Source organism: Nocardiopsis sp. iso_186, assembly GCF_056173365.1.
Window position 1 is genome coordinate 4477069 of the sequence record NZ_CM149670.1, and the last position, 113765, is coordinate 4590833.

Here is a 113765-nt window from a genome sequence, read left to right on the forward strand (position 1 = left end):
GCATGAGCACCATATTCGGCCACGGCAGGCTCCGGCTCTACCTGTTGAAGCTGCTGGACGAGAGCCCCAAGCACGGCTACGAGATCATCAGCCTGCTGCGGGACCGGTTCTTGGGCGTCTACTCCCCTTCTCCCGGCACCATCTACCCCCGGCTCGCCCGGTTGGAGGAGGAGGGTCTGGTCACGCACGAGGAGGTGAACGGACGCAAGGTCTACAGCCTCACCGACAAGGGACGCGAGGAACTGAACAAGCGCACCGTGGACCTCGACGAGCTTGAACGCGAGATCACCGAGTCGGTGCGCGATGTGGCCCGTACCGTACAGCGAGACGTCCGGGACACCATCAGTCACCTGCGCGAGGAGCTCAAGTTCGCGGCCGGTGGGACGAGACGCACCACCAAGGCCAAGGCCGAGGAGAAGGAACGGGGCTCTTCCCCTGCCGGCGAGGACGTCTGGGGGCAGGCGGCCGGGGAGGAACAGGCGAAGCCGGCCGACGCTCCCCGGGAGGAGCCGACCGACAAGAACCGGGGCTCCTGGTGGAACCGCGACTGGGAGAAGCTCACCCAGGGATTGGGTTGGGGCAATACCTGGCCCAAAGGGGGCGGGACGGGCGACCGTCCCGACTTCGAACGGACGCTGCACGACTTCGGCGACCGCGTCCGCGAGGTCGTCCGTGACGCAGGGCATGTCGGCGAGGCCGCAACCACCGATCTGCGCCGCATCCTCGACGAGACGATCGAGGTCATTCGGCGCGACGCGGCCTCGTGGGGTCCCAAGGACCCGGCGAAGACGACCGGCGAGGCCACCGGAACCGATGGGGAGGAACCTGAGACGGCGCCCGCCCCCGAGGAGCGGTCGGCGAACAAGCAGTCGGAGAAGGGGGACGTCTGGGAGAGGGTCGCGGCAGAGGAGCCTGCGGCCACCACCGACCAGGCGGAAAACGCGCCTTTTGCCCAGCCTCCGAGTGGCGCACCCGTTGAAGGGCAGCCCGCCGAGAAGCCCACGGTGGACGAGAACGGACCAGGGCCTTTCGCCCAGCCTCCAGCCGACACGGGCGACGCGCCCGGGCCGGACAGACGCAACCTCTGATCCACGGATCGAACCGATGGCAGGGGCCGGGACCCGTTCCCGGCCCCTGTCGTGCGGGGAACGGCCGATCCCGGTAGTGGCCGGCTCGTTATTGGGTCGGCCGCAACGGCCACCGTCCCGGACATCGGTGCAGATTCCGCCGACGACTCGACGGAGCCCGGCGACGCGCGCGAAGGGGCCGCAATGGAGACCGAGGTGGTGCGGCCGCGCAATCGGGACATGACCTGGATGCGCACGGTCAGGCGATTGTCATCTCGAACCAGACCTGGCGCCCGAACGATCGGGACGGGCCGGTACCCCAGCAGGTCGCAAGCGTTTGAACCAGGGCCATTCCACGACCGAACTCAGTGTCGGGGTCGAGTTCGCGCACCGTAGGGCACTGGGCGGCGTGTTGACCGCCCTGATCGTGGACGTGGATGGTGACGGTGTCCGCCCCGCGGTACACGCGAACCTTGAGGAACCCTCCGGGTTCACCGCTGAGAGTGTGCTGGATGGCGTTCGCTGCGACTTCACTGACCAGGAGCAGCGCCGTGTCGATGAGGTCCGCGCTGAGCGGAGTGCCGGGACTCTGCCCCAAGGCCTGGTTGACGAAGCCCCTGATCCGGCTGACGTTCTCCTCGGTACCGGGGAACTCTCGCACGGCCGAATGCCCGTCCAGGCCGTCCAGCGCTTCCGGAGAAAACGTGATCATTCAACCACCCTCGGTCATGCGGCCCTTCATGGATATAACGCCGCAGGGTTTGTGGCACCTGGTCGCCATCATCCCCGTCGAGAACTTCGCGTGCAATTGCTTTCACGAATTCCCTCGAACGTTCTTTGCCAACCGCGGCGTGAAGTAGCCTTCTCTCGATCCTGGAGTCGCACCCCCTCGACCAATAAGGAGGATCGGTGGCTGGACGCTATAACCCGAGCGCGAGAAGGCGGCGCCTGGGAGTTGAATTGCGCCGTCTGCGAGAGCACGTCGCAATGACCGGGGAAGAGGCCGCCGAACGGATGTCGTGGTCGGGCAGCAAACTCTCCCGAATCGAGCGGGGCCAGGTATCCACCAACTCCGACGACGTACGGGACCTGCTGGAACTCTATGAAGTAGCCGACCCCGGGATCCGCCAGGCTCTTGTGCTACTGGCCCGCGAATCACGCCGACGCGGGTGGTGGCACGTCTACGGCGATGTGATGCCTGAACGGTTCGATGTCTATTTGGGCCTGGAACCGGAGGCGTGCGCACTACGGTTCTACCATGCACAACTGGTCCCCGGACTGCTTCAGATCGAAGCGTACACACGGGCTCTGCTCGAAGCGCACCCCTCACCGGTTGAACCACGCGAGATCAGCCGCCGCACCGAGCTCCGAATCCGCCGACAGGAGATCCTCACCCACGAGGATCCGCCAGACCTGTGGATCGTTCTGGACGAAGCGGCGATTCACCGCGTAATAGGCGGACCGAACACCATGGCCGAACAACTCCGACATTTGGCGACCTTGAGCCGAATGCAACACATAACTCTACAAGTCTTGCCATTCGATCGGGGAGCACACGCTGGACTAAACGGCGCATTCGACATCCTCGAATTCAGCGAACCGGAAGTTTATGCGCCGAGGCTGGTTCATTTGGAAAACTTGACCAGCAGCCTCTACATCGAAAAGGCTAAAGAAGTGCGGTTCTACACGGTTGCCTTCGAGCACCTGCGTACCGCCGCACTGCGCCCCGAGGAGACTCGGGTGCTCCTGGCCGAGTGCGAAGAACGCATGAGGTCCATGGCAAAGGAGCAGACATACGAAGATGAATGAGGAAGGGAGCGCGGGATGCCCGCGTTTGAAACGGAAGGCGCCCAATGGCGCACGAGCACCTACAGCGGCACCGGAGGGGGGCAGTGCGTGGAAGTCGCGGACACAGGTGACGCCATGGGCGTCCGCGACTCGAAAATCCCTGAAGGCGTCACCCTGAGCTTCCCCGCTGGGGCATGGGCAGTCTTCACCGAGGCCGCCGCCCACGGCGCGCTTTAGGTTCTGTCGCGCGACGAACGGGTGGACCGCGGCATCAGAACGGGGGACGCCCCCTTCCGATGCGACCGCAACGCGGCCGACCCCCTGATGTAAACCGATCCGGAGCGGGCGACCCCTGCTCCGGATCGGTTACGGTGAAGAACCGGATGACTACAGCCGGACAACACCGTCCTTGCGTGCCTGCTCGGCAACGGCCTTGGCAACAGCCGGGACGACACGGGGGTCGAACGGGCTCGGAATGATGTACTCGGGGCTGAGGTCGTCACCCACGAGGTCGGCCAGCGCGTTGGCCGCGGCCAGCTTCATCGCCTCGGTGATGTCGGTTGCCCGGACGTCCAGCGCCCCCCGGAACACCCCGGGAAAGGCCAACACGTTGTTGATCTGGTTGGGGAAGTCGCTGCGCCCGGTCGCCACGACGGCCGCATACCGGCGCGCGACGTCGGGATGCACTTCGGGGTTGGGGTTGGCCATGGCGCAGATGATGGCGTTCTTGGCCATGGTCGCCACGACCGACTCGGGCACCTCCCCGGAAGAGAGGCCGATGAAGACGTCCGCTCCGGCCAACGCGGTCTCGATGGAGCCCTGAAGCCCCGCCTTGTTGCTGATCGCCGCGAGCTCGGCCTTCTGCTCGTTCAGCCCGTCGCGACCGGCGTAGATGAGGCCCTTGCTGTCCGCGACGGCGAGATCTCCGATCCCTGCCTGGATCAGCATCCGCGATACGGCCAGACCGGAGGCACCCGCGCCGGAAACAACCGCCCGCAGGTCGCCGAGTTCACGCCCCGTCACCCGAGCCGCATTGCGCATGGCGGCCAGGGCCACGATGGCTGTGCCGTGCTGGTCGTCGTGGAAAACCGGGATGTCCAGCAGCTCCCGCAGCCGCCGCTCGACCTCGAAGCAGCGCGGAGCGGAGATGTCCTCCAGGTTGATCCCGCCGAAGGACGGTGCCATCCGCGCCACTGTCTCGACGATCTGGTTGACGTCGGTGCAGGCGAGGGCGACGGGGACGGAGTCGAGACCGGAGAACTGCTTGAAAAGCAGAGACTTGCCCTCCATGACCGGCAGGGATGCCTCCGGACCGATGTCGCCCAGACCGAGGACCGCGGTGCCGTCGGTGACAACGGCGACGACCTTGCTCTTCCAGGTGTAGGTGTTGACGAGCTCCGGAGTCTCGGCGATGGCGGAGCAGACGCGGGCCACTCCGGGCGTGTAGGCGAGGGCGAGGCCCTCGTGGTCGGTGATCTCGACGGAGGAGTGGACCTCAAGCTTTCCACCCCTGTGCAGGGCGAATGCCGGATCCTCGTCGAGATGGGAATAGCGGTCGCTGGTCAACTGAAAACCCCTCGATTGTCATGCGCGTTCACGTCGGCCATGACCTGAACGGCCTGCGTTGGAGAAGCAGCGGGCGGAGAAGGGTGCTAGGGGAGGCCAGCCGCATCCGGGTCGATACGAATCGGTGCCGGCGGCCTGTCTCCGCGGTGCTCGTACAAGCGTGGCGCTGCTGGTGTCACGGGGTTGACCCGTTACACAATCATCTCATAACGGTGACCGCAGGCACATGCCGAGTCCGCAACGATGGTCCACCGCGCTATCCGCGCTCAGTCGTTCGTTGTGCGCCGAACCGAGAACACCGGTCAACTCGCCGCACGCGGATGGCAGCCTTATACGCTGGAAAAAGAGGAGACAGACGTGAAGGACCTCTGGAACGCACCGGACCCCGAGGCCCTCCCGGGCCACCGCCCGACAGCCGCTGCTTCCCGGCTCCGTCTCCCCGCGCTGGCCGCCGCGCCATTGGCGTTGATGCTCACGTTGAGCGCCTGCGGTGGCAGCGATGAGGAGCAGGCGCCCGCCGAGCAGGTCGAGGCCGACGACGAACTGGCCGCTCTCGTGCCGGACGACCTCGCCGAGAAGGGCGTCGTCACGATCGGCGTGGAGAGCGCCTACCCGCCCGGCGAGTTCCTGGACACCGACGGTACGACCGTTATCGGCTTCAACGTGGAGCTGTACGACGCCGCCATGGCCAAGCTCGGGCTGACCACCGACTGGCAATCGGCACCGTTCGACGCCATCATCACGGGTGTCACCTCAAACAAGTACGACGTCGGCGTCTCTTCCTTCACCATCAACGCCGAACGGCTTGAGCAGGTGAACATGGTGAGCTACTTCAACGTGGGCACCCAGTGGTTCGGCCTGGCAGGCAACCCCAACGACGTTGACCCCGACGACGCCTGCGGCAAGAGTGTCGCTGTGCAGTCGGGCACGGTGCAGGTCGAGGACATCGAAGCGCGTTCCGAAGCGTGTGAGGAGGACGGCAAGGACCCGATCTCGATCCAGCAGTACGAGGACCAGACGCTGGCCACCAACTCGGTGGTGTCGGGCCAGAACGACGCCAGCCTGGCCGACCTCCCCGTCTCGGGTTACGCCATCAGCCAGACCGGCGACAAGCTGGAGACCTACGGCGAGCAGTACGAGGCCGCCCCCTACGGCGTGGTCGTACCGAAGGACGAGACCGAGCTGGCCGAGGCGGTGCGAGCCGCCTACGCGTCGATCATCGAGGACGGTACTTACGCCGAGATCCTCGACAAGTGGGACATCGCCAACGGCGCCATCGAAACCCCCGAAGTCAACCCGAGCGTTGGATAGTAGACCCCCGTGAGCAACGACCACCCCCGGCCGGCGGAGACCCCGTCGGCCGGGTCATCAATGCCAGAACCGATCAGGGCGATTCCCGTCCGTTATCCGGGACGCTGGGTAGCGTCCGCGTTCATCCTGCTCCTGAGCGCGATGTTCGTGCACATGTTGATCACCAACGAGGTGTTCAACTGGCCGTTCATGTTCGAGAACATGTTCATCGAACCGGTCCTGATCGGCGTGCGAACGACTCTCGTCCTGACCGTGCTGGCCATGGTCATCGGCGTGCTGATCGGCATCATCGTCGCTGTGATGCGCCTGTCGGGCAATCCGGTACTGGCCGGTGTGGGCTGGGTCTACACCTGGTTCTTCCGGGCTGTCCCCCGTCTGGTGCTGTGTGTTCTCTTCGGCAACCTCGGCGTGCTCTACAGCACGATCGACCTGGGACTGCCCTTCGACAATTACTGGATGCCGCTGCTGGGCATGAGCGGCGACGCCCGCTTCCTCAGCTTCGAGACACGCGACATCCTCACCGCTTTCGTCGCGGCGCTTCTGGCTCTTGCCTTGTCCGAGGGCGCCTACATGGCCGAGATCGTGCGGGCCGGCCTGCAGTCGGTGGACAAGGGTCAGACCGAAGCCGCTCAGGCGTTGGGCATGTCGCGGACCAAGGTCCTGCGCCGGATCACCCTGCCCCAGGCGCTGCGAGTGATCGTGCCGCCCACCGGCAACGAGACGACGGCAATGCTCAAGGACACGTCACTGGTGGCCTATGTTCCGCTGACCACCGAGTTGTGGTTCCAGTTGCAGACGGTCGGCAACCGGGTCTTCGACCCGTTCCCGATGCTCGTCGCCGCCTGCATCTGGTACCTGGCCATCACCAGTGTCTTCATGTTCGGTCAGTACTTCCTGGAACGCTCATTCACCAAGGGCGACCGGCAGGCACAGGCGGGGCTGAAGATGTTGCAGGCCAAGACCGGGAACTAGCGGGAGGCGCGAGCAGTGACAGAAGAGAACGCCCCCGCGGCCGATGAGCGCATGGTCGTGGCGGAGAACGTGCACAAGTCCTTCGGCCGGCTGGAGGTCCTGCGCGGAATCGATTTGGAGGTCCGGCGCGGGGAGGTGATGTGCGTGGTGGGCCCTTCCGGATCGGGCAAATCCACGTTCCTGCGCTGTGTCAACCACCTGGAGAAGATCAACGCCGGACGCCTCTGGGTGAACGGCGAACTGATGGGGTACCGGCAGAAGGGCGCCAAGCTCTACGAGTTGCGCGAATCCGAGGTCGCGGCGCAACGGAGGGAGATCGGCATGGTCTTCCAACGCTTCAACCTGTTTCCGCACATGTCGGTCGTGGGCAACGTGATGGAGGCTCCCGTCCAGGTCAGGCGGACACCTCGGGCCGAGGCCAAGGCGACGGCACTTGAACTGCTGGACCGGGTCGGTCTGGCCGACAAGGCGGAGTCCTACCCCGGGCAGTTGTCGGGCGGGCAGCAACAACGGGTGGCGATCGCGCGGGCGCTGGCGATGAGCCCGTCTCTGATGCTGTTCGACGAGCCCACCAGTGCGCTGGACCCCGAACTCGTCGGTGAGGTCCTCGATGTGATGAAGGACCTCGCCCGCGACGGCATGACCATGGTCGTGGTGACCCACGAGATGGGGTTCGCCCGCGAGGTGGGCGACTCCCTGGTGTTCATGGACGGCGGCGTGGTCGTGGAGTCGGGCGAGCCCCGGGAAGTACTCACCAACCCGCAGCACGAACGGACCAAGGCGTTTTTGTCGAAGGTCTTCTGAACGGGCCTCGCCGTTCGGCCTCTCAACGGCCGTGGACCACCCGCCCCATGGGTGGACCACGGCCGTCCTCCGTGCGGAGCTCCTGAGCAAGCGAAGGACCACTGGGCTAGCGTGACCGGCGGAAGTATTCGTTTTCGTCCGCAGTAGTGAGGCACCCGTGATCCGCTTTGCCCGCCCCGATGACGTCCCCGTTATCCACCAGCTCGTCCGCGATCTCGCGGAGTACGAGAAAGAGCCCGATGCCGCCGTGGCCACCGAGGCGGACTTCACGGCTGCCCTCTTCGGGGAGCATCCTGCGGCTTTCGCCCACATCGCCGAACACACCGAGGCCGACGGCACTGTCGTAGCGGCCGGTTTCGCGCTGTGGTTCCGCAACTTCTCCACCTGGACGGGCAAGCACGGGATCTACCTGGAGGACCTGTACGTGCGTCCCGAAATGCGCGGCCACGGCTACGGCAAGGCCCTGCTTGCGGAACTGGCCCGGACCTGCGTCGAGCGGGGCTACCAGCGTCTGGAGTGGTCGGTGCTGGACTGGAATCGACCGTCCATCGACTTCTACGACAGCCTGGGCGCCGTACCGATGAAGGGGTGGACGGTGTACCGGCTGCACGGTGCCGCGCTCGACGGGCTGGGACGCGGGGGCAGCTGAGTTCCACACCTGCGGGCCCGGGCACCAACCCCGCAGGGGAAAGCGGCCGTCGTTGCGCTGCACGGGGAGGAGCCGGTGTGTGGCTTCCGGGCGGTTTCGCCGCCAACGGGACCCGAGAGGGGCCGGCAGCGGTTCGACGCGGCCGGCGCCTCTGAAGCGGAGCACCGGGACCGGCGTGTCGGCATCGTCGCGCAGCACCGCACCTGTCCGGTGAGCCGGCCTGGGCAAACACCGCGAGACCACCAAAGCGGGACACGGCTGTGACGCAGGTGCGCGGGACAAGGGGTTAACAGGATAGATTGCTCCCAAGCGCCAATCTCGCTTCCCTAAGGAGGGACGTGACCGAAGACACCGCTGTGCCGACGGCAGACGCGATGGGTGTACGGGATGCGGTAACCGTTCGCATGCCCGCAGACAGCGCCTATCTGTCCGTACTGCGCACGGCAACAGCTGGTCTCGCGGCCAGGCTCGATTTCACTCTCGACGAGATCGAAGATCTCCGCATCGGAGTGGACGAGGCGTGCGCGATGTTGCTGTCGCAGGCGCTGCCCGGCACTGACTTGACCACCGAATTCGAACTCACCGGTGACGGCATGCGCATCAGCGTGTCGGTTCTGACCGCGGACGGCAGGCTCCCGGCCCGTGACACCTTCGCCTGGACGGTTCTCTCCGCCCTGGCCGGCGACGTCAACGCCGCGGTCGGCCCTGACGACCGGGTTTCCATCGTCCTGCACAAACGCCGCGACGTGGTGGAGTCGGCGTGAGCGAGAGGGGGCCCGCTCTGACGGCGAAAGCAGAGCATTCAACGCCTGACCGGGCCCGTGCGCGTGCGTTGTTCGAGCAGCTGAACGGGCTGGACGTCAACGCGCCCGAGCGCCAACGCATCCGCGACGAGCTGGTGGAGCTGCACCTGCCGTTGGTGGAGTACCTCGCGCGGCGGTTCCGCAATCGCGGTGAGTGGCTCGACGACCTCACCCAAGTGGCCACGATCGGGCTGATCAAGTCCATCGACCGCTTCGATCTGGGGCGCGGCGTGGAGTTCTCCACTTACGCGACCCCCACGATCGTCGGTGAGATCAAGAGGCACTTCCGCGACAAGGGCTGGGCGGTGCGGGTCCCGCGTCGCCTCCAGGAGCTCAAACTGTCGCTGACCAAGGCAGTGGGCGAGCTGTCCCAGCGTCAAGGGCGCGCACCCACGGTCGCGGAGCTGGCCGAGTACCTGCGGATGACCGAGGAAGAGGTCCTGGAGGGCCTGGAGTCGGCGAACGCCTACTCCACGGTCTCTCTGGACGCTCCCGACAGTGGCGACGAGGACGCCCCCGCGGTTGCCGACTCGCTCGGGATCGTGGACGAGTCCCTTGAAGGAGTCGAGTACCGCGAGTCCCTCAAGCCGCTGCTGGAACAGCTTCCTCCGCGGGAAAAGCGCATCCTGCTACTGCGCTTCTTCGGCAATATGACCCAGTCGCAGATCGCCACGGAGCTGGGCATCTCGCAGATGCACGTCTCCAGGCTGCTGGCCAGGACCCTCGCCCAGTTGCGCCAGGCACTGACCACCGACGACTGACCACTACGTGTGGCGGCCCGGTCCGACTCGGACCGGGCCGCCACACGTACGGTCGGGATACCCCGGTCAGTCGTTCTTGCGACCGCCCCTTGGCGGTGGGTCCTGGGCTGGAAACAGCGTGGCCGTGGTGGCCGGGGCCAGGACCGCGGCGAGCGCGGCGGCGGCGACACCACCCAGTGCCAGGCTCAGCACGGGCTGCTGGCTGGTCCACAGGTAGTAGGCGACGATCAGCGCGAACAACTGGGTGAGGACCACCGGGCTGCGCGCCCATTCGTGCAGCTCGAAGAGTCCCCAGGCCACATAGCCCAGCGCAGCCGCCGCACCCAGCGCGAAGACCGCCAGGGGCAGGGCGTAGGTGATGTCGGCGCTGTTGCCCATCAGGGCGCTGAACAGGATGAAGACGCCTGAACCCAACAGGGCCAGACCGAGCAGCCCTTCGAGGACGGCCGCGATGACAATGGTGAATGGGCGTCTGGACACGCTTCACTGTAACCGGCGCCGACCGGCCCTGTGGTCAGGCAGTGCGCCATCATCACTACACTGGCGGCGTGCGCGCCCTGTTCATCTCGAATCCGCAGGCCACCACGACCACCTCCCGTTCCCGGGATGTGATCGTGCGGGCCCTCGCAAGCGACGTCTCACTCGAAGTCGTGCAGACGGAGTACCGCAATCACGCCAAGGAGCTGGCGGGAGAAGCGGTGGAAAAGGGCTATGACCTGGTCATCAGCCTTGGCGGAGACGGGACCGTCAACGAGGTGGTCAACGGCATCCTCAGCGCACCGGCCGACTTGCCCCGCCCCGCCTACGCCGCACTCCCGGGCGGCAGCGCGAACGTGTTCATCCGGTCCCTGGGCCTGCCCACCGACCCGATCGAAGCAACCGGCGCGGTACTGGAAGCGCTTCGCAGCGGCTCTCGCCGCGAGGTGGGACTCGGTCAGATCGACGACCCCGAGGACGGTCGCTATTTCACGTTCTGCGCCGGATTCGGATGGGATGCCGACGTGGTGCACGAGGTGGAACGCCAGCGACGGCGCGGCCTTCGCGCCTCTCCTGTGCTCTACGTAGGAATCGCCTTCCAGATGTTCGTGAGGGGTCGGGCCCTGCGCGACCCGTCACTGACCGTGGAGACGCCAGGCCGCAGACCGGTTTCCGACCTGTCCTTTGCGCTGGTGACCAACACGTCGCCCTGGACCTATGCGGGTTCGGTGGCCTTGCGTCCGACGCCGCGCTCCCGGCTGGAGCTGGGCCTGGACGCGTTCGCGATGACCCAGGTGAACCCGGTCCTGGCCGGCAAGATCCTGCGCAAGATGCTCTCCCCGAAGGGCGTGGATCCGCGCGGACGCGGCTACCTCACTTGGCATGACAAGCAGAAGTTCACCATCCGCTCTCAGCGCCCGCGAGCGTTCCAGATCGACGGCGAGTACCTCGGACACCGGGAACAGGTCAATTTCCGATCCATTCCGAAGGCATTACGAATAGTGGGCTGAGAGCGGGCAAACCGGAGATCGTGAGTGCTTGTGACACACGCGACACGCCCGACGCCGGGTTGAGACACCGGACGTACTTGAAAGCTCAGGTTAACCCTGGCACGCTCAAAGTATCGCCGCACGTTACAGGCAGGTTAACGCCTCGATCCGCGGTCAATGGCTGCAACAGGGAAGACTTCCGCGCCCGACAGAGCCATTCGGATCGAACCATAACCAGCCTGTTTCCAAGGGCGCGTAAGCGAAGTCGGGATCGACAACAAGACGGCCCCGAAACAGCGTTTGACTTCGTGAATTCGTTCACAAAGCGCACGCCCCTGATCGCCTCACTGTGAGGAGTGGACCCGCATGGACTGGCGCCACCACGCTGCCTGCCGTGACGAAGACCCCGAACTGTTCTTCCCCATTGGAAACTCCGGGCCGGCACTGACCCAGATCGAAGAAGCCAAAGAGGTGTGTCGGCGCTGTCCGGCGATGAACGCCTGCCTGCAGTGGGCGCTGAGCAGCGGCCAGGACGGAGGCGTCTGGGGCGGTATGAGCGAGGACGAGCGCCGTGCCCTCAAACGCCGTCGCGGCCTGCCCGCGACCAGCAGGGTGCACAGCAGCGTCTGATTCCGACGCGAGGTGGCCGGGATCGTTCACCGGCCACCTTCGACTGGCCGCTGTGGGCCGGGGGATCACGCCGGTCCCCCGCCCTATCGAGCGACAGACCGGCCTCGGAGCCGCCGAGGCCGCACCGGACACGACTGCCTGCCAATCAGGTGTAGGACTGCACTTCGTGATCGACCGGCAGATCCAGCAGCGCCTTGGTCCCTCCGCCCTTCTCAGGGGTGATTTCGAGTCTCCCGGCAAGCTCGCCGGCGATGAGCGTGCGCACGATCTGCAGGCCCAGGCTGCTGGTGGTCTCCAGGTCGAAGCCTTCGGGCAGACCGACCCCGTCGTCGATGATCTCGATCAGCAACCGAGCCGGCGACTTGTCCTCCCCAGGAGCCGGGGGCGGCGCCTCCCGGTGGACCCGCACCTCTATCTTGCCCGGTCCCTGCTTGAGCCCGTGCTCGACGGCGTTCTGGACGAGCTCGGTGAGCACCATCGACAGCGGGGTCGCCACGAGTGCCGACAGCAGGCCGAAGTGCCCGACCCTGCGCGGCACTACGAAAGCGCCGGTGGAGGAGACCTCCGCGGCCATCTCGATGACCCGGTCGGCGATGTCGTCGAAGTTGACGGTCTCGTCGGGCGTGTGCGAGAGCATCTCGTGCACGATGGCGATGGACCCGACCCGGCGGACCGCCTCGTCCAACGCGTCGCGGCCCTCCGGGTTGCTCAGCCTGCGCGACTGGAGCCGGAGCAGCGCGGCCACCGTTTGAAGGTTGTTCTTCACCCGGTGATGGATCTCGCGGATGGTGGCGTCCTTGGTCATCAGCTCGCGCTCGCGGCGGCGCAGTTCGGTGACGTCGCGCACCATGATCAGCGCACCGATCCGGTTCCGGGCGACGACCAAGGGGATGGCGCGCAGCTGGATCGTGGAACCGCGCGCCTCCACCTCGGCCTCTTGAGGAATGCGGCCGCCCGCGGTCCAGTTCAACGACTCGTCCCGGGGATCGGCGACCGCTGACAGCTCGGAGGTGGTGCGAGCGAGCGAGGTACCGACCAGATCAGCGGCGAGACCGAGCCTGCGGTAGGCCGAAAGAGCGTTGGGACTGGCGTAGACGACGCGCCCCTCCTGGTCCAAACGGAGCAGGCCGTCTCCGACCCGGGGGGAGCGCACCATCAACGGTCCCTGGTCGCTGAACGGGAACTCCCCCTCGGCGATCATCTGGGCGAGATCGCTGGCGCTTTGCAGATAGGTGAGTTCCAACCGGCTCGGGGTACGGGCCGAGCTCAGGTTGGTGCTGCGCTGGATCACACCGAGCAGCTGCCCCTTCCTGCGCACAGGGATGGTCTCCTCGCGCACCGGAACCCCACCCGACCAGTCGGGGTCGCCTTCGCGACAGATCCTGCCCTCGCTCCAGGCGCGGTCGATGAGCACTCTCTTCGCCTGCATCTGCGGGCTCGCGCGACCAGCAGTCGTACCCTCGCCGTCGGTGTCGTGGAGGAACTTCTCCACGAGGTCGTCCTGGAAAGCGGTGGGGCCGGTGGTCGGGCGCATCTGGGCGACCGCGACCCACCCGGTGTCGTCGCGCAGACGCACCCACAACACCAGGTCGGCGAAAGACAGGTCGGCGAGTAGCTGCCAGTCGGAGACCAAGGAGTGCAACCACTCCAGGTCGGCCGTCTTGAGCGCCGTATACCTTCTGATGAGATCACTGAGGTGAGGCACTCACAAATCATCCCACGAGTAGAGGCATACTCATTGGATGGGTTTTTCTACCAATGGCCTAGACCAGTTCTGGTCATTGTGGTTGCCCAGGGATGTGCCGGACCTTTGGCACTGCGAAGATGCGGCAAATGCCGGATGGGCGGGAAGCGGTGGAGGAAACCGACGTGACGGGTCAGCGAACACTCGAAGACAGCCCCCGAGTTCCGAAGTATTACCAGGTCAAGAAGCAGCTACTCGCTCTCATCGAGACGATGCCGGCGGGGAACCCGGTGCCACCGGAGCGGGCGTTGGCCACCCAGTTCGGGACCTCTCGGACAACGGTGCGCCAGGCCCTGACCGAGATGGTGGTGGAGGGCAGGCTGCTGCGGATTCAGGGCAAGGGCACGTTCGTCGCGAAGCCAAAGGTTGCCCAGGTTTTGCAATTGACGAGCTACACCCAGGAGATGCGCTCGCACGGCCTGCACCCGGCCACCCGGATCCTGGATGTGAGTTACATCAATGCCGACGACGAGCTGGCCGAACTGTTGGCGATCCGCTCAGGTGGCCGGGTCCTGCGCATCGAACGGCTGCGGCTGGCCAACGGTGAACCGATGGCGGTGGAGACCGCCCATCTGGCTGCCCGCCGCTTCCCCGGCTTACGCCGGCAGTTGGACCGCTACGCCTCGCTCTACGAGGCGCTGGCCAGTGCCTACGATGTGCGCCTGGCCGAGGCCGAGGCCACGATCGAAACCGTGCTCGCCACCCCCAACGAGGCACGGCTGCTCGGCGTGGACGTCGGCCTCCCCTTGGTGCTGCACTGCCAGCACAGCTTCGATGCCGAGGGGCACCCCGTGGAATGGGTTCGCTCGCTGTACCGGGGTGACCGCTACAAGTTCGTCACCCGGTTGCGGCCGCCCCGGGACTAGACCGGGTGTCCTGGGTGTCCGGACCGGTCCGGACACCCAGGACGTCCGCGCCTCATGGCGTACACGATCTGTTGTGGCCGGCCGCGGGACGGTGATGCTAGTCCACCACGGCGAGCAGGTCCCCTTCCCGAACCACGTCGCCTTCGGAGACGACGAGTTGAACGAGCGTTCCCGGGTCTTCCACCAGGACGGGGATCTCCATCTTCATGGACTCCAGGATCACCACCGCGGCTCCCTCCTCAAGGACGTCTCCCTCAGCTGCGAGGACCTTCCAGACGTTGGCGACCGTCTCGGCACGGATCTCGACCATCGTGCGCCCCTCACTGTCTCCAAGAGCGTTCGCCCGGCGAACGCTCTTGGAGACGTACCCGCTGACAGCCTTCACCACCGCGATGCAGGTCGGTTCAGTACTGCGGAGAGGGCATCGACCACAGAGCCGTCGTACTCGTGGTCGGTGTCCATCCGCAGCCGCTGCAGGACAGCTGCGGTCCGATCGGCGTCCTTGGACTCTCCGACCAGGTCGTCGAAGGCATTGGTGACCTTGATGATCCGGCTCCCCAGCGGAGGCGGCCCGTCATCGCCGTCGCCCGCCGAAGGCTCGCATTGGCGCCGGACCAGCTCTGCGACGCTGTCCAGGACACCGGTCTCGCGGATCACGGCGGAACCGAGTTCGGCGATACGCCGCTGTTCCCGGGGCGCGGCCAGGACGGTGGCGCCACTGGGTATGGGGTCGCGCAACGACAGTTGACCGATGTCGTGCATGAGGGCGGCGTACTCCAGTTCCAGGAGATCGGACTCACGCATACCGAGCTCGCAGCCCACCGCTTGGGAGAGCTCGCTCACCCGACGGGAATGGCCGGTCTCGACGTAACCGCCCACCTCCGTGACCCGGGAGAGCGCCCGCACAGTCTGCAGGTAGGTGAGCCGGATTTCAGCGAACCGTCGAAACGCAACCTGGGTGACCAGCAGAGGGGCGGTGAAGACCAGAAGAGCGGCCAGGCCCATCACGTAGGCCGACAGCGCCATGAGGATGCCCGATGCGCCGATCGCCATCCCGATGGGGAGCTGGGCGCGCATCTCGTCCCGCAGGGTGACCCGAAAACGCGTGTGCAGCCGATCTGCACGGATCGCGGCAGCGGCCACCGAATCCAGGGCCCAGACCATCACCACGAGTCCGGCCATCAGCCCGAGCGAGACCCACCACAGCTCGCCCTCGGGTCCGACGAAGCCGACGATGGGCCGGAAGACAAGGGCGAGGACGGAGAGGCTCAACAGCCGTCTGGCGAGGTCCCCCCAGTGCGGTGATTGACCGACCATGATGTGCGGCAGCTCGCCCAGCAGCAGGCCGACTGCGACGACGGCAATGACCTGCCAGGCCGTGTGCGAGACCGACTCCGTACCGATCGTGATCAGGAACGCGTAGGCGATGGCGGCAGCCGAGGCGATGGGGGCTACCTCGCGGTGGCCGGGGAGAGTGATCCGGGCGAGTTCGCCAAGCCCTACCAGCACGCCGAAGGCGAGAGCGACCTGCGGCTGGTCGAATCCGGTGACGAGAGTGGCCAGCAGCGTCCCCACCGCCACGAGCACGGCCAGTCCGATGATCAGCGGCCGGGTCAGGCCGATGCGGTGCGGGGGGTTGGTTCGTGCGGGTGCCGGAGCGATAGGGGCGGCCTCTGTCATGATCTGGTGGTCTCCCCCGCGACCCGTACGGATGCTGCCGGGGCTTCGGGCTCGTGGTGGGTGACGCACTCGTCCTCGTCCGGTTCGACCAGGTCGGGGACTTCCCAACCCTCACGGTTGACGGCGCGTACCAGTGCCTCGACCATCCGGGGATCGAATTGGGTTCCGGCGCAGCGACGCAGCTCGATGATCGCGTCTTCGGCGGACCAGGCGGTGCGGTAGGAGCGGGTGGAGGTCAGGCAATCGAAGACGTCCGCGACCGAGACCAACCGGGCCGCCTCGGGGATCTCCTCCCCGGCGAGGCCCATCGGGTAACCGCCGCCGTCCATACGCTCGTGGTGATGCATGATGCCGGCGAGCGCCTCGTCCAGGAAGTCGATCTCTCGAACGATCTCGTAGCCGCGCATGGGGTGCAACTGGATGGCGGCGAACTCATCCTCGGTGAGTTTCCCGGCCTTCTGCAAAATCTTGGTGGGTACGCCCAGCTTGCCGATGTCGTGCAACATTCCCGCATAGCGCATCGTCTGGACCCGCTCGGCAGACATTCCGAGCTCGTCGGCGATCATCCCGGCGGCCTTGGCCACCCGCATGCAGTGGCCGCGGGTGTAGTAGTCCTTGGTCTCCACCGCCTGGCACAGTGTGGCCAAGGTGGAATCGTGGGCCCGTTGCTGGGAGACGTACTGGTCGAAAGCCCACCGGGCGATGAACAAAGGGATCAGTACCAGGAGCACCGCAAAGGGTCCCACCGCACCCCAGATGGCAGCGATGAACAGTCCGAGCATCCCGTAACCGAGCGAGGAAAGCTCCAGTGTGGCCAGAGGACGCCACATCACCCGCCGCGGCCGTTGGATACGGACAGCGCCCAAGCACCACAGCAGGCCGGCGACGAGCAAGCTGTTGAGCAGTGAGTAGGCCAGAACCGCGACAGCGAAGGGCAGCACGATCCACGGGAAGGCGTCTTCGTCGGGGACTCCGACACCTCCGCCGAGCATCTGGAACACGTGGCCTGCGGCGTAACCGGCAAAAGCAAACTGTCCGCCGTTGAAAAGGCGCTTGACCAGGTCCTGCCGGCGAAAGATCAGGCAGGAGGCAAAGCCCACGATCGCGGCTCCGACCGGCCCCACCAGTACAACCGCGGCGAGCGACGCCGACGAACTGGGCGAGATACCGGTTTTGCCTCTGTGGACCAGGGTGCTGATCGACTCGGCGACGACGAAGAGGACCGCCAAGAGGACGAGGGTGCCGGGGTCGATGCCGTCAAAGGGCCCCAGCACCATGACGGCGGTGGCACCAAGCACAACAAGGCCGACGTACAACCGCGCAGCCACTGGCAGGGCACGCAATTCCCGCTCCTTCTCGTCCTGATGCCAGCCGTTCCGTCATAGTTTCAGAGATTGCGCCCTACCACCAGGACCAGCCGTTGACTGTGGTGATGGCAGTGACGATCACATAGAACGCGTGTGTCGCGAAGATCCAGCTCATATCTTTGCCGCCTTTCCAGCACCGACCCTGCACATTGCCCCCGGGAACGATGCCACGAATTACCCCATACGGTGGATATAGCGGCTAGCTTAACGGCAGTTGCCAGGCGCCACATTCCAGCATCCCCAACTGGAGGCCAACCACGAGAAAGGAACGTCCCAGCGCTTTCAAAATGCGGAAATACGAATCCCATTCGTAATTTCCGGAGTCACTCTCCGCAATCAGATATTTTTCCTGAAATCAGCAATACCACTGATACACAGGGCTCGATTCGGTCGAACCACAACCATCGAGAGCTGCAACTATCACTGTGAGTAGTCGCCCATAACTTTTGAGTGAAATATCGGTCTGCTTGGAGCTTGGAGACCGTCAAACTCTAATTTACCTCTACCGCCGGGCGTGTCGGGTTGCACAGGAGGACAGCGGCGCACGGCAGTCGGGGTCGAAATCCGCAACCCCACCCTTCCGACATTAGCGGCAGAATGGGACACTAAGCCATTAAAGCAACGGCGACGGCCGGTGAACCGGTCGCCGCCGTGCTGCGAGTTCTTTTTATATCGTGCCAGAGCATGATTCGCGACAGGAACTACTCGACCCGGGTCTCCCTCAGCTCCATGTCCGCGCGCGCGGCGGCGAGCCGACCGAGGACCTTGCCACGCAGGTCCTCAGGAGCGGGGTCACATCCGCAGCACTTGGCAACGAGCTTCTTGACTGCCTCTTCGAGGCCGTATTCGCGCAGGCAGGGGCTGCACTCGTTCAGGTGTTGGCGAATATCGGCGCATCCTTCTTCGCCCAACTCGCCGTCGATGTAGTCGTAGACCTTGCCGAGTACCTCACTGCACGGCGTGGCGTGCGGTCCGTCGCAGGTCATCGCCGGTCCTTCCGAGTCGCCCCACCGGTCGCCGCAGCCATCGACGTGCGGGCGCCTGCGGCGTCGAAACCGCGCTCCCGAGCGTATTCCTGCAGCATAGAACGCAACTGGCGCCTGCCTCGGTGGAGCCGGGACATCACCGTCCCGATGGGGGTGTCCATGATCTCGGCGACTTCCTTGTAGGCAAAGCCTTCGACGTCGGCGAGGTAAACCGCGATCCTGAAGTCCTCGGGGAGCTCCTGGAGTGCGCGTTTGACGTCACTGTCGGGCAGGTGTTCCAGCGCCTCTGCCTCAGCGGACTTGAGCCCGGAGGAGGAGTGGGAAGCCGCCTGCGCGAGCTGCCAGTCCTCGACGTCCTCGGTTCCTGCCTGTTTGGGCTCCCGCTGCTTCTTGCGGTAAGAGTTGATGAAGGTGTTCGTGAGGATTCGGTACAGCCAGGCTTTGAGGTTCGTCCCTTCCTTGAACTGGTGGAACGAACCGAACGCCTTGGCGAACGTCTCCTGGACGAGGTCCTCGGCGTCGGCCGGGTTGCGCGTCATGCGCAAGGCAGCCGAGTAGAGCTGGTCCAGGAACGGCATGACATCCCGTTCGAACCGAGCCCCTCGCTCGTCGATGGTCTCCTGGCCCTGACTCAAGCCCGCCGGCCTCCTTGAACTGCGCTCCCGTGTGGCAATCGCACCAACACCATACGTCGGGAGGGAGCCGCGCCGCACACTGTTGACGGGCGGGGCGGGGGCCGGGCATTCGGCGACCAAGCCGCCGGTAGAAGCCGACATTGACCTGCCTTTGCTCTCGTTTGCGTACCGGCACCGCAGAGGGCGCCGGTGGGGTCCGGGCACCGGACCACCGAAGGTGACGTCGATGCCAACAACACCGGGACGGCAGTGATTCCTGTCCGTACCCATAGGCAGGCGGAAGGTCTCAGACGGCGTGTCCGCTGGTGGAGAAACTTTCCACCATGAGCTGTATCCGAGGCGTGCAGCGTGCAAAAGTGAGGGTAGAACTCCTAAAGTGGCGGCGCGCGGTCGGACCTCGACCTATCCGAGGGACGCCGGCCCCTCCGCGGATCATCCGCCATCGCAGGAAAGCCGGGCGCCGATGCTCGGTGACGGGAGAGGAGTGTGCGTGCGTCCGTCCTCCGGTTCCGCAGCACAGCTGGCGGTATCACCAACATCCACTGCACCCGCGGCCGACATCCCGGCCCCACGCCCTACGGCGGCGCATTTCGCCACCACCGACTCCCTGTCGGCTTACTGGCGCTTCTACTGGGCGGTAGCCGCCGCCCAACTCACACGCTGGCTTCCACGTGAACCCGGCTGCATCCTCGACCTCTCCGGTCCGGACTTTCGCAGTGCACCGCGCGCTGTTGCCGCCGGGCACGACGTCGTCACCCTGCTCCCGTCCGTTGAAACGGCCCCCCGGCGAACCCTCAAGCTGGTCAACGGTCACGCTCCCTCACCGAGACACCGTCAACCCGGGCGGCTGCGCTCGGTGGTGGGCGATTCGACCTTCCTCTCCGGATTTGCCAGCGAGGTCTTCGACGGGGTGATCGCCGACAACCGGGTCCTTTCCCAACACCTGGTCACCGAGGCGTCCCTCGCGGAGATCGCCCGCGTACTGCGTCCCGGCGGCCGCACCCTGCTGTGCGTCAACTCGGTGGTACTGGGCATGGCGTTGCTCGCCGAACAGGACTGCTGGCCCGAGCTCAGTTACGCGCCCAACGCGGACGTGCTGTTGGTTCCCTGGCCCGACGGAACCATCACCCGGTGCTTCACCGCCGAACAGCTCGCCGAACTCCTCACCGATGCCGGCCTGGAACTGGAATGGGTCAAACCGCGCACCGTGCTGTCGGCCTCCACCGTGGAGATGATGATGGACGGCGACCCCCGCGCCCTGAACCGTCTTGTCGAGATGGAACTGAAGGCGGCCAACTCCGACGACTACGTCGGGGTGCACCTGCTCGCCAGTGCGAGAAAACCCGGGTAGGAATTCGTGCCGGTTCGCCCCGCCAGGCAATGGCTGGGCGAACCGGCAGTGAGCATTTCCGGCCTCGGGCGGGTTTCGGTCAGAAAAGCGTGTCGGGTCCGGTGCTCGTCTCCGCCGTCCTGGGGGCGAGCAGGTCCGGCCCGTTGTTGCGAATGGTGTTGACTGCGTCATCGACCTCGTAGGCCGTGAGATCGGTGACCGGGGTGGCGGCCAACACCTCCTGGAGTTCGGCCTGCCCGGCATCAGCATCCAGCCACGTCTCCCAGTCGTGTTCCCCGACGACGACCGGCATCCGCTCGTGGATGCGCGCGAGTCCGGCCTCGGCCTCGGCAGTGATGACCGCGACGCTCCACAGCCAGGCCGCAGGGTCCTGTCCGGGGAGTTCGGGGTTTCGCCAGCGCTCGAAGATCCCGGCCAGGGCGAGGGGGCGGCCTCCCCCGTAGTGGACCGCGAACGGACGTTTCCCGGCCTTGGCCTTGCGTGCCTTGTGGTCGGGATCGGTGGCCGGGGAGGTGCCGGGGCGGGCCCCTCCCGGACCGTCCACCGTCAACAACTGCCACTCGTAGTAGGCGTCAGCGGGGATCAGGCAGCGACGGCGGGCGAACGCGTCGCGAAACGCCGGCTTCTCGGCGACCGTCTCGCTGCGGGCGTTGATCATCCGATAACCCACGTTGGGATCCTTGGCCCACGACGGGACCAGCCCCCAGCGCAGCGTGGCCAGGTGCTGGGGCCCGAGGCGCCGTGGCCCGGCCGCGGCAGGGGGGTGGCCCAGCACGGCGTAGACGTGCTTGCCCGGCGAGATGTTGTAGTCAGGGGCCAGTTCCTCCACCGGGGGCCATGTACTGGGCCCCGTTCTCGCGGCCGTGTCCGGGGGCTCGGAGAATCCGAACGCGAGCTGGAGCTGACTGACATCACGCGAAAGCGCGTACCGACCGCACATACCGCAAGTTTAAGTCGCGGGACAAGGGCGGTTCCGACTCGCCGGCGGGGAGGTGGATGTTCGGCTCCCAGGAGGGTAGAGCGATGAGGTATGGGAGTAATACGCAACCAGGCCCGGCGCCTGCTCGCCGCACCATTTCTGCTGGACGGGTTGGCGTCGCTGCGCGACCCCGCCCCTCGTGCCAAAGAGCTCGAACCAACCGTGCACCGGCTGTCCGCCCGCTACACCTGGCTTCCCGACGATCCCGAACTCGTGGTCCGTGTCCAGGGAGCGGCCAGCGTCCTGGGCGCGACGCTGCTCATAGCGGGGAAGGCCAACCGGTCCGCCTGCGTGCTGCTGGCGGCCCAGAGCGTGCCGACCCTGCTGGCCGATCTGCGCGCGGCGCGGGGCGGAGACCCTCAGGAGCGCAGTCGGCTGCGAGCCACCGCGGTCAAGGACCTGAGCCTGTTGGGCGCACTTGTCCTGGCCGCCACCGAGCCCAAGAAGCGACCGTCTCCGCTGCGCCGGGAGACCGAGCATGCGGTTGACCGCGCTCGCCGGGGTTCGGCACGTGTGCGGGCGAAAGCGGAACGGCAGGCCCGGGCGCTCGCAGCGCGGTCGCGCTAAATCACGGGTCCGACAGGCGCGCAGTACGGGTCCGGCGCCTGTCGGACGCATGCCTCGGCCAGCATGGACCGGATCAGCAGCGTGAACAACAATTGATCCCTTTATTTAAAGGAAATCAGCAAAAACGTGCCCTGTTACGCTGACTCGGCCCCGGAAACCCGCGGAAAGGGAACCCATGGCCCAGGACGCACCGCGCTCCCAGCCGACCCGACGCGAGCGCTATCGGGCACAGACCATACGGGAAATCAAGGAGCACGCCCTCCGCCGGCTCGCCGAACTCGGCCCCGACGGGCTCTCCCTCAACGCGATCGCCCGCGCGATGGGCATCACCGGTCCCGCTCTCTACCGCTACTACGCCAGTCGCGATGCGCTCATCGAGGCACTGACCGACGACGCCTACCAGGACCTCGTCCAGACGGTGCGCACAGCGGTGGACGGCGTCCCGGCCGGCGAGGCCGGAAACCGATTACGCGTACTGATGGAGGCGTTTCGCGGTTGGGCCCTGACCCAACCGCACCGATACCTGCTCGCTTTCAAAACACCGCTGACCGGAACCGTGCCCCCTCGTGCGGCGACACGTCATGCGAACAGCGTCGTGGCGGCGATCCTGTGTGCGGTGGTCCCCCACGAGTCGGACACGCCGGCGCGGTTCGCACCGGAGGGTCCCGGGGTGTCGCTGGAACAGGAGCGACAGGAGCAGTGGTTGACCGCCGGTTCGTGTGCAGGAGTGGACGGCCCCGTGCCGGCACGTGCCCTGTTGATCTGGTCCCGGATCCACGGACTGGTTGACTTGGAGGTGACCGGCCAGTTCTCGGCGTTGGGTCTGGATCCGTCTGCGCTCTATTGCGCCGAAGCGGCTGCCCTCATCGGCGAACCGGGCTGAACCGGCCCGGCTCTCATAGTGAAAAGGGCACGCCGATCGACCGTTTCAGCAATCGGCGCCGCCGCGGACCGGCCCCACCACCGAATGGCGCTGGCGGGCCTGGCCCCGAAGAACGTGCGGGAACCGCTCAGGAACGCGCCCGGACCACCGGTTCGTGCTCGACCGGGAAGTTCACCGAGCGCGCGATGAAGCACAGCTCCCCCGCCTTGACATGCAGCGACGTAGCAGTCTCGATCATCGACTCTTCAGCGACAAGCACCTGCGGGTGCAGCGTCACCCGGGTGAACTGCCCGGAACCCCCTGGGTTGGTGACCATGACCGCGGTTGCGGAGTCGCGATAGTCCAACACGTTGACACCGGCCATCGCAGCGACCGCGAAGTAGGACAGCATGTGGCACTGGGCGAGCGCTGCGACCAGCAGTTCCTCCGGATTCCAACATGACTCGTCTCCGCGGAACGACGGGTCGGCCGATCCGAGAAGCACCGGTTTGCCCTGGGCTTCGACCTCGTGGGACCGCTCGTATCCCCTGTAGCTCGCCGTTCCCGAACCGGTGTTGCCGGTCCAGCGCACCCGCACCTCGTAGTGGTGTTCCTTGGGCCTGATCCCCACTGTTCCTCCGCTCACCGACCTGTCGGTGTCCAGCATCGCAGCAGGACACCGGTTACCGTCGTCACACCTCGCTGCCCGATAACCTTCTGTCATGCCTGAATCCGCACCGCTGCTCTGGCCCGCGCCGACCGTTTCCGGCCCCGTGGACACCACGGTCAGCCTGCCCGGTTCCAAATCCATGACCAATCGCGCGATGATCCTGGCCGCGTTGTCGGAGACTCCCAGCGTGGTGCGCCGCCCTCTGCGAAGCCGCGACACCGACCTGATGGCGGCCGCCCTGCGCGCCATGGGAGCCGACGTGACGGAAACCGGGGCCGACTGGTCGATCACCCCTGCGCATCCCACCGGGCCCGCCGTCCTGGATGTCGGGAACGCAGGCACAGTGATGCGGTTCGTTCCCCCGCTGGCGGCACTGGCGCGCGGGGACGTGGCCTTCGACGGCGACCCCCGTGCCCGGGAGCGGCCGGTCGGGCCGTTGCTGACGGCACTGCGCGCCCTCGGGGTCAACATCGACGACGGCGGGCGGGGCGCACTGCCGCTGGTCATCCACGGCCGCGGAACGGTCCCCGGCGGTGTGGTCACCCTGGACGCGTCGGGTTCGTCGCAGTTCATCTCCGCGCTGCTGCTCAGTGGTGCCCGGTTCTCGGCCGGTGTCGAGGTGCGCCACGAGGGCCCGCCGGTACCCTCGCAGCCTCACCTGGACATGACGGTGGAGATGCTGCGCGCCGCGGGCGTGTCGGTGGACACCGGCACCCCTGATGTCTGGCGGGTGTCCCCCGGGCCGATCAAGGCCGTGGAGATCGAGGTGGAGCCGGATCTGTCCAACGCGGCGCCGTTTCTGGCCGCCGCGCTGGTCACCGGCGGAACGATGACCGTACGCGACTGGCCTCGGCACACCACCCAGCCCGGTGACGCCCTGCGCACCCTCTTCACCGAGATGGGCGGCGCGGTGGAGTTCACCGACAACGGTCTGACCCTGCGCGGTACCGGGGAGATCCGCGGCATCACCGCGGACCTGCGCGAAGTCGGTGAACTGACACCGACCATCGCGGCTGTGGCCGCGCTGGCGAGCACGCCGTCGCGCATCACCGGTGTCGCTCACCTGCGCAAGCACGAGACCGACCGCATCTCCGCGCTGGTCACCGAGATCAACCGGTTGGGCGGCGACGCCGAAGAACTGCCCGACGGCCTGGTGGTCAGGCCCGGGAAACTGCACGGCGGTGTCTTCTCCTCGTACGACGACCACCGGATGGCGACCTCAGGCGCCGTGATCGGCCTGGTGGTACCGGGAGTGGAGGTCGAGGACATCGCCACCACCGGCAAAACCCTTCCCGACTTCCCGGGCCTGTGGGCGGGGATCGTCTCGTGAGAGGCGGCCGCCACCTCGACGAGGACGACATCCGGGTTCGTGCCAGGGGCGGATCGCGCCCCCGTACCCGTACCCGTCCCAAGCACGAAGACGCCGAACTGGGATTCGTGACCGCTGTGGATCGCGGCCGCTACCGGTGCCTGGTCGCGGACCGCACAGTCGTGGCGATGAAGGCGCGCGAACTCGGCAAGGGCAGCATCGTCGTGGGCGACCTGGTGGCGTTGGTGGGTGACCTGTCGGGAACGCCCGACACGCTCGCCCGGGTGGTACGGGTGGAGGAACGCGACTCGATACTGCGCCGCACCGCCGACGACACCGACCCCGTCGAGCGGGTGATCGTGGCCAACGCCGACCAGTTGGTGATTGTCGTGGCACTGGCCGACCCCGAGCCACAGCCGCGGTTCATCGATCGATGCCTGGTGGCGGCCTACGACGCTGGCCTGGAACCACTGTTGTGCCTGACCAAGTCCGACCTGGCCGAACCGGAACCGCTCGTGACGGCCTACTCCGCTCTGGGGCTGGACTGGGTCGTAACGCGGAAGGACGAGGACGTGTCCGGGTTGCGCGATCGTCTCCTCGGCCGGGTGAGTGTCATGGTCGGTTCTTCCGGGGTCGGCAAGTCCACGCTGGTCAACCTTCTGGTTCCGGAAGCCCAGCGAGCGGTGGGCCACGTCAATGCGGTGACCGGGCGAGGGCGGCACACCTCTACGTCCGCCGTGGCCCTGCCGATCGGGGCGGTGGCCAGTACCGAGGGTCTGGCCCGGCTGCGCGCCGCCCGTGGCGCGGAGGACGGGGATTCCCGGCTCGACTACGGCTGGATCATCGACACTCCGGGTGTGCGCAGTTTCGGCCTGGCGCACGTCAATCCCGACGACGTGGTGGCGGGTTTCTCCGACCTCTCCGACGCGGTGTCGGAGTGTCCGCCGGGTTGCACGCACCTGGAAGGCGGCAACTGTGCCCTGGACACCTGGCTCGGCCTGGGACGCATCGATCCCGTTCGGGTCGCCTCTCTGCGGCGGCTGCTGACCAGTCGCGAGGCCGATCCTGGCGCGGACGCGTCACCGCAACGGCAGCCCGGGGGCAACTGACCTGACCACGTAGCAACCGGCGGTCGGCACGGATCCGCGTTCGCACAGGTCAAGGAGATCAGCGACGGTGTCGGCGCAGCGTGTCCGCCGACCAGGACGGGCGGCTGGGCACCCAACCGGGCATCCTGGATGCAAGATCCGCGGCCTCATCGGTGAGCGTCGTCTTCATGCCCTCTGAGCGGGAAGGGTAGCGTTACGCGCCATGGCGGCCTTTGATGATGACCTGCGTTTTGCCCATGTCCTAGCCGACGCGGCGGACGACATCGCTCTCAAGCACTTCCGTTCGCTCGACCTGAAGGTCGAGACCAAGCCCGACCTGACCCCGGTGACCGAAGCCGACCGGTTGGTGGAGGAGACGCTGCGCAACGTGCTGTCCCGGTCGCGCCCACGGGACGCGGTGATCGGCGAAGAATACGGCAACACCGGCAACAGCTCTCGCTGCTGGGTGCTGGACCCGATCGACGGAACCAAGAACTACGTCCGCGGCGTCCCGGTCTGGGCGACGCTGATTGCCCTCCTGGAGAACGAACGGCCTGTCGTGGGCGTGGTGTCAGCCCCGGCGCTGCAACGGCGCTGGTGGGCCGCTGAGGGCAGCGGAGCATGGACGGGGCGCAGCCTGCACAAGGCGACGCGATGCACGGTGTCGAAGGTTTCCAAATTGGAGGACGCCTCGCTGTCGTTCTCCTCATTGACCGGTTGGGAGGAACAGCAGCGGCTTGACTCCTTCCTCGGGCTCACCAGGTCGGTGTGGCGGACCCGTGCCTACGGGGACTTCTGGTCGCACGTGATGGTCGCCGAGGGCGCAGTGGACATCGCCGCAGAACCGGAATTGTCCCTGTGGGACGCGGCTCCTCTGCCGATCATCCTGGAGGAGGCCGGAGGGCGGGCCACGAATCTGCGTGGAGGGCACTACTCCAGCGGCGGCCCGCTGGTATGCACCAACGGCGCGCTGCATGACGCAGTGCTGACACAGCTCAACGGCGGACCGACACCACTGCGCCTGACCTGACCGGCATTCGATGCGATCGGGGCACGAGCGTAGTAATCTGCCGCTCGTGCCTCCCCTCCCCAGCTCTCCCTCCCCCCTTGCGCGCCCTGCCCGAAACGGCCCGCTCGCTCTCGTCGCCGCGGCTGTTCTCGCGTTGTGCGGGTGTGCTGCCAGTGACAACCCCACCTCCGAGGAGCTCGCCGAGATGCTGGCTCCGGAGAGGAGTGCGTCCGCCGAGAACTCGGCGGACCCTGAGTCCGATGAGCTTCGGTTCAACCAGGAGACGATGGCGTGTGCACCGCTGAAGAACAGCGGCGCAGAGGGTGCTTGGGAGACCTCCGCGCCCCGGGTCGTGGTCAGCGGGGACTCCGCCGAACTCGGGCTGCGCAACACCGAAGGGACGGGGGAGGTCCCCGTAACGGTGAGTGTGCGCACGCCAGGTGACGAGGTGCACGAGGCCACGGCGACCGCCAGCGGCACGGACTGGGTTGACGTGGTCTACCCGACCGGGTTCGAGACCGCAACGCCCGGTCTCTCCGACGGCACGTACACGGTGGTGTGGTCACTCGACGGCGCCGACTTCCTCTCGTGTGACGGCTTCGTCGGCTGACCTGATGATCGCGGCCCCTCCACGTCGTTCGTTTCCCGCGTTCAGACCGGTGGAACACCGTGGAGGGCCTGACCACGTCCGGGCCCCGTCGCCCCCGTGCGGACACCGATCGTGCACGCCCGTCAACGTCTTCGCCCGGCTCCGTCGGCCGGCTCTGGCGAGAACCGCCGCCGTCCTTCCCGCGCTGGGGTCGTCGTCGGCATCGGTGCGCTCATCAGCGTGGTGACCGCCGGTGACGTGGACGAGCGGTTCGCCAGGTCCTATACCGAAATCGACTTCGGCCCCCGGTCACCTTCGGCGTCGAGCCGACTCAGGTTCCCGATGATCTCAAGGCGTTCGAGCCAGATCTGCGCAGGGCCGACGCCGATCACGTCTCGGTCGTGAACGACGTCGATGCGGTCCGCATCCGAGTTGACGGCCAGACCCTCGACTACCCGGCCATCCGTGTGGTGGACCCCGAGTTGGGATCGATCCGCAAGACGGAAGCCGTCCGAGGGGCGCTGGTTCGGTACAGGGGCCAACAGCCTCCGGCACCGGTTCTGGTGGTTGACCAGACGCCGGCCGGGCAAATGGGCGCCGCCGACGCGCGCAACGGCAGGCCCCGGCACGGGAACGCGTAAGGGCCGGTCTCCCTTAGGAGACCGGCCCTTACCGCTTTGGTAGCGGGGACAGGATTTGAACCTGCGACCTCTGGGTTATGAGCCCAGCGAGCTACCGAACTGCTCCACCCCGCGTCGGTGTGATCACTACGTTAGAGGTGGTTACTACAAAGCACAAATCAAACCCGCCACAACGCTTTGACCTGCACCTCAAGCACCACCACACCGAGCCACCGCAACGGCGGACCCCGGCACGGGAACGCGTAAGGGCCGGTCTCCCTTAGAAGACCGGCCCTTACCGCTTTGGTAGCGGGGACAGGATTTGAACCTGCGACCTCTGGGTTATGAGCCCAGCGAGCTACCGAACTGCTCCACCCCGCGTCGGTGTGATCACTACGTTAGAGGTGGTTACTACAAAGCACAAATCAAACCCGCCACAACGCTTTGACCTGCACCTCAAGCACCACCACACCGAGCCACCGCAACGGCGGACCCCGGCACGGGAACGCGTAAGGGCCGGTCTCCCTTAGAAGACCGGCCCTCACCGCTTTGGTAGCGGGGACAGGATTTGAACCTGCGACCTCTGGGTTATGAGCCCAGCGAGCTACCGAACTGCTCCACCCCGCGTCGGTATGCCTTCACAGTAGCGCGACCTGGGGGGAACACCAAATCGTTTACTGAGGGGGGCGGGAAACCCCGCCCCCCTCAGGTCGTACCGCCCCGTCTAGGAACCGTCGCCGCCGGCGTCTTGAGACGCGGCGTCGGCGCGGTCCAGGGCATCCTTCAGCCGCTCGTTGGCCTCGCCGTAGGCCGCGAAGTCACCCTCACGCAGTGCCTCCTGGCCTTCGTCGTAGGCCTTGGCCGCGTCGTCCAGGGCATCTGCGAGATCCCCGCTGGGAGCTGCGCCTCCACCGGTGGAGCCCTCGGCGGGCGGTTCTTCCCCGCCCTCTCCCGGAGAGGGCAGGGGCCCGGTGTCGCCCTCGAAGAGGTTGTTCAGTGCCGTCTGGAGGTCGCTTCCGATGGCCACCTCGTTGCCGAAGCCCACCAGCACCTGCTGCAGCAGCGGGTAGGACGCCTGGTCGCTGCCCCCGGCCTGTACGTAGAGCGGCTCCACGTAGAGCAGGCCGCCCGCGAAGGGCAGGGTGAGCAGGTTCCCGTAGGTGACCCGAGCCGAGCTCTGCTCCAACGGGAGCAGCACCTCGCGCACGTCGGCCGACGCCTGGAAGGCGTTCTGCACCTGACCCGGCCCCGGAATCGGAGTGCTTCGGGGCAGTTCGAGAAGCCTGAGCTGACCGTAGTTCTCCGATGACGCGTCGCTGTCCACCGCCATGAACGCGGCCAGGTTCTCACGACCGCGCGGAACGAAGGTCGAGGTGAGCGAGAAGGTTCCCGCCTCGTCGCCCGGGAAGCGCAGCGTCTGACGGTAGGGCGGCTCCGGGTTGTCGCCGTCCTTGGTCGGGTCGGCCGGGACGTTCCAGAAGTCCTGACCGCCGTAGAAGGCGTTGGCGTCGGTGATGTGGTAGCGCTTGAGGATCTCGCGCTGGACCTTGAACAGGTCGTCCGGGTAGCGCAGGTGCGACCCGAGGTCGTCGCTGATCTCCTTCTTCTCGGTGATGACCTCGGGGAACGCCTTGGCCCAGGTCTTGAGCACCGGGTCGCTCTCGTCCCAGCCGTAGAGCGTCACCGTACCGTCGTAGGCGTCCACGGTGGCCTTGACCGAGTTGCGGATGTAGTTGACCCGGTTGCCGGGCAGTGCGTTCACCGCGGTGGTGCCTTGGGTGAAGGTGTCGGTGGTGGCGTTGGCCAGGTCGATCTGAGTCGCGTAAGGGTAGCCGTTGGACGTGGTGTAGGCGTCCAGGACCCACTGGATCTTGCCGTTGACCACAGTCGGGTAGGGCTTGCCGTCAACGGTCAGGAACGGCGCGACCTTCTCGACGCGGTCGGCGGGGTCGCGGGTGTAGAGGATCTGCGAGTTACTGCTGATCTCACTGTTCAGGAGGATGTTGACCTCCTGGTACTTCACCGCGTAGAGCAGTTTGTCGAAGAAGTTGCTGAGCCGGACGCCGCCGTCACCGTCGTAGCGGTTGGTGGCCTGGCCACTGTCGTTCTCCGAGGTGCTTCCCTCTGCCGCGGGGTCGTCGCCGCCGGCCGGTGCCTCCGGGGCCGGGGACTCGGTGTCTGCGGCAGCCTGCTGGCCGTCACCAGGGGCAGGTGCGTCGTCCGCGGTGGGCGTGGGGCTCGGGGTGGGGGTCGGGGTGACCGCGTCCTCCACAGTGGGGACGTCGGCCTCCTGGCCGTCCAACGGGTAGTCGTACTCGTTCTCGGCGTTGACGATCACGTACTCGGCGCCTTCGCGGCCGAAGTAGATCCGCGGCTCGTAACCGTCGCCGATCTCGGAGAGGTCACCGGTCGGCGGAACGTTGTACTCGGTGAAGACCGGGCGCCCCTCGGCGTCCACCTGGTTGCCGGTTGCCGCGACCATGCCGAAGCCGTGCGTGTAGACCAGGTGGCGGTTGAACCAGTTGTCCTGGTCGGTGGGTGGTCCGCTGAGTTCACGGGCGGCAATGATGGTGTCCACCGTGTCGCCCTCAGGAGTGGTGTAGCGGTTGACGTCCAGGACCTCGGGGAACTGGTAGAAGCCGCGGACCTGCTGGAGTTGTTGGAAGGTCTGGGAAACCACGGCGGGGTTGACCAGGCGCACACTGGGGATGGTCTCGGCCTCGGCCGAGAGTTCCGCGGTGGTGAGCTCGGAACGGGCGTCGTAGTTGGTGACCTCGGCGGTGTCCACTCCGTAGGCGGCACGGGTGGCGTCGATGTTGCGCTGGATGTAGGGGTTCTCCAGCCGCTGCTCGTTGGGCGAGACGGTGATCTGCTGGACGATCGCCGGGTAGACGCCACCGATCAGGACCGCCGAGAGCACCAGGAGGCCGAGGCTGACCATCGGCACCATGGCGTTCTTGAAGTAGATGTTGGCGAAGAACAGAACCGCGCACACGATCGAGATGATGAACAGGATCAGCTTCGCGTAGAGCACCGCGTTGACGTCCGTGTAGGACGCGCCGAAGGTGTATCCGCGGTCCGAGAAGACCAGGCCGTAGCGGTCCAGCCAGTAGGCGGCAGCCTTGAGCAGGACGAACGCGCCGAGAAGGATCGACAGGTGGACCCGGGCGGCCGGGGTGGCCCGCTGCCCCTGGGACTGCAGCCGCACGCCGCCGTACAGGTAGTGCACGATGACCGCGGCGATGAAGGCGATGACCACTGCGGCGAACAGGTAGCCGAGGATCACCCGCAGGAAGGGGTAGATGAAGGTGAAGAAGCCGACGTCGATACCGAACTGCGGGTCGTTGACCCCGAAGTCGGTGGCGTTGACGAATTGGAGATAGGTCTGCCAGTCACCGCTGGCGGACGCTCCGGTGAGCAGGGCGAGCGCGCCGACGACACCCAGGAAGAAGAGCCTGCGGTGCGGGTCGATGGAAGCGCGGTAGCGGTCGAGCCCCTGCTGTTCGAGGCTGAAGGGCCGGTAGGCGGGCCGGGTGCGGTAGGCGAAATAGACGCTCGCGCCGACGACGAGGGCCATGATGAGGCCACCGGCGGCGAAGAGCAGTGCTCGTGTCCTCAGCTCGGTCCAGAAGACCGAGGTGAAGCCAACCGAGTCAAACCACTTGTAGTCGGTCCAGAAATTCGCGGCGAACATGATGCCGGCGATGATGACGACCACGGCTGCCGCGACTGGCGCGAGCAAACGAGATCGTCGAGGCATACGCGCAGACGGTGCGCCGGGCGATCGGAAGCTCACGCCTCCCCCTCGTTCCTACATGGGTGTCGTCGGGCGGGCGCTCGGGCAGGGCACGGGTCTTTGCGGGACCGTGTGGCGGCCTGCCCCGAAATCACCCGCCGTACTGGTCGTAAATCGTTTAGGGCTGTCGGGAGCTTGTGGACACGGGCACGGGGGTGCCCTCATCCTGGCAACTTATTGCGGCCGCGTGGGGTTCCCGTTTCACCGCGCCGAAACCGGGTCGAGATGTCTTCGACACCGAAATCACCGCGCGCCACGATTACCGGACCGCCTCAGCCGCGCTCCCGACCTTACTCGCAGCCGCCGCGGCAGGCTCTGGGGCGCGGTGGAGCGGGAATCGGTGAAACAGGGGACACTGGTGCGGTGTCTTTCAACATTCGCGAAGCCGTCCTGGAGCTGGAACGCCACGCCTCCGCTCAGGGCTGGGACCAGCCGGCGCGGGTGTACGCGCTGGTACCGACCACCGACCTTGTCGAGCGCGAACCGCAGCTCGCCCGGATGCTGGGGTTGAGCGGGGACGTCAGCCCCGATGATCTGACCCCGATCGAACAGGAGCCGCTGGCCGCGGACGTGCCGCTGGAAGAGTCGTTGGGGCGCATCGCCTGGCCGGAGACGGTCACCGGATGCGCGCTGGTGCTGGAGCGGCTGGTCGTTCAAGGCTCCGACGCGACCCTCGACCCGCCGGAGCGCGGTGACGTGGGCGCATGGGCCAAGAGCCAGCCGGGCAGTGACGAGGTGCGGATGGTCGCGGCGGTACTACGCGACGGCGCACGGCACGCGGCCCTGCGGATCCGCAGTTACGACATCGATGACCAGGTACTCAACGGCGAAGACCTCGTACCTGCGTTGACCTCGGCGCTGTCACTCACCTTCGAGGAGGAGTAGAGCGCCGGGCTCGCTGTCGTCCGTCCTGTGCGGGGATGCTTAGAAGCGTCCCCGCACAGGACGGCCCCTCCGCCCCTAGCAGCGAGGCAGCTCGTTCAGTCCCTCCCCGCTGCGGATGATCGCCAGGGAATCCACCGCTTCGCCGAGGGTGGAGACCTTGACGACCTCGATCTCGCCGGTCGCGGCGGAATCGAAGGTCTGGCTGCAACTGTCGGCGGCTACGAAGAAGTACTCCGCTCCTTCGCGCTTGGCGCTGACCATCTTCTGCTCCACGCCGCTGACCCCACCGACGTTGCCTTCGATGTCGATGGTTCCGCTTCCGGCGACATTGCTCCCCCCGGTGAGACTCTCCGGGCTGAGCCGGTCGATGATGCCGAGCGCGAACATCATCCCGGCGCTGGGGCCTCCGACCTCGCCGACGCTGATGTTCACCTCGAACGGAAAGACGATGTCGTTGCCGATGGTCGCACCGATAACGGGGTCCTTGTCGTCGGACTCCTCTGTGACCAGTTCGATGTCCTTGCGTTCACCGTCCCGCTCGACGGTGAGGGTGACGGGGTCGCCTGGAGAGCGCTCGCGCACCGCGGAGACGGTCGCCTCACTGTCGGCGACCTCCTGCCCGTCCACGGCGACGATGACGTCCTTCAGTTCGAGGACGCCCTCGGCAGGAAGGCCCTCGGTGATCCCCGCGACGATCGGGATGGTCCGATACTCCTCCCCCAGTTCGGTGAGCGCCGCGGCGATGGCGTCGTTCTGGGAGTCGTCCATCTGGAGGGTCTGATTCTGGCTGATCTCCTCGACGCTGCGATCAGGGGGGAAGATCGCCTCTTCCGGGAGTACGGCCTGGCTGGGCGAGAGCCAGGCACTCAGTGCGGTGAAGAGGTCCACGCGCGCCCCGGGCCCCCCGGCGTACTGGACGGTGACCATGGACAGCTCGCCGTCATGCTCGAAACTGTCGCGACCCTCGACCTGGATGACCTGCTCGCCGTCGAGCTCGCCCAGGGTGTTCAGGGCGAGTCCGGGCGAGGCAACGAGGTAGGGCACATGGAGGAAGACTCCGGCGACCGCGAAGCCGGCCAGCAGCACGGCTGCGACGATCAGGGTCATGGCGCGATGGAACATGCCGGCAAGCCTATGTCGCGCGGGGGCCACCCGTATCGCGCCCCGCAGCAGTCAGCAGGCCCCGACCCATTCGGCCTCTCCGTCGGCGAACAACTGGTTCTTCCAGATGGGGACCTCGGCCTTGATGTCGTCGATCAGCCGTTGACAGGCGTCGAACGCCTCTTCCCGGTGCGAGGCCGCGGCGGCCACGACGACGGCGAGGTCACCGACGGCGAGGTCACCGACCCGGTGCAGTGCGGCGACCTTCCAGACTGCGCGGCCTTCGCTCCCCGTCTGGGTGACGACTCGGTGCAGCACGTCCCGCATCCGGTCGGGAGCACTGGGGTGGGCCGAGTAGCTCAACGTGGTGACCCCGCGGCCATGGTCGTGATCACGCACCGTGCCGACGAAGAAAGCGGTCCCTCCGGCACGGTCGTCTGCCACGGCGCTGATGACCTCGTTGACCGACAGGGCGGTGTCGCGCAGCTCGGCGAGCATGATGGATTCCACGCCCCGACCGTATCAACTCGCCCGGTCAGCCCTTTCGTCGCTTGCGGATGTGGTGTGCCGCCACGGCGGTGCCGATCGCGGCGACCGCGGCCCCGGCCGCGCTGGCAGCGGTGATGGTGACCTCCTTGCGGCCCAGGGTCCGTCCGACCAGGGCCGGCCTGCCCGACCGGTGGTCCAGGAGCGCTCTCAGGACCTCGCTGTTGTCGTATGCGGGACGCCACCCGGCCTCGCGCAGCCCCGCGCAGTCCACCACGCACGGATAGACGAGGAACTTGAGCTCGCTGACGGGGCTCGGGGTGATGCCGGCCCGATGCAGCCGCTGGACGGCGCCGAACGCGAGGTTGGCGGGCAGTTCGAAACCGCGCAACTGCGCGATCCCCTGGGCCTCCTCCTGACTCAGGGAACCGTCGCAACCGACCGCGAGCGAGTCCTCACGGTCCTCGCCCTTGTTGTGCACCACGAAGTCCAGCGCGCTGACGAGGTCGTTGACGTGGCAGAACTGCCATGACTGTGCGCAGCCCTTGACCGCCAGCAGTCTCGGGGCGGAGAAATGTCGGCTGAGCAGGGTGTCCATGCCGGGGCCGACGAGGGGAGCCGGGCGCACAACGGTGACGGACAATCCGGGGTGGGCGCGCCTGGCCAGGGCCGCCAGCTCCTCGATCTCCACGAAGTCACCGACGAGGCTCGCCCCGGCCTCGCCGACCATGGCAGAGTCCTCGGGCAGGGGGACGGGATTGTCGGGGGCCGCGCCGTAGACCATGGTGCTGGTGATGAGGACCACGCGAGGGACGCGCTGGGCGGCTGCGGCGGTCAGGACCGTCTGCACCGCACGAATATTGCGGGCGCGGCGCTCCCGTGGCTGGGTTTCCGGGGAACGGTCGTCATCGGCGTGCACCAAGACGTCCACCCCGGCCAGTTCTGCGGCCAGCCGGGGATCGCAGACGTCGGTGAGACGCCAGTCCGGTCCCACGGTTTCACCCCGGTGGTCGTCGATCGCGACAACTGTGGTGACGCGGTCGGAACCCTCGTCCGACAGCAGACGTTCAACCAGCATGCGACCCACTCCGGCTGCGGCTCCCGTAACCGCGACGACCAGGCGTTGGGCGGGGTGGCTGTGCTGTGGGCGAACCTGGCTGGATTGAGTACTCACTCCGGGCGGCTCCCAGCTAACGTGACAGTGGAGACATTCCTATCCTGCCCGAGGTCTAATCGTGAGCGACCTACCTTTTGGTTTCAGCATGCCGAACGATCCGGACGACGAGTCGGGACGCCAGTCGGGCGGCTCCGACGCGGGTGCCGGCGGTCACGGCGGCCCAGGCGGTGACCTTCCCAACATGCCGCCCGGCGGATTCCCGTTCGGTGATCCGCAGCAGATGGCGCAGATGCTGCGCCAGTTCGCCGACATGATGTCGGCACAGCCCCCGCAGGGATCCGGCCAGTCCGGCGGCTCGGGGAGCGGCATCAACTGGGATTCCGCCAAGAACATCGCGCGCCACACCGTCTCCCAGCACGGTGACCCCAGCGTGGGTGCCGTTGACTACGCCCAGGTGCAGGAGGCGCTGCGCCTGGCGGACCTGTGGCTGAACGAGGCCACGGCACTGCCCTCGGGCGTGCACACGATGGAGGGCTGGAGCCGCTCGGAGTGGGTCGAGAAGACCATGCCGACCTGGTCGCAGTTGTGCGAGCCGTTGACCGGACGCATCGTCGAATCCATGGGGCAGACCCTGCCCGAGGAGATGAGCGCGATGGCCGGCCCCCTGCTGGGCATGATCCGCCAGATGGGCGGCATGCTGGTGGGCCAACAGGCGGGGCAGGCGATCGGTGAGCTCGCTCGCGAGGTCATCGGCTCGACCGATGTGGGCCTGCCGCTCGCCGGCGAGGGGCGTGCGGCGCTGCTCCCCGAAGGGGTGCGCAACTTCGGCGAGGGCCTGAACATCCCCTTGGAGGAGGTTCGCCTGTACCTCGCGGCGCGCGAGGTCGCCCATCACCGGCTGTTCGGGCACGTCCCGTGGTTGCGGTCGCACGTGTTCAGCCTGGTCGAGGAGTATGCGCTCGGCATGTCCTTCGACATGAGCGGGCTGGAGGAGAAGCTCGGCCGGATCGACATCAACAACCCGGAGGCGATCCAGGAGGCACTGTCGGGGGACGAGGGCCAAGGGCTGTTCCAGACCCAGGACACACCGCGGCAGAAGGCTTCGCTTGCTCGTTTGGAGACGGCGTTGGCCCTGATCGAGGGCTGGGTGTCCACGGTGGTGGACGCAGCCGTGACCGAACGGCTGCCACAGTCCTCGGCCCTGAGCGAGGCCCTGCGCCGCAGGCGTGCGTCGGGTGGCCCGGCCGAGCACACCTTCGCCACTCTGGTGGGTCTGGAACTGCGGCCACGGCGCCTCCGGGAGGCAGCAGCGCTGTGGACTGCGCTGGTCGAGGCGCGCGGCATCGACGGCCGTGACGCAGTGTGGGAGCACCCCGACCTGATGCCCTCGGGCTCCGACCTGGACGACCCCGCCGGGTTCGTGAACGGCCAGGGTGCCGCTGACGACCTCGACATCTCCCAGTTCACTCAGGAGAGGCCGGACGACGGTGGGTCCGAGGAACGCGGCGACGAGGGCGGCCGGTGAACCAGCTGTTCCTGGACGCCAGATCCGTGCTGGACTCCTGGCGTGCGCCCGACGCACGCCAGGAGGAGCTGCGGGTGGAGTACTTGGCCCACCTGGAGCGCCACCCCGACGCGATGTCGCGATCGTGCCTGCCCGGCCACCTCACGGCGAGCGCCGCCCTGTTGGACGCCGACGGTGAGCGCACGGCCCTGACCCTGCACGCCAAGCTCAAGATGTGGCTGCAGCTGGGCGGTCACTGCGAGGAGGCCGACTCCTCCCTGGCCGGGGCCGCGCTGCGCGAGGCCGTGGAGGAGTCCGGCGTCGCGGGGGTTCGGCTGCTGCCGGTCCCCGTGCGGCTGGACCGGCACGCGGTGCCGTGCGGTGGCGGGTCCTGGCACCTGGACGTCCAGTACGCCGCGGTGGCCCCGCCCGACGCGCCCCTGGTCATCGACTCCGCCGAGTCCGACGACCTGCGATGGTTCCCCATCGGGGAACTGCCCGATTCGGCGGACTCCGCCTGTCGTGCCCTGGTCGCGGCGGCTGCGGCGAGGGTACGCGCCGAAACCGCCGCCCCCCGCTAGGCGGGGATGACCGTGTTGCGCAGTGAGAGCTCATCGGGGTAGGGCGCCAGGTAGGTCTGCTCGCGTGCCCATACGACGCGCTCTGCGGCGCAGTGGTGGCGCAGCAGATGGATGGGCACACTCAACGGCAGGTGACCCGCCCGGTAGCCCCTGATGGCCTCCAGGATGTCGTGACGGCGCACGTCGTCCAGCCGTGGGCCCACCATGCCGAGGACGTGCTGCAGGACGTTGACGTGTTTTCCCGGGCTGGCCTTGTGCTCCATTGCCGCGACGAACGCCTGGGTGTAGTCGGCCTCGATGCGCTCGGGGTCGTCGGTGCCTGCCTTGGCGACGATACGGCCCGTACGGCGATAGCCGTCGGGTTGGTGCGCCATCAGCTGGAACTTGTGCCGCGAGTGGAATGCGATCAGGTCGCGGGGGCGCCAGCCCTCGGCGAACAGGGCGCGCAACCGGGCGCGGGCGAAGACCCGTTCCACGAAATGCTCGCGCAGGCCGGGGTCGGAGAGGCGGCCCTGTTCCTCCACGGGGAGTTCGGGGCACAGTTCGGTGAGACGGGCGGCGAAGACGCCGCGGCCCTTTCCTTCGACACGGCGGGTGTCCTCGAACACCGGCATCCCGAAGAGTCCGCAGCTCGGCGAGCGGTTCTTCAGGACGTAACCGTCGAGTTCGCGGAGGCTGCGGAGGTGGCGGTCGGCGACGGCGGCGAGGGCATCGGTGTGATCGGTCCCGCTCTTGGTTGCGACGGCCCGGGGCCCGATGTCGGAATTCTCCAGTCGCAGGGTCTCCCGGGGCGTGCCCAGTCCGATCTCGGCCTCGGGACAGACCGGCTTCCAGTTGACGAAGGGGTCGAGGGTGTCGGTGAGGAAACGGTGTCGGGAGTGCCCACCGTTGTAGCGGACAGGAGCGCCCAGGAGGCAGCTCGACACACCGATCCGGGGGCGCGCGTCCAGCGGGCGTTCCAGCGGCAGGATGGTCATATCGGGGCTGGTACCCGTGTCGGTGACGGCCAATCGCGTGGAAGCCGACGACAGTTTTCCACAGGCGGGAGATTTTCGCGGCGAAGCGGCGCGGGGACCTGTTCACTGGGATGTGCACGATGCGGACGTCCTTTGCCGCAGATATCGATACCGAGGAGACAGTGTGTCCACGATCGTGGTGTTGTTCACCCGGGACCTGCGGTTGCACGACCACCCAGCGCTGCATTCGGCCCTGTCCGAGGGGCACCGAGTGGTTCCGTTGTTCGTCCTCGACCCCGCCGTGCTGGCCGGTGCCGCGCGCAACAGGATCGGCTACCTGGTGGAAGCCCTCGCCGACCTGCGCGAGGCGCTGCGCGAACGCGGCGGGGACCTGGTGGTCCGCAAGGGCGACACCGTCACCGAGACCATGCGGGTGGTCACCGAGGCGCAGGCCGATTCGGTGCATTACAGCCACGATGTGAGCGCGTTCGCGACCGCGCGCTCGCGCCGGTTGGACGCCGCGGCCCGAGGTGCCGGCGTGCGCACCCGGTCGTTTCCAGGGGTGTGCGTGGTACCGCCAGGGGAGGTGCGCCCCACGGGCGGTGACCACTACCGGGTGTTCACCCCGTTCTGGCGAGCCTGGGAGGCGGTGCAATGGCGACAGGCCCACCCGGCGCCCACCCGAGTCGCCATTGCGGAGACGGTCCCGGTGGGCCGGCTCCCCGAAGCGGATCTCGCCGACCGGTGGGGGGTCGGTTCCCTCTCCCCCGACCGTGGCCGCGGTGGGGAGACGATCGCACGCGAAGCGGTCCGCGCCTGGCTTGCCTCCGGTTTGGAGAGTTATCCGCAGATGCACGACGACCTCGCGGCCGACAAGACCTCGCGTCTCAGCGCTCACCTGCGGTTCGGGTGTGTCTCTCCTCTCGAACTCGCGCGGGTCGCCCGCGGCCGCCCAGGCGGTGACGAGTTCGTCCGTCAGCTGGCGTGGCGCGACTTCCACCACCAGGTCACCGCGGCCTTCCCCGACCTCAACCGGCGCGACTACCGCCCCCGGGACACCCCATGGCGTGACGACCCAACCGGTTTCGCCGCCTGGTGTGAGGGCCGTACCGGCATCCCGGTGGTGGACGCGGGGATGCGGCAGCTGATCCAGGAGGGGTTCATGCACAACCGGGCCCGGATGATCACGTCAGTGTTTTTGACCCGAAAACTGCTCGTGCACTGGAAGGCGGGAGCAGATCACTTTCATTCGCTCCTGGTTGACGGTGACATCGCCAACAACTACGGCAACTGGCAGTGGTCGGCGGGGACGGGCAACGACACCCGCCCGAACCGCCAGTTCAACCTCATGCGCCAGGCAAAGCGCTTCGACCCGCAGGGCGAGTACGTGCGCCGGTACGTACCCGAGCTCGCCGGTGTCGCCGGTGCGGCGGTGCACAGTCCCTGGAAGCCCGAGGTGGAGTCCGAGGGTTATCAGTTGCCGCTTCTGGAGTTGTGAGCGGCCGGTGCCCGGGCTGACCACACGCATCGCGCCCGCGCCGGTGCTCCGATCGGGACGGCTCCCCGTCCTACTCCTCCTCTGCCTCCAAGGTGTCGGGATCACCCGCGCTCAACCGGGGCGCGGCGGAGACCCCTTCGAGGTAGCCCCGGGCCCGTTCGGTACGGGGGTACCGGTTGGCGAGTTCCCAGAACTCCCGACCGTGGCCAGGCACGATGAGGTGGACGAGTTCATGGATCAGAACGTAGTCCACCACCCAGCCAGGCATTCCGGAGAGGCGTCGGGAGAGCCGAATCGATCCGTCCTCAGGAGTGCAGGACCCCCAGCGGGTGTTCTGGTTGTCCACCCACTTGACACTGGCCGGCTCGACGATCCCTCCGAGATAGCGCTCGGAAAGTTCGACCGCCCGGGCTTGGAGCGCGTCGTCGCTTGGGCGGCGACGCTCCTCACGGGCCTGAAGCCGTTCCAGCATGCGGTCCACCCAGCGCTTCTCTTCTGCGCGGGAGAAACTCGCGGGAACGAGGACAACCGTCTTGTCCCCGTCGCGATAGGCCGAGACGGTCCGCCGACGACGAGGACTCCGGCGCACCTCAACTCTTGGATTGGGCGGCACAATTTTAAGGTAGCTCAGAGTTGACAAGTGCCAAAGAGGGTGGATGAGAGTGTTTGTCGCGCAAAAAGCTCTATGTCGGCCCTACGTCCCTTGCCGCTCAATCGATCCAGCGCTCACATAGCCCCTGACCAGCAGAGAAAACAAACGTCCGCGAGTCCACATCCGGCCACGCAAACGCCGCGCCGAGCGGCAAACCGGGTGTTGGGCCGCCCCCGCACAGCCTCGCGTTATCACAGCGGCGACAATATGAGCGTGAGCGATCTGCCTCGACGCGCGTTCTCGCGCACAGCCAAACTGGCCTCTCTTCCTCTGAAGTACGCGGGCCGCAGTACGTTGGGCCTGGGACGCAGAATGAGCGGTCAGTCCGCCGACGATGTCAGCAGCGATATCCAGCGCCGCACCGCCGAGCACATTTTCGAGGTGCTCGGCGACCTCAAGGGCGGTGCGATGAAACTCGGACAGGCCCTCTCGGTGTTCGAGGCTGCCCTGCCCGAAGAGTTCGCCGAGCCCTACCGTGCCACCCTCACCAGGCTTCAGCAGGACGCACCGCCGATCCCCTCGGCGACCGTTCACCAGGTCCTGGCAACAAATCTGGGCAGTGACTGGCGCAACCTATTCACGTCCTTCGACGACTCCCCCGCCGCTGCGGCCTCCATCGGGCAGGTCCATCGGGCGGTGTGGTCGGACGGGCGGCCCGTAGCCGTCAAAGTGCAGTACCCCGGAGCGGGCAAGGCCCTGCTCACCGACTTTCACCAGCTTGCCCGGATCAGCAGGCTCTTCACGGTCGTCATGCCCGGCTTGGAGCTCAAACCGCTGCTCGCCGAGCTCAAGGACCGCATCATCGAAGAGCTGGACTACGGGTTGGAAGCGGATGCGCAGCAGGGGTTCTTCGATGCCTACGTCAACCATCCCGACTTCGCGATCCCGGGGGTCGTCGCCGGGCACGAGCAGGTGCTGATCAGCGAATGGCTGACCGGACGGCCCCTGTCGGAAATCATCACGGAGGGTTCTCAGGCCGAGCGTGACCGCGCGGGGCTGCTCTATATCCGGTTCCTGTTGTCGGGCCCTGAACTCGCCGGGCTCCTCCACGCCGACCCCCATCCCGGAAATTTCCGAATCCTGCCCGACGGACGCTTGGCCATCCTGGACTTCGGTGCCGTGAATCGACTGCCCGACGGTTTCCCCACGGCTTTCGGCCGGCTCATCCAGATCGGGCTGCGCGGTGATGCCGACAGCGTGCGCCAGAGCCTGGTGGAGGAAGGGTTTCTGCGCCCCGACTCCGAACTGGACCCACAACAGCTTCTGGACTTTCTTCTTCCCAGCGCCGAACCAGCGCGGCACGAACGTTTCGCCTTCAACCGGGACTGGCTGAGAGAAGAGGCCCAACGCCTCTTCGATCATTCGGGCGGGGTCGTCAAGGACTTGAACCTACCGCCGTCCTACATGCTTATTCATCGGGTGATCATGGCGGCTACCGGTGTGCTGTGCCAGTTGGAGGCCGATGTCCCCGTCCGCGGGGAGGTGGCCTCCTGGGTTCCCGGTTTCACCGACTGAGCACTGAAAACGGGGCCGGCCCCCGGTGTGACCACCAGGGGCCGGCAACAGCCTGCGAGAAGGGCTTAGCACCGTCAACACATCCGGGATATTCGCATTTCCATGAGTGCGTTTTCGACACGGCGCTGCTCACGCAGCTGCGCCCGGAGCTGTCGCGCGGAGAGGCGATGTTGCTGGCGCTCCCGCTTGACGTCAACGGTCTTCTGCAGGTTGATGAGTTCCTGAATGAGCATCATGTCCGGTTCCTTACACAGCTGAGAAGTTCTTGTCGGGCCAGCAGACGGCTTGGCCCGGGTGCCGAGCGTGCTGGATTACGCCGCGACCGGTTCGACGTTCTTTCGAGGACGCCCACGTGGGCGCTTGCGCGCGACGACCTGGCCGGCGACGAGCAATTCGCCTCCCCAGACCCCCCACGGCTCGTGCCGGTCGAGGGCGTCCGCCAAGCAGCGGGCTCGGACCGGGCAGTCCGCGCAAAGAGCTTTGGCTGCCTCGACGTCCGCCGGAGCCTCGGCGAAGAAGAGGTCGGGCTGGGGCCGACACGGGATCGCGGCCTCGTCCAGCCACGGGGTCTCCAGGACCGACGCAAGCATCGGTGTCCTCCCTGATTCTTTGGTGATCAACGCGGTAGGCGACAACGACTGCCGAATCTCTCGATCCGACTTCAGGGACCTTGACCTGCGAGAAGCCTCATGACCGGGGTCTCCTGCAAGGGCAGGAGAGATCGGATGAGACACCAAAATGGCCGCGGCCCCACAAGTGGGGATCCGCGGCCACGGGAGGACTACCCGGCCTTTATGGACTAGACCGGACTACTCCGTGGACACTTCTTCCCCACCGCACCGTCAAGGTGCTGGGTTTCTGCGATCTGGGCTCCGCTACGGCGGTGGCGTGACAGCGACGCCGGCCCGCCTGGCTCGCTGGAACCGGCAGGATTGCCGAGGACATAGGACATGCCCGTGCGCTTACCACCGACAGAGCCCCAGGCATCCGTGAACGAGCCGAATTGGTTGATCAACGTGTTCATTGGATCGGGACACCTCCTGTCGTGGCTTGGCCGCCGGGATCTTCTCCCGTGGCGTGCGCGAACTTGATGACGATAAGACTAAACGGGTTCACGGAAAATCAGCAACATATTTTTGACCTGCGATTTTGGCCGAGTCCGGCCGCGGGGCTCACCCTGTTCCAGTCGTTCCGGGGCTCTCGTCCACGACGCGGATGAGCCCTTCCTGGACGACCGAGCAGACCAGTTCCCCGGACTGGGTGAAGACCAGCCCCCGCGCCAGACCACGGGCCCCACCGGAGACCGGAGTCTCCTGGGCGTAGAGCAGCCACTCGTCGGCACGGAACGGACGATGGAACCACATGGCGTGGTCGAGACTGGCCATCGAGATACCCGAGAAGGAACGCCCGTGCGCAAGCAGGACGGTGTCCAGAAGAGTCATGTCAGAGGCATAGGTCATCAGGCACACGTGCAACAGCGGGTCCTCCGGCAGTTTGCCGTCGGCCTTGAGCCAGACCAGGTTGTCGGTGGTGCTCAGCGACGGGTTGCGCTCGGCCTCGAAGGAGAGCGCGCCGACCGGACGGATCTCGATGGGGTGCCAGGAGGCGAATCGGGGGACCTTGCCGAAGGCGGTGAACAACCGCTCACGCATGCTGGGGAGTTCGTCGGGCGCGGGGACCTCGGGCATCGCGCCCTGGTGCGTCAGCCCTGGCTCCGAATGATGGAAGGAGGCCGACAGGGTGAAGATCGCCTTGCCGTGCTGGATGGCCGTGACCCGGCGAGTGGTGAAGGAGCGGCCGTCGCGCACCCGGTCCACCTGGTAGACGATCGGTACGGATGGGTCTCCGGGGCGTATGAAGTAGGCGTGCAGCGAGTGCACCGCCCGGTCCACGGGGACGGTGCGTCCGGCGGCGACCAGCGCCTGTCCGGCGACCTGCCCGCCGAAGATGCGTTGCGGCCCCCCGTCCGGGCTGCGCCCGCGGAAGATGTTGACCTCGATTTGTTCGAGGTTGAGGATGTCCAACAACCCCTGAAGTGTCTGGCCGGGCTCGTCCCCGGCCCGTGCTTCCTGCTCGCTCATTCGGTGTCCCCCTGTTCACCACTGACGGGCGCGGGCTGCCCCGCGCACAGCGCCAGTACCGCTTGTCCGTAGCGTTCCAGTTTGACGGCTCCGACACCGGAGATGCCCGCCAACTGGGTGACGCCGGAGGGTTCGCGCTCGGCGATCGCCTGAAGGGTCGCATCGGTGAAAACGACGTAGGCGGGAACCTTCTGTTCGGTGGCGGTCTCGCGCCGCCAGTCACGGAGTCGTTCCAGCAGCGCCTCGTCGTAGTCGGAGGGGCAGTCCGCACAGCGGCCGAGCTTGCGCTCGGCAGCTTCGATGAGGGTCGCGGCGCAGACACGGCACTGGATGGTTTTGGCCTGCTTCCGGCGCTCTCCGCGTTGGGCGGCCAGGGACGGGGAGGCCGGGCGCAGCCCGTCCAGGAAGCGCGAGGGCTTGCGGGTCTTGCGCCCGCCGGGCGAACGAGCAAGCGCCCAGGACATGCCCAGGTGTTCACGCGCACGGGTTACCCCGACGTAGAAGAGCCTGCGCTCCTCCTCGACCTGTTCCGGCTCCTCCGCGTAGATGATGGGCAGCATCCCCTCGGTGAGCCCCACCAGGAAGACCGCATCCCACTCCAACCCCTTGGCCGCATGCAGTGAAGCCAGCGTGACGCCTTCGAGCCCGGGGGCGTGTTCGGTGGCCGCGCGGGCCTCCAGTTCGGCGACGAAATCGGCCATGGTCGCGCCGGAGCGCTCGGCGGCGACGTCTTCCGAGAGTTGGGCGAGTGCGGCAAGGGACTCCCACCGCTCGCGCGCCTGACGGCCCTCGGGTGCGGTCTCGGTCAGACCGATCTGAGGTTGTTGCAGGATGTGGCGCACCGTGGCCACCAAGGGTGCGTCGTCCTCACCCTGGGAGGCTCCGCGCAGTGTGTGCAGGGCCTTTTTGATCTCGGGACGGTCGAAGAACTGGGTGGCGCCGCGCAGCGTGTAGGACACCCCCGCATCGGCAAGGGCCTGCTCGTAGGCCGCCGACTGGGAGTTGGTACGAAACAGCACGGCCACTTCCCTGGCCGGTGTGCCCGATTCGACCAGTGCGGCGATACGGCGCGCCACCGCGGTGGCCTCGGCCGGTTCGTCGTCGTACTCGGCGTAGACCGGGTCGGGACCGTCCGGACGCTGGGCGACGAGTTCCAGGCGGTGTTCGCGGGCGACTCCGGCTGCCGCCCCGGCAGCCTGGAGTGCCGTGTTGGCGACCCGCACCACCTGCGGCGTGGAGCGGTAGTCACGGACCAGACGGACAAAGGTGGCATGCGGATAGGCGACGGAGAAACCAGTGAGGTAGCCGGGGGTCGCCCCTGCGAAGGAGTAGATGGTCTGATTGGGGTCGCCCACGACGCAGATGTCGTCGCGGTCGCCGAGCCAGGCGTCCAGGAGCAGCTTCTGCAACGGGTTGACGTCCTGGAACTCGTCCACCACGAAGTATCGGTACTGCTTGCGGACCTGCTCGGCGATGGACGGCGAGTCGGTGATGACGGCCGCGGTCAGTTCGAGCATCGACTCGAAGTCGAGGAGGTTGCGCTCGCGGCGCAGCTCTTCGTAGGCGTCGTAGGCCCGGGCGACGTCACGCGCGAGCATCGGCGGGGTGCGCCCTGCCTTGACGACGGCCGCCTCGTAGTCGGCGGGACGGATCTGGGTGACCTTGGACCATTCGATCTCGCTTGCGAGGTCGCGCAGGCCGGGTCGGTCGAGCTGGAGCCCGCAGGAGCGTCCTGCGTCGGCCACGAGGCCGATCTTGCTGTCCAGCAGGGTGGGCTTGGGACCTCCGACGGCCTGTGGCCAGAAATAGGAGAGCTGGCGCAGTGCGGCGGCGTGAAAGGTCCGGGCCTGCACCCTGGGTGCACCCAGGGCCCGCAGTCGGCCGCGCATCTCACCGGCTGCGCGAGTGGTGAAGGTCACTGCGAGGATCTGCTGTTCAGGGACCACTCCGCTGGCCACGGCATAGGCGATGCGGTGTGTGATGGCCCTGGTCTTACCGGTCCCGGCTCCGGCCAGGATGCACACCGGGCCGCGGACCGAACGGGCGGCCTCGAGCTGCTCGGGATCCAGTCCGCGCAGGATCTCCTCCGGGGAGGAGGGCCCCTCCATCAGCGAGGGCGCTGCCGCTCCGGGAAAGCCGCTCCGGCCTGGTGCGCGGGATTCGTCTGGACCCATCTGCCGTGTCTCCAATCCGCCCAGGCTCACCGCGTGTCCTGGCTCGGGCGGCTCGTTGTCCGCGTTTCCTCTTGGGCCCCAACAGGACCAAGAACTCCTGCCCGCCCCAGTCTCTCAAAGTATCGGTGGGCTCCCGGGCACCCATGGAGATCTGTGGACGGCGCCGTCCGGAAGTTCTCTCCTGAACAAACCGGAACTTTTACGCTGTGGAGAGCGTCTGAGCAGGCACTGATCACGAGGTTGGGAAGCCAGATACGGTTCTCTGCGTTGGAGTAGGCGGCGATTGTCCATCCGGTTAGAAGGAGCGAGAAACCCTATGACCACCCCCGCAGCAGCGCAGATCACCATGTACAGCACGCCGTGGTGCGGCTTCTGCAAGCGTCTGAAGAGCCAGCTCTCGCGTGACGGAATCAGCATCACCGAGGTTGACATCGAACAGACCCCGGAGGCGGCGGAGTTCGTCATGAAGGTCAACGGCGGCAACCAGACCGTCCCGACGCTGGTCTTCGCCGACGGCACAGCGCTGACCAACCCGTCATTGGCACAGGTCAAGGAGAAACTCGCGGCTCAGTCGTGAGGCGGTGGCGGTGTCTCCCGGTCTCCTGATCCGAAAGACACCGCCACTCGTCCGTAGGAAAAATGGGGGAGTACGTGACGCCGCACAGATCGGCTCGCGGTGAGCGAGACGCCGAGATCGGACTGGTCCGCACTACAGCGGGGTGGAGGGTGAACGGCGGGGGCGAGACGTTCCCCGACCTGATCAACGCGATGGTCCTCGCCGACCTGCTAGCCGCGGAGGAGCAGGCAACGGCATCGCTGGACGGCCCCCCTCCGCGTGCGGGATCGGGGGCGTCGGAGACAGAGCTCCTACGGGTGACCGTGGCACAACTGGAGCACGCGTTGCACACCCGCGTAGTGGTCGAACAGGCCATCGGGGTGCTCTCCGAGCGGCACGGAACGGCACCGCGTCAAGCGTTCGAACGGCTGCGCCACGCCGCGCGCTCCCGCGGCCGCAAGGTCACCGAGCTGGCCCGGGACGTGGTTGACAGCGCCCATGCTCCGGCGGGCGCGCTGCCCGCGGAACTGGTCCGCGAGGGCGCGCCCGCAGCGGTGGAGCCGCCGCGGCCCACCGGATAGCACCCGGATCACCAGCTACCGGGGAGCGTCCCGCCGTACCAGGACTCGATGAGTTGACGCGCGATGGAGACCTGGCTGGGCAGGAGAATTTCCTGGCTCTGCACCGCGGCCAACAGCTGGCCCCGGGTGAACCAGCGGACGTCGGCGATCTCGTCCTGATCGGTGCGCGGGGTGCTCCCCGTTGCGCGCGCGAAGTAGCCGAACATCAGGCTGCGCGGGAACGGCCAGGGCTGTGAACCGAGGTAGACGGGCTCGTCCACGACCACCCCGACCTCTTCGGCGACCTCGCGCACGACGGCGTGTTCCAGGGATTCCCCCGGCTCCACGAACCCGGCCAGGACCGAGTAGCGCCGGTCCGGCCAGACCGGATTGTGGGCGAGCAGGCACTGTTCGACACCGTCAACGACCCGGTGCACCAGCATGATCACCGCCGGATCCATCCGGGGAAACTGCTCGGTGCCCTCGGTCTCGCAGATACGGGTGTGCCCGCCCGCCCCGATCCGGGTCGTTGACCCGCAGCGGGGGCAGAAGGCGTTTGCGGCGTGCCAGTTGGCCAGGGCGACGGCGTGCGTGAGCATCCCGGAGTCGCGCGGGTCCAGGAGTGCTCCGATGGTGCGCAGCGAGCTGAGTTCGGTGCCGGGTTCGGCATCGGACAGCGCACCGGGCTCGGCGCGGACGGCGAAGTACACCCGGTCCTCGGCGTCCTGTCCCAGGAGGTAGCGCTCCCCGTCGGGGGCGTCCCCGGGACTTCGCAGTACGAGTCGTACCTGGTCGTCGTCGGTCGTGACCAGTGCCTGGGACTGTTTGGCCATGAGGGCCGGCCAGCCGTGCTCCTTGGCGTCGCCGCCCTCCAATACGAGGACCCGGGTACGCGGGTCGGCCCACGCATGTCCCAACCAGTCGCTGTCCGTGCGGCGATGCCCGATCAGGTCCAGCACTCCACGGGACAGAGCCGGCGCCAGCGGTGATGTACTCGTCATGTTCGGCCCCTCATCGTGCGGACGGCGCGCCCCTGCCCACGGACGGGGCGGACGGCGCGTGCCGGTGAAAACGGTGATCGCGCTAGTCGCGCAGCGCGGTGGCGTAGGCGTCCCACAGGTAGGCGACGCTCTCGGCGCCCTTGAGCAGGAGTGGGATCTCCACCTTCTCGTTCGGGGCGTGGATGCGATCGGAGTTGAGTCCGACGGCGACGAAGACGAGCGGTGCGTCCAGGATGTCGGCGATATCGGCCTCGGGGCCGCTTCCGCCCTCACGGGTGTAGCGGATCCGGGTGCCGAACGCCTTCGCCATGGCCTCGCGGGCCGCCTGCACCGCTGTCGACTCCAGGTCGGAGGCGCAAGGACGCACACCGGGACCGGTGAAGTCGATCTCGGCCCGCAGTCCTTCCGGGAGCGCGGCGAGCAGATGGGCGCGAACGCGTTCCTGGATGCGCAGCGGATCCTGGTCGGGAACCAGCCGGAAACTGAGCTTGGCGTGTGCCGAACGCGGCACGATCGTCTTGCTGCCTGCACCGGTGTGTCCGCTCCACATGCCGTTGACCTCGGCGGTGGGGCGTACCCAGACACGTTCGAGAGTGCTGTAGCCGGCCTCGCCGGCCGCGACCGGGCTGTTGGCCGTCCTCAGCCAGGCGGCCTCGTCGAAGGGCAGCTCGGCCAGCAACCCCCGTTCTGCTGCGGAGATCTCCACGACCTCGTCGTAGAACCCCTGGACGGCGACCCGGCCCTGCTCGTCGTGCAGCCCGGCCAACAACTCGGCCAGCGCGCGTGCGGGGTTGGGCACGGCACCGCCGAACGATCCGCTGTGCAGATCGCTTTCCGGTCCGTAAACGTCGATCTGGCAGTCGGTGAGCCCGCGCATCCCGACGCACATCGAGGGCGTGTCGGAGTCCCACATCGTCGTGTCGGAGATGACCACGACGTCGCAGGCCAATCGGTCCCGGTGGCGGATGAGGAGGTCGGCGAAATGCGGTGACCCCGACTCCTCTTCGCCTTCCACCAGGAGCTTGATCGTGACAGGCGGCGCTTGGGCACCGGAGACCGCGAGGTTGGCGCGCAGTCCGAGGGTGTGGAACAGCACCTGGCCCTTGTCGTCCGAGGCGCCTCGGCCGTGCAGTTGGTCACCGCGCACGGTGGGGGTGAAGGGATCGGTGTCCCATTCCTGCACGGGAACGACCGGCTGCACGTCATGGTGGCCGTAGACGACGACAGTGGGCGCGGTGGGGTCTGCGGCAGGCCACTCGGCGAAGACGGTGGGCATACCGGCGGTCTCCCACACCTCGACCGTCGGAAAGCCCGTGGCGCGGAGATGGTCGGCCAGCCAGTCGGCCGAGCGTCGAACGTCGCCGTGGTGGGCCGGGTCCGCGGAGACGGAGGGGATCGCCAGCCACTCCCCCAAAGCGGCGATGAACCCGTCGCGATTGTCCTCGATGTAGCTGCGCGCGTCCATCAGTGGTGGACCGTTCCCTTCGCTGTTGACCTGCGGTGTCGGGTAAAAGCCTACGGGCGGCTCGCGTACACCGGGCACCGGGCACCGGGCACCAGGCACCAGGCACCAGGCACCAGGCACCAGGCACCAGGGAGCGTCCGTGGTGGGATCAGTCCCGCTCGGGGACCCCGGCGATAAGCGCTGCCAGGCCGTCGGCGTCCAGCAGATCCGCCGGACGGACGGTCTCCTCGGCGCGGACGTAATGGAAAGCGGCGCGGACCTGGTCGAGGTCGGCGTTGACGAGTTGGGCCCAGGCGATCCGGTAGGCGGCCAGCTGGACGGCCACGGCACTGCGCTCGCGCGCGGTGGTGGGCGGATGGCCGGTCTTCCAGTTGACGACGTCGTAGCGTCCGCTCTCGGCATCGTGAAAGACCGCGTCCATCCGCCCGCGGATGAGCCGGTCACCGATGATGGTCTCGAAAGGGACCTCGACCTCCAGCGGGGTGCGCTCGCCCCACTCGCTCGCCTCGAAGAGCCGTTGGAGCTCGTCGAGACCGGCGTCTCGCCCGGCCGTCTCGTCTGCGGCCCCCGGCAGCTCGTCGGGGTCGATGACGCTCTGCTGACCGAAGCGACGCTCCATCCAGGTGTGGAAAGCGGTACCCCGACGCGTGTGCGGCGCGGGGGGACGCGGAAGCGGGCGACGGATCTGACGCGCCAGGCCCGCGGGATCGCGCGCCAGCGAGACCAGGGACGACACTGTCAGGTGGGCGGGCAGCTCCACGGGGATCGTCCCGTCCCCGGGCTGCTCGGCGTCGCGGTGGCGCAACAGCAGCTCGGTGTCGCGCTCCCAGCCGTGCAGCCGGCGCCGCCAGGAATCCTTCATGGCCGCGCGGTCCAGCACCCCCAGGTAGTCCTGGCCGGACTCGCCTTTGGCACGCTCGACCAGGTCGGCCGCTGCCATCATCCGCTCGTGTTGGGCGGCTTGGGCGTCGCGGTAATCCTCGGGGCGGCGCGGCCAAGAGACGGGTTCCTGGTCGGCCAGTTGGGGGTTGGCCTCGTCGTCACCGGGCGTGGGCTCCCAATGAACGACGCGACCGTGTCCGGCCTCGCAGACCTCACGGATCTCTTCCAGGAAGACCGATGGTGCGCGCCGGTTCCTGGATCCGAGCGCCCAGTGGTAACCGGTGCACACCAGGGCGAAGGAGGCCCGTGTCACAGCGACGTAGGCGAGGCGTCGCTCCTCCATGGTGTCGCGGCGCTTCTCCGCGTCCTGGAACCGTTTGAGGTCCGGGCCCGCGACGTCGGTGAGGGCGGGGAGTCCGGCGCGGTCTCCGCGCAGCGGGAACGGCAGCTCAGCGGCACGCCCGGTCCAGCTCTTCCCTGTTCCCGGGTTGGTGGGGAACACTCCGGCGCTCAAGCCGGGAACGACGACCATCGGCCACTGGAGTCCTTTTGCGGCGTGCACGGTCATGAGCTTGACGGTGTCGGTGGATCCGACTCTCTCCCCGGGGGCGAGACCGCGTTCGGTGTCCTCGGCGGAGTGCAGGAAGGCCAGGAACGCGCTCAGTGTCGGTGTGTCACTGGTCCCGACGAAACGCGCAGCGGTGTCGATGAAGGCGTCGAGGTCGGCGCGGGCAGCCACCTGGTCGCGTCCCGGACGCGCGCCCACCTCGATGTCCAGGCCCAGGGTCCGTTCCACATCGGTGATGAGGTCGGGCAGCGGCTGGGCGGCCTGGGCGCGCAGGGAGCGCAGTTCGGCGGCCAGTGCGTTCAGTCGGGCGTGACCGGTCGCGGAGTAGCGTTCCTCGGGACCGAGGTCGTCGAGCGCGTCCACGAGGCTGCCGGTCTCGGCGGTGAGGTCCAAAACGGTCTGGCGCAATGGATCGCTTGCGATACCTGGGTCCACGGCCCGCTCTCCGCGCAGGTCGCGGCGGGCCTCGCCCGCCAGCTCCACGGCACGCTTGTTCAGCGCGACGAGGTCGCGAGGGCCGAGGCGCCAACGGGGTCCGGTGAGCAGTCGGGCGAGTTCGTCTCCTGCGGTGGGATCGTGCAGGACGCGCAGGGTGGCGATGATGTCGCGCACCTCCGGAACGCTGATGAGTCCGCCGAGCCCCACGACCTCAACGGGGATGTCGCGGGCTTCCAGCGCTTTGCGGAGGAGGGAGAACTGAGCGCGTTTGCGGCACAGGACGGCGACGTCGCCGTAACCGAGCCGACCGCGTTCCTCCTGTTCGGGCCATGAGATCCCATCGGGGGCCTTCAGGGTGGCGCGGGACTCCTCCATGGCCAGGTCGATCTGGGCGGCGATCCACTCGGCCTCCTGGGTCTCGGTGGCGAACAGCGCACAGCTGACCTGGCCGCGGGCGCGGCGGGCCGGGCCGGGATAGAGCACGGGGACGTACTCGGCCTCTTCGCGCAGAGGTTCGGCGACACGCTTGGCCACGGCCAGGACGTTTTCGCCGTTGCGAAAACTGGTGGCGAGCTGTCGTACGGGGGCCGCTCGTCCCGGGCGTTGGGGGAAGTGCGTCGGAAAGGCGGTGAGGTTGCCGGCGCTGGCGCCGCGCCAGCCGTAAATGGACTGGCAGGGGTCGCCAACCGCTGTGACCGGGTGGCCGTCACCGAACAGCGCTTGCAGCAGGACGAGCTGGGCGTGGCTGGTGTCCTGGTACTCGTCGAGCAGTACGACGTGGTAGCGGCTCTTTTCGATCAGCGACACCTCCGGGTGGCGCTGGGCGATCCGGGCTGCGAGTGCGACCTGATCGCCGAAGTCCATGACCTCCCGACCGCTCTTGAGGCGGGCGAACTCCTCCAGGAGCGGCAGCAGTTGCTCGCGGTGGCGCTGGGTGGCGAGAAGGTCCCTGGTGGCCGCGGTGAGTTTCTTGAGCGGCTCGGCCCGCCCCCTCAGCCAGTCCCCGAACTCACGGACGTCGCCGGGGGTGCGCAGGTGTTCGGCGAGCTCTCCGGCCAGGGCCAGGACGTCCTTGACGACCGTGGCGGGAGCCGAGTTCACGGCGTCCATCGGCCCGCCGTAGGCCGTGACGGCGCGGTTGGCGAGCTGCCAGGCCACCGCCTGGGAGATCAGCCGGGTGCTGGGTTCGACGGCCTCGCGCAACGCGTGGTCGCCCACCAGGCGCTGCGCGTAGGAGTGGTAGGTGGAGACCGCGGGCTCGCCGTCGAGGACCTCCTCGGAGACCGCCCCCGTCCCACGCAGCTGGTCCAGACGCTTGCGGACCCGCTCGGAGAGCTCGGCCGCAGCCTTGCGGGTGAAGGTGAGTCCCAGGACGTTCTCGGGGCGTACGTGTCCGTTGGCGACCAGCCACACGACCCGCCCGGCCATGGTCTCGCTCTTGCCGGAGCCCGCTCCGGCGACCACGACTCCCGGCAGCAGCGGCGCGGAGATGACCGCGGACTGCTCCACGGTCGGTTCCGGCTGGCCGAGCAGCCTGGCCAGCTGGGCGGGACCGTAGTCGCTGCGGATGGGGGTCTGGGTCATGGCCACGTGGGCGCTGCGGCGCCGTCTCTCCTGGTCTTCTCGGGGGCGGGGCAAGCCGGTCGTGCTGTGACGGCTCGAAGAGTCGAACACCTTTTCTATCCCATCGCGGGCACCGCGTGGTCGATCGCGGATCAGACGTGGTCGCCGTCGCTCTGGGCCGGACAACTGGAACGGACCGCGCAATGGCGGCAGTTCGGACCGACGAAGGCCGCGAAGGTCGCCCCGGCCATGCCGGTGGCGACCTTGCGGACCAGGCGCTCGGACCACTCGGGGTCGGGGTCGTCGGTGAGGGCCGGCTGTACCTGCTCCTTGTACTTGGCCCGGTCGCCGATCTGGACCAGGGCGGCGCCTCCCGGAGTGGTCAACCCGTAGTGGTCGAACGCGGCCTTGAGAACCGCGAGCTGGTAGACGCCCAACTGGGGATGGCGGGCGATCTCGCCGTCCGCGGGGGCCTTGCCGGTCTTGACGTCGATCACCACGCCGCGTCCCGACTCGTCCGCCTCCAAGCGGTCGATCCGTCCGACGATCTCGACGCCGCCGATGTTGACCTTGAACCCTTCCTCCGTCACGACCAGGCGACGCTCGTTGTCGTCCTGCCAGCTGATGAACCTTTCGATCATCGCCTCGGCCTTTTCGCGCTGTTTGTCCGCGTACCAAGGGCCACCGAAGTCCAGCTCCGACCAGATCGCGTCCATCCTGCGCTGGATTTCGGGCAGGTCCGCGCCCTCGGCGACCAGCACTGCGATGGCGTGCACGATACTGCCCAGGTTGGACGACACCTGCGGCCGTTGCGCCCCTGCTGCGGTCTCCAGCAGCCAGCGGAGCTCGCACTCACCGAACTTCTCCACCTGTGACGGTGAGACGCGGATCTGCTCGTCGTCGGCCACCAGGGGGCCGTCGTCGGAGATCGCGGTCATCCCGTACCACTGCGAGGGGTCGGCACCACGGATCCCTTCCTCTGCGAGACGGGCCAAGTGCGCTGCCGCCGCGCGACGCAGCGGCGGATCGGTTCGAGGGTCCACCAAGGCCGAGCGCAGGTCGGCGACCAGGGCGGGAAACGACAGGGAGCGGCGGCCGGTGGCCACCCGCTCCGGCTCGCCCGCACCGAGTTCGGCCAGGAAGCGGGAAGGGCGTTCCTCGGTGTCGTCGCCGCCGACAGCCGTCACCACAAGGGTGTGCCTGGCGCGGGTGACGGCGACGTAGAACAGCCGCCGTTCCTCGTCCAAAAGCTTGGAGACGACAGCGGCGGTGGAGGTCTCGGTGAATCCGGCAACTGTGTCGAGGAGGTGCTCCACTCCGAGTAGTGAGCCGCGCAACCGCAGGTCGGGCCAGTCACCCTCCTGCGCTCCGGCGACTACGACAAGATCCCATTCCAACCCCTTGGAGCGGTGTGCCGTGAGAATGCGCACTGCCTCCCCGTGCGGCGCCTGCTCGGCGAGGGTGTCGGCGGGGATCTCCTGCGCCTCCAGGTCGTCGAGAAAGCCTTCTGGCACGCCCGGCGGCAACCGGTCACAGTAACGGGCCGCACTCTCGAACAGCGCCACCACCGAGTCGAGGTCGCGGTCGGCGACGGCGCCCCTGCGTCCGCCGGCCTGACTGGCTCTGAGCAGCCGGTCGGTGAGGCCCGCCCGGCGCCACACCTCCCATAGGACCTCCTCCGCAGAAGCGCCGCGGGCGGCGAAATCACGGACCAGCTCCAGCAGTCCGGCGATGCGCTCGGCAGGAGCACGTACTTCGGGGTTGACGGTGGCGAGGTCACGCGGGTCCTTGAGCGCCTCGGCAAGCAGGACCGCCGATGTGCGGTTGCCACCGGCGTCCAGTTCGAGTTGGCGCAGCGCACGGCCGAGCCGGCGCAGCCGAATGCTGTCGGCCTCACCGAACGCACTGGTCAACAGCTCGTAGGCGGTTGCCTCGTCGAGGCTGTTCGGTCGTAACGCGCAGCGGATGAGCAACAGCATCGGCCGTACCAACGACTCCGCGGCCAGCGGCAGCTCGTCGCCGCCCACTGCCACCGGGACGCCTGCGCTGATGAGGGCACGACGCAGCACGGGGACCTGCCGGGTGGCCGAACGTACCAGGACCGCCATACGCGACCAGGGCACACCGTCGATGAGATGTGCGCGGCGCAACGTGTCGGCGATGACCGCGGCCTCCTGCGCGGTGCTCTCTGCGAGCAGGACGCGGATGGAGCCCTGCGCGGAGTCGGGGTGCGGACTGAGTCTGCGGTGGGCGTTGACCGGCCCGCCGGCGGGGCTGGGAGCGACGGGGAGGCGCTGGGCGAGGTGCCGTGACGCCGCGAGCAGGACCGGGCCGCTGCGACGGCAGACCTGGAGGGCGACGACCGGGGCGGCCCCACCGGTGACAGCGCGAAAACGGTCGGGAAACTCCAGGATCGCGCGCACGTCGGCGCCGCGGAACCCGTAGATGGACTGGTCGGGGTCGCCCACCGCGACGAGGTCCCGACCGTCGCCGGCAAGCGCACGCAGCAGTCTTTCCTGCGCGGGGTCGGTGTCCTGGTACTCGTCCACGAAGACGATCTCGTGTGCGGCACGCTCGCGTGCCTGGACGAACGGGTCGGTGAGCAGGTTGGCGGCGACCCGAACCAATTCGGCGTAGTTGAAGGTGGGGACCGGCGCGACGTCGAACCGGCCGATGTAGCGGTCGAGGAATCCCCCTGCGGCCGTCCAGTCGTCGCGGTCGTGCCGTGATCCCAGTTCGTTGAGGTCGGGACTGTCCAGACCACGCTCCTGAGCGCGCATGAGGAGGTCGCGCAATTCCTCGGCGAACCCGCGGGTCTCCAGCGCGGGTCGGAGGCGCTCGGGCCAACCGACCGCGCCGTCACCGATCTCCCCTGCCAGGAGTTCACGGACCTCCATCAGCTGTTCGGGGCCGGACAGCAGACGCGGCTCCAGGTCGCCGGCTCGCTGGAACTCGCGGCGGATGAGCGCGTAGGCGTAACTGTGAAACGTCAGCGCCAGGGGTTCCCTGGTCGTACGGCGCAACCGCGAGGTGATGCGCTCCCGTAGTTCCTGGGCGGCTTTTCGACTGAAGGTCAGGACCAGCACGCGGGAGGGGTTGACCCCCCGGTTCTCGATCCGATCGACGACCGCCTCGACGATGGTGGTGGTCTTGCCTGTTCCCGGACCGGCGAGGACCAGCAACGGCCCACCCCGGTGGTCAACGACTCGGCGCTGGTTGTCGTCCAGGTCGGGAGGGGGCACCATTCGCTGGGCGCGCCGCACGAGACGGTACGGGGAGGAACTCACCCCACCTAGTTCACCAGACACCGGTGACCATCGACGACACCGACGCCCGCGCAACGGGCCGGCACCACCGCCGAGGCCGATCGGGTCGCCCTGCGCGGGCCCGCGCCGTGCCGCCGGTCGAGCGTTCCACGTTTTCGACCGGTGGGCACCGCCTCATTCGTCCGGGGCGCACCACCGGGCCCGGGCCATATCGACGCGGGTGGCTCCGGGGCGCAGAGGAGTCCCCTCCGCGGCGTAATGGGTGCGGGCGCGGACCTCGTGGCCCGGGGGCGGTGAGCCGTCAGCGCGAATCACCCGCCACCAGGGCACACCACCGCCCCACTCGGCCATGACCGCGCCGACCTGGCGGGGACCTCCCTCCCCGAGGTACTCGGCGATGTCGCCGTAGGACATGACGCGACCGGTGGGGATGCGCTCGACGAGATCGAGTACGCGTTCGGCGTATTCACCGGGATGGGCATCGGGGTGGGACATTCCCCTACCGTAAGGCGGCTGCGCCGGGTGTCGGCGCACGAGCCGGGGCCGGGACGCGTACGCGTTCCGGCCCCGGCAACGAGATTCGACGGCCCCTAGTAGGTCGGCAGGCTCGGATCCACGTTGCTGACCCAGGCCAGCACGCCGCCGCCGACGTGGACGGCATCGGCGAAACCCGCCCCCTTGAGCGCGGCGAGTGCCTCCGCGGACCGGGCTCCGGACTTGCAGTGCAGGACGATCTGCTTGTCCTGGGGCAGCTTGGCGAACGCCTCACCGCTGAGGAACTCGCCCTTGGGGATGAGGACCGCGCCGGGGATGTTGACGATCTCGTACTCGTTCTTCTCGCGTACGTCCACGAGATAGAAGTCGTCCCCGGCGTCGATCTTGGCCTTCAGCTCGCGCGCGGTGATCGTGGAACCCGAAGCGGCTTCCTGTGCCTCCTCGGAGACGGTGCCGCAGAAGGTCTCGTAGTCGATGAGCTCGGTGATCGGCTCGCCCTCGGGATCCTTGCGAACCTTGACCGTCTTCCAGGTCATCTCCAGGGCGTCGTAGATCATCAGGCGCCCGACCAAGGTCTCACCGATACCGGTGATCAGCTTGATCGCCTCGTTGACCATGATGGAGCCGATCGCGGCGCACAGCACGCCGAGTACGCCGCCCTCGGCGCAGGAAGGAACCATGCCGGGGGGCGGGGGTTCGGGGTAGAGGTCACGGTAGTTGGGGCCGTGCTCGTTCCAGAAAACGCTGACCTGACCGTCGAACCGGTAGATGGAGCCCCAGACATAGGGCTTGTTCAACAGCACGGCAGCGTCGTTCACCAGGTAACGGGTGGCGAAGTTGTCGGTGCCGTCGAGGATGAGGTCGTAACCGGCGAAGATCTCCAGCGCGTTGTCGGACTCCAGGCGCTCCTTGTGCAGGACCACCGAGACATAGGGGTTGATCTCCTCGATGCTCTCGCGGGCCGACTCCGCCTTGGGCTTCCCCACATCGCTCTGACCGTGGATGACCTGGCGTTGCAGGTTGGACTCGTCCACGACGTCGAAGTCGATGATGCCCAGGGTTCCCACACCGGCTGCGGCGAGGTACAGCAGGGCAGGCGAGCCGAGGCCGCCGGCACCGACGACCAGCACCTTCGCGTTCTTCAAACGCTTCTGGCCGTCCATGCCAACGTCGGGGATGATCAGGTGGCGGGAGTACCGGCGGACCTCGTCAACGGTCAGCTCGTCGGCTGGTTCCACCAGCGGCGGCAGCGACACAACAGCTCCTCAAACAATCGGTAACGCGGCGTGGCCCCGGCCTGGCCGTTCGGACAGATCGGTCGGTCCGGATCGAGCACGCGGGCGAGCTTTCTCAATATCCCAACCTACGGGGTGGGGTTTGGCATTCCCGCTCCGGGACGTGGCTCGGGACCGACCGAAGGGCGTTTTCCGGTTTCCGCGGTGTGGCGTGTTGCCTACCGCACCCTCGTGGGCAGGGAGGAAAGGGAAGCAGCACCTGCGGGGGTGCCGACGAGTAGGACATCGGTCGTACAGGAGGACGGAATGGTAGAAGAGGCAGGCGGTCCGCGGGTCCGACCGGACAGTGGGGCCGACACGGACGAGGGCGCCCTCCTGGAGACACCGGAGGCCGATGCCGCAGAGCAGCTCGCAGCGGCAGGGGACAGTGACGACGACGGCTGGCCTTCCCCCGAATCACTCGATGCCGACGCTGCGGTGCCCGAGGCCGATGCGGCGGAGCAGGCCAGGGTCGTGGAGGACGGCGACGACGAGTACCGCTGACCGCCGGCCGGCGTGTTTCGTGCGATGAGCCCGGCCAACCTACGGACAAGTAAGATAATGCGGTACGCGTCGGGCGCGGCCCTGTTTGCGGGGTCGGCGCGCCGAGCACTGGCCCAAGCGGCGCATCAGCGCCGCACATAGTTTGAGAGGGTGTGGCTGTGACCGCTTCTTCGGACGCCCGCCCGCGAGGGACCCGGCTCCCCCGGCTGGCACGTCGGCGACAATTGCTTGCCGCGGCCCAGGAGGTCTTCGTGGCGCAGGGCTACCACGCCGCTGCGATGGACGAGATCGCCGATCGGGCCGGCGTCTCCAAGCCCGTTCTCTACCAGCACTTTCCTGGAAAACTGGAGCTGTACCTGGCTCTGCTGGAGCAGCACTCAGAGGCTCTGGTGGAGAAGCAGCGGGAGGCGCTGGAGTCAACCGACGACAACCACCAGCGCGTCGCCGCGAGTTTCCAGGCCTACTTCGACTTCGTGGCCGGTGAGGGCGAGGCGTTTCGCCTGGTGTTCGAGTCCGACCTACGCAACCTCCCCGCCGTCCGGGAGAAGACGGAACTGACCTTGCTGCAGTGTGCAGAGGTCATCGGCGGTGTGATCCGCCAGGACACGAGCATCTCCGACGAGGAGGCGCATCTGCTGAGCATCGGACTGGTGGGCATGGCCGAGACCAGTGCACGGTACTGGCTCAGCAGCTACGGCAACATCCCCAAGGACGCCGCCGAGCAGCTCATCGCCCGACTCGCCTGGCGGGGCATAAGCGGCTGGGACCTGACTCGCGACTAACCGGTCCTTGTCGCGCGGGCCGCGTCTCGGGCACGTCGGGGCCGCTGGCTACCTGGCTCAACCACGGGGCAAACCCGGGCCACATGCCTCATATGCAACGTTTTGGTCCAGCGCGCCCCAGTTTTTACTTTAAGTAGCATTTTGTCACTCTCCGATGATTCGGCCCAGCCCTTAACGGGTAAGCGGCGGGTTATAAGCGACTCATCTTCGGTTGAGCCGAAAGGGACCACGGCCTAGGCGGGGGCCGTGCCGTGGTCCTCCTCGGCTCGACCTCCTCGGGGGAGGAACGACATGTTCACGCCATACGCCGCTGTCGATTTCGGGCAGGGACTCACCCAGGCATGGAGCACGGGGCTGTCATTCTTGCCCAGACTCGCCGCCTTCGTCGTCATTCTGGTGGTCGGCTGGCTCATCGCCAAGCTCATCGGCAAACTGGTCGGTAAAGGCCTGAACAAGGTCGGGCTCGACCGCGCCTTGGAGCGCGGCGGCGTGGGCCACTACCTGGAGCGCAGCCGTTACAGTGCCAGCGAGCTCTCAGGCAGGGTGATCTACTACATCGGTCTGTTGATCGTTCTGCAGCTGGCCTTCAGCGTGTTCGGGCCGACCAACCCGATCACCCAGCTGCTCAACAGCGTGGTCAGCTGGATCCCGCAGGCGGTGGTCGCACTGGTGATCATCGTGGTGGCCGCAATGATCGCCCGCGCGGTTCGCGACATCGTCTCCAGCGCGCTGAGCGGGCTGAGCTATGGCCGGCTGCTGGCCAACATCGCCGGCGTCTTCATCATGGCGCTGGGTGTGATCGCGGCGCTGAACCAGATCGGTGTGGCCACCACCGTCACGCAGCCGGTGCTGATCGCGGCGCTGGCAACCGTCGGCGGCATCCTGATCGTGGGCGTGGGCGGCGGTCTGATCCGGCCGATGCAACAGCGCTGGTCCGGGTGGCTCGACGCAGCGGAGCGCGAAACGGGCCGCATGCGCCAGGAAGGTGGCTACCAGCAGGGGCGCACCGACGCGATGGGCGCACCCGAACAGCGCGCCGGTACTCAGGAGACGCGCACGGCAGCGTCGCACACGGGCGGGGAGTACCGCGGGCACCCCAAGCCCTGACACGGGCAGACGGCGCGAAGGGCGAGGCCGACACGGTCTCGCCCTTTTCTTGCCCGCGAAAGCGCCTCAGAGGAGCTCCTCGCCGGCGACCTCCTCACGCGACAGCCGCTCGATCCGACGAAACGACAGCACGATCCCGGCGATGATCACCAGGGTTGAAAGCCAGAAAGCCAGATTGGCGGGGCCGGTCAGCGTCATGACGACGACCGCGATCAACGCCTGCAGGGCGTAGAGCGAGAAGTCGAAACGGTCTCGATGGATCAAGACCCCGATCGGTGGACGCGCCGCCCCATGCCGGCCGCTCCTCATGCGCTTTTCCTTTCTCGCGGCACGACGGCGTCCGCGTCTTCGGTCATAGGGCTGGGCTTGCCCGTGCGTCGGAGCACGGCCCGCGTGGAGTCCGCACCACCGCTCGGCATCAGCCTCGAACGATCGGCGAGACGCGAACGAACACGGTTGAACTGCAAGTACGGCTCAGAGTACGCCCAGTGACCAGTAGTCCGTAGGCAGTTTGCGGATCGCCACAATTATGGCGACCGAAAGTCATGCTGGAGGCGCAACCAACTTAGCGGACGAATCCGTATTCCTTGGCCAGGCGGCAGATCGCCAAGAGCCGGAGAGTTTCCCAGTCGTACTCGACCGAGTCGGAGTGCCAGCCACGCTCTCGGCAGCCGTCGAGGAAACCGTGCAAGTAGGACACGAGACTGCGGCGCGACAGCACCATGCCGTCACGGGTGATCGAGTCGCGAACACCAGCGGTGTGTTGGTCGATCTCAGCGGTCAGCCCTGGCGCGAACGGCTCCTCGCCCAGGCCGAACTGGCCAAAGTCGCTAGAGAGCCGAGCCAGCGGGCAGTCTGCGAAAAACCCACGGCGCATGAATGAATACCTTAGAGCAGAACATCAGAAGGGAACGGGACAGACTATATAGGGCTTTGCAATACAAGGGTGTTTCATGTGGCGAAGCAGACATTCGCCCTAAGGCCGGGGCGAGCGTCCCCTCCCCGGCCGCACCACGCGCTAGTTGATCAGCCCCATGGCCTGGAGTCAACTGGTGTGGGAGTCGGTCAGCTGGGCGAACATCCGACTCACCGCGGCGAGGTCGGCCGCGTCGGCGACGCCGCCGGCGTTCTCGGCCGCCAGGAGTCCGGCCAGGCGAGGGCGTTGGGTGGCGACCTGTTGGGCCTGACTGAGCGCCTCTCCTACAAGACGGCGCGCCCAGAGCGCAAGCCGACCTGCCAATTTGGGGTCATCCGTAACCGCTTCCCGAACCTTCCGTGCGATGAACTCGGCCCGACCGCTCTCGGAGAGCACGCCTTCGACCAGTTCCGCGGTCTCGGGATCGGCCAACGCGGCGACCTGGCGATAGAAATCGCCGGCGATCCCATCACCGACGTACGCCTTGACCAGGCTCTCCAGCCAGCTCTGCGGACGGGTTTGGGCATGCCAGCCGTCAACCGAGGCCACGAAGGGCCGCATCGCTTCTTCGGGATCGGCTCCCAGTTCCACCAACCGGTCGCGCAACAGCCTGTAGTGGCCCTGCTCGGTGGCCGCAAACCCGGCGATCTCCCCCTTGTCCGCGAGGGAGGGCGCGAGCTCGGCGTCATCGGCAAGGTGGAAGAACGAGACGAGCTCGGCGTACGCCAGCAGTCCCAAGAGGTCGATCACACCGCTGGGGATGACTCCGCTGTCCGGGGACACGTTGGCTGCCGGGCCTGATCCAGTCGTCATGCGGCTCAGCGTAGCGCCATGCGGGTAAGAGCTCGTGAGGCAGAAGGACTATTTCCGCGGGGCCACGACGTTATGCCTTAGCGCCATCGGTTGTGTGGTAAGGGCTGCACGTCGCGCCCTATCCAGGGGTAGGCGCGCAGGATAGACTCCTGTCCGTGGCCGGCACCTGCAGGCCACCGCGCGGAGTGCCCTGTTGCGGCCGGTCGCGAGCCCCGAACGGCGACGGTTACGCCTTCGGGTCCGCGAGCACCGCGGCCACGACCCCCCGCAACCCGGCACGAGTTCGCGAGCGTCCACGGATGAAGGCACGGTCACCGCACCCTACGGTCGGCCGTCCAACAAGGCGGAACGGTTCGCGTACCCACCCGCCGCGCACCATGACAACTACAGCGGACGGCCCTGAGCCGATCGCGGATCCGTGACCAGTCGGCCTCGATGCCGACCACGGTCGAAGACGCGCCGCACGGCAGGCACGCGAGGGCTCCACCTCCCGATCTGCCGGTGAGCCGCGCCGGAACAACCCGCGCGACGGCCCCGCAGCTCGCACGCCGAGCCCGTCCGCCACACCCATAGGCCACCCGATACGCGGCCCGCCCAGATGGAGGCATGCCCTGACAAGCACCGACACAACCAATGATCCGAAGTCAACCTTTCGCGACCTCGGCATCGGCGAGGACATCGCCGACGCACTCGAGGCCGAAGGAATCGTCTCCCCTTTCCCGATTCAGACCCTTGCTCTGCCCCTGGCTCTGACCGGGACCGACATCATCGGCCAGGCCCGGACCGGCACCGGCAAGACGTTCGCGTTCGGCCTTCCCCTGCTCCAGCGGGCCCAGGCCTCCCCGGGCAGCGCAAAGCGGCCTCGCGCGCTCGTTGTGGTTCCCACCCGGGAGCTCGCGATCCAGGTGGCGGCTGACCTGGCCACCGCCAGCAAGCGCACCGGGGCTCGCATCGTCACCGTCTACGGCGGACGTGCCTATGAGCCCCAGATCACCGGCCTGCAAAACGGCGTGGACATCGTCGTGGGTACGCCCGGGCGGCTGCTCGACCTCGAAGGGCAGCGGCACCTGGACCTGTCCGAGGTGAGCGCGCTCGTCCTCGACGAGGCCGACAAAATGCTCGACCTCGGTTTCCTGCCCGACATCGAACGCATTCTCAACAAGATCCCGGCCAAGCGGCAGATCATGCTGTTCTCCGCGACGATGCCGAGCGAGATCGTGAGCCTGTCACGCAATTACCTGCGCCAGCCGACCCACGTGCGCGCCAGTGACGACGACTCCGGACACACGCTGCCCAGCCAGGTCGCCCAACACGTGTTCCGCACCCACCCGATGGACAAGCAGGAAATGCTGGCGCGGCTGCTGCAGTCCAACGGCCGCGGGCTGACCATGGTGTTCTGCCAGACGAAACGGGTCTGCGACCAGGTGTCAACCGCACTCAAGGAGCGCGGTTTCGCGGCTGCGGCCGTTCACGGCGACCTCGGCCAGAGCCAGCGCGAGCGGGCGTTGCGCGCCTTCCGCAACGGCAAGATCGACGTCCTGGTGGCCACTGACGTAGCGGCACGCGGTCTCGACGTCAACGACGTCACACACGTGGTCAACTACGAATGCCCCGACGACGAGAAGACCTACACCCACCGGATCGGTCGCACCGGCCGAGCCGGACGCTCGGGAAGCGCGGTGACGTTCGTCAACTGGCGCGAGATCGCCCGCTGGAAGCTGATCAACGGTGCGCTCGGCCTGTCCTTCCCCGACCCGGAAGAGACCTACTCGACCTCACCGCACTTCTTCGAGGCGTTGGACATTCCCACCGGTACGAAGGGAATGCTGGCCAAGGAGCAGCGCGGCCGAGCCGGACTCGAGGCCGAGGAGGTCGAGGACATCGGCGAGACCGGCCGTTCGGGACGCGAATCCGGCCCTGAGGAGCGCTCCGGCCACGGGCGTTCGCGCAACCGCCGGCGCACCCGTGGTGGGTCGGGTTCCGCGGCACCCGCCGCGGCTGCCGACGCCCCTTCCGCCGATGCCGTGACCGAAACACCTTCCGCCCCCGCCCGCAAACGGGTTCGACGCCGCCGCACCCGCAGCGGCGTCGAGGTGAAGAAGGAACAGGAGTAGCGAAACCCGCCGCGACGACACGCGAGAGCGCAGTTGTCACGAACGCGGCGGGAATCATCCCGATCGGCCGGTTCTCCCCGGCCGGTCGCAGAATGACCGCCGGGCGGGTGGACCGAGAACCGCCCGGCTCAGACCGCCTCGTGGGTGCGGCTACCCGTTCAGGGAGAACAGGCACCCGCGGTGCCGGTCCGGTAGCGCGGGGAGACCCCCGCACACAACACGCGAGCCGGAGCCCCGGCTAGGACTATGGTGAACCGACGTGAGTACTCCTCGGTTTCTGACCCTCCCGCCCGGTGTGGAGCGCATCGACGTCGCCACCTCGTCCGAACCGATCGCCGCTTTGGCAGCCAGCCCCGCCGCCGGCGGCTGCGAACTCTACGCGGCCGTCCTGGTCCCCGGATTCACCGGCAGCAAAGAAGACTTCATCGGTGTCCTGCAGACCCTGGCCCAGGCCGGTCGGCGGGTCTACGCGATCGACCTTCCCGGCCAATACCAGTCCCCCGGCTCCAACGACCCGAGCGCGTACTCGTGCGGCGCGCTGGGCGAGGCCGTGGCGAACTTCATCGACTCCGTGGACGAGGGGCCGGTTCACCTGCTCGGACATTCCTTCGGCGGGCTGGTTACCCGGGAAACAGTGCTCGCCGCCGAGGTTCCGTTGTTGTCGCACACCCTCATGAGCTCAGGGCCGGGCGGAGTCACCGGCCGGTCGGAGACCAATGCCCGACAACTGATGGCGCTACTGGGGGCGGAACCGACCACGGAGCTGATGGCGCAGCTGTGGTGGGCGTACTTCGAGGAGCCGCAGAAAGCGAGCGGGCTGCCCGAGGAGATCCATCTTTTCCTGCGTGAACGGATGCTGGGCAACCACCCGCTGGGCTTGATCCGAATGGCCGAGGAAGTGACCTCCGCCGCAGACCGCACCGACGAGCTGGCAGCTGTCGATCTGCCCAAACTGGTCCTCTACGGCGAGGATGACGACGCCTGGACGCCGGAGGCCCAGGCGGACATGGCCAAACGGCTGCACGCCCAACGCGTGGTCATCCCAGGTGCGGCGCATTCCCCCAATGTCGAGGCGCCCGAGACCACAGCGAGCGCCCTCACCGCATTCTGGAACGCCGCCGAGGCACCGTACCGGCGCTGAAAAACACGCTGCGGGGCCCGATCACCCGGGCCCCGCAAGCGAAAGTCACTCCCCGGTGACCCAGGAGTCGAAGTTCTTGCTCTCCGCGGCCACCGTTGTCTCCTCGCCACGAGCGGGAAGAACCCTGGTGTCGGAGGGGAGAGCGAGCAGCTCCTCCCCCACGGAGGCGAGCTGGGTCGTGTAGTCGATGTAGCCCTCGCCGACCGTACCGAGCTCTCCCTTGAGCAGGCTGTCACCGCTGCACACCACACCCAGTTCAGGGAAGTAGTAGGACAGCGAACCGGGGGATGTTCCGGGCGTCGCCAGGATCTCCATCTCGAAGTCGCCGATGGCCAGCCGGCCACCGCCTTCGGCTTCGATATCGGGGCGGTGCTCCGCACCGTGCATCCTGCGCCAGTTGCGCAGTTCGCGCGGGTGCAGGGCGATGGGTGCATCGTCGCGCTCCGCGACCTCGATGGCCCCGCCGATGTGTGGCCGATAGCCGTTGGTGCAGGCCACGAGATAGATCTCGCGGTCACCGACTGCTTCCAGGATCGCTTTCGCGTCTTCGGCCGGGTCGATGACGATGACGCCCTCGTCGTCCGCCTGGAGGATCCAGGTATTGGTGACGACGGAGTGTTCCTCTCCGTCCACGTCCAAGATCCCAGCGGTCTGCAACCGCTGGACGCCCTTGCCGTCGGCGTGTTCCGCCGCCGGCTGGACAGCGGCTTCCTCATCCGCACCGGTTCCGGGCGCGGTTTCCTCGGCCCCCTCCGACGTCGGGACGTCCTTCTCGACCGCGTCAACGCCTCCCTCGGCGGCCGGTTCGACGGAGGAGGACTTCTGTTCGGTCCCCTCCGTCACCGACTCATCCGCGACCGTCAACGCACCATCCGCCCCGGCTTCGTCTGTCTTCTTGGCCTTCCGCTTCCAGAACACGGTGCCGACCCCTCGATTCGCTTCCGACTCAGAGACTGCTGCGCGCCCATTGTGTCGGGCCGATGCTGCCAATGGGTACCCGGCGCTTTCGGGCGCAAGCGTTCCGGCTCGCCGGTAAGGCCTCAGTAAAACCATCAAAGCAGCTCAGGGCGGACGTATTCGAAATACCGAGCCGGACGTCCGGGCTCAGTCCCCGACGATGGGAAGCGCGCCGGTCGCCGGTGCGATCAGCGCGGCGTAGGCATCGGGGTCGGTGGTCCGGCAGCCCAGTCGGTGGCCGGTGAGCTCCCCGTGGTCATCGCTGGAACCGGTGACCACCAGCCCGAGGTCCGCGGCGTGCCCGCGCCACCGGTCCCGCTCGGCGTCGTCGTGGGCGGGGTGGTCCGCCTCGATCCCGCCGAGCCCGGCCCCGGCCATGCGCCGCACCAGGTCGTGGGGAACAGCACCGGTTGACGCCCCCTCTCCCCGGGCCGGGTGCGCGAGTACGCACACCCCTCCGGCAGCACGGACCAGTTGGACGGCGTGCACCGGGTCCAGCGCGTAACGCGTCACGTACCCGGGGCGGCCCGAGCCGATCCATCGGTCGAAGGCGTCCGAGACGTCAGCGGCGGCGCCTGCCTCGACGATGGCACGCGCGATGTGCGGACGGCCAACCACGTCATCGCCTCCCACGTCACCGGCGATCTCCTTCACGCGTTCCCATGTGACGGCCACCCCCTCCGCCTGCAGGAGGTTGACCATGGTCTGGGCGCGTAGGACGCGGTCCTCCCGGATGCGGACGAGTTCTGCCTCGAGTTCACGATCTCGTGGATCGAAGAGGTAGCCGAGCAAATGCACGCTGGCACCTTCGTATGCGCAGGAGAGTTCCATGCCCGGAACCAGCGTGAATCCGCGCGGGAGAACGGCCGCGGCGGAGGCGTGGCCGGCAGTGGTGTCGTGATCGGTGAGGGCCAGCACGTCGAGCCCGGCCGCGACGGCGTAACCGATCACGTCTGCGGGCGAGTCGGTGCCGTCGGAGACAGAGCTGTGCGAGTGCAGGTCGATACGCATCTGTCGATCCTAGAGGCCGGTGTCACAGCTGAAACGGCCGGTCGCGTCCGTCGTTGGGGAACCGGGTGGAACGCGTCGCCCCGCACCGGTGTCGGACCGCGGTCAGAGCGGGCCGGGGGCCGGGCTCAGAGCGGCCGCCAGGAAGGGCGAGGGCGCACCGAAGGGCGGTTCCAGACCGGCACCACCGTCATGCAGGTCACGAAGGTCGCGCAATGCGTTCAGCTCGCACATGGCCATACCGGCGTCGGCGGGGCTGAGGACGAACCAGAGCCAGCTCGCGAGCGCTTCGCCGACGTAGACCGCTCGGGTCTCCCCCGCGTCCACACTCCACAGGTGGACCTCGTGACCGTCATATCGAACCTTGGCGTCGGGCGGTCCCTTGTCGAATCCCTCTCCTGGGTCGGTACCGTCCAGACCGGCGATTCTGGCACCGAGACCGATCCCGGGATCTTCGGCGATGACCACCATCTCCCCAACGCCACCGAGTGGCGCCGGGCCCGAGAGCGCCACAGCCGTGGCGAGCGCTCCGCTGCGGTCGTCACCGGCATCGGCGAGCCCGGTGACCACCCAGCCGGCCGGGAGGGGCCAGGGGATCCACACGGGGACACGGGCGGCGTCGATGAGAAGGTCGAGCGCCGGAGGCCGCGGCAGTCGAACGGCCTGGAGCGGGGCGACGGGTCCGTGCGCGTCGCACTGCCACGCGCTCGACCACAGGCTGGGTTCGTGGACGGCGCGTCCGCAGCGGGGACACGACGGATCGGTCTTCATGGCTGCCCGGGTGATACCCGTTGGGCCTGGTGGAAAACCTGGGACGCCAGTTATCCCTGGAGAGAACGTCCCGCGTGGCGTGCCGGCGTCTGCAGCGAGCCGCTGTCGTTACGTCCCGGAGTGGTGCGACGCAGTCCTCGCCTACGGGCCAACCAGACCACGATCAGGCAGTACAGCACGATCTCGATAGCAGTGGCCGACAGGCCCTCCCAGCTCCCGGTGCTGCCCGACGGATCGGGCAGCCCTTCATAGGCGGAGAAGCCGAACGCCCCCAGGTTGTGCACCACGTGCAGCGTGATGGCGGCCTCCAGGCCGCCGGTGTACCAGGTCAACCAGGCCATGGCCAGACCGAAGAGCGCGACGTCGGCCAGTGCCCAGTCGAGGTAGTCGTGCATGACGGTGAAGACGAGGCCGCTGACGAGGATGCCGAGTAAGGGGGCGGCGAGGAACCGGTTCCAGGACGCCACCAGGCGGGACTCGGCGGGCGGGTTCTCCAGGGCGGCGCCGGTTCGCGCGGCTCGCTGCTCGGCCTTGCGTGCGCGGCGCGCGGCACGCTCGGCAGGCGTCGATCCGTAGGAACCCACGAGTTGCATGAGGAAACCGCGGGTCGCGTACTCCTCGGCAGCCGCTTGGAAGGGCACCAGCGCGATGATGAAGGCCATGGAGATCAGGAACGGGCGCAGTCCGACGGGTTCACCGAAGAGCGGCTCACCGGCGTCGGTGACGGTCAGCAGGGTGATGAGGTAGCCGAAGGAGAGTGCCACGCACACCAGGGACACCAGGGCGCATACCCACAGCCAGGACCAGCGCAGTCGGCCCTCCACCGACGACAAAGAGCCGAACCTGCGCTTTTGGACGAACCTCACGGCAAAGGCGACCACCGGGATCATCAGGATGATCAGCAGCAGGTTGAGGACGAGGTCGAACAGCGGGTCCCCGCCGAGCAGTTCGGCGTTGTTGGGAATTTTGCGGATGATCGCGAGGAGCTCGACGACAAGGATGACGAAGACGCTGAGCAGCAGGATCGACGAGACCGCGACGAGCAGCGCCAGCAATGGACGCCACCAGCGGTGTCGTTCGGTCCGGGCGATCCGGTGATAGGACGTGCCCGGCGGCGGCTCGCAGGTCTGTGGCGTGACGGGACGGGCCACCGGCGGCGGTGGCCAGGCCCACATGGCGGCTTCACCACCTCGGCCCGGGGGCGGGGCTGTTGGCCATGCCCAGGGTTGGGAGGGCGGTGAGGCGTCCGACCGGTCCCTCTGCTGGGGGTCGGAGGGCCAGGGCGATCCGGGTGGAGGTGGCACGTTTCCCATCGTTGGCCGACATTACTAGCCGGTCATGTAGCGAGGGTGTTAAGGGTCGGGCGAAATCCCCCAAGGGGGCCGGACCAGGGACACGGAGGCCCGAAAGAAGAACGTCTGTGCTTTTCACCCCTGGGCTTTCGTACCATTGAGCTATGTCCTCCACACCCACCACCGAGCAGGTGAACGCGGCCCTGGCAACCGTCCAGGACCCGGAGATCCACCGTCCCCTGACCGAACTCGACATGGTCAAGAACGTCGCGATCGGTGAGGACGGCGTGGTCAACGTCAACATCTACCTCACGGTGGCCGGCTGTCCGATGCGCGGGCGGATCGAGAAGGACGTCACCGAGGCTGTTTCCAAGGTCTCCGGGGTCACCGGCGTCGTGGTCACCCTCGACGTGATGAGTGAGGAGCAGCGCAAGGCGCTGCAGACCAAACTGCGCGGCGGACAGGCCGACAAGGAAATCCCGTTCGCCAAGCCGAACTCGCTGACCAAGGTCTTCGCGGTCGCCTCCGGCAAGGGCGGTGTCGGCAAGTCCTCGATCACGGTGAACCTGGCCGCCGCCATGGCGGAGCAGGGGCACAAGGTGGGTGTCGTGGACGCCGACATCTACGGACACTCGGTGCCCCGGATGCTGGGTGCCGACGACCGTCCCACCAAGGTCGAGGACATGATCCTGCCGCCCACCGCACACGGGATCAAGGTGATCTCGGTGGGCATGTTCACCCAGGGCAACCAGCCCGTGGTGTGGCGCGGACCGATGCTGCACCGCGCTCTCCAGCAGTTCCTGGCCGACGTGTTCTGGGGCGATCTCGACGTCTTGCTGATGGACCTGCCCCCTGGAACCGGCGACATCGCCATCTCGGTCGCCCAGATGCTTCCCGGTGCGGAGATCCTCGTGGTCACCACCCCGCAGCAGGCTGCAGCGGAGGTCGCCGAGCGGGCCGGGGCGATCTCGGCCCAGACGCACCAGCGGGTCGCCGGCGTGATCGAGAACATGTCCTACTACCAGGCGCCCGGCAGCAACGAACGCACCCACCTGTTCGGCGAGGGCGGCGGCCAGGCCGTCTGTGACGGCCTCACCCAGGCGCTGGGCACCACGATCCCGCTGCTCGGCCAGGTCCCTCTGGAGATCGGCCTGCGCGAGGGCGGCGACGAGGGCGTCCCGTTCGTGCTGAGCGCCCCGGACAGCGAGGCCGGCAAGGTCCTGCGCGGCATCGCCGAGGAACTCGCCGGCAAGCCCCGCGGCCTGTCGGGAATGATGTTGGGCATCAGCCCGGCACGGCGCTAGTGATGAGCGGGCCGGGACTCGCGGCCTACACGGACTGGCTCCGGATAGCGGTCGAGGAGGCGGAGGCCGGTCGCGGCAGCGGTGGTATCCCCGTCGGCGCCGCACTGTTCGACGCCGGCGGCACGGTGCTCGGCCGAGGCCACAATCGCAGGGTCCAGGACGGCGACCCGTCTGCGCACGGTGAGACAGCAGCATTTCGCGCGGCGGGGCGACAGCGCACCTACACGGGAACCACGATGGTCACGACCCTGTCGCCCTGCTGGTATTGCAGCGGCTTGGTCCGCCAGTTCGGGATCTCCCGGGTCGTAATCGGCGAAGCGCGGACGTTTCACGGCGGGCACGACTGGCTCGCCCGGCACGGCGTCAACGTCGTCCTGCTCGACGACCCGGGTTGCGTGGCGATGATGACGGACTTCATCGCCACCGAACCCGCGCTGTGGCACGAGGACATCGGCGAGGAGTAAGCCCGGCGGGAGAGCCGACCACACGGCTGCGGTCGGCCTACTCGGTGGACGATCCCAGGGTGAGCGTGGTGTCCTGCGGCTCCCCGTCACGCTCGAAGACGACGTCAACCTGCTCCCCCGGTTCCTTGCTCTGGATGAGGGTGATGAGCTGGTTGGCGTCGCGCACCGAGGCACCACCGAACTCAATGATCACATCGCCCGGCCGAAGGCCCGCACGGTCGGCGGGGCCGTCGCGCAGGATGCTCCCCCTGGTGCCCGAACCCCCCTCCTCCGGAATCCGTGCGCCGCGTTCCTGGTAGTGAACATCCAGAACCGCACCGATGACCGCGTGCGGTGCCTCGCCCGTGGCGATGAGCTCGTCCGTCATCCTCGACACCTTGTTGGAGGGAATGGCGAATCCGAGGCCGATGCTGCCGGTCTGCTCACCGGGTGCGGCGCCCATGGTGGCGATCGCGGAGTTGACCCCGATGACCATCCCCTGCTCGTTGACGAGTGGTCCGCCGGAATTACCGGGGTTGATCGCGGCGTCGGTCTGCAGCGCGTTCAAGTACGCTTCGTCGCGCCCCTCCCCCACGGTGACGGGACGGTTGAGGGAACTGATGATCCCGGAGGTGACCGTTCCCTCCAGTCCCAGGGGAGCGCCGATGGCGATTACGGTGTCGCCGACGGTGACCTGGTCGGAGTCGCCGAACTCCAGCGGCTCGACGTCGATCGGGTCGAGCAGTTGCAGGACCGCGAGGTCGGAACTGGGCGCGGCACCCACCACCGTGGCCTCACTCACGTGTCCGTCGCTGTAGACCACTTCGATACCGCGCTGCTCGATTGCTGCCGCCACGTGGTTGTTGGTGACGACGTGGTTGTCGTCGATGACGAACCCGGAACCGTTGCCGCCGGGCTCCGGGCCCGCCCCCTGGATCAGCACGACGCTCGGGCTGACGCGTTGGGCCACTCCGGCGATGGTGTCGGGCGCACGGCTGGGGGCACCACTGGGCACCTCGTTGTCGAGGGTTCGGGACCGTTCCGGAGCGTCTGCCCCGTCTTCGGTGAACAGCGCCCCGACCACCCCGCCGGCCCCGGCCGAAGCGAACGCGACGACCGCGACGATGCTGACGACCGCCCAGACCGGGATGCCCCGTCGCCGCGCCGCAGGACCGGGTGCGCCTGGTGGCCGCCCCCCTGGCACCCACCCTCCCGGCGGGCCACCGGGGCCTTGGCGTGCGCCGCCGTACAAGGGGGAGACGGCCGGTGCGACCTCGTGTCCGGAGGGTGGCGCCGCGGTCCATCCCTGACCGGTGGGTGCCGGCTGCGAAGGCTGCTGCCAATGCTGTTGGGGATGTCCAGGCTGCGCCGGTCCGCTCCACGTGGACGTCTGGGATACGGGGGATACGGGGGGCTGCCGGGGCTCGCCTGCGGGCTGAGCCGCCCCAGGAGCTGCCGTAGAGGCGCCTGGCCACTGCTGGGTTCCGGTAGGACGGTCCGTCTCGGCTGGTCTCTGGGGAGGCCGTCCGGCGTCGAGGCCGGGCTGCCGGCCCGAGGGGCCGGCGGGCTCAGAGCCCGCTGCGGGACCGGGGCCCGAGCCCTTTTCACTCGCGTCAGAGGCGCGGTGTCCGGTCTCGTCGGTCATCAAGTCTCCGTGTGTCGGGGCGCTCGCATCTTCTCCCACCCAAGATAAACCGCCGGTTAACGGGATATCGGCCGCACGTGTGGACCAGTGCGGACACTCGTGCCGCCTTGTTCGCAGCCGGGCGACGGGTCACCACCACGAACCGAGGCGGTCTGCGCCGCGCTCGACCCTGGACCAGAAACCGCTCCCGTCGGGCGAGGGAAGCGCGTGGGTCAGCGATCCCGTGATCTGTTCGGGGGCATCGGCCATGACCGTGTACACGAACCCGTCGGCCTGCCACATGCGCTGTGGACCGGCCTCGCCCCCGGCGTAGACGATCGCACCGTCCTTCTCAACAGGTTCCAGGCCGGCGACCTCCCCCCCGTTGAGGCTGCCTCGCTGCACGAAGACGGAGACGAGGCAGATTCCCTCCGAGTAGGACAGATGCACCACCCGATCCTGTCCGCTGCCGGTGGATCGGGCCTCCACCAGGGCGAATCCCGCTCCTAGCCCCTCGGGCAACCGCCACCCGTCTTCGCGCAGCCTCGACAGCTCGGCGGAGTCGAGTTGGTTCCCCCACGGCTGTCCCCTACGGGCGGGCTCTGCGACATCGGGGCTCCGCGGGGCGAGGTCGATGGACAGGAAGGCACTGGAATAGGCCAATTCTCCGTCGAGATCATAAACCTCGCGCCGCAACAGCAGTCCGGTATCGGCGTTGACCCAGAACCGGGCGGCGGGTGCGCTCCCGTCCCTGGTCGCCTGGACAAGCACGGCCGCACGTCCTCCGACGACCTCGGTCGCCACCCGCCTCACCTGGAAATTGGCATCCAACAGGGCGAACAAATCGTCGTGGGGTGCGTCGAGAGGCGCCGGGCCCATCAGAAAACCGGGAGCGCCGGCCCCCTCCCGTCCAGGACTGAACAGCGTGCCTGTCTCTGGTTGGTGCACCACCTCGACGAGTTCGGTCCTGGGCGGAGTGCTCTGCCACCACGTGACCGACTGCATCCCCTCATAGGGGACGTCCTGGCCGGCGTGAGCGGCACGGCGAAGGACATCGACGCCGTCACCGCCACGGGGGGCGGGCGGACGTCCGGGGACGTCGCTCGCGGCGGTGAGCGAGACGAGACACAGCAGCGCACATAGGAGGGCACCCGACACCAGGGGGTGACGCAGGGGGCTTGTTCTCCAAGGGCGCTCAGCGCTCACCGGGGGTCGGCGGCACCGGGCCGCCCGGAGGCGTCATCGGTGGGGATCGCCGGGGGTGCGGGGACCGGGACCGTCATGGGCCCGGGCAGGGAGGCGTTCTTGGAAACGACGGCATGTTCGACGGCGAAGTCCGACAGGGGCGGGGAGACTGCGGGAGCACTCGCCCCTTCCTCACCCGCCATGAAAGCTGTGCTCAGGGCGACCGCGACGAAAGAGGCCCCGGCTACGGCGAACCGGGTGCGGTTCCAGCGCGGCCAGGCACGCACCGAGCGCTGCCGCGCGGTATCGACCTCAGCGGGAACGGTGGTGTCAACGGCCAGGGACGGACGAGCACCCCTGCCGAAGGACCCCGGCCACTGGCTGCCGACCGGACGGCTGGAGCCCAAGGGCGGAGAGGAACCGAACCCACCCGAAGCGGGTGGGTCGATGGGTCCGGTCCCGGGGGCGGTCATGGCGCTGAGTCGCCCCAGGAAGTCCGCGGAGGGCTCAGCAGGGCCGAGGTCGCGCAGCCGGCGCTTGACCGCGCGCAACATGTCGGCCTCGAAGCGACAGTTCTGGCAGCGGGCCAGGTGACCGAGTACCCGCTCACGGTCGGCGTTGCCGAGCTCACCGTTGACGAGCGCGGACAGCCGCTCTCCCAGATGACTCATGCGCCCTCCCTGGTCTGCTCGGCCGCAACGCGACGTCGGTGGTCGAGGGCTGCGCGCAGTTGGGCACGGCCACGGTGGATACGGCTGCGCACCGTACCGAGCTTTACCCCGAGGGTGGCGGCGATCTCCTCATAGGACAGGCCCTCGATGTCGCACAGTACGACGGGGGCACGGAACTCGGGTGCCAGCGCGTCCAGCGCCGCCTGTACGTCTGCGTCGAAGTGACGGTCGTCGTACGCCTGGGCCGGGGACGGCTCGCGGCCCTCCAACCGGTCGTCGGCGGTGTCGGGAAGCCCCTCGAAGCGGATCCGGGCGCGGCGGCGCGCAAGATCGAGGAAGAGGTTGGTGGTGATGCGGTGCAGCCAGCCCTCGAAGGTTCCCGGGGTGTAATTCGCCAGCGAGCGAAATACCCGGATGAAGACCTCCTGGGTGAGGTCCTCCGCGTCGTGCTGGTTGCCGGTCAGCCGATAGGCGAGGCGATAGACACGGGCCGAGTGGTTGCGCACGACCTCGTCCCAGCTGGGCGGCTCCCACTGGTCGAAGTCAACGGCGGCATCGGTGCCTGCCACTGGCGCTCTCCTCACGTCTGGCATGCGCGCTCGCCGGTTCTCGGAGGCCGGCGGCCGGTAGAACTCATGGACCCTTGTAAAAGGAAGTAACACACGGGACGGCCCATTAAGTTCCCGAACGGCGCGGTTGAGCTCCATGCGGGTTAGTCTGTGGCAGGGGACATGGCCCAACCGTGATGGAGACGACACCGTGTGTGACGCTCCGCGGTCGCCTGTACCGCGAACATCACGCTTGGATCCGGCACACGTGCGGGGAGGCCGTCATCGCCAGCCGAGACGACACTTTGGCCTACATAGAGCAGTACGTCACCGAGGACGACGCCCTGGTGTCCACCCGCGCACTGGGACAACGTACGGAGACCCATCCGGTGAGCGCTGCGAGCGGTGCGGCGCTGCGCTTCCTCGCAGCAGCGATCGACGCGCGCTCGGTCGTGGAGATCGGGACGGGGTGCGGTAGCTCCGGGATCTGGCTGCTGCGCGGGATGCGCTCCGACGGCATTTTGACCAGTGTCAACCTGGAACCCGAGTACCAGGAATTCGCCCGCGATGCCTATCACCAGGCCGGCTTCACCGCCAATCGGGCACGTCTCATCTCGGGGCGGGCGCTGGAGGTCCTGCCACGGCTGCGCGACACCGCCTACGACATGGTGTTCATCGACGCGGTGAGAGCCGAGTACCCGGCCTACCTCGCCGAGGCGCTGCGGCTGTTGCGGCGTGGCGGAATCGTGGTCTTCAACAACGCGTTGGAGGCCGGGAACACCGACGACGGCCCACTGCGGGTACCCGATGCCAACGCGATGGCGATCCGCGAGGTGGGACGGCTCGTCCGTGAAGACGAACGGCTGGTGCCGTTACTGCTTCCCATCGGGGACGGGCTGCTGGCCGCCATCGCCAACGGTTGACGGGGTGCACGCCGGGCCCGTCCTGCGGGCCGCCCCTGGGTCCGGTCGGCCTTCGGCCGGATCGCGGGGCCGCCACCGGTTGCACGGCCCCGCCCCTGGATCAGGCGCTCAACCAGCGCAACAGCAGACGGGTACCGAAAGCGGTCCCCCCCTTGCTCAGCACACCGTCCTCCGACATCGAACGCCCCGGGCCGGCGATGTCCACGTGTGCCCAGGGGACGTCTCCGGCGAATTCCCGGAGGAACAGGGCCGCCTCGGTTGCGCCAGGACTGCCGTAATCGCGTTTGGTGCTGATGTTGGCGAGGTCGGCGACGCGCGAGTCCAACGCGTCGCGGTACTCCTCCTGCAACGGCATCCGCCACAGCGGCTCGCCGGAGTCGTCCCCCGAACCGATGAGTGCCGTGGCAAGGGCGTCGTCGGTGGCGTAGAGCGCACCCGTTCCGGTCCCCAGTGCCACTTTGGCGGCACCGGTCAGAGTTGCCACGTCCACCAGCGTGTCGGGAGCGAGTTCGGCCACGGCGTAGCCCATGGCGTCGGCCAGGACCAGGCGTCCCTCCGCGTCGGTGTTGAGGACTTCGACCGTACGGCCGCTGTAGGTGGTCAAGACGTCGCTGGGCCGGGTGGCCGAACCGGAGAACGCGTTCTCGGCGAGGGCCAGCAGTCCGGTGACCCGTACTCGGGAACCGAGTTCGGCCAGTGCCGAGAGAACGGCCAGCACGATGCCTGCACCGCTCATGTCGGTCTTCATGAGCTTCATGGTGTCGGTCAACTTCAACGACAGTCCACCGGTGTCGAAGGTGATGCCCTTGCCCACGAGCACGACGTGTGCGGTGGGCTCCTCCGGTGTGTAGCTCAACTCGACCAGGCGGGGCGGCCTCGCCGATCCCTGGCCCACCGCGAGAATGGCACCGAACCCGTCCCGCCTGAGGTCGTCCTGGTCCCAGATCCTGACCCCGAGACCCGCCTGGGCCGCAACCTCCTCGGCCCGCGCAGCCAACCAGGCCGGATCTTTCTCGGCCGAGGGCGTATTGATGAGGTCACGGGCCAACAGCGTGGCACGGGCCAGCACGGTCCCGCGCCGGACCTGCTCATCGGCTGCCGCCGGATCGACACCGACGAGATCGATGACCGGGACCGGCTTGGCCCCCTTGGGTTCGCTGGCAAGGGTGAAGGTGTAGGAAGCCAGCAGCGCCCCCTCGGTGAAGGCGGTCAGCGCGGCGGGGTCCTCCTCCAGGGAAGCGACGGTGACCGCCACGTGCGAACGGCCTCTGACCGCCCTTGCCAATGCCGCGCCCGCCAGCCGCAGATCCTTTGCCCCGGCTGTGCCCGCGCCGAGCAGCAGCAGCCGGACCAGGCCCCGGCCGAGGTTGACCGGGAATTCGAGGGTCTGGCCGGACTTTCCGGTGAAATCGTAGGCGTCGAGCAGCCGTCCCAGCGGGGCCGGAAGTCTCTCGTCGAGGTCAAAAGAGGACAGACCGACACCCGGAATGATTGCCTCCGGCCCCTCCCCTCCGGCCCGGACGACGATGCAGACGAGGTCGGCGGAGGAGTTGACAAGGGTTCCCGCGACCGGGTGAATCTCCGTAGCGAAAGGCACGGATGCTCACAATCTTTACGTGCGTATTCGGTGCGTACCAGAGTGGGGCTGCGCTGACTCGACGGTGTGGGGAGTTGTGTTCGAGGTCAGGTTCAAACACCCGGTGGCGCGTCCGTACAGCAAATGGAACGGAATGTGAGGAGCCGGCGTCAGCCGACCACTCCGTTGAGGGCATCGGCGAGCTCGCCAGCCTCAGCCGGCGTCAGCTCGACCACGAGTCGGCCGCCGCCTTCGAGCGGGACCCGCATGATGATGCCGCGACCCTCCTTGGTGACCTCCATAGGTCCATCTCCGGTCCTCGGCTTCATCGCCGCCATGCCGTATCCCCTTTCCTGGGAAACTCTCGCTTCGTTCGATGGTTCGGTCCACCGGCTCGCCGGACCGCCGGAGCGAATCCGGAGCGAGGATTGATTCGGATCCGCGTGACTCGGCGAACGAATCACTGTTCTGTCATTATCTCGGTTTCGAGAGCCGGTTGGGAACGATCGAACGCCCTTGGAGACACCGGATCCCAAGAATGCGAACAGTTAAGGTTATAGCCGCATGGCCTCAGGGTGCCCCCGGCCGCGCCCGCACCAGTGCCTTCGCCGGTGGACGAGCGATTCGCCCAGAGGCTGCTCACACCTTGTTCCGGCCGACTTGAATAGGGGTTTTCGTGCCCGAGACAGACAGTGTTCGCTACGACCTGACCGACGGCGTCGCCACCATCACACTGAACCGCCCCGAGACGATGAACTCGCTGACGACGGAGGCGAAGGAGTCGCTGCTGAGCGCTTTGGAGCAGGCCCGCACCGACACCGCAGCCCGTGCAGTGGTGCTGACCGGGTCCGGCAAGGCGTTTTGCGCGGGACAGGACCTGGGTGAGCACGCGGCGGCGCTGGGCAACAACGAGGGTCTCAACGACACCGTGCGCAAGCACTACAACCCGATCGTGCTGGCACTCACCCAGCTGCCCAAACCTGTTCTGGCCTCGGTCAACGGCGCGGCAGCCGGAGCGGGGGCGTCGTTGGCCCTCGCCTGCGACCTGCGCATCGCCTCGGATCGGGCGTCTTTCATGATGGCCTTCGCCAAAGTTGGACTGGGCTCCGATTCGGGCGCGTCGTGGACGCTGCCGCGGCTGATCGGACAGTCCCGCGCCTTGGAGATGCTGTTGCTGGCCGAACCGGTGAAGGCCGAGCGGGCGCTGGAGATCGGGCTCGTCAACCGGGTCGTGGAACACGACCGGTTGGTGGAGGCAACCCACGAGTTGGCCGTTCGGTTGGCTGCGGGGCCCACGATCGCCTACTCCGCGATCAAAGCGGAGGTCGCCTTCGGCTCGGCGCTGGACCTGAAGCGGGCACTGGAGATGGAGGCCGCGTTGCAGGACCAGTGCGCCGACACCGCCGACCACCTCAACGCGACCTTGGCTTTCCTGGAGAAGCAGGAACCCACCTTCGAGGGCCGCTGACGAGCGCCGGCCGCACCGCGCCCCCGTGCGCCGAGGTCCACGAGTCGTCTGGACCCGGCTGGTTCAGACGACGTTGACGCTGCGAAGAAACGCGATCACGATCCACAGCAGTACCAGTCCGAGAACACCCACGACCACGAGCACGCCGACGAGCAGGCCGACGTTGACCCCGCCCGTGGCCGGAGGTGCCTCTTGGGCGGGGTACTGCGGCGGGTACGAGATCGGCTGCGGCCCCGGTCGTGCGAACGGCGCCGGGTTGGCCGGTGGGATCTGCTGCGCCCAGTTGGGCATCGGCTGTTGCGACGGGAAAACGGAAGGACGATTCTGCTGGGCCGGATAGGGCCCGGTGGGGTAGTGGTAACCGAAAGGGCTGGGGTACGGCTGTGGCCCCGTGGGGGGCGGCGGGTGGGGAGGCTGCCATGACCGCGGTCGGGGCGTCTCGGCAGCCGGTGCCAGCGGCGGATAGGAGCGGTAGATCTCAGCGGTGGCGCTTTCCTGGGCGCCGGTGTCGGCGGCCGCGATCGCGCCCGCGACAAGGGTCTGCTGCGGCAACGGCTGCTCTTTCTCCGCCGACCCCGTGTCGGCCTCGACCCCCAGGACGCTCAACAGGGCCTGGGCCGCTGTCGGCCGGGCGGCCGGGTCCTTGTCGAGGCAGCGCAGTGCGAGGCCGCGCAGGGGGCCGCTCAGCTCGCCGAGGTCGGGTTCCTCGTTGACGACCCGATGCACCACTGCCCGCAGCGAATCATGCCCGAAAGGCCCTGACCCGGTGGCCGCGTAGACGAGGGTTGCGGCCCAGGCGAACAGGTTGACGGCCGGACCCAACGGGCCTCCGGTGATCTGCTCGGGTGCCATGTAGGCGGGAGTCCCCGCGATGCGGCTGGTGAGGATCGCGGTGCCCTCAAGCGCGCGGGCGATACCGAAATCGATGACCCGCGGGCCTCCCGGCGCCATCAGAACATTGCCGGGCTTGAAGTCCCGGTGCACGATTCCGGCCTGGTGGATGGCTGCCAACGCAGTGATCGTGCCGACGGCGAGCCGCTCCAGGGCAGCACCGCGTAGTGGCCCGTCCCCTCGGAGCACCGCCTGCAGGGAAGGGCCGTCCACGTACTCGCTGACGACGTAGGGCGGATCGGCGTCGATGTCGGCCGCCAACACCTGGGCGGTGCAGAAGCGCGCGACACGACGTGCCAGTTCCACCTCTTCTGCGAGCTGGGCCCGCAGGCCGGCGACGTCGAGGGCGTCGGCATGCAGCATCTTGACCGCCACCTGGCCACCGTCATGGCTTCGACCGAGGTAGACGACTCCCTGACCGCCCTTGCCCAGCCTCGCGGTCAGAGCGTATTCACCGACCTGGGTGGGATCGGTGGCGGTCAGGGGGCTCAGTTGGACCGTCATTGGGGCTCCCGGTGCATGGCCTGCCGGCGCGGATCGCGGCGTGGATACGGGGGTCTGCGCACGTGGAAGCGGATCGGACGCCACGCGTTGGCCTCCCTGCAAGAAGGACCCTAGCCCGCTGTGAACAGCGCTGCGACTACTTGAGGGTTCCCTCGGAGGTCATCTGGGTCCCTCCGTGCGAGACCGCGACCCACTGGGCTTCCAGGGTGTCGGGCGCGGACCCGAGGGTGAGGGTCAGGACACTTTCGTCAACACAGCGGTTGTCGGGATCGTAGGTCTCGACATAGTCGAAGACCAGGGAGTCCCCCGTGTTCTCGGTAAGGGTGACGCTGCCCCGACAACCGAGGGTGAACCAGTCGGCGCTTCCCCGGTTGGTGCCGGCATCGAGCTTGAGCTTGGCCCCCCAGTCGATGACGAGCGCCCCCTCCGCGTCACGCTGGGACATCTCCCCGCTCCAGCTCCCGGTGTAGGGATCGGGAATGGCTTCCCGGAGCGGAGCCGCCGCTTCCTCCCCTGGCAGCAGCGCCCAGGTGGTGACGCCGGCCGCGGCGAGCAGCACGACGAGGCCCGCGGCCGCACCGAGAAGGATCTTGGGCCGGCGGTTGCTGTGCCGGGTGGACCTGGGCGGCGGCCACAGGGACATCTGCGTGACCGGCGATGCAGAACCCGGCTCCCGGTTAGGGGCTGGGCGGGTGGGAACCTCGTTCACCGCGGGCCCTCGCTTATGGGCAGGCGCGGGGCGAGATGGTGCGCGTAGATCATCGCTTCCTCCAATGCGAGCGAGCGCATGGGCTCGTTCGCGGGTACAGCGAATGAGAATAAGCCACCCGAACCCTGCCCATGAATACCTGCTACGTGACGAACGACACAGCAAAACGAGATCGAGGCGCAATCAAAAGGCCGAATAGTCGGCGACTTCGGCGGGCCGGCAGTCGTTGAAACGACTGGAAGCCGCTTCTTTCATTGAAAACGCCGCCTCGACAGCACCTTTGCCCACAAAACGGAAGCCGTGCCTTCGTGCATCGCCAGGCGAATGGGACCGTTCGGGCAGGCAATCCCGAACGCCCTGAAACCGAGGCCGGCCCTTGCGCCACTCCGGTCCCGCACCGCACGCGCTTCGCGACCGCCGCACTAGCCGCGCGCGCGCTCGCCGAGCGCGCGCAGGGAGCGGGCGAAGAAAAAGGTGAGAGCCGGCTCGGCCAGCGGCCACCCCGCCCGGCCCAGTCCCCCCAACGGCGGGAGCACCCACTCCGTCCAGGTGATCTTCGACCTTCCATCGGTCAGCGGGACGATGTCGAAGCGTCCGCGACCGCGGACGATACGGCCGTGGTGCGCGACTTCGCAGTACCCGGGTTCGCCGTCGGCCGGCGGCTGCCAACCGGTGATCTCCATCGGGTCGTGGAAGCCGACGGGGCCGACACCGGTGAAGGCGAGTACGCGCGCACCCGTGCCTGCTCCGCCGTGGGCACGGGTCAACGTCATCCAGCGGTCGTGTTGTTCCCAGTTGACCAGGGTCGCCCAGACGCGCTCGGCCGGAGCAGGACACTCATGGACGACCTGGACGCGGATCTCCTTCTGGGGGTCGCTCATGCCTCACGACCTTCCTCGACGGAGCCCTGCTCGGTGCGGCTGGCCAGAGCAGGGACCTCTCCCCCGGCCCGCTCCGTGATCTCCTGCCCCACGGCACCGGCCTCGACCTCCTCGGGGGGCCGTGGGTACCAGACACGCTGCGCGACGGTGCTCTGCTCTCCCAAGCGGGACTCCAACTCGGCAATGCGGGCGTCCCGGGTACTGAGTGCGGAGGCCACCCGGTCGAGCACCTCGTGAACGGCACGCACGTGATAGCCCCACAGGGCGAGCGGCAGGCGGACTCTGGCGACGTCCTCGCCGGCCACAGGACGGTCCAGCGGCAGTTCGAGCGGGGGGTGGTCGGCCTCGAAACGTGCCAACTGGCCACCGTGCCCCATGACCACGACGGCCACGGCGGCGAGAACGGCGAGGGCTGCGAGCGCGGTCAGGATCAGGATGGGAATCACGCATTCGATCGTGCCATACCGATTCCGGTCCCTCAGGCTGTCCGCTGCCCGGCGAGGTGGCGTGGGAGACTCGATCACGTGCCGACCGACGAGGTTTTCAGCGTGTTTCCGCCCGACGTAGGCGCAACGGACGCCTGCGATGCGGGGTACCGGCCGACGGTGGACCTGGTTCGTACCCTTACCGCAGGCTCCCGCCCGGTACTGGTGCGCTGCCGCCCCGGACCCGACGCGCCAGAGGACCTTGCCCAGACCCTGGCCCTGGTCTCGGTTTACGCGTGGCTCGGAGTGCGGTTCTTCGCCACGGGGCATCCGCTTGAGGTGCGCCAGGCCCTGGACCTGGTCGCGTCCGTCCAGGGTGCCCGGCCCCCTGCGGCAGCGCGCAGAGGGCTGGCCTGACTCCCCCTGTCCCGCAGCCGCGGGGCAGTCGGTTCAGCCGGCGTCCGCTGCCTGCTGTACGGCCTCGGCTCCCTCGTCCACCGACGCCTGCTCGGTCGCGGTGCGGTGTCCGATGATCTCGGCGTGTGCGGTGCGGATGATGTCCACGACCTCGTCGGGGTCGTCGGTGAGATGGATGAGGTCGGGGTCGTCCGGTGAGATGACGCCCTCGGAGAGCAGGGTGTCGCGGATCCAGTCCACCAGGCCGCCCCAGAACCGGGTACCGACCAGGATCACCGGGAACCGGGTCACCTTGCCGGTCTGCACCAGGGTGATGGCCTCGAACAGTTCGTCCAGGGTGCCGAAGCCACCTGGGAGCACCACGAACGCCTGCGAGTACTTCAAGAACATCGTCTTGCGGACGAAGAAGTACCGGAAGGTCACGCCGACGTCAACATGGGGGTTGAGCGACTGCTCGAAGGGCAGCTCGATCCCCAGTCCGATCGACGTGCCGCCGCCCTCCTGGGCACCCTTGTTCGCGGCTTCCATCATTCCGGGGCCACCGCCGGTGATGACGCTGTAGCCCTCCTTGACGATCTTGGAACCGATCGTCTCGCCTAGCGCGTAGTAGGGACTCTCCGGCTTGATCCTGGCCGAGCCGAAAACACAGACCGCCTTACCCGTGTCGGCGAGAAGGCCGAAGCCCTCGACGAATTCCGACTGGATGCGAAGGACCCGCCAGGGGTCGGTGTGCACCCAGTCGGCAGGGCCACGGCGGTCGAGCAGGCGCTGGTCAGTGGTGGTGTCGGGAATGGCCTTACCTCGATAGGTCAGGGGGCCCGCCCGTCGCACGTCAGATTCAGATCGCGTCATAGCGCAACGCTACCCAGTCATCATGCCCAACCGTTGAAGGGCTGCGAACGTGGCGGGGACCGTTAGTTGTCGGGATGGGGATGCTACCCGTTGCCGGTCAGCCATACGGTCATCCGCTGCTCAGCACGCACGATCTCCGTCAGGGTGACGTACTCGTCCTTGGTGTGGGCCAGGGTGGGGTCCCCCGGGCCGTAGTTGACGGCGGGCACCCCCAGCTCCGACATCCGTGCCACATCGGTCCAACCGAGTTTGGCGCGCGCGTGTCCTTCGCCGACCGCGCGTACGAACGCCTCGGCCGCCGGATGGTCGAGGCCGGGGCGTGCCGGGGCGGCGGCATCGGTGACCTGGACCTCGAAGCCCGCAAAGACCTCTCGGAGGTGGGCCTCCGCTGCGGCGACCGAACGGTCGGGGGCGAACCGGTAGTTGACGGTGACCACGCACTCGTCGGGGATGACGTTGCCGGCGACCCCTCCACGCACGAACACGGCGTTGAGCCCTTCGTGGTACTCAAGTCCTTCGACCACGGGGCGGCGGGGCTCATAGGAGCGGAGGACGTCGAGGACCCGACCGGCATCGTGGATGGCGTTGCGTCCCATCCACGAGCGTGCACTGTGCGCACGTTCGCCGCGGACGGTCACCTCAACGCGCATGGTGCCTTGGCAGCCACCCTCGATCTGGCCGCCCGTGGGCTCCATTAGCACCGCGAAGTCGCCGGTCAACCACTGGGGGTTGTGTGCGGCCAGGCGCCGAAGACCGTTGCGCTCGGCGTCGATCTCCTCGCAGTCGTAGAAGACATACGTGACGTCGTGCACCGGCTCGGTGACAGTGGCGGCGAGCTTGAGCTGGACAGCGACACCGCTCTTCATGTCGGAGGTCCCACAGCCGTACAACCGTCCCTGTTCGATCCGCGAGGGGAGGTTCCCGGCGACGGGGACGGTGTCCAGGTGTCCGGCGATGACGACGCGCCGGGAACGGCCGAGGTCGGTGCGCGCCACGACCGAATCCCCGTCGCGCTCGACGGTGAGGTGCGAGCAGCCGCGCAGTGCCGCCTCGACGGCGTCGGCGAGCGTCCGTTCGTCCCCGCTGACCGACTCGATATCGACGATGGCTGCGGTGAGATCACGGACATCGGAACTGAGGTCCAACATGGAGAAGGCGCTTTCGTGGTGATCCGGATGATCGGACAGGGCGCTGTGCCGCCCGGGTCCGGGCGGCACAGCGGGAAACGACCGGCAAGCCGGGCACGGTGGCGTCCGCCCGGACTTGCCCCGCCCGCGATTGCATGCGGGCGGCCATTGGTCAGGCGTTGACGCCGTGCTCGCGCAGCAGCTCGTTCAGGGCGAGCTTGTCGTGCTCCTGGCCTTCTTCCAACCGCTTGAGCACGAGCAGGCACGGCATGCCGAAGTCACCACCGGGGAAGCTCTTGACCCGGTTGGCGGTGACGCACACCGACCACGCGGGCGCCTCCCCGCGCTTGAGCTCTTCACCGGTCTGGGCGTCGAAGACCCGGGTGGAGGAGGTCAGGAGGGTTCCCGCGCCGAGCTTGGCGCCTCGGCGCACCCGGGCCCCTTCGACCACCATGCTGCGCGAACCGAGGAAGGCGTCGTCCTCGACGATGACCGGTGCGGCCTGCGGGGGCTCCAGGACACCGCCGATGCCGACCCCGCCCGACAGGTGCACGTTCTCACCGACCTGCGCGCAGGAACCCACAGTGGCCCAGGTGTCAACCATCGTGCCCGAGCCCACGTAGGCGCCGAAATTGGTGAAGGAAGGCATCAGGACCACACCGGGCGCGAGATAGGCACCCCAGCGGGCGATCGCGCCGGGCACGACACGCACGCCGTCGAACCGGGTCTTGAGGGGGATCCGGTCGTGGTGGTAGAAGTCCCCCACCTTGGACTCCTCCATCCCCAGGACCTTGAAGCTGAGCAGGATGGAGCGCTTGGCGCGTTCGTCCACGACGACCTCGTCGGTGGCGGGGTCCACGAACGCGACGCGGGCCTTTCCGGCGTCGAGTTCGTCGACGGCGCCGACAATGGCGTCGCGGGCTTCGGTGTCATCGGGGGTCAGCTCGGCGCGGCGCTCCCAGAGTTGGTCGATGGTGGCAGGAAGCGGACTGGTGAACGAGGTGGTCATGGCTGTGGAGCCTACCGGTCCCGACGGGGGGCGACCGAAACGCAATCCCCTGTGCGGGACGGTCTGCCCGCCCTTGGGACGCACGGCGCGGGGCTGCTTGCATGGTCGGTCTCCATCGCGTACCCGAGAGGTCCGTGCGACAACCCTTTACTATGCATGGGGAGGGCGTCCCCCACCTCGTTCTCCCGCTGTCCCGTCCGGTGTTCGCCCTTTCGGGTCGCACCGTCCGGTCCACCCTGTCAGACGAGGCGGTTTATCGCGCCATAGCGCGATTTCCCCCAATATCTATATGGTCTGCCCGTGCCCAAGAAGCGTCGAAGAATTTCCGCGTTCTTCAAGATCCTCATCGCGCTGACCCTGTCCTGCGGCGTTCTCGTCGCCGTCGGGTTCTACGTGATGCGGTCGGTCCAACCCATCGATATCTCTCCCCCGCCGCCGTCGGAGGGCTGTGTCGCGACGACCGAGGAGGACACCAACAACCTGGAGGTCGAACAGGCTGCCAACGCATCGACGGTAGCGGGAGTGGCCTTCTCCAGAACGCTTCCTCCGCAAGCCGTCGTCATCGCCTACGCGACCGTGTGGCAGGAGTCGAAGTTCTACAACATCCGGCACGGGGACCGGGACTCGCAGGGCCTGTTCCAGCAGCGGCCCTCCATGGCCTGGGGCACTCCTGAACAGATCACCGACCCCGTCTACTCCAGTGCGGCGTTCTACGACGAACTGGTCACGATCGACGGGTACACCGACATGCCGGTGCACGAGGCCGCACAGGCCGTGCAGCGCAGCGCCGACGGTTTCGCCTACGACCAGCACGAACCGCGGTCGCAGGCGATGACCAACGCCTTCACCGGCGCCGAGGGGCCGGCCGTGCACTGCTGGTTCGACACCGACAACGCGGTCGTCACCGACGTGGAAGGGGCTGCCACGGAGATGGAGCGGGTGTTTGGCATCCGACCCGACCAGCTCGACAAGGCGAAGGACCGCCAGACCGGCGAGATGGGCTGGGCGATGGCCCAATGGGCGGTGGCCCACGCCCATACCTATGGGCTGAACTCGGTGAGTTACGCCGACCGGCGCTGGACGATGGCCTCCGGGGCCCAGGGGTGGGGGGAGTCCGCCGACCCCACACCCGAGAACGAGGTCGTCCTGGGCTGATCGGATCGGATCCTGCCGGGGCCGCCCGCGGGCGGCCCCGGCAGGCGTCAGGCCAAACCGTCGAGACGCTTGACCGCTGCTGCTACACGTTCGTCGGTCGCGGTGAACGCCACCCTGACGTGCCCGGAACCGGCTGCGCCGTAGAACTCTCCGGGGGCCACCAGGATCCCCTGTTCGGCGAGGAGCCGCACCGCCCCCCAGCCATCGTGTTCGGGATGGGCGGCCCACAGGTAGAGTCCGGCCTCCGAGTGCGTGATGACCCAGCCGGCGCGCTCCAGCGCCCCGCGCAGCAGCGCGCGACGCGCTCCGTAGCGCTCCTTCTGCACGGCCGCGTGGGCGTCATCGTCCAGCGCGGCTGTCATGGCCGCCTGCACAGGAGCGGGCACGATCATTCCCGCGTGCTTGCGTACCGCCAGCAACTCCGCGACCAGGGCCGGGTCCCCGGTCACGAACGCCGCACGGTACCCGGCGAGGTTGGAACGCTTGGAGAGCGAGTGGACGGCCAGCAGTCCCTCGTGCGAACCGCCGCAAATGTCGGGGTGCAGGATCGACAGCGGGGTGGCGCCGTCCCAGCCCAGGTCCAGATAGCACTCGTCCGAAGCCACGACCACACCGCGCTCGCGCGCCCAGGACACGACTTTGCGCAGGTGGTCGCGGCCGAGGATCCGACCGGTGGGGTTGGCCGGGGAGTTGATCCAGACCAGGCCCGGGGTCTCGGGCCCCAGACGGGTGAATCCGTCGGAGGCTACCGGCCGTGCTCCGGCGATCCGGCTTCCGACGTCATAGGTCGGATAGGCGAGCTCCGGATGCACGACCGTGTGCTCGGCGCCCAGGCCCAGCAACGTCGGCAGCCAGGCAACGAGTTCCTTGGAACCGACGGTCGGCAGAATCGCGGAGGGATCGACGGTCACACCGTGTTGACGGGCCAGCCAGCCGGCGGCCGACGCACGCAGAGCGGCTTTGCCATGAGTGGTCGGGTAACCCGGCGAATCGGCGGCCGCGGCCAGGGCAGCACGCAGGGACTCGGGCACCGGGTTGACCGGGGTCCCCACGGACAGGTTGACGATGCCGTCAAAGTGACGCGCCGCGGTCTCCTTGTACGGGAGCAGCCGATCCCACGGGAAAATCGGCAGGCGGTTGACCACAGGACGTCGCTGGGCCATCGGTGATCGCATCCCCTCGTCGCGGTTTACTCGGGCGTGGTGAAAGCCGCCGCGCCGCCCGGTGGGGCGGCGCGGCGGGATGGTGCGGGCTGGGACACCGGCCGCGCTGACGCGACCGGACGTCCTTGCTATCCCTCGCCCTGCGGCGGTAGCGCCGCGATCAGCGGGTGGTCCTTCTCGACCTTGCCGAGTTTGGAGGCGCCACCGGGCGAGCCGAGGTCGTCGAAGAAGTTGACGTTCGCCTTGTAGTAGCCGGACCATTCGCCGGGCAGGTCGTCCTCGTAGTAGATGGCCTCTACGGGGCACACCGGCTCGCAGGCGCCGCAGTTGACGCACTCGTCCGGGTGGATGTAGAGCATGCGCTCGCCCTCGTAGATGCAGTTGACGGGGCACTCCTCGATGCATGCCTTGTCGAGCACATCGACGCACGGCTGCGCGATGACGTAGGTCACGTCGTACTCCTCTTCGGTCTTCGCCACGTTGACCGCGTATGTGGTTCCGCTATGCCACCAGTCTGACCGAGTCGGCACCCGAGCCGGAAACGGTGCCCTGACCCCGCCATCAGACGACGGTTGCGCGCGGTTAAGGATCAGCATCGTCGCGGTGGTGGGTTCGAGCGTCCAGGTGACATACGTTTCGCTGTACCTAGTATTGCGTTGTCGGGACCGTGAAACGCAATCGGGGGTGTGTCGGGGTGGCCTACGGCGGACGTTTGGAACATTCGGTGTCGTCCGCAGACCTCGGTCGGCGCGCTACTCTGCGCATCAAGCTCCCTGACGGACGGTTCCGGGATATCGTCGGGGTACTGGAGTGGTGGGACGCCGGCGTGATCGGCGTGCGGCGGCGCGACGGTTCCGCGGCACGGGTTGACGAGGCCGACGTGGTCGCGAGCCGGATCGTGCCCCAACAGCCACCGCCGCGGCGCAGGGCCGCGCCGGGTTCATAGTCGCTCCACCGGGGAAGTACTTCAGGCCAGGGCGTTCAACGAGACCAGATCCGTGGCGCCTCAAGCGATCGCGGTTCGACAGGAGGTGGCGAAGTCACGCCATGCAGGAGACCGTCGCGTCCGCTCTCGCCCAACTCGCGCGTATCGACCCTGCCGCGGCCACGACCGCCGAGAGCGCCCTTGACACTCTGATTGCCGGGCGCGGCTTGGAGGGCCTCAGCCAGCGGGCTGTGCAGGAGTTCTGCTGGCACGTGCTACCGGCCCGGTTCGCCTCCGACCCTGCCGAATGGCGTTTCATCACCGACTCGCTGGGCTCCCTGTTCCATCTCCTGGACCTTCCCCGCTACGCCGAGATCTGCGCCTGCGACCGCACCCACGAGATCCTGAACGCCTACTCGGTGTCGCACGAGAACGGGGTAGCGGCGTACGAGAAGCACATGCGCTCCTCCGGGATCCTGCCCCCGGATCTGTCCGAACTGACCTGGGGAACGGCCCTCGGCAGCGCCGAGATCGAGGCCCAGCACGCCACTTCGGCCGCCCTGGAACTGGCGATAGCGGCGGGCGACGTGCGCCCGGGAGCGCGCGGTTGGCGCACGGCGCAGGAGGAGCGGGCACGCGCGTTCCTCATCCAGCCCGACGCCCAGGGACGCAGCAGGCTCGACAAGATCCGCCGTGAACGCGTCCAGGAATGGCTCTCGTCGCCCTTTCATCCGCACCGCAAACACCTGCTCCCACTGGGCGGGCAGATCGCTTCGGGCGCGGAGATCCCACACGACGCGCCCAAGGCACTGGCACCGGTACAGCGTCTGCTGGACTACGCCGACGAGGGCATCGGACTGACCCAGATCGGTTACATCTCACCGACCGTCGTGCGGGAACTGTGTACCGAGTTCGACTGGACCACCACTCCCGCGCCCCCGCGCAGCGAGACCGACGCCATGCAGTTGATCGCCCTTCACAAACTGCTGCGCAACATGCGCGCGGTACGCCGCTCGGGCCGACGGCTGATCCTGACCCGGCGTGGGCGGCAGTTGCACGACAACACCGACGAACTGTGGCGGGCGGTGACCGAGAGCGTTCTCGTCACCGACGGTTTCGAACAGGCCGCCACGGAGACGCTGCTGGGCCTGCTCCTGCTGCGTTCGCCGCGTTCGGCCGGCAGTCCCAGTCGTGACGAGAACGTGGACATCGCTGAAGAGGCCCGCCTGGTGCTGGCCAAGGCCGGGTGGGAGCACGACAACACCGGCGACAGCCCGGAGACCCAGCAGGTGCGCTCGGTACTGATCACCGTGACCTGGCTACTGGAGACGCTTGGATGCATCGTGGGCCGTGACCTTCTGGGCGAGGGGCGCTCCAAACGGCTCACCAAGGTCGGACGGGCGTTCGCACTGACCGCCATCCACCTGTCCGCGACGACTCCACGGGCTTCGCTCTAGACCGCTCCCCCGATCGGGTGTCGTGTCGGCACCCCATAACCTGGCTGGTACCGCGGTTGCCTCCACGTCCGCGGCAACAGCCCACCAGGATCGCCAACAGCGGGAGCACCATGTCCACGCCGGAACCGGACCAGCCGCGGGAGCCCGACGAGCAGGGCCCCGCGGGCCAGCCCGCGCGAGCCGGGACGGTCTCCCTCTCGCCTCCGTCCCGGTTCGACTTCGTCCCGAGTCCGGTCTTCGCTTCCCTGCTGTTGCTGGCCGCAGCCGCCGGATGGCTGTCCTGGACACGGTTGGAGGGGGAGTACCTGGACGGCCAGACCAGCTACGCGGCTTTCGCACTGATCCTGATCGGCTGGGTGATCTGCCTGGCACTGCACGAGTTCGCGCACGGACTGGCCGCCTACCTGCTCGGCGACCGGTCACTGCGCTCCAGCGCCTACCTCCGGCTCAACCCGCTGAAGTTCAAGGAATTGTTCGCCGGCCTGATCCTGCCCCTGGTCTTCCTGTTCCTGGCGCGGGTGGGAATGACCGGCCCACCGGTCTACCTCGACCCCGACGCGGTTCCCGGCCGCGCCAAGAGGACGGTGATCGCGCTGAGCGGTCCGGCAGCCAACGCGGTGTTGGTACTGGTGCTGACGGTGGTACTCAAAACGCTGGTCCCCGGTGGAGCCATCACCAACAACTGGGTGCTCGACGCCCTGGTGTTCCTGTGCTTCCTCAACATCACCGCGCTGGTGCTGAACCTGCTACCGGTGCCGGGAACCGACGTCTTCGCGGCGATCGCTCCCCACATCCCCGGAACGTGGGTCAGGGACAACGCCAGGGCCCTGGGCATCTTCGGCTCGGTGGCGATCTTCGCGGTGCTGTCGCTGCCCCCGCTGCGAGCAGGGATTCTGGAGCTGATGGGGGCGGTCTTCGAGGTGGTGACCGGGCTCTCCGGGAACTACGTCCTCGGCGGTGCCACGCTCTTCTTCATCTGGGGCTGAGTGTTCATCAGCGTGCCCAGCACCGCAGCGAGGACCCCACCGTAGAGGAACACGTAGTTGACCGGGGTGGACGTCATCAGGACGTCACCCGAGCCCGACGGCGCGATCAGGGCGAGGCTGGCGAGCACCCAGCCAAGGGCCAAGGACGCACCACCGACCACGGATCCGACCGCCCAGCCCGCGACCCGGCAGGCCAAAAACACCGCGACGAGGAGAAGTACCACGGTGAGAGCGGCCAGCGCCTGGCCCGCCGCACCAGTGAGCCAGAGCCAGGACAGCCAACTGACCGAGAACCCCGTCACGATTCCGCCGACCAGACCGAGCGCCGCGAGGAAGACCGGGCACAGCACACCCAAGGCGGTGTTCAGGGTGTTCTCCAGTGCGGATACGTCCTTGTGGGCGTAACCGCTCTGCGGGGTGTGCGACGAGGAAGTGCTCACGTTCAGCAGCGTAGCGCCAGCCCCCGGCTGCGGGAGCGGCGAGTCGTGCACTGATCAGGCGAACAGGTCCGTCTCGTATCCGTCGGTGACGCGGCGGGGCGCCGGACCGCGCAGGAGCGTGAAGTACTCGGTCGCGCTGATCTCCTGGGCGATGTCGTTGGACAGCGCGAACCGCTCGCCTTCAACGGTGATCTGGGTGCTGTGCGCACGCATCGCCAGCGCCTTGGCCGCCCAGTACCGGGAGCCGTTGACCCTGGTGGTGACCAGCTCGTCGGAGGTACCGGGGGCGATGTCCTCGATGGAGGACGGCGGCGTGAACGATCCCGGTTCTCCCTGCAACCGTGCAACGGACTTCTCCAGTACCGAGCGGGGATGGGCGATCGCATAGAGCTTGCGGGTCTGCCACGGCGGGCCCGGCAGCGTGCGTTCCGCCGCCTTGCTGAAGGCGCGCTTGGTGACACGGTGCGCCTGGATGTGGTCGGGATGGCCGTAACCGCCGTTTTCGTCGTAGCTGACGACGACATCCGGACGCACCTCGCGGATGATCGCGGCGAGCCGGTGCGCGGCTTCCTCCACGTCAGCACGCCAGAAAGAAGCCGGATGATCATTGGTGTCCGCGCCCATCATCCCGGAGTCGCGGTAGTGGCCGCGCCCGCCGAGGAAGCGGTGGTCGCGCACGCCCAGCGCGACGCACGCCTTGGCAAGCTCCCCGGCCCGATACTCGCCGAGGTCGCCCTCGCGGTCTGCGGCCAGGTGGGCGAGGTCGGCCGGGATGACCTCCCCCTCCTCACCGAGGGTGCAGGTCACCAGAGTCACCTCGACGCCCTGGGCCGCATAAGCGGCCATTGTCGCCCCCGTCACGATGGACTCGTCATCGGGATGGGCGTGAACCAGCAGCAAGTGACGCTCTCTCATACTCGGGGACGATACCTGGCGGAATCGAAGGCGCGCCGATGGACCCTCTGCGCCTCGCCGGTGCCGGGTGCCGCCCTCCCGAAAGCCGCTCGGGCTGCCACAATCAACGCATGACTTTTGCACGTCAATACGCCCGCACCAGGCGATTCATGCTCGGCGTTCCACGATCGTTCTCGATCTCCCCGGACGGACGACGTGTCGCGTTTTTGCGCGGCCGACACGGGACCGATCCGGCCGCCTGTCTGTGGGTACTGGAGTGCGTGAGCGGAGACGAGTGGGTCGTGGCCGACCCGCGCGCGATCGGGTCGGCCGATGAGGACCTGCCGCCCGAGGAGCGTGCCCGCCGGGAGCGGCTACGCGAGTCCGGCGGCGGGATCGTCTCCTACAGTGTCAACGCCTCCTTCACCCGGGCCGCTTTCACGCTCTCGGGTCGGCTCTACTACGTGGAACTGGTCGGCGACAACGCCACGCCACTGGAGCTCCCCGCGGTGGGGCCGGTCATCGACCCGGTTCTCGATCCCAAGGGCGAGTCGGTGGCCTACGTCAGCGGTGGGGCGATCCACGTGATCGGAATCGGTGACGGATCCGACCGGGTGATCGCCGAGCCCGACGGCCCCGACGTCACCTGGGGGCTGGCCGAGTTCCTGGCCGCCGAGGAGATGAGCCGCTACCGCGGTATGTGGTGGTCCCCCGACGGTGCTTCCTTGTTGGCCGCCCGGGTCAACGACTCAGCGGTGCGGCGGTGGCACATCTCCGACCCCGGAAACCCCGAGGCGGCACCGCAGGTGATGGCCTATCCCGCCGCGGGCACCGACAACGCCGAGGTGCGCCTCGCCGTGCTGGCGGTATCGGGCTCCGAGGCGAGCGCGCCGCCGCGCCCCGCCTGGCTGGACTGGGACCGCGAGGCGCTTCCCTACCTGGTGTCCGCCGGATGGACCACCGGCCCCGAAGGCAACCCCACTGCGGTGTTCAGCGCGCAGAGCCGCGCCCAGGACGTGCTGACGGTGTTCAGTGCCGACCCGGTCACCGGGCTGTCCTTCGAATTGCTGACCGAGCGTTCGAAGACGTGGGTGGAGAACATGCCGGGGATTCCGGCGTTCACCGGAAGCGGTCGGCTGCTGTGGCTCGGGGTCCGCTCCGGGGCGACCGAACGCGTGCTCTACGCCGGGGAGGAGCCGATCAGCATGCCTGGGCAGTACGTGCGGGCGCTGGCCGACGTCAACGGTGAGCGGGTGCTCTATTCGGCTTCGGAGCCGGGTGTACCCCACCACGTGGGGTTGTGGCTGCACGATCTGAAGCAGGGATCGTGCACCGAGGTGGAGTTCCCTGGGGCGCAGGGCCCGGGAGTCCACAGTGGACGTCTGAGGGGCGACACACTGGTGGTGCAGCGGCGTGACCTGTCCGCTCCGGGAGTGCGCACGGCTGTGGTCCGGGAGGCGAGCACCGAGACCCGACAGCGGGTGGCGGAGATCGCAAGTTTCGCGGAGCGCCCGGACCTTCCCGGGGTGAACGTACGAATCGCCTCGGTGGGTGAACGCCGAATCCCCGCAGCACTGGTGCTTCCGTGCTGGTACGAGGTCGGATCGGAGCCTCTTCCCGTGCTGATGGACCCCTACGGAGGCCCGCACGCCCAGCGGGTGCTCGGTGCCCAGGGCGCCTACCTGACCTCGCAGTGGTTCGCCGACCAGGGATTCGCCGTACTCATCGCCGACGGGAGAGGCACTCCGGGTGTCGGCCTGGAGTGGGAGCACGCCATCCACAAGGACGTGTCGGAGGTGGTCCTCGCCGATCAGGCGGAGGCGCTGCGCGGCGCCTCCGAGGAGTTCGGGGTCGAGCTGGACCTGGACCGGGTCGCGATTCGCGGCTGGTCGTTCGGCGGATACCTGGCGGCGCTGGCGGTCCTGCGCCGGCCCGACGTGTTCCACGCCGCGATCGCGGGGGCGCCGGTCACCGACTGGCGCCTGTACGACACCCACTACACGGAGCGGTACCTGGGATTCCCCGACAGCGACCCGTTGGCCTACGAACGGGCTTCACTGCTGGGCGACGCCTCCGGGCTCCGGCGGCCGCTGATGTTGGTCCACGGACTCGCCGACGACAACGTCGTCTTCGCGCATTCACAGCGGCTTTCCTCCGCCCTACTGGCAGCTGGCCGACCCCACACCGTGCTGCCTTTGTCAGGAGCCACACATATGCCAACCGATGAAGTAGTTTCGGAGAATTTGCTCCTGCTTCAGGTGCGTTTCCTACGCGAATCCCTTGACCTCGACGCCGAATAGCGACGATTACCGAAGACGAACGGGCGGCCTCCTGGGGAGGCCGCCCGTTCGCTATTCGAAACCAGGTTGACTACCGGACCCAGCCAAGTGAACACGCAACGTAGTTAAATTCCCCACGAACATGGCCTGATCCGGCCACCGGAAAACATTGTTTTCCCATCGTGAGCATGTTCCGCGCCGGACAAGAGGGGGTTCGACAGGGCCGCCACTTTGCGGTTTATCCCGATCGCAACAAACGGCCGACACCCAGACTCGACGCATTTCAAGATCAAATTCAGGGACGACGGTTTATCACTCCGTAATCGCCCTATTGCGAACTGTGGCCGATGACTTATCGTTTCAAATCGTTTACTGAACTCCGGTAAACGCGAGCCGGCGACCAATTCTCACAAGGGTGGCCGCCGCCTCTGGGAACGCGCTGAGTCCCCGCTCGTTAGCGCGCGGTCCCGCCCTGGTTCACTCACCCAGAAAGGGCAGGGTCAATGCAGAAATCCCCCGTCTTCCGTGCCTTCACCGGCACTGCGCTCGCTTTCGGCCTGGTGGTCGCAGCGGCACCCTACGCCGTGGCGGCTCCCGCCGAGACGACGTCTTCCGGCACGGCCACTACGGCCGCAGCAACCCAGTCCAGTGCCCTGGAGCGCGACCTCGGGCTGAGCAAGGCCGAGATCGCCGAGCTTCAACTCGCCGAGGCCGAAGCCAGCACGCTTGAAGCAGAACTGCGAGAGACCCTGGGCGACGACTTCGGGGGAGCCGTCTTCGACGCAGAGACCCTGAACCTGGCGGTCAAGGTCACCGACGCGTCAGCCGTCCCTGCCGTGGAGGCCGCCGGCGCGACCGCAGAGGTCGTGACCTACGGCGAGTCCACCCTGGACGCAATCGTCGAGGACCTCAACGACACCGGTGCCGCGCCCAGCGTCACCGGATGGTACGTCAACAGCGCCGACGACTCCGTGGTCGTCACGGTCCTGGAAGGCCAGACGGCCACCGCCGAGGCACTGATCGCCGACGCGTCGGTGAACGAGAAGGCGGTGCGCATCGAGGAGACCACGCAGGTTCCCGAGACCTTCGCCGACATCATCGGCGGCAACGCCTACTACATCGGCAGCGGCCGCTGCTCCATCGGGTTCAGCGTCGTGGGCGGCTTCGTCACCGCCGGCCACTGCGGCAGCGCCGGGCAGTCCACCACCTACGGCACGATCCAGGGCTCGATCTTCCCGAATCGTGACATGGGATGGGTCCGCACCCCGAGCCACACCCCGCGCCCGTGGGTGAACCGCTACAACGGCACCAACATCACCGTCACCGGCTCGACCGAAGCCGCCATCGGCGCGTCGGTCTGCCGCTCCGGCTCCACCACCGGCTGGCGCTGCGGAACCATCCAGGCCAAGAACCAGACCGTTAACTACGCCCAGGGCCCGGTCTACTACATGACCCGCACCAGCGCCTGCGCCCAGCCCGGTGACTCCGGCGGCAGCTGGCTCTCCGGCACGCAGGCCCAGGGTGTCACCTCCGGTGGCTCCGGCAACTGCACCATCGGCGGAACCACCTTCTTCCAGCCGATCAACCCCATCCTCAGCCAGTACGGCCTCAGCCTCCTGACCTAAAAACCCAGGACCGATCAACGGTGTCCTTCCCGTCCCCGCCGGGGACGGGAAGGACACCCCTCCCGATGCCGGCCGGTCGGCGCCCGATCCCCCGGGCTCCGACCGGTTTTTTGCTGCCGGAAGGCAGGTCACAACCCAGCAGCGGATTCGATTCAAGCAATCACACAGAGTAGTACTACGTTCCGCAAAATGGCCCAATCCGGCCACATCGATTACTTGCTTTTTGCCACTTGCCTGATTTCGGCACGTTAGAGGCCCATGGCGACAGCTCTGCCACGTCGCAATTCGCCCGATCGCCCCCACGCGACACCCGGGAAAGCGCGCCATCGAGCAGTGCCCTCCATCCCTACCGCTGAGTAACTACCCTGTCGCGAATAGTCAGATATGACTTATGGTTGCCAACTGTTTACCGAATGTGCGGTAAGCAGCGGTCTGCGGTCATCTAGGTAAAGATGTCGCCGGCCGGGAGAGGCGCGTTGAGCCCCCGTTCCTGAACGCGCCCCTCCACACAGGCACACGAACCCGAAGGGCAGGGTATGAAGAGAGCATCCGTGGCACGCGCGTTCGGCGGCACGGTCCTGGCACTGGGCCTCGCAGCGTCGGCCGCACCAGTGGCCTGGGCCGATGCCACCGCAGCGGACACCCCCGACCCCCTGGTCAGCTCCCCCGGTCAGTTCGAGGCCCTCAAGCGCGACCTGGGTCTTAGTTCGGCCGACGCGACCGATCTCATGGCGAAGGAAGGCAAGGCCCGCACCCTGGAGGCCGAGCTGCGCGACACCCTTGGCAGCGACTTCGGCGGCGCGGTCTTCGACGTCGCCGACGGCACCCTCACCGTGTCCGTGACCGACGAGGCGGCCGTGCCCACCGTGGAGGAGGCCGGCGCTCGGGCCGAGGTCGTCACCTACGGCGAGCAGGCGCTGGACAACGTCGTCTCCGACCTCAACACCGCCGGCAGCGACGCCGAGGACGGCGTGACCGGGTGGTACGTGGACGCCGCCGACGATTCCGTCGTCATCACCGTTCTCGAAGGCCAGGAAAAGGCCGCCGAGGAGCTGGTGGCCGAGGCCGGGGTGGAGGCCGAGGCCGTCACCGTGCGGGAGAGCGCCGAACAGCCCACCACGCTGGCCGACGTCGTCGGCGGCAACCCCTACTACTTCTCCCAGGGCGGACAGGCCTACGTCTGCTCCGTCGGCTTCGGCGTGGTCGGAGGGTACGTAACGGCCGGCCACTGCGGCGAGACCGGCTCGACCACCTACCTCAACTCCGGCCTGTCCCAGACACTGGGCACCGTCGAGTCGTCCACGTTCCCCGGCAGCGACAAGGCCTGGGTGTCCACTGGCTCCGAGCACACCCCGACCGGCACGGTCAACGGCTACGACAACGCTGACATCACCGTCACCGGTTCCGACGAGGCCGGGATCGGCGCGTCGGTGTGCCGCTCCGGTCAGACCACCGGATGGCACTGCGGGACCATCGAGTCCAAGAACTCCACCGTCAACTACCCCGAAGGCTCCGTTTCCGGCCTGACCCGCACCACGGCCTGCGCCGAGGGCGGGGATTCCGGCGGCTCCTGGGTGGCGGGCACCGAGGCCCAGGGTGTGACCTCCGGCGGTTCCGGTAACTGCACCACCGGAGGCACCACCTACTTCCAGCCGGTCAACGAGATCCTCTCCGACAACAACCTCACCCTCATCACCGGCTAACTCCCTCACGACGGTTGCCCCGGCCCGCACCAGGGTCGGGGCAACCTTCTTGTCAGGCAATCCGGTGGTGGGAACCGGTCGGCACCCACTCCGTCCCCGGTGTCGGCCGGTTCGCCGTCGCCACCCGAACCTTCACCGCCCGGAGGTGCGCCACAGGGTCCGCCGGCGCTCCGCCGAGGACGAAGCTCTCGAACCACATGCGGGCGCCACGAAGGTCCATCGCCGGCAGGGGGATCGCCTCTTCTTTCCCGGCCGGTCGCGACCGGGCGCCGGGCAAACCGTTCGGCCGCGGGAGCAGTGACGGCCTAGGCTTCGACCATGCGCTTTCTCCGGGCCGCAGCCCTCGACACCGCTTCCGTCCTGGCGTTCACCGTGGTCGGGCGGGCCAGTCACGGTTCTCTCACCGACCTGTCGGGCCTGGGAACAACATTTTGGCCATTCGCGGCAGCCCTCTCGGCAGGATGGCTGGTGACCCTGGCGTGGCGCGCGCCTGCCGCCCCGCTCCGAACCGGACTGGGGGTGTGGGCGGTGACCGTTGCCGGTGCGATGCTGTTGCGCACTCTCAGCGGGGAGGGCACAGAACCGGCGTTCATCGTCGTGACCTCACTGTTCCTCGGCGCGACCCTACTGGGGTGGCGAGGGATCGCGACCTGGTTGCGGCGCCGGAACGCAACCACTCCTTAGCCCCGCACACAGCAGTGGCCCGGGGTCTCCCCCGGGCCACGAAACGATGCTGATCCCGCTCGACTAGCGGGTGGGGCGGTGCTTGTCACCACCGAGGCCGTCAACGGTCCCGCGGACACCGTCCTTGAGGTCTTCCTTGGCTTCGCGCGCGTTGCCCTTGGCCTGTTCCGCACGGCCTTCGGCCTTGAGCCGCTCGTTTCCGGTGACCTTGCCGGCACCTTCCTTGAGCTTGCCCTTGATCTGCTCGCCCTTGCTCTGACCCTTTTCACCGGCAGCCATGTCAGTCTCCATATCCGTGTCGAGAACGTGTGACGCTTCACTTCATCGGATCAGCGCCATACGCTCCTACTGCCTCGACAGAAGACGTTCATGCATGAAGATGCGGATGAAGTCGTCAGGAGGTGCTCAGAGCTTCTTGCGCGCCTTGGCGACCTCGATGCCGATCTCGGCCCCGGTCTCGCGGAGCCGACCCTCCAGAACGTCCCGGTGCCCCTTGCCCTTGAGGTCCTCGTTACCCACGGCATCACCGACCGCCTGCTCAATCTTGCCCTTGACCTGCTGACCCTTGGCAGCAGCCTTCTTGGCGACGCTCATCCGAACCTCCGTTGGTAGGAGTCCGCACGCAGGCCCGGGGATTCGTCCCGCGCGACTCCGGTGCTCCCTCAATAACCGATTCTGAACGCTTCAAGCATTCGCCTGGTCAAGGCCGGAAACCTGGAACACTGCGGATCGGAAGCGTGAAAATCGCCTTCGGCCGGCATATTTTCAGTACGCCTTGTGCTGTTCGACCAAGGTGCGTAGTTGCAGCCAGCCCAGGATCGGCCGACGGAACAGATCCGATCTCACCTGACCACAACCAATTCCCTCCAAACCTCAGACACAGTCTGGACGAAACGGTCTGGACTGAGCCTTTTTCATTCTGAAGGTGCAGGTCGCAGCCCCGTACCGGTCTCCCCGCGCCTCTTCCGAACAGCAAGAAGCCCCTGGCAGGTGGGTCAACAACCACGAAAACCTGCCACACCAAGGGCTCCGCATGCTGTTCTACCGCTCCGCGCTGCCGTTGTCACGCCGCACCCTCAACCTGACCGCCCGCACCATCCGCACCCACCGCGCCACGACCGGGCCCCGACGGCGGCGCTAGACCCGGCGCAACAGGCCCTGCTGGTCCTGGTCCACCTGTACAAGGGTGAGCCCTTTCGCCCCCCTCGCGGCCGGGTTCGGCCTCGACACCACGACCGCCTGGAGGTACGTGCGCCAGACCACGGCCCTGCTCGCCGAGCAAGCGCCCACCCCAAAACAAGGGCTGCGCCGCGCCCGCCGGAAAGGCTGGGGGTACACGATCGTGGACGGCACCCTCATCGCCTGCGACCGGGTGGGGGCCGACCGGCCCTTCCACCCCGGCAAGCACAAGCAACACGGCATGAACATCCAGGTCGTCGCAGCCCCGGAGGGCGAACCCCCTGTGGACGTCGTGGTCGCTGCCCGGCGCGGTGCACGACACCCGCGCCGCCCGGGGCTAAAAGATCGCCGAGCGGATCGAGGCCGTGGGCCTCCTCGGGCTGGGCGACAAGGGCTGCGTCGGGCTCTGGGACGTGGTGTTCTGCCCGTTCAAAGGGCGCGGCAAGCCGCGGTGGAAGAAGGACGCCAACTCCGCCCACGCCAAGCTCCGCTCACCGGGCGAACGCGTGATCGCCCAGCTCAAACAATGGGACATCCTGCGCCGCCCGCGCTGCTGCCCGCAGCGGGCCGGCCAGATCACCCGCGCTGTTCTGGTCCTCCAGCTCCGAGAAACAGGATGAAAAAAGCTCACTGTTTCGGTGAACGAGGAAGCGAGCGAGAGAAATTCCCCCTCTCCCCGAACAACTAATTCACAGGCATCGCCCCAAGTAGCACAAAAGCTCTCAATCGGGAATAATTCGATCGAGGCGAACTCGAATATCAGGGATAACCTGGCGAACTAAGGATCGATAATCAGATTCGAGCGATTCGCCATCCATAGGCTCACCGCCTTCAAGGAGAATGAGAACCGATGTATTTTTCACTACTCCAGAAAAAGAAAAGATCTCTTTCCCATTCGAAAGTCCATAAAAATATTTTCCACCCTTAGGAACGCCTCCAACTTCGCCCTCGCTCAAGACTTCTTCAACAGATTCTCTCGCAGAAGACTCAACCTCTCCCACACCTGCAGAATCCGAACCGATGACCGACTCGTAGACGAGGGTGAAATCGGACTCCACGAGCCCGCCCACCATAACATTCCAGGTACAGCTGTTACTTATCTCCCTGGATTGCAACCCCGGATCCGCAAGAGCCGTATCAAGGAAATTGTCACCCGAATCCACTCTTTGAGGAGAAAGCGAAGTGAAAGCCTGAACATTCTCCATCGATTCGCAGAGATCAAACGAACCCGGTTCAAGATCCGAAACAACGCCCCGTGCGGGCACAGATGAATCCGGACCTTCGGGAGAACCGATACCGGGGAAAGAAAAAAAAGACCGCGAAACGAAGAAAATCATTCCGATGACCAGGAATCCAGCCAGGAAACCCGATCCGACGACAACCAAAAATGCCTTGAACCCACGAAGGCCCTGTTTTTCCGGTATGCCCACATCTTTAATCAAAGCTCCCCCAGCCTTTCCAGTTGGGCCTTGGCCTCTGGCGCCTCCAGCGGCCGGGTGAAGCCCAGGATGGCTGAACGGTTGGGGCTGTCGTACTCCCGGGTGGCAATCGGTCCGCAGTTGGTGCACCACGCCTCGACCATCAGTCCGTCGCCGATGACCATTCCGACGTGACCGGGACCGGGCGGTTCACCTGCCCGCTGCACGTCGAAGAACACGAGGTCGCCTGGCTGCTCGTCCCCCTTCTCGATGCGCGGCCCGTAGTTCCACTGGTCTTGGGAGACACGGGGAATGGTCACCCCGACGTCTTCGTAGGCCCGCATCACCAGACCCGAGCAGTCGAAACCGCCGGGCCCCGTACCTCCCCACACGTAGGGAAGGCCGCGTTTGGCCATCGCCCAGTCCACGACTGCCTGGGACAGCTCGTCCGGGGCGACGCCGATAGGGCCGCCCTCCGCGGTGAGCGTGCAGTCCACGGCGGTCTGGATCGAGGCGCCGGTCGAGTAGTCGCCGTCGGCGTACTGGTCCGCCCACCCGAGGACATCGTCCACGTACCACCAGGCGTGGTTGTATCCGAAGATCGCCTTGCGCAGGTCGGTCTCGGCTCCGTGCGCGATCAGGTAGTCGGCAGAGGCCGGGATCGCGTCCTCCGGGTCGTAGACGCTGACCACCCCGTCGTCGTTGCCGTCCTGACCGTATCCCTGCTCAGGGCGGTCATCGGCCGGCATGACGGGCTCTCCGCCCCAGCTGTTCCCGGCGGCGGATCCATCCAGGGAACCGAACTGCATGGGTCCCGCGGCCCCCCAATCGTTGTGGCCCTCGGTGATCCCCGGCCCCTCCCAACGTCCGTGATGGCTCTCGACCTGGCCGATGCCGGCGAGAACGTTCCACGGAACACCTTTCTCCTTGCCGACCCTCTTGTAGATGGCCAGATAGTTCTCCGGAATGGAGTCCTCGGCGTAACCCGACGCCTCCACCTGCTCGGTCTGGCTCGTGCAGCTCAAACCGCCCGCGGTCAGCGCACCGAGCCCCGTGTTGATGGACGCCATGGGAATGACGAGGATCGCGAGGACGACGACCCCGGTCAGGACTATTCCGAGGCCGATCGCGAGCTGGGTGGCGCAGCTCCCGCTGTCGGACGGAACCGTGCGGACGAATGGTTTGAGCATCTCAACCCTCACCGAGGTTTCCCAGGTCGGCCGGCTGGAAGTCGAACACCTGCCAGGCGCCTCCCTCCCGGACGACCGTCACTGCGAAATCACCGAGGTTCTGGGTCGTCCCGTCGTTGTCCTCGGTGATCGACTGCACCTTGAGGACGAAGACGATGGACTTGTTGTCGAAACCGCGGATGGAGCGCAGGTCGGCCAGTCCTTGGGAGACGGCCTCGCTCTCTGCGCGCTCGCCCCACATGGCGCCGGCTCCGGAGCTCTGCGCGAGGGTCTCGGCGTACTCCTCGGTGGCGAGTTGCTCCATACGGCCGTAATAGGTCTCAGGGGACTCGGAGTAGTCGATGGTTCCGTATGCCTCTGCGAAGCTCTGCGCGGAGACGGCCGCCGCCGTGAGCTCCTCTTCGGTGAAGGGGAACAGGTCGAACAGCTCGACCTCCTCGGCGGCCGTCGTGGGGATCGGGGCGACAGGCTGCTGCGAGCTGTCGGGGGCCTCCGCCTGCTCCTGGGACGGGGCGTTCTCGCCCCCGTCGGAGAAGCCGCCCACACTCCAGTAGATGCCGAAGGCCACCAGGACCACGACGAGAAGGCCGAACACCAGACGCTGCGCACCGTCGGAGAGAGGCTTGGGCATGGGGGGCTTTCTGACTCGTGGAACGGGTTGGCCGAAGGAGCGGTCGGTTATGTCTCGAGGACGTGCTGTTCACGGTGGTGGTGCGCGCCTTTTTCAAGGGCCGCACCACCACTCGGGAAGCGCTGGCTAGTCATCGTTGTCCAGCCAGAAGGGAATGTCGCGCTTGGCATCTCGGCGGCGGGCGGCGTCCCCCGTCCAGAACGGACTGGTGGGAGCGTCCTTGTCCTTTCCCGAGCCTTTCAGCCAGTTGTCGCTCTTTCCGCTGTCACGGGGAAGCGGCGCGGGACCGGTCGGCCGGGGCGGCGGAGTCCGTTTCGGGTCACGTGCGCCCAGGCCCGCCCAGCGTGAGGCCCTCGGCGCAGCACCGTCCTGATGGGGCGCATCGGCCCGCCTGCCGAAGACCCCTTGGCCGGTCCCGGAGTCGGGGGCTGCCGCGCGGGGGGCGTCAGCGGCGTTCGACGCTGCGGCGGAGGGCGCCCTCTGGGCGTTCCCGGACGATCCACCGGTGCCGAAGACCGAACCCCACCCCGTGTCACCGGTTCCGGTGTACCCGCCGGAGGGCCGGGGCGGGATCGGTCCGCGCGGCTCCGCGGAACCGCCGGCCGCTGCGGTACCGCTGAGTCGCGGCGCCTGGTCGGAGGTGCGTCTGGGCGCGGCTGTGGTCAACTTGCCCCCGTCGGCGCCGCCGGCCGGCTGCTCCCCCAGGTGCAACGGTGGAGCGGCCCCCGCGTTGTGGGCACGTCCGTAGGCGGCAGCACCGCGCGCCCGGGTCTGCTCACCGCGAACGGGCGAACCGTCTCCGGCTCCGGCGTCTGCGCCGGCCGCTGCTCCACGGGTCTGCTCGGTCCCGTCCCCGGGAATCCCTCCTACGGGCGGAGCTCCGCCTGCCGGGACCGCCGACGCAGCCGCGGCCAACTGGGGAGCGTTCCTGAGCCCCCACTTCTGGGCGCGCATGTAGGCGACCGGCGGGAGGACGTTGGCGCTGTTGGCGAGCACCCTGCTGTTCATCGCGTCGCTGACCATCCTCGATGTGAAGGTGTTGGCGTTCACCGAGGTGAAGAGGTGCGCGAACGGCTTTCGGTAGATGAAAAGAGCCAGGGTGAAGAGCGCCAACAGGATCATCTGGAGGCCCCAGCCGAGGTTGGTGGCCATAACCAACCCGTAACACATAACAAGCAAAGAAATCAGGAGCACGACGAATATCTGCTTCAGCAGCATTCCAAGAATCATCTCCATCCATCGAATCAGGACCGTACGCCCATAGCCCGGATGGATTCCTATAAGAAGAAATATCGGAGAAAGGAGGAGCAGGAGCAGAAAACCTATTTTAAGAACGATAAGAGCTACCGAACCGGCCAAGATCAATCCCCCGGCGAACACTGAGGCAAAAAGTGCGAGCGTCGCCACACCCAAGCGCCCCCCTTGCTGTCCTCCTTCAAAAAGTGGATAGATCTCGGGATAGGTGTTTTCGATATCCTCCGCAATCGCAACATAAGACTCTTGCTTTTCCGAATAGAGGGTAGCAGCGTCGATCTGCCCCTCACTTATCTGATGCTGCTCTGCACGGCTTACGCCTTGCGCCTCCAGAAGAGCGACTCCATGCCGCTCCGCAGCCGTATTTGCCACAGGGCCGTTTCCGAATTCTCCAGCAACCCAAGGCCTACACACCAGGCCAGTCCAAAGCATTTGAGAATTCGATCTGACAGCGAAGTCGTTTTCACTTTCCCAGTCGGCTTTGGTGATCTCAGGAGAACCAGCAGGGCACGTAGTTGATGCACCCGGCACAGAGATCCTGGAGACTGCCGTATTGACCAACTGGCCACCAGAATTGACCGCTGTACTCGCATACCCCAAAATCTGCGCGGGGTTCACCAGGATCCAGATGCCGAGCGCGGTCGCAAGGACCATCCACACCGCGCTCTCGATGGTCAATGTGACCCGTTTACGGATGAGTCCGTACCAGCCGAGCCAGACCGCACCGAGGATCACGACCGTTGGCAGGAGGGGACGCCAGATCCCCTCACGGAGTTCGACCACGACGCTCTCGACCAGCTGGTTGAAACTGGCGAGCAGACCGTCGGAGGTGGCGGCCTGGTAGACGGTGATCGTGGACTGGTTGATGGTCTTGGAGAGGTCCCACGCCGTGTTGCTGAGCGTGGCCACGGCGCTCGAACCGAGCTTGTTGACACAGGACTCGCGAATGACGTGCCACTGCTGTCCGGAGGTTCCGTACTGGCCGTAGAGACTGGCGTCCGGCGGTAGCCCGTCCGGCGAACGATCGATGGCCGCCTGTGACTGCGGCGGCACCAGGAGACCGTCAGCGCCCGAACCGGCCGCTTCCGGCTGTGGGGCGGGCTCTCCCTCGCAGCCGGGGACGGCCGCCTGCACCGACCCCACAGGGACGAGGAAGAACGCGCACATGAGGACGGCGAGGAAGGCGATGCGACGCCATCCGGTCCGCCGTGCGGGTGGGGTCGAAATCATCGCAGCGGCTCCCGCGCGTCCAACCCAGTGGTACCGACCAAAGCGCCGTCCTCCTCAACGTCGGGCCTTTGTCGTGTCGGGTTGGTGTCGAGCCACCTCAGCAGCTCGTCCGACACGAGATCAACGGCGATGCGTCCGGCACGGCCGTCGAGGTCTCGAAAGATGCACTCGCCGTTGCCGAGGTTGCGGAGTGCGGCCATGTGTTCCTCGGAGGATTCGACCCCGAGGAGTGCCATAACGTCACCGACCTCGACCCGCTCAGTGGAGCGGAAGGCGAACACGCTGGACAGGCAGTTGGTGACCTGTTCGTTGAGCAGGTCACCGGCGTTCTGGCTGACCAGGATCAGAGCGGTGTTGCGGGAGCGCCCCATTCTCGACACCTCAGGGACGAGCTTGGCGCCCTCCGGCGTGGAGGTCACCGCCCATGCCTCGTCGAGGAAGATCGCCTTGGGCAGGCGACGGTCGAGCCCGTTCATGAGACGGCGGGCGAACTGGCTGACCAGGTACAGCAGCGCAACGCTCAGCCGCTGCTCGTAGCTGTAGTCGTCGCGCTGGATGGTGGAGTCGGGCAGGGTGAGTCCACCGAGGGTGAAGACGGTGGTCCATCCCTCGGAGTCGATCTGGTGGTCGCCCTGGGGGTCGAAGCACAGGCTGGCCAACCGCATCTCCGACATGGAGCGCAGCACCGCGCCGAGGTTGCGGGAGGCAGGGTCGTGCGACGCCTCGAGGTAGGCGACGACCTTGTCCAGGCTGGGACGGGGCTGGTTGGCCACCGCCGCCACCGCCTGGATCATCGCGGATTCGCGTTCCTCGCTCATCCGGGGCAGCAGGAGACGCAGTGTCTCGGTGGCCATCGTCTTCTTAGCAGGAAGGTCGTCACCGAACCCGAACGGGTCGAGCAGTCCGGACTCGGCTGATTCCAGCGACATGATCCGGGCTTTGCGCCCCCTCCGCTGGAGCAGCCGCACCAGTGACTCCGCGTCACCCTTCGGGTCGATGGCCGCGACCGTGACCCCGCGCAGTGCGAGCTGGTAGATGAGCAGCAGCGCGAGCGTGGTCTTTCCTCCGCCGGGCTCCCCGGTGATGGCGATTGCGGTGGGCCGGTTTCGGGCCGCGGCGACCATCGGGTCGAAATGCACGATGGCGCGGGCCCGTCCCAACGTCTCGCCGATGTAGGGGCCGACCCATCCCGCACCTCCCGCGTCGGTCCGGTCGCCCAGGTTGACCGTCGCGGTGGGCATTCCTCCGGCAACAGTGCGCAGCGGCTGGCGCTGCGCGTAGGCGTTGAGTCGCAGGCGGTCCCCCGGCAGCGACTCGCAGAACAGCGAGAACTGGTCCCCGGTGGACTGCGTGATGTCGATGCCCATGTCGCGGTAGTGCTCCACCACCGCTTCGACGCGCTGCACCAGCAGGTCCTCGGTGGGAGCGGACACCATCAGCCGGTGCCAGCCGTAGACGAAGGGCAGCCGCTCCTTGGTGATGCCGTGCTCCAGCATGCGTGCGGCGTCGATCTGCTCGGCGAGGGCCAGGGAGGGCTCCGCGCCGGCCTCGCGCATGTGGGCGTCCATGTCCCGGGCGTGGGCGAGCTTGCGGGAGACGTCCTTGCTGGCCTTGGCCGGCGGCACCAGCTTCATCCGCAGAGACACCTCGACGGGGAAGGGCAGCGCGTCGGAGTAGTGCAGCCACGGCTCACCGTCGGGGAAAGCCATCAGGTCGGGGAAACGGGAGAAGGAAAGGTAGGAGACGTACGCTTCGCCGACGGGCTGCTCCAACCGCAGGAATGAGCGCCCGTTGTGCAGGGTCCCGTCCACGAGCGCCTCGATCTCGCCCTGCCCCCATCGCCGCCGCGCGGCCGCGGACGGGCGCGGCTCCTCGATGGTGCTGGTGACGGCGTGCCGGATCAGCCATGCGAGTTCGGTGGATCGGGCGTGGCGGGCGTGCAGCGAGCTCGCCGCAAGGGCCCGCCCCAACCGTTCGGCCTGCTCGGTCCAACGGGCGATCTCGCGCGCGTCGATCGAGTCGTCCTCCAGTCCCAGCACCTGCTCGGTCCGCTGGTAGACCCCGAAGAGCTGGGAGAACATCCCCTGGGACAGCTGGGCGCGCACACCGCGCTGTCCCAGCCGGACGCCGAGGTAGACCTCCTTGCTCCAGAAGTCCTTGGCCCACACGTGCCGGTACATCTCGTCGAGGTAGTCGTACCAGCCGGGCCCGGAGTCGGAGGTGCGGTCGAGTTTGGTGGCCCAGTCAGCTGCCGGGTAGGTGCGGTGGGCGACCCTCAGGTGGACCTCGGCGTCGTTCATCCGGATCGCGGCGAGCGCGATCGTGATGTTGATGGCGAGGGCCTCGCGCTCCTCCGGCGTGGAGAACTCGTACGACACCGTAGGCAGCCGGAAGTAGGCCCACGCTTCGGTGTCGCTGAGCAGTACACGATCGTCGAAGTAACGGACCGCCAGCCGGCTGGAGCCCCTGCTGCCGTTCATCGGGTGTCCTCCTGCGGAGTGCGGTGGTGGTTCGGGTGCGTCGTCCAGGACCTGTCCGGCCGGAGATCGGGCCGGATATCGGGCCGGTGCTGTGCGTCGCTCACCGGTTCGCCTCGGTCCTGGGCCGGGGGCTGCCCGTGGCAGTGCCGAGTCCGGCCATGACGACACCGCCGAGCGCGGCGTGGGCGCGGCGGGTGGTAGCGCGCAGCGCTTCGACGTCGATGGTGCCGCGGGCCGAGGCGACGTGGTCGTCCCAGGGGATGCGCACGATCGCGCGGCATCCGCCCCTGGCCACCTGCTCGGCCGCGTCAACGTCGGCGAGGCTGCGCTTGCTGACACCGTTGATGACGACCACTGCTTTGGCGCGCAGGTCGGCGTAGCCGTGCCCGTCGAGCCATTCGAAGGTGAGCGCGACCGCCCTGGCCGCGTCGGAGCTGGCCGGGGCCACCAGCACCAGACCGTCCACGATGGGCAGCGCGCGGGCGACACCGGTGGCGGCCGGGTCGAGGAGGGTGAGCGGGTAGTAGCGCTCCAGCATTCCGGCCAGGTTGGCGTAGTCGCGGTCGTCGAGGGTCTGTACGTAGGGGTCGTCGAGGGTGCAGACGACCTCCAGCCCGCTGGGTGACTGCGACGTGTAGTCGCGCAGCCCGAGGTAACCGTGGATGCTGTCGGCGTTGGCCAGCAACGAAGTGACGGTCTCGGGGCTTTCGGTGCGGATACGGCGGGAAAGGCCGTTGGGCCCGGGGTTGACGTCCACGGCGACCACCCGGTCGTCGCGATGAGCAGCGAGGGTGTGCCCGAGCATCAGCGTGGTGATGGTCTGCCCCGCCCCTCCGGTACAGCCCAGGACGACGATCCGGCGCGGACTGTCGAGCGGTGTGCGCAACCGGTTGACGTCGGCTGTGGGAAGGTCGGTCTTGGGGACGGGGGTGTTGCCTCCCGTGACCACGCGGGCGAGTCTGCGCCACCCTCGGGTCCCGCCGCTGGACGAGGAGTCGTCGGCACGCACGAGGGACACCTGTGGGCCCGCCTCGTGATGTTCGGTCGGAACGGCGGGAGCGCGAGTGGCGGACCCGGTGGAGGCGTCGCCCTGCACACCGCTGTCGTCCGCCCCTCCGAGGATGCGCATGTTGGGTGTTCCCGAGAGCAGCTGCTGCTCCCCGGTCCCGTGATCGAGCTGCAGGTCGGGCTTTTCCGCAGCGTTGTCAGGAGAGGTTTCCCGGGATGCCTGCGTGCCCCGGGCAGGGGTGAGGAGTTCACCGACCTTGCGCGCGTTGTAAGCGATCCGGGTGAAAACGCCTTTGTCGTCGGCTGGTTCCGCCTGATCGCCCTGATCGGGTCCGGTTGTCGCAGAGGTCTCGACGGGCTCGGCGGGCTCGGTACCTGCCGAGCGCACGTTGCGGGCGAGGCGCTCGGAACGCTGGGGTGGTTCCTGGTCGGCTGTCGCGGCGCGCTGGAGCAGGGCCGCCCGTTCGACGGCGGCGAGGTCGTCCTCGGTCGGCCGTTGGGCGACGTCACTGAAACTGACGTGTTCGCCGGTTCCATGGTCGAGTTCCAGGGGAGGCTTGAACCGCTCGCCGGGACCGGAGACGACGGGCCTTGCTCGGTCGGACGGGGGGATAACCGTCGTCGTGGCCTCAGGCTCAGGCTCAGGCTCAGGCTCAGGCTCAGGCTCAGGCTCAGGCTCAGGCTCAGGCTCAGGCTCAGGCTCAGGCTCGGATGCGTTGACTTCCGGGTGGGACGTGAGGACAGCTCCTGTCCCGGCACCGGCTCCCGGCTCGGCGTCGTCGCCAGGCACCTCCACCGGGCCGGCAGGAAGCGCGATCGCGTGAACCGTACGGAGGGGCTCCGGGGAGGAGGCGGCTGCGAGCTCCTCGACGGCGACCGGTTCGTCGCGCACGGGCTCGGACCGATGACCGTCTTCCGCTGCCTCGGGATCTGCATGGCGGGCGGCAGGGGCCGCAGGGGCGGCCCCGAGCGCGGCCGTGGGCCCCGTCGTGCTTTCGGGCACCGGCTCGGCGGCAGGCCGGTCGTCCGCCCCACCGGTGTGGTCCGTGTCGGGTGCGGCGGCGACCTGGTGGCCGTCAACGCCCGAGGCGGCTTTCTTCTGGGGACGCTGTCCGTCGGGGTGCTCCGGGATTCCCGCATCGTCGGTACGGGCGACTGGGGGGAGGTCCCAGGGGGCTGCGTGCGGCCGTGGTCTCGGAGCCTCGGCCGAGTCGTTCTGTGCGTCGTCGGCGGGGGCGGGCAGTCCGTTGCCGTGTGCCTGCGCCGTCCCCCGGGACTCGGCGATCTTGGCGCGGACACGCTCCAGGCGTCGAGCCACGGCGACGCTCTGGGTCCGCCCCCGCAGTCAACGCTGGGCGAACTGCTTGTCCTCTTCGCCGTCGTCGAGGTAGTCCGAGGCGAGGATGGGCTGGGTGTCGGGCCCTGCGGACCGCGTCTCCGTGACGGCCTCCGGGTCGGGAGCCGCCATGATCTCCTCCGCACGGCGGCGCGCGGCGGCCCGGTCCTGAGGAGGCGGCATGGCCGCGGTGTCACTGCTGGCGTAGGCGCTCTTCGAGGACAACGGCCAGGGGGTCTGGCCGGACGACGCGGACAGCGAGGTGTACCAGGCATCGCTCTCGTGGTCGGGACCGGGAACTGCTCCGTGGGCCGGAGAATCCGTTCCCGACGGCAGTGGACGGCTGGGGGCGTCGTCCCGGCGTTTGATCGAGGCGAGTTCGGTGCGCAGGGCAGCGGGGGTTCGCTCCTCGGAGCGCTCCGGGACGGTGCTCTTCTCCCCGTTGGGGAGCGGTGCTTCCTCCTCTGCGGAGGCGACGGGACGGACGAGCGCGATACCGAAGTAGTCCAGGACCTTGCGGCCCGTGGAGGGTGCCGCCTCCGCACGTTCGGAGACCGCGACGGGAACGAGTTCCTCAGCCTCTTTTCTGGGCTTCTCGGTCCCCGCTGCCGTCTCCGGGACCGGCGCGGCGGCACGCTTGCGGTCGCGCTCGGCAGCGCGGGCGGCCTTGCGGCTGACGGCGGGGAGCGGGCCCGCCGCGGGGTCACGGCGCCAGACCCGGATCGCGATGACGAGGTGCGTCGGCTCGTGCTGGGGCGCGAGCCGGGTGTAGACCCTGGGTTCTGCGACATAGCGGCCCTGGGAGAGCAGAAGCTCGGTGAGCCGCTTGCCCTCGATGACGGGGCGGGTCGCCAGGAACGCGATCACCCATGGGGGGACGATCCATAGGACGTGCCACGGCGTCTCGAAGGGGACGCGGAGAAACTGCATGAGCAGGACCCAGACGAGGGTCACGCCCAGCCAGACACCGACAGTGACGAGCGGAAGCGAAATGGGCAGCCGGAAATCATAAAGCTTGTACAGCCGCTTCTCGATACGCCAAATATTGGTGTACGTGGGCAGATCCACGTCCCCGGCCTCCTACTCGGTGGTCACGCCCATGGCTCGTGCGATGGCGACGGCGATGACTTCGATGATCCCTGGTACGTAGAAAACGATGCCGATGAAGATCGCCAGGATGATGAACTGCGCGAATCGGGTGATCTCCCTGGTGAAAAGGAAGAAGATCGCCACGATCGAGACGATGACGAGGAACAGTGGACCGAAGAAGCCTCGCAACCAGTCCGCGAGGCCGGTGGTGTTGGGTCCGTCGGTGTTGGCTGCCAGGACGAGCACGGGACGCACCGCGTCGGCCGCGGTCCCGGCGAATTCGGAAACGAGGGGGAGGAGGGGGAGCATCTAACCGGTTCCCCCCGTGATCCACGCTGTTCGGCTGGTGTTCTGCATGGTCCTTCGTCTCCTTAAACAGTGCCTGAGTCGATGCCGGTCATTGTGTCCCGCACCGCCTCACCCGAACGAATTGGGGGCACCTTGAATATCACGCACATACCAGGACTCACCGTCCTTGACGACGGTGAGCCGGTAGCTCTGGGTCAGCTCGGCGTTGTTCCCGCCGCCGGGGACCTGCCACGCCACGGTGGCCTGGACGACGCGCACGTCCTCGTTTCCGGAGGACGCGACCGGGACGGTGATCTCGCCGAGGGAGCCGAACTCGACCGTTCCCGTGGGCAGGGGGACGACAGGCGCGCCGGGCTCGATGAAGGGGTCGAGGAACTGGGGGCTTTGCGCATAGGCGTCGAAGAACCCTTCGAGCCTGGGCTGGAGCTCGCCTTCGGCTTGGGGATCGGTCTCGACCGTGGGGGCCGCGGGCAGCTCGGCCTTGTCCGGTGCGGCCAGCAGGGCCGGGCGGCCCGAGACGACGAGTGCGGAGCCGTTGTCGGAAGCGTAGACGGGGACGTCGAGGCTGACCGGCTCGCCGCCGACCGAGGCCGTGAGACGTACCACGGCGTTGTTGTCGTCCAGCGCGTTGACGCCGACGACCTCGATTCCGGTGGCCGAAAGGGTGGCACCGGTGAGGTTGAACGTGGCCGCCCGCCCCTCGGGCACGAACGCGGCAAGCTCCTCGGCCCGCTGCGCCGGCTCCTCGGGGTCGGCGTTGAGGTAGATCGCGGCGAACTGAGCGGCGAAGGAGGCCGCGGCGGTCTCGGGGAAGT

108 protein-coding genes, 3 tRNA genes and 1 pseudogene (2 of these 112 only partly in view) are annotated in these 113765 nt (G+C 67.6%); 47 read left to right on the forward strand and 65 right to left on the reverse strand.

The window, feature by feature from the left end:
• Both AC0VYP_RS19635 and AC0VYP_RS19640 read left to right on the forward strand, forming a co-directional pair.
• Window positions 1–6, forward strand: the end of a protein-coding gene (locus tag AC0VYP_RS19635) for a DUF4097 family beta strand repeat-containing protein (RefSeq protein WP_475471165.1). 852 nt of this gene lie to the left of the window's left edge; only the last 6 of its 858 coding nucleotides appear in the window; its start codon lies beyond the left edge, outside the window; its stop codon occupies window positions 4–6.
• Window positions 3–1088, forward strand: a complete 1086-nt coding sequence (locus AC0VYP_RS19640; protein ID WP_475471167.1) for a PadR family transcriptional regulator — start codon at window positions 3–5, stop codon at window positions 1086–1088. Before AC0VYP_RS19635 ends, AC0VYP_RS19640 begins: the two co-directional genes overlap by 4 nt.
• Before the next feature lie 238 nt (window positions 1089–1326).
• Here AC0VYP_RS19640 and AC0VYP_RS19645 read toward each other — a convergent pair whose 3' ends face one another.
• Window positions 1327–1779 (reverse strand): ATP-binding protein, encoded by a 453-nt coding sequence (locus tag AC0VYP_RS19645; protein ID WP_475471169.1) that lies wholly within the window; start codon window positions 1777–1779, stop codon window positions 1327–1329.
• A 197-nt stretch (window positions 1780–1976) separates the two neighbouring features.
• Between AC0VYP_RS19645 and AC0VYP_RS19650 the strand changes: the two genes are divergently transcribed.
• Together AC0VYP_RS19650 and AC0VYP_RS19655 are read left to right on the forward strand one after the other, a co-directional pair.
• Window positions 1977–2876: a helix-turn-helix domain-containing protein gene (locus AC0VYP_RS19650; protein WP_285757538.1), complete on the forward strand. Its 900-nt coding sequence runs from the start codon at window positions 1977–1979 to the stop codon at window positions 2874–2876.
• A gap of 15 nt (window positions 2877–2891) precedes the next feature.
• The gene (locus AC0VYP_RS19655; RefSeq protein WP_285757539.1) at window positions 2892–3092 is read left to right on the forward strand and encodes a DUF397 domain-containing protein; all 201 of its coding nucleotides are present in this window, start codon (window positions 2892–2894) and stop codon (window positions 3090–3092) included.
• A 150-nt stretch (window positions 3093–3242) separates the two neighbouring features.
• On the opposite strand, the gene AC0VYP_RS19660 is transcribed toward AC0VYP_RS19655, so the two are convergent.
• Window positions 3243–4421, reverse strand: a complete 1179-nt coding sequence (locus AC0VYP_RS19660) for an NAD(P)-dependent malic enzyme (protein WP_475471172.1) — start codon at window positions 4419–4421, stop codon at window positions 3243–3245.
• 468 nt (window positions 4422–4889) lie between these two features.
• Between AC0VYP_RS19660 and AC0VYP_RS19665 the strand changes: the two genes are divergently transcribed.
• From AC0VYP_RS19665 to AC0VYP_RS19690, 6 genes are all read left to right on the forward strand, one after another.
• Window positions 4890–5732, forward strand: a complete 843-nt coding sequence (locus tag AC0VYP_RS19665; RefSeq protein ID WP_475474302.1) for an ABC transporter substrate-binding protein — start codon at window positions 4890–4892, stop codon at window positions 5730–5732.
• Between the two features lie 60 nt (window positions 5733–5792).
• Window positions 5793–6704, forward strand: coding sequence for an amino acid ABC transporter permease (locus AC0VYP_RS19670; RefSeq protein ID WP_285757541.1), 912 nt, complete (start codon window positions 5793–5795; stop codon window positions 6702–6704).
• A gap of 51 nt (window positions 6705–6755) precedes the next feature.
• On the forward strand, window positions 6756–7508 hold the full coding sequence (locus tag AC0VYP_RS19675; protein WP_285757918.1) for an amino acid ABC transporter ATP-binding protein: 753 nt from the start codon (window positions 6756–6758) through the stop codon (window positions 7506–7508).
• 157 nt (window positions 7509–7665) lie between these two features.
• Window positions 7666–8157: a GNAT family N-acetyltransferase gene (locus tag AC0VYP_RS19680; protein WP_285757542.1), complete on the forward strand. Its 492-nt coding sequence runs from the start codon at window positions 7666–7668 to the stop codon at window positions 8155–8157.
• Window positions 8158–8495: 338 nt separating this feature from the next.
• Entirely contained in the window at window positions 8496–8921 is a 426-nt protein-coding gene (locus AC0VYP_RS19685; protein WP_475471173.1) for an ATP-binding protein, read from the forward strand.
• A complete protein-coding gene (locus AC0VYP_RS19690; RefSeq protein ID WP_475471175.1) occupies window positions 8918–9721 on the forward strand; it encodes an RNA polymerase sigma factor SigF in 804 nt (267 codons plus the stop codon). The genes AC0VYP_RS19685 and AC0VYP_RS19690 overlap by 4 nt, the downstream gene beginning before the upstream one ends.
• Before the next feature lie 66 nt (window positions 9722–9787).
• Here AC0VYP_RS19690 and AC0VYP_RS19695 read toward each other — a convergent pair whose 3' ends face one another.
• Window positions 9788–10201: a hypothetical protein gene (locus AC0VYP_RS19695; RefSeq protein WP_285757545.1), complete on the reverse strand. Its 414-nt coding sequence runs from the start codon at window positions 10199–10201 to the stop codon at window positions 9788–9790.
• Between the two features lie 68 nt (window positions 10202–10269).
• On the opposite strand from AC0VYP_RS19695, the gene AC0VYP_RS19700 reads away from it, so the two are divergent.
• Both AC0VYP_RS19700 and AC0VYP_RS19705 read left to right on the forward strand, forming a co-directional pair.
• Entirely contained in the window at window positions 10270–11208 is a 939-nt protein-coding gene (locus AC0VYP_RS19700; protein WP_285757546.1) for a diacylglycerol/lipid kinase family protein, read from the forward strand.
• A gap of 345 nt (window positions 11209–11553) precedes the next feature.
• The gene (locus AC0VYP_RS19705; protein WP_285757547.1) at window positions 11554–11817 is read left to right on the forward strand and encodes a WhiB family transcriptional regulator; all 264 of its coding nucleotides are present in this window, start codon (window positions 11554–11556) and stop codon (window positions 11815–11817) included.
• A gap of 145 nt (window positions 11818–11962) precedes the next feature.
• Here the strand turns inward: AC0VYP_RS19705 and AC0VYP_RS19710 are convergent, their stop codons facing one another.
• Window positions 11963–13522, reverse strand: coding sequence for a sensor histidine kinase (locus AC0VYP_RS19710; RefSeq protein WP_475471177.1), 1560 nt, complete (start codon window positions 13520–13522; stop codon window positions 11963–11965).
• 164 nt (window positions 13523–13686) lie between these two features.
• Here AC0VYP_RS19710 and AC0VYP_RS19715 point away from each other — a divergent pair, with 164 nt between their 5' ends.
• A complete protein-coding gene (locus tag AC0VYP_RS19715; protein WP_285757549.1) occupies window positions 13687–14427 on the forward strand; it encodes a GntR family transcriptional regulator in 741 nt (246 codons plus the stop codon).
• A gap of 97 nt (window positions 14428–14524) precedes the next feature.
• On the opposite strand, the gene AC0VYP_RS19720 is transcribed toward AC0VYP_RS19715, so the two are convergent.
• From AC0VYP_RS19720 to AC0VYP_RS19740, 5 genes are all read right to left on the reverse strand, one after another.
• Window positions 14525–14737 carry a biotin/lipoyl-binding carrier protein gene (locus AC0VYP_RS19720; RefSeq protein ID WP_285757919.1) on the reverse strand — a complete coding sequence of 71 codons (213 nt, stop codon included), beginning with the start codon at window positions 14735–14737 and terminating at the stop codon, window positions 14525–14527.
• Between the two features lie 71 nt (window positions 14738–14808).
• Window positions 14809–16107, reverse strand: a complete 1299-nt coding sequence (locus AC0VYP_RS19725) for an HD-GYP domain-containing protein (RefSeq protein WP_285757550.1) — start codon at window positions 16105–16107, stop codon at window positions 14809–14811.
• On the reverse strand, window positions 16104–17384 hold the full coding sequence (locus tag AC0VYP_RS19730) for an HD-GYP domain-containing protein (RefSeq protein ID WP_475474304.1): 1281 nt from the start codon (window positions 17382–17384) through the stop codon (window positions 16104–16106). Before AC0VYP_RS19730 ends, AC0VYP_RS19725 begins: the two co-directional genes overlap by 4 nt.
• Before the next feature lie 791 nt (window positions 17385–18175).
• Window positions 18176–18460: a mycothiol system anti-sigma-R factor gene (gene rsrA / locus AC0VYP_RS19735; RefSeq protein WP_285757552.1), complete on the reverse strand. Its 285-nt coding sequence runs from the start codon at window positions 18458–18460 to the stop codon at window positions 18176–18178.
• Window positions 18457–19095: a sigma-70 family RNA polymerase sigma factor gene (locus AC0VYP_RS19740; protein WP_285757553.1), complete on the reverse strand. Its 639-nt coding sequence runs from the start codon at window positions 19093–19095 to the stop codon at window positions 18457–18459. Before AC0VYP_RS19740 ends, rsrA begins: the two co-directional genes overlap by 4 nt.
• 520 nt (window positions 19096–19615) lie before the next feature.
• On the opposite strand from AC0VYP_RS19740, the gene AC0VYP_RS19745 reads away from it, so the two are divergent.
• Window positions 19616–20446: a methyltransferase domain-containing protein gene (locus tag AC0VYP_RS19745; RefSeq protein WP_475474306.1), complete on the forward strand. Its 831-nt coding sequence runs from the start codon at window positions 19616–19618 to the stop codon at window positions 20444–20446.
• Between the two features lie 79 nt (window positions 20447–20525).
• On the opposite strand, the gene AC0VYP_RS19750 is transcribed toward AC0VYP_RS19745, so the two are convergent.
• Complete coding sequence (locus AC0VYP_RS19750) at window positions 20526–21386, reverse strand: SOS response-associated peptidase (protein ID WP_475471180.1); 861 nt, start codon at window positions 21384–21386, stop codon at window positions 20526–20528.
• 90 nt (window positions 21387–21476) lie between these two features.
• On the opposite strand from AC0VYP_RS19750, the gene AC0VYP_RS19755 reads away from it, so the two are divergent.
• Both AC0VYP_RS19755 and AC0VYP_RS19760 read left to right on the forward strand, forming a co-directional pair.
• Window positions 21477–21992: a DoxX family membrane protein gene (locus AC0VYP_RS19755; RefSeq protein WP_285757555.1), complete on the forward strand. Its 516-nt coding sequence runs from the start codon at window positions 21477–21479 to the stop codon at window positions 21990–21992.
• A gap of 175 nt (window positions 21993–22167) precedes the next feature.
• Window positions 22168–22875: a TetR/AcrR family transcriptional regulator gene (locus tag AC0VYP_RS19760; RefSeq protein WP_475471182.1), complete on the forward strand. Its 708-nt coding sequence runs from the start codon at window positions 22168–22170 to the stop codon at window positions 22873–22875.
• Window positions 22876–23002: 127 nt separating this feature from the next.
• On the opposite strand, the gene AC0VYP_RS19765 is transcribed toward AC0VYP_RS19760, so the two are convergent.
• Window positions 23003–23521 carry an OsmC family protein gene (locus tag AC0VYP_RS19765; RefSeq protein WP_285757557.1) on the reverse strand — a complete coding sequence of 173 codons (519 nt, stop codon included), beginning with the start codon at window positions 23519–23521 and terminating at the stop codon, window positions 23003–23005.
• Window positions 23522–23576: 55 nt separating this feature from the next.
• Between AC0VYP_RS19765 and aroA the strand changes: the two genes are divergently transcribed.
• From aroA to AC0VYP_RS19790, 5 genes are all read left to right on the forward strand, one after another.
• A complete protein-coding gene (aroA, locus tag AC0VYP_RS19770) occupies window positions 23577–24854 on the forward strand; it encodes a 3-phosphoshikimate 1-carboxyvinyltransferase (protein ID WP_475471184.1) in 1278 nt (425 codons plus the stop codon).
• On the forward strand, window positions 24851–25942 hold the full coding sequence (gene rsgA / locus AC0VYP_RS19775; protein WP_285757559.1) for a ribosome small subunit-dependent GTPase A: 1092 nt from the start codon (window positions 24851–24853) through the stop codon (window positions 25940–25942). The genes aroA and rsgA overlap by 4 nt, the downstream gene beginning before the upstream one ends.
• A 202-nt stretch (window positions 25943–26144) precedes the next feature.
• Window positions 26145–26951: a histidinol-phosphatase gene (gene hisN / locus AC0VYP_RS19780; RefSeq protein ID WP_285757560.1), complete on the forward strand. Its 807-nt coding sequence runs from the start codon at window positions 26145–26147 to the stop codon at window positions 26949–26951.
• 184 nt (window positions 26952–27135) lie between these two features.
• Window positions 27136–27540, forward strand: coding sequence for a hypothetical protein (locus AC0VYP_RS19785; protein WP_475471185.1), 405 nt, complete (start codon window positions 27136–27138; stop codon window positions 27538–27540).
• A gap of 380 nt (window positions 27541–27920) precedes the next feature.
• Entirely contained in the window at window positions 27921–28160 is a 240-nt protein-coding gene (locus AC0VYP_RS19790) for a hypothetical protein (RefSeq protein ID WP_285757562.1), read from the forward strand.
• A 37-nt stretch (window positions 28161–28197) separates the two neighbouring features.
• Here the strand turns inward: AC0VYP_RS19790 and AC0VYP_RS19795 are convergent.
• The 4 genes from AC0VYP_RS19795 to AC0VYP_RS19810 form a co-directional block, all read right to left on the reverse strand.
• Window positions 28198–28274, reverse strand: a tRNA-Met gene (locus tag AC0VYP_RS19795).
• Between the two features lie 169 nt (window positions 28275–28443).
• Window positions 28444–28520, reverse strand: a tRNA-Met gene (locus AC0VYP_RS19800).
• A gap of 169 nt (window positions 28521–28689) precedes the next feature.
• Window positions 28690–28766, reverse strand: a tRNA-Met gene (locus tag AC0VYP_RS19805).
• A gap of 97 nt (window positions 28767–28863) precedes the next feature.
• A complete protein-coding gene (locus tag AC0VYP_RS19810) occupies window positions 28864–31899 on the reverse strand; it encodes a UPF0182 family membrane protein (protein ID WP_475471187.1) in 3036 nt (1011 codons plus the stop codon).
• A 399-nt stretch (window positions 31900–32298) separates the two neighbouring features.
• On the opposite strand from AC0VYP_RS19810, the gene AC0VYP_RS19815 reads away from it, so the two are divergent.
• Window positions 32299–32820, forward strand: a complete 522-nt coding sequence (locus AC0VYP_RS19815; RefSeq protein WP_285757564.1) for a PPA1309 family protein — start codon at window positions 32299–32301, stop codon at window positions 32818–32820.
• 75 nt (window positions 32821–32895) lie between these two features.
• On the opposite strand, the gene AC0VYP_RS19820 is transcribed toward AC0VYP_RS19815, so the two are convergent.
• From AC0VYP_RS19820 to AC0VYP_RS19830, 3 genes are read right to left on the reverse strand one after another with little or no spacing between them, the layout of a single operon-like run.
• A complete protein-coding gene (locus tag AC0VYP_RS19820) occupies window positions 32896–33942 on the reverse strand; it encodes a YlbL family protein (protein WP_285757565.1) in 1047 nt (348 codons plus the stop codon).
• A 51-nt stretch (window positions 33943–33993) separates the two neighbouring features.
• On the reverse strand, window positions 33994–34431 hold the full coding sequence (locus tag AC0VYP_RS19825) for a molybdenum cofactor biosynthesis protein MoaE (protein ID WP_475471189.1): 438 nt from the start codon (window positions 34429–34431) through the stop codon (window positions 33994–33996).
• A gap of 25 nt (window positions 34432–34456) precedes the next feature.
• On the reverse strand, window positions 34457–35581 hold the full coding sequence (locus AC0VYP_RS19830) for an NAD-dependent epimerase/dehydratase family protein (protein WP_475471191.1): 1125 nt from the start codon (window positions 35579–35581) through the stop codon (window positions 34457–34459).
• A 61-nt stretch (window positions 35582–35642) separates the two neighbouring features.
• Between AC0VYP_RS19830 and AC0VYP_RS19835 the strand changes: the two genes are divergently transcribed.
• Together AC0VYP_RS19835 and AC0VYP_RS19840 are read left to right on the forward strand one after the other, a co-directional pair.
• Window positions 35643–37049 (forward strand): zinc-dependent metalloprotease, encoded by a 1407-nt coding sequence (locus AC0VYP_RS19835; protein WP_475471193.1) that lies wholly within the window; start codon window positions 35643–35645, stop codon window positions 37047–37049.
• Window positions 37046–37609: an NUDIX hydrolase gene (locus AC0VYP_RS19840; protein ID WP_285757569.1), complete on the forward strand. Its 564-nt coding sequence runs from the start codon at window positions 37046–37048 to the stop codon at window positions 37607–37609. The genes AC0VYP_RS19835 and AC0VYP_RS19840 overlap by 4 nt, the downstream gene beginning before the upstream one ends.
• Here the strand turns inward: AC0VYP_RS19840 and AC0VYP_RS19845 are convergent.
• Window positions 37606–38586 (reverse strand): YbgA family protein, encoded by a 981-nt coding sequence (locus tag AC0VYP_RS19845; RefSeq protein ID WP_475471195.1) that lies wholly within the window; start codon window positions 38584–38586, stop codon window positions 37606–37608. The genes AC0VYP_RS19840 and AC0VYP_RS19845 overlap by 4 nt on opposite strands.
• Before the next feature lie 163 nt (window positions 38587–38749).
• Between AC0VYP_RS19845 and AC0VYP_RS19850 the strand changes: the two genes are divergently transcribed.
• Window positions 38750–40063 (forward strand): cryptochrome/photolyase family protein, encoded by a 1314-nt coding sequence (locus AC0VYP_RS19850; RefSeq protein ID WP_285757571.1) that lies wholly within the window; start codon window positions 38750–38752, stop codon window positions 40061–40063.
• A 70-nt stretch (window positions 40064–40133) separates the two neighbouring features.
• Here AC0VYP_RS19850 and AC0VYP_RS19855 read toward each other — a convergent pair whose 3' ends face one another.
• A complete protein-coding gene (locus AC0VYP_RS19855) occupies window positions 40134–40676 on the reverse strand; it encodes a M48 metallopeptidase family protein (protein ID WP_285757572.1) in 543 nt (180 codons plus the stop codon).
• A 351-nt stretch (window positions 40677–41027) separates the two neighbouring features.
• On the opposite strand from AC0VYP_RS19855, the gene AC0VYP_RS19860 reads away from it, so the two are divergent.
• Window positions 41028–42230, forward strand: a complete 1203-nt coding sequence (locus tag AC0VYP_RS19860; RefSeq protein ID WP_475471196.1) for an ABC1 kinase family protein — start codon at window positions 41028–41030, stop codon at window positions 42228–42230.
• 74 nt (window positions 42231–42304) lie between these two features.
• Here the strand turns inward: AC0VYP_RS19860 and AC0VYP_RS19865 are convergent, their stop codons facing one another.
• The 4 genes from AC0VYP_RS19865 to AC0VYP_RS19880 all read right to left on the reverse strand — a co-directional run bounded on the left by AC0VYP_RS19865 (window position 42305) and on the right by AC0VYP_RS19880 (window position 46419).
• Entirely contained in the window at window positions 42305–42466 is a 162-nt protein-coding gene (locus tag AC0VYP_RS19865) for a hypothetical protein (RefSeq protein ID WP_285757944.1), read from the reverse strand.
• A 75-nt stretch (window positions 42467–42541) separates the two neighbouring features.
• Complete coding sequence (locus tag AC0VYP_RS19870; RefSeq protein WP_285757574.1) at window positions 42542–42820, reverse strand: WhiB family transcriptional regulator; 279 nt, start codon at window positions 42818–42820, stop codon at window positions 42542–42544.
• A 582-nt stretch (window positions 42821–43402) separates the two neighbouring features.
• A complete protein-coding gene (gene tesB / locus AC0VYP_RS19875) occupies window positions 43403–44311 on the reverse strand; it encodes an acyl-CoA thioesterase II (RefSeq protein ID WP_285757575.1) in 909 nt (302 codons plus the stop codon).
• The gene (locus tag AC0VYP_RS19880) at window positions 44308–46419 is read right to left on the reverse strand and encodes an ATP-dependent DNA helicase UvrD2 (RefSeq protein WP_285757922.1); all 2112 of its coding nucleotides are present in this window, start codon (window positions 46417–46419) and stop codon (window positions 44308–44310) included. The genes tesB and AC0VYP_RS19880 overlap by 4 nt, the downstream gene beginning before the upstream one ends.
• A gap of 382 nt (window positions 46420–46801) precedes the next feature.
• On the opposite strand from AC0VYP_RS19880, the gene AC0VYP_RS19885 reads away from it, so the two are divergent.
• Window positions 46802–47062 (forward strand): mycoredoxin, encoded by a 261-nt coding sequence (locus AC0VYP_RS19885; RefSeq protein ID WP_285757576.1) that lies wholly within the window; start codon window positions 46802–46804, stop codon window positions 47060–47062.
• A 62-nt stretch (window positions 47063–47124) separates the two neighbouring features.
• The gene (locus AC0VYP_RS19890) at window positions 47125–47622 is read left to right on the forward strand and encodes an ANTAR domain-containing protein (protein WP_285757577.1); all 498 of its coding nucleotides are present in this window, start codon (window positions 47125–47127) and stop codon (window positions 47620–47622) included.
• Between the two features lie 8 nt (window positions 47623–47630).
• Here AC0VYP_RS19890 and nudC read toward each other — a convergent pair whose 3' ends face one another.
• The 6 genes from nudC to moeZ all read right to left on the reverse strand — a co-directional run bounded on the left by nudC (window position 47631) and on the right by moeZ (window position 58535).
• Entirely contained in the window at window positions 47631–48602 is a 972-nt protein-coding gene (gene nudC, locus AC0VYP_RS19895; RefSeq protein ID WP_285757578.1) for an NAD(+) diphosphatase, read from the reverse strand.
• Window positions 48603–48684: 82 nt separating this feature from the next.
• Window positions 48685–50067, reverse strand: a complete 1383-nt coding sequence (locus tag AC0VYP_RS19900; protein WP_285757579.1) for a dipeptidase — start codon at window positions 50065–50067, stop codon at window positions 48685–48687.
• A gap of 148 nt (window positions 50068–50215) precedes the next feature.
• Window positions 50216–53539 (reverse strand): ATP-dependent DNA helicase, encoded by a 3324-nt coding sequence (locus AC0VYP_RS19905; protein ID WP_475471199.1) that lies wholly within the window; start codon window positions 53537–53539, stop codon window positions 50216–50218.
• Window positions 53540–53670: 131 nt separating this feature from the next.
• A complete protein-coding gene (locus AC0VYP_RS19910) occupies window positions 53671–56805 on the reverse strand; it encodes an ATP-dependent helicase (protein WP_475471200.1) in 3135 nt (1044 codons plus the stop codon).
• A 153-nt stretch (window positions 56806–56958) separates the two neighbouring features.
• A complete protein-coding gene (locus tag AC0VYP_RS19915; protein ID WP_285757582.1) occupies window positions 56959–57279 on the reverse strand; it encodes an MGMT family protein in 321 nt (106 codons plus the stop codon).
• 95 nt (window positions 57280–57374) lie between these two features.
• Complete coding sequence (moeZ, locus tag AC0VYP_RS19920; RefSeq protein WP_285757583.1) at window positions 57375–58535, reverse strand: adenylyltransferase/sulfurtransferase MoeZ; 1161 nt, start codon at window positions 58533–58535, stop codon at window positions 57375–57377.
• A 285-nt stretch (window positions 58536–58820) separates the two neighbouring features.
• Here moeZ and AC0VYP_RS19925 point away from each other — a divergent pair, with 285 nt between their 5' ends.
• From AC0VYP_RS19925 to AC0VYP_RS19935, 3 genes are all read left to right on the forward strand, one after another.
• Complete coding sequence (locus tag AC0VYP_RS19925) at window positions 58821–59057, forward strand: hypothetical protein (RefSeq protein WP_285757584.1); 237 nt, start codon at window positions 58821–58823, stop codon at window positions 59055–59057.
• A gap of 158 nt (window positions 59058–59215) precedes the next feature.
• Window positions 59216–59839 (forward strand): TetR/AcrR family transcriptional regulator, encoded by a 624-nt coding sequence (locus AC0VYP_RS19930; protein ID WP_475471203.1) that lies wholly within the window; start codon window positions 59216–59218, stop codon window positions 59837–59839.
• Between the two features lie 291 nt (window positions 59840–60130).
• Window positions 60131–60946, forward strand: a complete 816-nt coding sequence (locus AC0VYP_RS19935) for a mechanosensitive ion channel family protein (protein WP_285757586.1) — start codon at window positions 60131–60133, stop codon at window positions 60944–60946.
• Between the two features lie 66 nt (window positions 60947–61012).
• On the opposite strand, the gene AC0VYP_RS19940 is transcribed toward AC0VYP_RS19935, so the two are convergent.
• From AC0VYP_RS19940 to AC0VYP_RS19950, 3 genes are all read right to left on the reverse strand, one after another.
• The gene (locus tag AC0VYP_RS19940) at window positions 61013–61255 is read right to left on the reverse strand and encodes a hypothetical protein (protein ID WP_285757587.1); all 243 of its coding nucleotides are present in this window, start codon (window positions 61253–61255) and stop codon (window positions 61013–61015) included.
• Window positions 61256–61511: 256 nt separating this feature from the next.
• Window positions 61512–61823 (reverse strand): DUF6401 family natural product biosynthesis protein, encoded by a 312-nt coding sequence (locus AC0VYP_RS19945; protein WP_285757588.1) that lies wholly within the window; start codon window positions 61821–61823, stop codon window positions 61512–61514.
• Window positions 61824–61991: 168 nt separating this feature from the next.
• Window positions 61992–62675 (reverse strand): ferritin-like fold-containing protein, encoded by a 684-nt coding sequence (locus AC0VYP_RS19950; protein ID WP_475471205.1) that lies wholly within the window; start codon window positions 62673–62675, stop codon window positions 61992–61994.
• 665 nt (window positions 62676–63340) lie between these two features.
• On the opposite strand from AC0VYP_RS19950, the gene AC0VYP_RS19955 reads away from it, so the two are divergent.
• Both AC0VYP_RS19955 and AC0VYP_RS19960 read left to right on the forward strand, forming a co-directional pair.
• Window positions 63341–64789 carry a DEAD/DEAH box helicase gene (locus tag AC0VYP_RS19955; protein ID WP_475474308.1) on the forward strand — a complete coding sequence of 483 codons (1449 nt, stop codon included), beginning with the start codon at window positions 63341–63343 and terminating at the stop codon, window positions 64787–64789.
• A gap of 259 nt (window positions 64790–65048) precedes the next feature.
• Window positions 65049–65930 carry an alpha/beta fold hydrolase gene (locus AC0VYP_RS19960; protein ID WP_285757590.1) on the forward strand — a complete coding sequence of 294 codons (882 nt, stop codon included), beginning with the start codon at window positions 65049–65051 and terminating at the stop codon, window positions 65928–65930.
• Between the two features lie 45 nt (window positions 65931–65975).
• Here the strand turns inward: AC0VYP_RS19960 and AC0VYP_RS19965 are convergent, their stop codons facing one another.
• The 4 genes from AC0VYP_RS19965 to AC0VYP_RS19980 form a co-directional block, all read right to left on the reverse strand.
• Complete coding sequence (locus tag AC0VYP_RS19965) at window positions 65976–66848, reverse strand: MBL fold metallo-hydrolase (RefSeq protein ID WP_475471207.1); 873 nt, start codon at window positions 66846–66848, stop codon at window positions 65976–65978.
• 186 nt (window positions 66849–67034) lie between these two features.
• Window positions 67035–67898: a PHP domain-containing protein gene (locus tag AC0VYP_RS19970; protein ID WP_475471209.1), complete on the reverse strand. Its 864-nt coding sequence runs from the start codon at window positions 67896–67898 to the stop codon at window positions 67035–67037.
• A gap of 102 nt (window positions 67899–68000) precedes the next feature.
• Window positions 68001–68666, reverse strand: a complete 666-nt coding sequence (locus tag AC0VYP_RS19975) for a DUF6758 family protein (protein WP_285757593.1) — start codon at window positions 68664–68666, stop codon at window positions 68001–68003.
• 50 nt (window positions 68667–68716) lie between these two features.
• Window positions 68717–69841: a CPBP family intramembrane glutamic endopeptidase gene (locus tag AC0VYP_RS19980; protein WP_285757594.1), complete on the reverse strand. Its 1125-nt coding sequence runs from the start codon at window positions 69839–69841 to the stop codon at window positions 68717–68719.
• A 281-nt stretch (window positions 69842–70122) separates the two neighbouring features.
• Here AC0VYP_RS19980 and AC0VYP_RS19985 point away from each other — a divergent pair, with 281 nt between their 5' ends.
• Window positions 70123–71262, forward strand: a complete 1140-nt coding sequence (locus AC0VYP_RS19985) for an Mrp/NBP35 family ATP-binding protein (protein WP_475471211.1) — start codon at window positions 70123–70125, stop codon at window positions 71260–71262.
• 2 nt (window positions 71263–71264) lie between these two features.
• Window positions 71265–71726 (forward strand): nucleoside deaminase, encoded by a 462-nt coding sequence (locus AC0VYP_RS19990; protein WP_475471213.1) that lies wholly within the window; start codon window positions 71265–71267, stop codon window positions 71724–71726.
• A gap of 37 nt (window positions 71727–71763) precedes the next feature.
• Here AC0VYP_RS19990 and AC0VYP_RS19995 read toward each other — a convergent pair whose 3' ends face one another.
• From AC0VYP_RS19995 to sigE, 4 genes are all read right to left on the reverse strand, one after another.
• Window positions 71764–72909 carry a S1C family serine protease gene (locus AC0VYP_RS19995; RefSeq protein ID WP_285757597.1) on the reverse strand — a complete coding sequence of 382 codons (1146 nt, stop codon included), beginning with the start codon at window positions 72907–72909 and terminating at the stop codon, window positions 71764–71766.
• Between the two features lie 570 nt (window positions 72910–73479).
• Window positions 73480–74334, reverse strand: a complete 855-nt coding sequence (locus AC0VYP_RS20000; protein WP_475471215.1) for a sigma-E factor regulatory protein RseB domain-containing protein — start codon at window positions 74332–74334, stop codon at window positions 73480–73482.
• Between the two features lie 197 nt (window positions 74335–74531).
• On the reverse strand, window positions 74532–75185 hold the full coding sequence (locus AC0VYP_RS20005) for an anti-sigma factor family protein (protein ID WP_475471217.1): 654 nt from the start codon (window positions 75183–75185) through the stop codon (window positions 74532–74534).
• Window positions 75182–75754, reverse strand: a complete 573-nt coding sequence (sigE, locus tag AC0VYP_RS20010) for an RNA polymerase sigma factor SigE (RefSeq protein ID WP_285757600.1) — start codon at window positions 75752–75754, stop codon at window positions 75182–75184. Before sigE ends, AC0VYP_RS20005 begins: the two co-directional genes overlap by 4 nt.
• Window positions 75755–76047: 293 nt before the next feature.
• Between sigE and AC0VYP_RS20015 the strand changes: the two genes are divergently transcribed.
• Window positions 76048–76656, forward strand: coding sequence for an O-methyltransferase (locus AC0VYP_RS20015; protein ID WP_475474310.1), 609 nt, complete (start codon window positions 76048–76050; stop codon window positions 76654–76656).
• Window positions 76657–76756: 100 nt separating this feature from the next.
• On the opposite strand, the gene AC0VYP_RS20020 is transcribed toward AC0VYP_RS20015, so the two are convergent.
• Entirely contained in the window at window positions 76757–78253 is a 1497-nt protein-coding gene (locus AC0VYP_RS20020) for a leucyl aminopeptidase (RefSeq protein WP_475471218.1), read from the reverse strand.
• 149 nt (window positions 78254–78402) lie between these two features.
• Entirely contained in the window at window positions 78403–78570 is a 168-nt protein-coding gene (locus AC0VYP_RS20025; RefSeq protein ID WP_285757602.1) for a DUF3117 domain-containing protein, read from the reverse strand.
• Between the two features lie 338 nt (window positions 78571–78908).
• Here AC0VYP_RS20025 and AC0VYP_RS20030 point away from each other — a divergent pair, with 338 nt between their 5' ends.
• Window positions 78909–79700 carry an enoyl-CoA hydratase-related protein gene (locus AC0VYP_RS20030; protein ID WP_285757603.1) on the forward strand — a complete coding sequence of 264 codons (792 nt, stop codon included), beginning with the start codon at window positions 78909–78911 and terminating at the stop codon, window positions 79698–79700.
• Between the two features lie 63 nt (window positions 79701–79763).
• Here the strand turns inward: AC0VYP_RS20030 and AC0VYP_RS20035 are convergent, their stop codons facing one another.
• The 4 genes from AC0VYP_RS20035 to AC0VYP_RS20050 all read right to left on the reverse strand — a co-directional run bounded on the left by AC0VYP_RS20035 (window position 79764) and on the right by AC0VYP_RS20050 (window position 83131).
• Window positions 79764–81095 (reverse strand): serine/threonine-protein kinase, encoded by a 1332-nt coding sequence (locus tag AC0VYP_RS20035; RefSeq protein ID WP_475471221.1) that lies wholly within the window; start codon window positions 81093–81095, stop codon window positions 79764–79766.
• 136 nt (window positions 81096–81231) lie between these two features.
• Window positions 81232–81738 carry a hypothetical protein gene (locus AC0VYP_RS20040; RefSeq protein WP_285757605.1) on the reverse strand — a complete coding sequence of 169 codons (507 nt, stop codon included), beginning with the start codon at window positions 81736–81738 and terminating at the stop codon, window positions 81232–81234.
• Window positions 81739–82226: 488 nt separating this feature from the next.
• Window positions 82227–82685 (reverse strand): SRPBCC family protein, encoded by a 459-nt coding sequence (locus AC0VYP_RS20045; protein WP_475471222.1) that lies wholly within the window; start codon window positions 82683–82685, stop codon window positions 82227–82229.
• Entirely contained in the window at window positions 82682–83131 is a 450-nt protein-coding gene (locus tag AC0VYP_RS20050) for a hypothetical protein (RefSeq protein WP_475471224.1), read from the reverse strand. Before AC0VYP_RS20050 ends, AC0VYP_RS20045 begins: the two co-directional genes overlap by 4 nt.
• Window positions 83132–83209: 78 nt before the next feature.
• On the opposite strand from AC0VYP_RS20050, the gene AC0VYP_RS20055 reads away from it, so the two are divergent.
• Window positions 83210–83527 (forward strand): hypothetical protein, encoded by a 318-nt coding sequence (locus AC0VYP_RS20055; RefSeq protein WP_285757608.1) that lies wholly within the window; start codon window positions 83210–83212, stop codon window positions 83525–83527.
• A 33-nt stretch (window positions 83528–83560) separates the two neighbouring features.
• Here the strand turns inward: AC0VYP_RS20055 and AC0VYP_RS20060 are convergent, their stop codons facing one another.
• The 3 genes from AC0VYP_RS20060 to AC0VYP_RS20070 all read right to left on the reverse strand — a co-directional run bounded on the left by AC0VYP_RS20060 (window position 83561) and on the right by AC0VYP_RS20070 (window position 86515).
• Window positions 83561–84379 (reverse strand): LOG family protein, encoded by an 819-nt coding sequence (locus AC0VYP_RS20060; RefSeq protein ID WP_285757609.1) that lies wholly within the window; start codon window positions 84377–84379, stop codon window positions 83561–83563.
• 83 nt (window positions 84380–84462) lie between these two features.
• Window positions 84463–85527, reverse strand: a complete 1065-nt coding sequence (gene dapE, locus AC0VYP_RS20065; protein WP_285757610.1) for a succinyl-diaminopimelate desuccinylase — start codon at window positions 85525–85527, stop codon at window positions 84463–84465.
• A 151-nt stretch (window positions 85528–85678) separates the two neighbouring features.
• Window positions 85679–86515: a 2,3,4,5-tetrahydropyridine-2,6-dicarboxylate N-succinyltransferase gene (locus tag AC0VYP_RS20070; protein WP_285757611.1), complete on the reverse strand. Its 837-nt coding sequence runs from the start codon at window positions 86513–86515 to the stop codon at window positions 85679–85681.
• A 300-nt stretch (window positions 86516–86815) separates the two neighbouring features.
• Between AC0VYP_RS20070 and AC0VYP_RS20075 the strand changes: the two genes are divergently transcribed.
• Window positions 86816–87670: a hypothetical protein gene (locus AC0VYP_RS20075; RefSeq protein ID WP_285757612.1), complete on the forward strand. Its 855-nt coding sequence runs from the start codon at window positions 86816–86818 to the stop codon at window positions 87668–87670.
• A 47-nt stretch (window positions 87671–87717) separates the two neighbouring features.
• On the opposite strand, the gene dapC is transcribed toward AC0VYP_RS20075, so the two are convergent.
• Both dapC and fdxA read right to left on the reverse strand, forming a co-directional pair.
• Window positions 87718–88833 carry a succinyldiaminopimelate transaminase gene (dapC, locus tag AC0VYP_RS20080; RefSeq protein WP_475471226.1) on the reverse strand — a complete coding sequence of 372 codons (1116 nt, stop codon included), beginning with the start codon at window positions 88831–88833 and terminating at the stop codon, window positions 87718–87720.
• Between the two features lie 128 nt (window positions 88834–88961).
• The gene (gene fdxA, locus AC0VYP_RS20085) at window positions 88962–89285 is read right to left on the reverse strand and encodes a ferredoxin (RefSeq protein WP_475474311.1); all 324 of its coding nucleotides are present in this window, start codon (window positions 89283–89285) and stop codon (window positions 88962–88964) included.
• A 272-nt stretch (window positions 89286–89557) separates the two neighbouring features.
• On the opposite strand from fdxA, the gene AC0VYP_RS20090 reads away from it, so the two are divergent.
• The 3 genes from AC0VYP_RS20090 (at window position 89558) to AC0VYP_RS20100 (ending at window position 92201) form a co-directional block, all read left to right on the forward strand.
• Window positions 89558–89779, forward strand: coding sequence for a putative acetyltransferase (locus AC0VYP_RS20090; protein ID WP_285757614.1), 222 nt, complete (start codon window positions 89558–89560; stop codon window positions 89777–89779).
• Window positions 89780–89880: 101 nt separating this feature from the next.
• On the forward strand, window positions 89881–91215 hold the full coding sequence (locus tag AC0VYP_RS20095) for a hypothetical protein (RefSeq protein WP_475471228.1): 1335 nt from the start codon (window positions 89881–89883) through the stop codon (window positions 91213–91215).
• 110 nt (window positions 91216–91325) lie between these two features.
• Window positions 91326–92201, forward strand: a complete 876-nt coding sequence (locus tag AC0VYP_RS20100) for a site-2 protease family protein (RefSeq protein WP_285757616.1) — start codon at window positions 91326–91328, stop codon at window positions 92199–92201.
• On the opposite strand, the gene AC0VYP_RS20105 is transcribed toward AC0VYP_RS20100, so the two are convergent.
• Both AC0VYP_RS20105 and mshB read right to left on the reverse strand, forming a co-directional pair.
• Window positions 92159–92641 (reverse strand): hypothetical protein, encoded by a 483-nt coding sequence (locus AC0VYP_RS20105; RefSeq protein WP_285757617.1) that lies wholly within the window; start codon window positions 92639–92641, stop codon window positions 92159–92161. The two genes, AC0VYP_RS20100 and AC0VYP_RS20105, sit on opposite strands and share 43 nt — an antisense overlap.
• A 54-nt stretch (window positions 92642–92695) precedes the next feature.
• Window positions 92696–93556: an N-acetyl-1-D-myo-inositol-2-amino-2-deoxy-alpha-D-glucopyranoside deacetylase gene (gene mshB, locus AC0VYP_RS20110; RefSeq protein ID WP_475471231.1), complete on the reverse strand. Its 861-nt coding sequence runs from the start codon at window positions 93554–93556 to the stop codon at window positions 92696–92698.
• Window positions 93557–93666: 110 nt separating this feature from the next.
• Here mshB and AC0VYP_RS20115 point away from each other — a divergent pair, with 110 nt between their 5' ends.
• The 4 genes from AC0VYP_RS20115 (at window position 93667) to AC0VYP_RS20130 (ending at window position 99826) form a co-directional block, all read left to right on the forward strand.
• A complete protein-coding gene (locus AC0VYP_RS20115; RefSeq protein WP_475471233.1) occupies window positions 93667–95835 on the forward strand; it encodes a S9 family peptidase in 2169 nt (722 codons plus the stop codon).
• A 482-nt stretch (window positions 95836–96317) separates the two neighbouring features.
• Window positions 96318–97439, forward strand: a complete 1122-nt coding sequence (locus AC0VYP_RS20120) for a S1 family peptidase (RefSeq protein ID WP_475471234.1) — start codon at window positions 96318–96320, stop codon at window positions 97437–97439.
• Window positions 97440–97975: 536 nt separating this feature from the next.
• On the forward strand, window positions 97976–99142 hold the full coding sequence (locus AC0VYP_RS20125; RefSeq protein WP_285757621.1) for a S1 family peptidase: 1167 nt from the start codon (window positions 97976–97978) through the stop codon (window positions 99140–99142).
• 318 nt (window positions 99143–99460) lie between these two features.
• Entirely contained in the window at window positions 99461–99826 is a 366-nt protein-coding gene (locus tag AC0VYP_RS20130) for a DUF3054 domain-containing protein (RefSeq protein WP_285757622.1), read from the forward strand.
• Between the two features lie 63 nt (window positions 99827–99889).
• Here AC0VYP_RS20130 and AC0VYP_RS20135 read toward each other — a convergent pair whose 3' ends face one another.
• Entirely contained in the window at window positions 99890–100105 is a 216-nt protein-coding gene (locus AC0VYP_RS20135; RefSeq protein WP_285757623.1) for a CsbD family protein, read from the reverse strand.
• Between the two features lie 126 nt (window positions 100106–100231).
• Window positions 100232–100420, reverse strand: a complete 189-nt coding sequence (locus AC0VYP_RS20140; RefSeq protein ID WP_285757624.1) for a CsbD family protein — start codon at window positions 100418–100420, stop codon at window positions 100232–100234.
• 439 nt (window positions 100421–100859) lie between these two features.
• Between AC0VYP_RS20140 and AC0VYP_RS20145 the strand changes: the two are divergent.
• Window positions 100860–101625 (forward strand): annotated as a pseudogene (locus AC0VYP_RS20145) (transposase family protein).
• A 102-nt stretch (window positions 101626–101727) separates the two neighbouring features.
• Here the strand turns inward: AC0VYP_RS20145 and AC0VYP_RS20150 are convergent.
• From AC0VYP_RS20150 to AC0VYP_RS20190, 9 genes are all read right to left on the reverse strand, one after another.
• Window positions 101728–102447: a hypothetical protein gene (locus AC0VYP_RS20150; protein ID WP_475471235.1), complete on the reverse strand. Its 720-nt coding sequence runs from the start codon at window positions 102445–102447 to the stop codon at window positions 101728–101730.
• Window positions 102444–103613 (reverse strand): C40 family peptidase, encoded by a 1170-nt coding sequence (locus AC0VYP_RS20155; protein ID WP_475471237.1) that lies wholly within the window; start codon window positions 103611–103613, stop codon window positions 102444–102446. The genes AC0VYP_RS20150 and AC0VYP_RS20155 overlap by 4 nt, the downstream gene beginning before the upstream one ends.
• Before the next feature lies 1 nt (window position 103614).
• A complete protein-coding gene (locus AC0VYP_RS20160) occupies window positions 103615–104244 on the reverse strand; it encodes a hypothetical protein (RefSeq protein WP_475471239.1) in 630 nt (209 codons plus the stop codon).
• A gap of 126 nt (window positions 104245–104370) precedes the next feature.
• Window positions 104371–106551 carry a type IV secretion system protein gene (locus AC0VYP_RS20165; protein ID WP_475471240.1) on the reverse strand — a complete coding sequence of 727 codons (2181 nt, stop codon included), beginning with the start codon at window positions 106549–106551 and terminating at the stop codon, window positions 104371–104373.
• A 173-nt stretch (window positions 106552–106724) separates the two neighbouring features.
• Window positions 106725–109208, reverse strand: coding sequence for an ATP-binding protein (locus AC0VYP_RS20170; RefSeq protein WP_475471242.1), 2484 nt, complete (start codon window positions 109206–109208; stop codon window positions 106725–106727).
• Between the two features lie 100 nt (window positions 109209–109308).
• The gene (locus AC0VYP_RS20175; protein ID WP_475471244.1) at window positions 109309–111534 is read right to left on the reverse strand and encodes a MinD/ParA family ATP-binding protein; all 2226 of its coding nucleotides are present in this window, start codon (window positions 111532–111534) and stop codon (window positions 109309–109311) included.
• A gap of 27 nt (window positions 111535–111561) precedes the next feature.
• Window positions 111562–112620 carry a conjugal transfer protein gene (locus tag AC0VYP_RS20180; protein WP_475471246.1) on the reverse strand — a complete coding sequence of 353 codons (1059 nt, stop codon included), beginning with the start codon at window positions 112618–112620 and terminating at the stop codon, window positions 111562–111564.
• A 12-nt stretch (window positions 112621–112632) separates the two neighbouring features.
• Window positions 112633–112950 carry a hypothetical protein gene (locus AC0VYP_RS20185; protein WP_285757631.1) on the reverse strand — a complete coding sequence of 106 codons (318 nt, stop codon included), beginning with the start codon at window positions 112948–112950 and terminating at the stop codon, window positions 112633–112635.
• Window positions 112951–113058: 108 nt separating this feature from the next.
• Window positions 113059–113765, reverse strand: the 3' portion of a protein-coding gene (locus AC0VYP_RS20190; protein WP_475474313.1) for a conjugal transfer protein. Its footprint extends 271 nt past the window's final position; 707 of the gene's 978 nt are visible here — the last part of the coding sequence; the start codon falls outside the window, past its right edge; its stop codon occupies window positions 113059–113061.

Excerpts from the sequence above, each read along its gene's own strand:
- AC0VYP_RS19640 (WP_475471167.1), top strand. The coding sequence starts at position 3 with ATGAGCACCATATTCGGCCACGGCAGGCTCCGGCTCTACCTGTTGAAG.
- AC0VYP_RS19645 (WP_475471169.1), bottom strand. The coding sequence starts at position 1,779 with ATGATCACGTTTTCTCCGGAAGCGCTGGACGGCCTGGACGGGCATTCG.
- AC0VYP_RS19655 (WP_285757539.1), top strand. The coding sequence starts at position 2,892 with ATGCCCGCGTTTGAAACGGAAGGCGCCCAATGGCGCACGAGCACCTAC.
- AC0VYP_RS19665 (WP_475474302.1), top strand. The coding sequence starts at position 4,890 with ATGCTCACGTTGAGCGCCTGCGGTGGCAGCGATGAGGAGCAGGCGCCC.
- AC0VYP_RS19670 (WP_285757541.1), top strand. The coding sequence starts at position 5,793 with ATGCCAGAACCGATCAGGGCGATTCCCGTCCGTTATCCGGGACGCTGG.
- AC0VYP_RS19675 (WP_285757918.1), top strand. The coding sequence starts at position 6,756 with ATGGTCGTGGCGGAGAACGTGCACAAGTCCTTCGGCCGGCTGGAGGTC.
- AC0VYP_RS19705 (WP_285757547.1), top strand. The coding sequence starts at position 11,554 with ATGGACTGGCGCCACCACGCTGCCTGCCGTGACGAAGACCCCGAACTG.
- AC0VYP_RS19720 (WP_285757919.1), bottom strand. The coding sequence starts at position 14,737 with ATGGTCGAGATCCGTGCCGAGACGGTCGCCAACGTCTGGAAGGTCCTC.
- AC0VYP_RS19725 (WP_285757550.1), bottom strand. The coding sequence starts at position 16,107 with ATGACAGAGGCCGCCCCTATCGCTCCGGCACCCGCACGAACCAACCCC.
- AC0VYP_RS19730 (WP_475474304.1), bottom strand. The coding sequence starts at position 17,384 with ATGGTGCTGGGGCCCTTTGACGGCATCGACCCCGGCACCCTCGTCCTC.
- rsrA (WP_285757552.1), bottom strand. The coding sequence starts at position 18,460 with ATGACCTGCGACGGACCGCACGCCACGCCGTGCAGTGAGGTACTCGGC.
- AC0VYP_RS19750 (WP_475471180.1), bottom strand. The coding sequence starts at position 21,386 with ATGTGCGGTCGGTACGCGCTTTCGCGTGATGTCAGTCAGCTCCAGCTC.
- AC0VYP_RS19755 (WP_285757555.1), top strand. The coding sequence starts at position 21,477 with ATGGGAGTAATACGCAACCAGGCCCGGCGCCTGCTCGCCGCACCATTT.
- AC0VYP_RS19760 (WP_475471182.1), top strand. The coding sequence starts at position 22,168 with ATGGCCCAGGACGCACCGCGCTCCCAGCCGACCCGACGCGAGCGCTAT.
- AC0VYP_RS19765 (WP_285757557.1), bottom strand. The coding sequence starts at position 23,521 with ATGCTGGACACCGACAGGTCGGTGAGCGGAGGAACAGTGGGGATCAGG.
- aroA (WP_475471184.1), top strand. The coding sequence starts at position 23,577 with ATGCCTGAATCCGCACCGCTGCTCTGGCCCGCGCCGACCGTTTCCGGC.
- hisN (WP_285757560.1), top strand. The coding sequence starts at position 26,145 with ATGGCGGCCTTTGATGATGACCTGCGTTTTGCCCATGTCCTAGCCGAC.
- AC0VYP_RS19785 (WP_475471185.1), top strand. The coding sequence starts at position 27,136 with ATGCTGGCTCCGGAGAGGAGTGCGTCCGCCGAGAACTCGGCGGACCCT.
- AC0VYP_RS19810 (WP_475471187.1), bottom strand. The coding sequence starts at position 31,899 with ATGCCTCGACGATCTCGTTTGCTCGCGCCAGTCGCGGCAGCCGTGGTC.
- AC0VYP_RS19820 (WP_285757565.1), bottom strand. The coding sequence starts at position 33,942 with ATGTTCCATCGCGCCATGACCCTGATCGTCGCAGCCGTGCTGCTGGCC.
- AC0VYP_RS19845 (WP_475471195.1), bottom strand. The coding sequence starts at position 38,586 with ATGACCATCCTGCCGCTGGAACGCCCGCTGGACGCGCGCCCCCGGATC.
- AC0VYP_RS19860 (WP_475471196.1), top strand. The coding sequence starts at position 41,028 with ATGAGCGGTCAGTCCGCCGACGATGTCAGCAGCGATATCCAGCGCCGC.
- AC0VYP_RS19865 (WP_285757944.1), bottom strand. The coding sequence starts at position 42,466 with ATGATGCTCATTCAGGAACTCATCAACCTGCAGAAGACCGTTGACGTC.
- AC0VYP_RS19870 (WP_285757574.1), bottom strand. The coding sequence starts at position 42,820 with ATGCTTGCGTCGGTCCTGGAGACCCCGTGGCTGGACGAGGCCGCGATC.
- tesB (WP_285757575.1), bottom strand. The coding sequence starts at position 44,311 with ATGAGCGAGCAGGAAGCACGGGCCGGGGACGAGCCCGGCCAGACACTT.
- AC0VYP_RS19880 (WP_285757922.1), bottom strand. The coding sequence starts at position 46,419 with ATGGAGGGGCCCTCCTCCCCGGAGGAGATCCTGCGCGGACTGGATCCC.
- AC0VYP_RS19885 (WP_285757576.1), top strand. The coding sequence starts at position 46,802 with ATGACCACCCCCGCAGCAGCGCAGATCACCATGTACAGCACGCCGTGG.
- AC0VYP_RS19890 (WP_285757577.1), top strand. The coding sequence starts at position 47,125 with ATGGGGGAGTACGTGACGCCGCACAGATCGGCTCGCGGTGAGCGAGAC.
- nudC (WP_285757578.1), bottom strand. The coding sequence starts at position 48,602 with ATGACGAGTACATCACCGCTGGCGCCGGCTCTGTCCCGTGGAGTGCTG.
- AC0VYP_RS19900 (WP_285757579.1), bottom strand. The coding sequence starts at position 50,067 with ATGGACGCGCGCAGCTACATCGAGGACAATCGCGACGGGTTCATCGCC.
- AC0VYP_RS19905 (WP_475471199.1), bottom strand. The coding sequence starts at position 53,539 with ATGACCCAGACCCCCATCCGCAGCGACTACGGTCCCGCCCAGCTGGCC.
- AC0VYP_RS19915 (WP_285757582.1), bottom strand. The coding sequence starts at position 57,279 with ATGTCCCACCCCGATGCCCATCCCGGTGAATACGCCGAACGCGTACTC.
- AC0VYP_RS19925 (WP_285757584.1), top strand. The coding sequence starts at position 58,821 with ATGGTAGAAGAGGCAGGCGGTCCGCGGGTCCGACCGGACAGTGGGGCC.
- AC0VYP_RS19935 (WP_285757586.1), top strand. The coding sequence starts at position 60,131 with ATGTTCACGCCATACGCCGCTGTCGATTTCGGGCAGGGACTCACCCAG.
- AC0VYP_RS19940 (WP_285757587.1), bottom strand. The coding sequence starts at position 61,255 with ATGAGGAGCGGCCGGCATGGGGCGGCGCGTCCACCGATCGGGGTCTTG.
- AC0VYP_RS19945 (WP_285757588.1), bottom strand. The coding sequence starts at position 61,823 with ATGCGCCGTGGGTTTTTCGCAGACTGCCCGCTGGCTCGGCTCTCTAGC.
- AC0VYP_RS19950 (WP_475471205.1), bottom strand. The coding sequence starts at position 62,675 with ATGACGACTGGATCAGGCCCGGCAGCCAACGTGTCCCCGGACAGCGGA.
- AC0VYP_RS19970 (WP_475471209.1), bottom strand. The coding sequence starts at position 67,898 with ATGCGTATCGACCTGCACTCGCACAGCTCTGTCTCCGACGGCACCGAC.
- AC0VYP_RS19975 (WP_285757593.1), bottom strand. The coding sequence starts at position 68,666 with ATGAAGACCGATCCGTCGTGTCCCCGCTGCGGACGCGCCGTCCACGAA.
- AC0VYP_RS19980 (WP_285757594.1), bottom strand. The coding sequence starts at position 69,841 with ATGTGGGCCTGGCCACCGCCGCCGGTGGCCCGTCCCGTCACGCCACAG.
- AC0VYP_RS19985 (WP_475471211.1), top strand. The coding sequence starts at position 70,123 with ATGTCCTCCACACCCACCACCGAGCAGGTGAACGCGGCCCTGGCAACC.
- AC0VYP_RS19990 (WP_475471213.1), top strand. The coding sequence starts at position 71,265 with ATGAGCGGGCCGGGACTCGCGGCCTACACGGACTGGCTCCGGATAGCG.
- AC0VYP_RS20000 (WP_475471215.1), bottom strand. The coding sequence starts at position 74,334 with ATGCAGTCGGTCACGTGGTGGCAGAGCACTCCGCCCAGGACCGAACTC.
- AC0VYP_RS20005 (WP_475471217.1), bottom strand. The coding sequence starts at position 75,185 with ATGAGTCATCTGGGAGAGCGGCTGTCCGCGCTCGTCAACGGTGAGCTC.
- AC0VYP_RS20025 (WP_285757602.1), bottom strand. The coding sequence starts at position 78,570 with ATGGCGGCGATGAAGCCGAGGACCGGAGATGGACCTATGGAGGTCACC.
- AC0VYP_RS20035 (WP_475471221.1), bottom strand. The coding sequence starts at position 81,095 with ATGACGGTCCAACTGAGCCCCCTGACCGCCACCGATCCCACCCAGGTC.
- AC0VYP_RS20040 (WP_285757605.1), bottom strand. The coding sequence starts at position 81,738 with ATGTCCCTGTGGCCGCCGCCCAGGTCCACCCGGCACAGCAACCGCCGG.
- AC0VYP_RS20045 (WP_475471222.1), bottom strand. The coding sequence starts at position 82,685 with ATGAGCGACCCCCAGAAGGAGATCCGCGTCCAGGTCGTCCATGAGTGT.
- AC0VYP_RS20060 (WP_285757609.1), bottom strand. The coding sequence starts at position 84,379 with ATGACGCGATCTGAATCTGACGTGCGACGGGCGGGCCCCCTGACCTAT.
- dapE (WP_285757610.1), bottom strand. The coding sequence starts at position 85,527 with ATGTTGGACCTCAGTTCCGATGTCCGTGATCTCACCGCAGCCATCGTC.
- AC0VYP_RS20070 (WP_285757611.1), bottom strand. The coding sequence starts at position 86,515 with ATGACCACCTCGTTCACCAGTCCGCTTCCTGCCACCATCGACCAACTC.
- dapC (WP_475471226.1), bottom strand. The coding sequence starts at position 88,833 with ATGGCCCAGCGACGTCCTGTGGTCAACCGCCTGCCGATTTTCCCGTGG.
- AC0VYP_RS20095 (WP_475471228.1), top strand. The coding sequence starts at position 89,881 with ATGCAGGAGACCGTCGCGTCCGCTCTCGCCCAACTCGCGCGTATCGAC.
- AC0VYP_RS20100 (WP_285757616.1), top strand. The coding sequence starts at position 91,326 with ATGTCCACGCCGGAACCGGACCAGCCGCGGGAGCCCGACGAGCAGGGC.
- mshB (WP_475471231.1), bottom strand. The coding sequence starts at position 93,556 with ATGAGAGAGCGTCACTTGCTGCTGGTTCACGCCCATCCCGATGACGAG.
- AC0VYP_RS20115 (WP_475471233.1), top strand. The coding sequence starts at position 93,667 with ATGACTTTTGCACGTCAATACGCCCGCACCAGGCGATTCATGCTCGGC.
- AC0VYP_RS20120 (WP_475471234.1), top strand. The coding sequence starts at position 96,318 with ATGCAGAAATCCCCCGTCTTCCGTGCCTTCACCGGCACTGCGCTCGCT.
- AC0VYP_RS20125 (WP_285757621.1), top strand. The coding sequence starts at position 97,976 with ATGAAGAGAGCATCCGTGGCACGCGCGTTCGGCGGCACGGTCCTGGCA.
- AC0VYP_RS20130 (WP_285757622.1), top strand. The coding sequence starts at position 99,461 with ATGCGCTTTCTCCGGGCCGCAGCCCTCGACACCGCTTCCGTCCTGGCG.
- AC0VYP_RS20135 (WP_285757623.1), bottom strand. The coding sequence starts at position 100,105 with ATGGCTGCCGGTGAAAAGGGTCAGAGCAAGGGCGAGCAGATCAAGGGC.
- AC0VYP_RS20140 (WP_285757624.1), bottom strand. The coding sequence starts at position 100,420 with ATGAGCGTCGCCAAGAAGGCTGCTGCCAAGGGTCAGCAGGTCAAGGGC.
- AC0VYP_RS20155 (WP_475471237.1), bottom strand. The coding sequence starts at position 103,613 with ATGCTCAAACCATTCGTCCGCACGGTTCCGTCCGACAGCGGGAGCTGC.
- AC0VYP_RS20160 (WP_475471239.1), bottom strand. The coding sequence starts at position 104,244 with ATGCCCAAGCCTCTCTCCGACGGTGCGCAGCGTCTGGTGTTCGGCCTT.
- AC0VYP_RS20170 (WP_475471242.1), bottom strand. The coding sequence starts at position 109,208 with ATGAACGGCAGCAGGGGCTCCAGCCGGCTGGCGGTCCGTTACTTCGAC.
- AC0VYP_RS20185 (WP_285757631.1), bottom strand. The coding sequence starts at position 112,950 with ATGCTCCCCCTCCTCCCCCTCGTTTCCGAATTCGCCGGGACCGCGGCC.